We start from the raw sequence: 112,446 nt of genomic DNA on the forward strand, positions 1-112,446 counted from the left end.
AGCACTTGGCGGCGAATAAATCCGATCATCCGCTCTCCATCAAGGCCCAGTTCGAGCAGCGGCCCGGCCTCGATGGTTTCTCCGGCACCACCGAGGAAGCCTAGTTTCCGCAACTGGGATACGAGAGCTTTCACATGGGTCTTCGACCCGAGCACGTGCCCGAATTCACGAACCAGCGTGGTCAACCGCACCTGCGGCTGGTACTGCCGCGCCGCCACGGCCTGTACATCGGGCAGAAGGGACCCCTGTCCCGGCACTTCTCGGGTATCCGCGGCCGTGCGCTTTTGGAGAACGAGGCGCGCCCACAGGATCACGAGCAGGGCGCAACTGTCCGCATGCAGACCAAGGTTGGTGGCGGCATCGAATGCAGGATCCGATGCGACATCAGGCGAGAGACGAAGCCCGACGTGCTGGGAGTAGACGCTGGTCGACAGGACCAGCCCCACCGACTCGAAACGCTTCTCGATCTCATGGCGGACATCGAGATGATCCAGCTCATGCAGCTCATGCCGAGGCACCGTTCCCTCGCGGAGCAGGCGGGCGCAGATGCGGGCGACGTCATCCATCGTCTACCTCGTTCGCATTCGGCTCTCCAGATTGAGGACGGACCCAACCCGGGGTCAATGCCGAGAGCGGGACCTCCTCCAACGGCTCGGGCCAGCCGTCGCCTTCGGATTCCACCTCAACCGGCAGTGATCCCAACTGCCCCGCAATTCCCTCACCCGCTCGGTGATCCCCGACGAGTGGCAACAGGCTGGCCCGCAAGAACGATTCCTCGGCACTCCCGCGAGGAACGAGGAAGCTCAAAGGCAGCGCGCGCCCGGATTGCACAATACCTTCAAGGTCGTCCAGCAACGAAAGAACTTCCTGCGGAGTGAAGGCGGCGTCAGTCACACGCTCCGCTTCCGGGGGTTCTTCCCAGATTACCGGTTCAGGCACACGCCGTTCGCGCAGCACGTGTTGTTCCGCTGCAGCGGCCACGACATCCGTCGTGAGCAGGGGTCGTGGAACGAAGACCGCGAACAGGGCCTCCCGGCCGATTTCAGCCAAGTCCTCCTGGGTTTTCCCCATCAAAGCCTGGACGATCTGCTCGATCGTCAGCCCGGCGGTGAGGCGGAGGTACTGCCTGCCCACCTCGGTGATGGCGCCGTGCAGCTCAGCGCTGCCGCCGTGGAGCCGAGACAACAGATCATGAATCTCCCGAGCCACACGCCGAGCACGGTGATGAGACGGAGAGACGCGGTCGAGCACGCTTCGGATTTGCTGAGAGAGGCATAAGGTTTCGTCCAACTTGGCGGCGGCGCGCCTGAGAACCACTTCCGAGTACGAGGCTCGCGCCGACTCGATCTCCTCGCGCAAGGATTGCAATCGCAAGCGAAGCGACTCCAGATGCCAGATGGGGTCGATCCCGATGCGCAGAGCATAATCGACACCTTCGAGCGTGGGACGCAGCTCACTTTCTTCCAACTGCTTGCGCAGGAAGGCAATGATTTCGTAAGCCCATCGTCCGGCGTCCGTCAGCACCGTGCCGATTGCCGGGCTGAAATCGAGCCAACCGCTTGCGCGTAGGGCTCGGACGGTCGTGTTACGCGAAGACTCATCGAGCCAGTACAGCACGTCATCCAAATCACGTGAGGAGAGGGCGGCATGACCCGACGCGACAATGGCTTTCAATGCAGCCGCGCGGACGAAAAAGTCTCTGGGCGAACGACCGACCAGTGTATGCAACAGCGGATACACGGTTTGGAGGCCCTTGATCTCTCGCAGCGCGTCGATCGCATCCGGCGGGAGTCCTCCCGTCCATTCCGCAATGCTTTCCCACCCACTCGCTTCAGGCAGATCCAGCGCGGCTTCCGGCGGTTGGTATGGCTGCTCTTCCGACTGATCTCTTGTTTCGCTCATGTCGGGCTAAGCTTATGCCGTTCCCAGGGCGGTAGTAAATACTTCCTCGTTCAGGCCGAATCCCTGCGCTCCTCCTATTCATGGAGAGACTTGTCCGGCTACACGGTGCTCAGTACGATGGGCAGCGCGAGCAGGATGCCGCTCCGCTACGATACCGTGGCAGTCCCGGCTTCGAACCATGCCATACTCCCGGCACGGCCCGGTCACCGGAGGGACGCTGAACCAGGCGATGAAGGGAAAGGACGAAAACTGAGTGAGACAGAACGACACGAGGCGTCGAACCAAAAAAAGAGGGCCGGATCACCCGACCCTCTCCGCGGCTGCAGCGTCGATCAGGATTCGCCGCGGCTTCGCATCCTCTCGCTTGCTGACCTCGATCCGGAGCAGCCCGTCTTTGCACGAGGCGACGACCTTGCTCGGATCGACGAACTCCGGAAGGATGAAGGAGCGCTCGAAGCTCGCGAGCCCGTGCTCATGCACGAGATACGTACGGCCGGCATCCGAGCTGTCCGATGCCGTGCCCCGAATGGTCAGCATCCCGTTGGCGATGGTGGCGTCGAGCGCCTTGGGATCCCACCCGGGAACGGCGACCTCGATGACGAAACGCTCCTGATCCTCCCAGACGTTGCAGGCGATCGGCGTGGTCCCCGCGAGAGCCTCATGGATCAGCCGATCGACGTCGGTCATCACAGGAAGCATCGCCATGTCGCTCACCTCCTTTCCGGAAAATCTACCAAAGAGATAACGGGACCACGCCGACGGTCAAGAGGGGCGACAGCGTACGTGGAGCTCGACAGCGACACGCCGACGGCAGCGGGCTGCCGCCGTACGCGTATCGGATCGCCCTCTTCGAACGGGTGTTGACTGCACGGACCGGGCCGTTATCTGCACCGTGAGTGCTCCAAAGAGCAGGAAGAGCCAAAGCAAAGAGAGGGATGGAACCATGAAAGGCATCATCTGGCTCGTGACGTTCATGCTGATGTCGACGTTCGCAGCGTCGACCGGAGCGTTTATCGGGAACCAGTCGTATTCCGATGAAGAGCTCCAGGCGGCGCTCAAGCGCCGCTTGGCGATGGATGCGCACCTCGATCCGGCGTCGATTCACGTCAAGGTCAAAGACGGCCATGTGACCCTGGAAGGGACGGTGCCGACGTTGGCGGACAAGGCCATGGCCGACGGGTTCGTGGCCAGCACCGTGGGAGTCCGTGCCGTGACCAACGCCTTGGTGGTCCGGCCGCCCGTGAGCCGCGACGAGGCGATCCGCGAGCAGGTCCAGAAGACGCTGGAGACGGTCCTCGCCTTGCGCGGGACCGAGATCACCCCGAGCGTGGTGAACGGCGTGGTGACGCTCAAAGGCAGCGTCGAGCGGCCTCGCCAGAGCAAGCTCGCGGAGAAGGCGGTGGAGACGGTCGAAGGCGTGGTCCAAGTCGTCAACCTGCTCAAGGTGGTCGGCAAAGGACGGCCCGATCGCGAGATCGAACAAGACGTGCTCTTTTACCTGCAGTCGTCCTCCCTGGTGGACCTCGATGACGTCGAGTATCAGGTACAGAACGGAATGGTGAAGCTCAAGGGGACGATCGACGCGCTGAGTCACAAATACGCTCTGGCCAGTGACCTGGACAAGATCCACGGCGTGCGGGGCGTGGACGTGTCCGAGTTGAAGGTCCAGCCGAAAGGCGTGGCCTTGCGGAAATAGTGCCTGCGCCGTGGAAGGCCGTGAGTCCGGAGAGCATTGGCGATGCGTCCATCCTGCTCGGTTCGGCGATGTGCCGCCGTCTTGATCGTCGGCCTCACGTGTCTCGTGCCGCGGCCGGCCGCGGCGCTCGACGTACCGACGCCGTCTCCGCCCGACACACCGGGCTTGGCGGCGTCGGTCAACGAGGCGCTGGTCCAAGCGGCTGAGCGGGCCAAGGCCGCCGTGGTGAACATCTCCTCGACTCTCGGAGGACCTGCCGGCCTTGCGCCGGCCGAGGGCCTTCCGTTCGGTCCGGTGCCGCCGTATCCCGGAGCCCCTCTTCCGCCCGGATTCCCCATCCCGCCCGAGATGGGACTCGGGAGCGGCGTCTTGGTGACGCCGGACGGATACATCATCACGAACAATCACGTCGTCGAAGGGGCGCAGGCGCTGGACGTCCTGTTGCCCGACAAACGACGCTTCACGGCGACCGTCATCGGAACCGATCCGCCCAGCGACCTGGCGCTGATCAAGATCGACGGGACCGACCTTCCCTCTCTTCCCTGGGGCGACTCCTCGCGGCTGCGTGCGGGCGAGCTCGTGATGGCGGTCGGCAATCCGTTCGGCCTCAACCAAACGGTGACGGTAGGCGTCGTCAGCGCCGTCGGGCGGGCGAATATCGGTATCGTCGACTATGAGGATTTCATCCAAACGGACGCCGCCATCAATCCGGGCAATCCGGGCAACTCCGGCGGAGCCCTGGTGAACCTGAGGGGGGAGCTCGTCGGGATCAACACGGCGATCGTGTCTCCCACCGGCGGCTTCATGGGGATCGGGTTTGCCATCCCGAGCAAGATGGCGCGAACCGTCATGGCGAGCTCGATGAAGCAGGGCAAGGTGATCCGAGGCTGGCTCGGTCTCGGAGTGCAGGACCTGTCCATCGACCTGGCCAAAGACTTCGGGCTGCGTGAGGCGAAGGGCGCGCTGGTCTCGGATCTCCTGAGCAAAGGGCCGGCAATGATCAAGACGCCGCCGACGATCGGCTCGACATGGATCGGTTCGGCCAGGTTCGAGTCAAGGGCGGGGCGGCCGCCACCCGTTGACTTTGTCCGGGCAAGGATTACTCGTGAGGCAGAAACGGGTGCCGGACGCAGGCAGTGCCGGCCAGCGGAGCCGGCAAGGCGGCTCACGGATGATCCACGTAGCCGGCACTCAGCATCCAGCGCCGGAGGCCATCTCGATGGTCCAGATTCGGCACGAACCCTACGCCTCTCGCTATCAGGAGTGGCTCGAGCGCCGAGAAGCGGCGAAGGGTTATGACTTCGGTACACCGCCGGTCAAGGCCGCCCCGCCGGTGCTTCGGTTCGCACGACCGCTTCGGTGGTATTCGCTTGATCGGCCGGCACGGTTGGCGGCGGAGCGGCGGCTGCGCGATCGGCTGGTGGAGGACATTCTCTCGTTACGTGACGGTGCCCCTCAACGGGTGGACCCGTCCGTCTCGAAGATTGGTCGGACACGGAGGGCCGCATCCGACGAGATCCGTGTGGCGGCCTGAGGAGGTCGCGACGGAGGGAAGCATGGCGCGGACAGGAACAGGATTGATCTCGACACTGCTGGTGGGTGCTCTTCTGCTGGTGCCCGGGGCCGACGGCGTCGTTTGGTCGGCGCCCGCACCCGTACACGCCGTCGATCAGAACGAGTCGCAGGGCGACTCGGGTCAGGCTCTCCTGCCGCGGGCCTTTCAGCACGCCCGTCTGGGGATGAGCCTCGGTGAGCTGGCGCGGCTCGATCCCCAGGTGGTCAAACAGCAGGGCCGCGGGCCGAAGTCCGAATCCTTGACCCAACCGTCCAAAGATCCCTACATCGAGCGACTGGACTATCGATTCCATAACGGAGCGCTGTATGAGCTCCGCATCCACTATCGTGCGCATCGGATCGAAGAGAACCTCGATGTGCTGCTGAGCCATCTGAAGGACCTGTACGGTCGGCCGTCGGCGGATCGGAGCATGGAATTCGACCCTGCCACACTGCGGACCGAACATCGGACGGTCTGGAGCGACGGCCGAACCCGCATCGTGCTGCTCGAGCGCGAACGGGAGCCGGACAGCCTCGACCGGGGCAACGACATCGTCCTCACGATGACGGATCTTCGATTGGAGCGGATGAAGGAGGACGCGATCCGAGCGCATCAGCGGCAGAAGATCACTCGAATCCCCGTCCCGCTCCCCGACGCGACCCTGTCGAAGCAGACGGCGAGCGCGACGAGGGACGGCCCCGACCCTGAGAAGCGGGAGCGCGTGGAGGCCACGCCGCCCAGAGGCGGTACGGGACCGACGTCGGATCGGTCGGCATGACGCGAGATGGTGAGACTTGCAGCGTGAGCGACGCGACACGGATGGCCGCCCCGGTCATCGAATCGACCGCACCCCTTTCAGCGCGAGCGGCACCGCCAGCAGAATTCCCATCAGCGCTTCACCGGTGATCAGCCCGGCGGCGACCAACAGGCCTCCCCGACGCACGGTCTCCGTGCTGTACCGGCGGGCGACCGCGGCCGCGAGCACCCCTCCGACCATGATCGCGGCGGAGAGTTTCAACGGGAGATAGATCCCGAGCGCGACGGCGAGGACCGGGATCCGAAACGCGCGTCCACGCCGCTCTTGGCGCAGGTCCAGCGCGATCACCGCCGTCCCGATCAGCACGCCGAGCGCGACGAGGTGCCATGGCAGCGCGCCCCCGAACACGCTTCGGGTGAGGCTGGCCATCAAGGTGGCCTGCGGGGCGCTCAAGGGGTGGGGGTGCGCCGTGGTGACCTCGCCGATCCCGTATTGGGCCTCCAGGAGCGACAGGACGGGGACCAGGACGATGGCGCCGGTCGCCACGCCGATGATCTGAGCGATCTGCTGCTTCCAGGGGGTCGCGCCGACGAGATGGCCGGTCTTCAGGTCCTGCAGGTTGTCCCCGCCCATGGCCGCCGCACAACAGACCACGGCGCCGATCAGCAATGCTGCGGCCGGTCCGGCGGGATGTCCTTGGCCGAGCGGGATCACGAGGAGCAGGGCCGCCAGCATGATCGTCGCGATCGTCACGCCCGAGATCGGATTGCTCGAGCTGCCGACGAGGCCCGCCATGTACCCGGCGACCGACGAGAACAAGAAGGCGGCCACCACCATGATCAGCGTCATCCCGATGCCGATCGCCCACTCCCCGACGACGTGCGCGTAGATCCCTGCCGTCACCGAGACCGACAACACGAGCCCGACGAGGAGCCAAGGCAGCGGCGCATCGCGCTCGGTACGTGGGGCCGAGCGTGCGGCCGATCGAGCCAGCCGGTAGCTGTCCCGCAGCGCCTGAAGGCTCTCCCAGACCGGGACGCGCAAGCGGGTGAGCGTCCAGAGGCCGCCCGCCAGCATCGCCCCGATGCCCACATACCGGACCTGAGTGCTCCAGACCGCCTTGGCGGCCGCCGATTCGGAGAGACCCGGCGGCACACCGGCGAGCCATCCTGAGAGCGGGAGGAGGATCACCCACCCGATGAGGCCGCCGATGAAGACCACGAGCGCGGTGTGCAGCCCGATGATGAAGCCGACCGCCAAGAGGGCCGGGGACAGATTGATCCCGGCATAGACGACGGTGCGGCCGATCCAGGCCGCGCCTTCCACGGCTTCGGGCCAGAGGTGCAGGCCGCTCTCGGCGAATTTCGCCCCGGCTCCCACCGTGGCGGCGGACACGAGCAGCCGGACGTTCTTCACGCTGCCACCGGCGCTCGAACGAGGCGTGCCGAGCTCGGCCCCGACCTTCAAGACTTCGGCGGTGGCCACGCCTTCGGGAAAGCGCAGGCGGGCGGTGATGATCAGGGCCCGTCGAAGGGGAATGGTGAAGAGCACGCCGAGGAGCCCGCCGACGGCCGCGATCAGGGTCGTCTGCCAGTAGTCGAACGCCTCCCAGTAGCCGACCAGCAGCAAGGCCGGAATCGTGAAGATCACCCCGGCCGCCAATGCTTCGCCGGATGACGCCGCGGTCTGGACGATGTTGTTCTCGAGGATGGTCCCCCGACGCAGGAGTCGGAGCACGGCCATCGAAACAACCGCCGCGGGGATGGAGGCGGACACCGTGATGCCGGCGAAGAGCCCGAGATAGGCGTTGGCCCCGGCCAAAACGGCCGCGAGGATGACCGAGAGCAGGACGGCGCGGACGGTGAGCTCGCGCACCTCCGCGTCGGGAGGGATGATGGGCCGGTCCGCCTTCATCGGCGTGGGCGGTCGGTCTCGGCGGTATGCACGGGCCGCAGCCGGTCTGAAGGGATCGTCAGGCTCCAACCCGGCGGCATTCGGCCTGCGGTGGCACGCCCGGTCTCATCTAGACATTCGCCTGACCGCACGATACAGTCACGATCATGGACACGATCGGGTCCCTCTTGCTCGACCGTCTGTATGCGCTCGGCCTTCGTCATGTCTTCGGCGTCCCGGGCGACTACGTGCTCAGCCTGTACGAGCTGATCGAGCGCTCCTCGATCCAGCAGGTGGGAACCACCCGCGAGGACTCGGCGGGCTTTGCCGCGGATGCCTACGCCCGGTTGCGCGGGATCGGCGCCGCGTGCGTGACGTACTGCGTCGGCGGCTTGAACGTGGTCAATCCGATCGCCTGCGCCTATGCGGAGCGCTCGCCGGTCGTGCTGCTGTCGGGCTCTCCGGGGCTGTCCGAGCGCGTCCGCAATCCCCTGCTCCATCATATGGTGCGCGACTTCACCACGCAAAAAGAGGTGTTCGAAAAGGTGACGGTGGCGTCGGTCGTGCTGGACGATCCGCTGACCGCGGAACGCGAGATCGAGCGCGCGCTCGGGGCCTTGGTCCGCTACAAGCGCCCCGTCTATCTGGAGATCCCGCGCGATCTCGTCCACGCGCCGATCCACCGGCGCGGCGCGGGTGTGTCGCCGGCGTCCGAGCGCAGCGATCCCGCCGCCCTCGCCGAAGCGGTTGCCGAAGTCCGGGAGATGCTCGCGGCGGTGGAGCGCCCGGTGCTCCTGGTCGGCGCGGAAGTCCATCGCTTCCGTCTCCAACACGACGTGGCGCGCTTCATCGAGCGGATCAACGTTCCGGTCGCCTCGACCTTGCTGGGGAAGTCGGTCGTGCCGGAAGACCATCCGCTGTTCATCGGGGTCTACGGCGGCTTGATCGGGCGCGATGAAGTCCAGAAGTTCGTCAATGAGGCGGACTGCCTGCTGATGTTGGGCTCGATCCTCACGGACCTCGAGGACCTCGACCCGACGTCGCCCGTCATGCGCGCGGGGCGCACCGTGCACGCGACCGCCGACGCCATCACGATCAAGCATCACCGCTACGAGCGGGTGTTCTTCGAGGACTTCGTGCGGGCCTTGATCGCCGCGCCGATGCCGCATTTTCCTTCCCGCACGTTGCCGATCGCCGAGGCCCTGCTGCCGGAGGTGCCGGCGCCGGAGCATCCGGCCGCGCTCCGCGGTCTGTTCAGCGACCTCGAACGCCGTCTGGACGACAAGATGCTCGTGATCGCCGACATCGGGGAATCGCTGTTCGCCGGCGCCGACCTCCGGGTCCGCCGGCGGAGCGAGTTCATGTCGCCGGCCTACTACACCTCGATGGGGTTTGCGGTGCCGGCCGCCGTGGGCGTCGGGTTCGCCGACCCCTCGCTGCGGCCGATCGTCCTGGTCGGCGACGGCGCGTTTCAAATGACCGGCTCGGAAGTCAGCACCTGCGTGCGCTACGGCCACGCGCCGATCGTGATCATCCTCAATAACAGGGGCTACTCCACCGAGCGCGAAATCCTCGATGGTCCGTTCAACGATGTTCACGAGTGGGAGTACGAGAAGATCTGCGATCTGGTTCGGGGCGGGGTCGGGCACAAGGTTCGGACGCACGGCGATCTCGTCAAAGCGCTGGACATGGCCTTCGCCGATCGCTCACGGCTGCACGTCGTCAACGTCGTCCTGGATCCGTCCGACCGGTCGCCTGCGATGATGCGCCTCGCCCATCGGCTCGCCAAGCGCGTCTCGGCCCGCGGCGCGTGACGATCCGCGGGCGGCCGCGCCGTCAGCTTTTTCCCTTGGCCGCGAACACGCTCGCATCGCACGCGACGTACTTGATCTGCTTCATCGGGATGATGGTCACTTCCTTGGCGGTATCGACTTCGAGCACTTCCATGTCGTCGCTGATCGTATGGCGGATGGCGTCTTTGAAGATGAGCTCTTGGTTGTCGACGAACACGACCTTGACCCAATAGACCACGATCGCTCCTTGGTTAGGCTCCTTAGCTTGACCCCAGTTCCTTCGATCGACGGACCGCCGCCTCGACGGCGGAGATGAGGGTGCCCCGCACGCGCCCGTCCTCGAGCCGCGCGAGTCCGGCGATGGTCGTTCCGCCCGGCGACGCCACGCGGTCCTTCAAGCGGCCGGGCGGCTCGCCGCTCTCCAGCAACATCTTCGCGGCCCCGAGCACGGTTTGCGCCGCCAACAGCTCCGCCGTGGAGCGGGGCAACCCCATCCGGACCCCGCCGTCGGCCAGCGCTTCGATCATGAGATAGACGTAGGCCGGACCGCTCCCGCTCACCCCGGTCACCGCGTCCATCAAGGACTCCTCCACGAAGACGACCCGCCCGACGGCTTGGAAAACGGCGGTCGCGGACTCCTGGTCGGCTTCCGGAAGCTGAGGAGGGAACGCCAGCGCGGTGGCGCCTGCGAGCACGGTCGAGGGCGTGTTCGGCATGGCGCGGACGATCCGCTGCGCCGGACCGAGATGGGCCGCCAGCCGAGCGAGCGGATACCCGGCCGCCACGGAGATCACCAGGCAGTCGCCGGGCACGGAAGACCGGAGGTCATCGAGCACCTCGTCCAGGTCCTGGGGCTCGACGGCGACGACGAGGATCTGCGCCTGCCGGGCCGCCTCGCGGTTCTTCCCGGTCGCCTGGATCTGGTATCGCGTCTGGAAGTGCTCTCGTCGGGCTCGAAGGATATCGCTGACGATGAGATCGTCCCGGCGCGTGAGCCCGGCGTGGAGAAGGCCGCTCACGAGCGCCTCGGTCATGCTCCCCGCCCCGACGAAGGCGATCCGTTGTGCGAGCGGCATGGGCGCATTATAGCGGCGACCCCCTAAGGCTTCAACGCTCGGGAGGCGCTCGCTGAACCGCGTCCCGCTCTTGCGCATCGGCGCCCGGCTTGGGTACAGTCAGGAAGATTCTGCACGCCATCCATCCGATCATCCTCGGAGGTCTTCCATGGCCATTCGTATGACTCTCGTCGTGATGTTCGCTCTTTTCTTCGCGCCCCTGGACGGCGAGGCCCGCCGCGATCAGCTCTCCGCCGAACAAAAGGCCAAGCTCGAGAAAGTGGACCGGGTGCTCGTCGAGGTGCTGGCGCTCACGGAGCAAGGACCGTCCGACCCCGGTGCCCTGACCGAGACGGTGGTGAAGCGAATGGACGCGCTGGGGTACACGGTCGTCACGGACCCTGCCCAGCCCCATGACGCGGTGTTGCGCGTGAAGTGCGAGCAGAACAAGGTGTGGGAGGGGACCACACGATCCGGCGGCGATGCGGATCTCCCCGATTCACCCTCTCGAGTGTGGAAGGGCCCGGCCTGCCAGTTGGTCTATCTCCTCGACGGAAAAAAGATGGGCTGGCACAAAGAGGTCCGGACGGATTTTCAGGATACCCGCGAGGCCGCGGCCGCCGCGAATGCGCCCGATCCGGGAGCCTATGCCTTGAGCAAGCTCAAGGAGCGGTTGGAGGACTATCACTTCCCGACCTTGCTGGCCGCCGAGTGGGGGCAGGACGATCGCTTGCTGAAGCGACTCGACGACCCGGCGGTGCCGACGGGGCTCAAGGTCAAGATCATCGGGCAGTTGGGAGAGATGTTTGCCAGCCAAGCGGCGCCGCGCCTCATCGCCGCCTTGAAGGACTCCGACCTCGCCGTCGCCAAAGCGGCGGCGGTCGCGCTCGGGAACATCGGTCAGAAGGAGAGCATCGCGGCGTTGGTCGAGGTGCTGAAGAGCGGGCCGCCCGAGCTGCAAGCGGCCGCGGCCAAGGGGCTGGGGCAGGTGGGCGCCCTGCACGGGGATTTCACGATCATCCCGCCCCTCCTGGAAGCGTTGAAGTCGGACCATCCCGCCGTCAAAACCGAGGCGGCTTGGGCGCTCGGCAAGCTTCCCGATAAACGCTCGTACGAACCGATGTACGCCTTGTACCGAACGATCCAGACCTCGGGGCTGAACGGAGCCGACGCGGAACAGCTCAAGAAACTCAAGGAAGCCGTGAACTGGAGCCTCAAGCAGATCGATCTGTTCGATCAATTCAACTGAGGAAGTAATTGGTAATTCGTGAAGGAGTAAGTAGTAATTCAGTAAGTGAGTGATGTGTTCTTCCCAGTCAATTACCAATTACGAGTTTCTCATTTACTACTCTCCTTGGTAGGGCACGCCGCCGGGGGCAGGTCGGCGGGGAGCGGGGTCTCTCCGTAGAGAGAGCCGGCCAGCGCCTTGGCGGCGGTCGTCGAGAGCTCCTGTTGCATCACCCGAAAGGCCCGGGCCATCGCTTCCGGCGTCGTGATGTGGCCTTCTCGCCCGCCGAGCGAGACGGCTCCCACGACCCGTTCGGATTCCACGTCGGTCAGCACGAAATCGCCGCACCATCGCGCGTAGCGAAAGCGCGGGTCAGGGACGGAGACTTCCCAGAGCTGCGCCGTGCCCGTGAGCCGTAGGCCGGCCGATGCGGGTCGGACCCCGTCCGTGTGGCCATCCGAGCCAAGGCCGGCGACCGACAGTCCTTCACGGATCAAGCCTTCCGCCAGCGCCCGCTTCATCTGATCCGCTTCGTCCCCCGTGATCTCGATCGCGATGAGGGCCCGCTCCGCCAGCGTCCGCTCGAGCTCCAGCTTCAGGTCCGCCACACGGTGGACCGAGGGTAGGCCCTGCCCGCTTGGTCGAATGACCCGCAGGTCGGTATTGTAAACTTCGCGCAACAGGAGATCGTTGATCGCCCGTCGCAGGCTTCGGACCTTGCCCAACGTGTCCGCCGTTCGGGCCGCTTCCGCCAACTCCGTCTCGATGGTCCGGTCCAGGGCATCGATCCGCTCGGCCATCGCGGAACCGGCCTGCGCCCGGTCCATGCCGGCCAATGCATAGTGCTGTCCGGTTCGCGTGTCCATCCAGCGGTCGAGAACCTTGACGTTCTCGAGGGCCTTGTCGGTCGACACCGTGGTGAGCTGGTCCAGCGACACGCGATGTTCGACGCTCGACTGCCCGGCCCTGTCGGTGGAGACATAGGACTCCCAATCGCGCGACTGCGCCGTCACTTGCGCCCTGAAGATCTTCGCCACCGCGCCATAGGCGCGTTCGCTCGCCGCGGCCTGAGAATCGGCTTGGCCCACCCCGACCAGAAAGCGCTCGGAGGGAAAGTCCGGGCTCACGCCGTCCACCCATGCGGGCGGGGCGTGCCGACGGCCGCCGCAGCCGGCGACGAGGGCCAGACAGACAATGACGACCAGGCAGCGGTGCATCATGGCAACACCCGTTCGCAGATCAATGTGGTGTCGCCGCCCTGGAGCGACACGGTGTGAGCTGATTCCCGCCCCACGCTCCTGCCGGCCCGGTCCAGGAATCGCGTCCGCAGCTCGTAGCGCCCCGGCGGCAACCATGCCCGCGCGATCTGGATTTCGTCGGGCAACGTGCGCCAGCTACGCGTATCGGCTTGCTCCGAGGCGACCGCGAGCGATTTTGCCAGGGCGCCGACCAGCAGGCCGACCAAGGGGCCGGCGTCCTTTCCGGCCGCCGCGCGCGCCCCGTACCCCATACCTTCCGCCACACTGTATTTGACCACGGAACGAGCGACGGCTTTGACCGCAATCGCCGGGAGCCGGTCGGAGAGGCTGCGGTCGGCCAAGGCCGTCAGGTCCTGGACCAGTTGGGTTCGGGCGGCGACATGTCCATCGGGGCCGGTCGCGGTGAGCTCGGCGAACACGACCGTTGACTTCTCCGGGACGAGCGCGGGAATCGCCACACGGATGATCCGGCCGTTCAACCCGTACAAGACGCTTTCGGCGGCTCGGCGCTCGGGCGACTGGTGGTGGTTTCCGTAGGCCTTGGAGATCAGCACCAGATTCAAGGCGTCGAGGCTGATCGGGACGTCGATGTAGCGGTCTTCTTTGCGAGGGGATCGGCCGTTGAAGGTGATGAGCAGCACCTGCGCCAGATCCCGGGTCTCGCTATACGAGCGCCAGGGCACCTCTCCGAAGTCCCTCCGGTAGGCCTGATGTTCCTCGTCCAAGTGGAGCGCGTCGGTGATGCGAAGCAGGTCGGCCTTGAGCATGGGCGGCGCCGGCACGCGGGACCAGACCGCCGTCTGACCGTAGAGCTCGTAGGCCTTTCGGTAGGCGACGAACGCGTTGTTCAGATCCCCGGCCGTCTCGTAGAGCAGGCCGCTCAGGTAGCGGGCGAATGGATCATCGCGGTATCCGTCCTTGGGGCCCGTTCGATCGGTGAGCACGTTGAGCCGGTGATCGAGGCGCCGCGCCTCGACGAGCGCCTCGGTCCAGTTGCCCATCGCCGCATAGTTCAACGCTTTGACGACGTTGAGCATCGTCTGCTCGTAGGGCTCCCCTTCATAGGGAAGCTTGGAGTCGTTGGTGAGAAACGCTTTGGTTTCGGCGCCGATCCGGCGGGTGTACAGCCGGTCCACTTCGTCTTCGGCCTCGCTGAGCACCGCGTTGCTCGCCTCGTACTCCCCGGCCAGGTGGAGCATCAGGCCCCGATCCATTCCATAGAGCACGCGGCTCTCCGAGCCGTATTCCCGCTCGGCCTGCTCGATGACCTGAGCCGCCCGGCGCGCATCCCCGGTCCGGAGGCTGTCCTCGGCCAAGGCATATCGGGTGACGGAATGGGTGCAGGCGGAGCTGAAGACCGCGAGCAGCACGCTCAGCAGGCCGGTGCAGACGGGCGAGAGGCGAAAGCAGAAGCGCCCCACCGAAGTGGGGCGCCGAACGAGTGGAGCGGGAGGGTTCAAGGACGCGCGTCAGCAGGCGTGTCAACCACCCTGCTAGAAGAGAAAGCGTTTGCGTTCGACCACTTTTTTGATCTTCTTCTGTCCGTACCAGGCCTTCACGTTGCTTTCGAGGTCGATCAGCTCGAGATCCACCTGGTAGAACACGGCCTTGGTGCCGTCGCTCTCGTCCAGGATCGTCGAGATGTTTCCCTTCATCATATAATCGGCCCCGATCTCCTTACCGGCCGACTTCTGGGTGTCTTCCCGGGCATGGACGGCCTGCTCGCGGCGCTCATCGCGGATCTCTTCGCGCTCCCCCCGGCCGGCGACGAACGTGACTTTCTGCGAATTCGTCAGCTCGCGCTGGAGGTCGGTGATGAACGTCTGCGTGTTGATGTGCTCATGGCTGCGGTTGACGACCGTCCCGACGACGACGACGGGCTGCCGGCCCTTCGCCTTCACGTAGCTGTCCAGCCAGGGATAGCTCAACGCTTCCTTGACCATCGCTTCCGCAACCTGCTGCGAGTCGGTGTCGTTCCAACGCCCGCTCAAGTCGGTCACCACGCCGGGATCGATCCGGGTGACACGGGTCTCCTTGGCGCAGGCGCTCAGGCCGAGCGCGGCGAGCGCCAGGGCGCCGATCGCGAGCCGTCTCACCCCATGGGTCCGTCCAGTGCTCATCTGTCTCTCCCCTCGTCGGCCGGCCGCGAATTACTTGGCGGCCCGCTTGTCTTCTTCTTTCTCCAGGCGCTCGAACAGTCGGTCGGCATTGCGCCGGACGAAGTCCCGGACCTCGCTGCTCAGCTCCTTGGCTTGCGCGAGCTGCTCTTTGACGTCGGCCAGGTTCAGTTTCGCCAGCACGTAGTAGGTGCCGCTCTTCTCGTCCTTGTAGCGATCCTCCTGGCGCACGCCATTGAGCGTGACCGCGCTGAAGGTCTTGATGGCCCGTTCGATGTTCTGCTCTTCGGTACCGCGGGTGAAGTCGCCGGCGGTCGTCGAGGCGGCGTAGTCGCGCATCAGGTAGGCGGTATAGGTTTCGAAGTTGCGGGCGACCTCGGCGCGCGCCCGATTCTGCGCCGCCTCCCATGCCAGCGGTTCGTTCTTGACGCCGTTCACGGCGCCGACGCCGTAGAACGCTTTGTCGCTGAAGCTCGAGCCCTGCTTCACCCACTTGGGGGCGCCGCCGCAGGCGGTCAAGGCAAGACAGAGGCACGCGATGAGGCCGGCGCCGATCGATCGAATGACGCCACGTCCCGAACTCATAGGATCCTCCTTGTGCAGGCGAACAGACGGCCGGTCGGTTGCGAGATCATACACGCGGGGCTTACCGTCGAGACCTTAAAGGGAAGTGTGGTTTTATGCTAGCATCGCCCCCTATGAGTGTCAACGCAACGCTGGCGCTGCGTTGATGGCCCTTCACGAACGAGCGCGAGCGGAGGATCGTCGTGGCAGACGTCAGAATTCAGGACGGCATCATCAAGATCATGGAATTGGACATTCAGGACCCGAAGGCGGCGGCGGTCTTGGCCGAGTATCCCGAAGCGCGTTGGGCGGAGATCACGCGCCGGGCGGTCAAGATCGGCTTGGGCTACTTGAAGGGGGGCGGGAAGGAGTAAGAAAAAGGTTGAGGCTCAGGTTGAGGTTAAGGTCAAGCTTCTTTCTTCACCCTGAGCCGTAACCTCAACCTGAGCCTTCTCTTCACTGCTTCGTGGCCGGCGCAACCGCGCCGTTCTGCTCGAGATAGGCTCGGGCACGGCCCTCCGTCCCTCCTGTTTCCAGGTAGTGCCGGTAGGCTTCCACGGCTTTGGCTTTGTCCTTGAGATCTTCCGCGTAGAGGTCGCCCAGCGACAGATACACGTCCGCGTAGTTCGGATTGACGGCAAGCGCTTGGTGCAAGGCCTTTTCCGCATCCGCGAACTGGCCCTTTCGCTGCAGCACCAGTCCCAGCGTGTAGGCCGAATCGGGATTGCCGGGCGCATACTTCACGGCCGCGCGGGCCGCGGCGAGGGCTTCCTCGAGATTGGGGGCGTATTCGAGGTAGAGGTAGCTTTTCAGGACGTACGCATCCCCATAGGACGGGTTGTACTCGAGGGCTCGATTCAAGTGTTCGAGCGCCTCGCCCACCGGCCGCTGTTGTTGGAGGATCGTGAACGCCTCCTCGTACTCATCCCTCGCGGCCGCCGTCCGCTCGGCTTCCGTCTTCGGCAACCGGCCTGGTTTGAACGCGCTCTTCTTCCCCTCGATCAGGATCATGTCCCCTTCACCGTCGAGTCGGGCGAACTGGGGATGCTGGGCTCCGCCGGTGGCTTTCGGCACCTGCGCGCCGACGTACTCGGCCAGCTCCGTCGCCATCAGCCAACCGTTCCGGTCGGCGTCGGCCGCGCCGTCGAGGCCGCTGACGACCGCCTGCACGAAGGCGTCGGGTGACTCCTTGCGGCTCACCACTTCTCCCTTACCGGCCGCCGTCAAGACCTGGATCGCGCGCTTTTCCGTTTCCGCTTCCGGCGCGACACGACCCTCCAACGAGAGCTGCTGGGGAGGCGTCACGTCCCAGCCGGACACGGCCGTGTCCAGGAGGAAGAGGACGTGTTTCGACATCACCCGGCGGGAGAATTCCTTGAGCTGATCGAGTGTGATGGCCTTCGTCACGTTCTGGACCTGGGCGTCCCACGGGACGAGATAGCCCAAGTCTTTTCCGTTCATGTCCTGGGTCAGCCCGGCATGCCCGGCAAAGTAAATGACGACGCGGTCCTGCCGTCCGACCTTGCGGGGAAGGAAGTCGCTGAAGATCGCGTTGAGCCGCTTGAAGCTCGCGTCCTTGTCATAGAGCTCGATGATCTCCTCGAACCCTACCTTCCTCAGCGCCTCGGCGACCGCCTTGGCGTTGGCTTTGGCGTTGTCCAGTTTCGGTGCGACGAGATAGTCGTTGATGCCGATGACGACGGCCCACGATTTGTAGTAGAGCCCCTCGGGCTTGCCGATCTGGGCGTGAGCCGATGAGACGGCAAGGGACAGACACGCGGAGATGACCGTGAGCAGGGCGACCCGGCGCATGCAACGCTCCATCGAAGCCTCGCCGGCATGCTACGCCCCGCGTCCGCGGGCTGTCAAGGAACGGGAGACCGACGGCCGATCGAAGGCTTGAAGATGATCGGGGGCTCACTCATAATGACGCGCAGAGCGTCCTGTTCGGTGAGTCTTGGACTGAAACGGAGGAGCGCACGTCATGGCCGCTGACGAGAAATTGGATAGCCTCTTGAGGGTCGACCGGGTCGTCCTTCCCACCGCCGAGACCATCGCACACGCGTATATCAAGGACTATGAGACCGAATACCGTAAGTCCATCGCCGACCCGGAGACGTTTTGGGCCGGCGTGGCCAGAGAGCTGGAATGGTTCTCGCCGTGGAGCAAGGTCCTCGAGTGGGACTATCCCTGGGCCAAATGGTTCGTCGGCGCCACCTGCAACATCGCGTACAACTGCCTCGACCGCCACGTGAAGACGTGGCGCAAGAACAAGGTGGCGATCATCTGGGTCGGCGAGCAGGGAGAAGAGCGGATCTTCACCTATGGTGAGTTGGCCCGGCAGGTCAATCGGTGCGCCAACGCCCTCACCGCGCTGGGGCTTCGCCGCGGCGATCGGGTGACGATCTATCTGCCGAAGATCCCCGAGCAGGTCGTGGCCATGCTCGCGTGCGCCCGCCTGGGGGTCGTTCACAGCGTCGTCTATTCCGGCTTCAGTGCGCCCGCCCTCGCCAGCCGCATTCAGGATGCGGAGGCCCGGGTCGTCATCACCGCGGACGTGGGGTACGACCGGGGCAAGAGCGTCAACTTGAAGAGCGTGGTCGACCAGGCGGTCGCCAATTGCGCCACCGTCGAAACCGTCGTGGTGGTACGGCGGGAGAAGCCCGGCATCCCGCTGTCGGCGCCGAAGGAGATCGATTGGCACGATTGGATCGCGGGCGAAAAGGCCGTGTGCGAGGCCGAGCGGCTGGAGGCCGAAACCCCGCTGTACATCCTCTACACCTCCGGCACGACCGGCAAGCCGAAAGGCGTCGTGCACGTGCACGGCGGCTACATGGTCGGCACGTACATCACCACCAAGTACGTCTTCGATCTCAAGGAAGACGACGTGTATTTTTGCGTCGCGGATCCCGGATGGGTCACCGGCCACAGCTACATCGTCTACGGCCCGCTGCTCAACGGCGCGACCATCCTGATGGTCGAAGGGAAGCCGGACTATCCGAACCCGGGGCGCTGGTGGGAGCTGATCGAGCGGTACGGGGTGTCCATTTTCTACACGACCCCGACCGCGATCCGGCTGCTGATGAAGTACGGCGAAGAATGGCCGAAGAAGTACGATCTGTCGACGCTGCGCGTGCTCGGAAGCGTCGGCGAGCCGATCAATCCCGAAGCGTGGGAGTGGTATCACCGCGTGACGGGCGGGAACAAGCCGATCATGGACACGTGGTGGCAGACCGAGACCGGCATGATCCTGGTCACCCCCCTCCCCTCGGTTCCGTTGAAGCCCGGTTCGGCGACCCGACCGTTCCTCGGCGTCGAGGCCGACGTCGTCGACCGCGAGGGCAAGAGTCTCCCGCCCAACAGCGGCGGCTTTGCCGTGGTCAAGAAGCCCTGGCCCGCCATGATGCGGACCATCTATAAGGACCCGGATCGGTACCGGGTGTACTGGAACACGATCCCGAACTGCTACACGGCGGGGGACGTGTGCAGGAAGGACGAGGACGGTTATTTCTGGTTCATGGGCCGCGCCGACGACGTGATCAAGGTCGCCGGCAACCGCATCGGCACCGCCGAGGTGGAAAGTGCGCTCGTCAGCCATCCGGCCGTCGCCGAGGCGGCGGTCATCGGCAAGCCGCACAAGACCGCGGGGGAGTCGATCAAGGCGTTCGTGATCCTGAAGCAAGGCCAGCAGGACAGCCGGGAGCTGATCCAATCCATGAAGGACCACGTGCTGAAGGAGCTGGGAAAGATCGCCGTGCCGCAGGAAATCGAAATCGTCCCGTCGTTGCCGAAGACGCGGTCGGGCAAGATCATGCGCCGGGTGCTGAAAGCCAAGGAGCTCGGGCAGGACGTGGGCGACATCTCGACGCTGGAGGAGTAGCGGAGGCGGTCAGCCGTCAGCGCTCAGCAAGAAGAAAGGATTGCGGGCTGAGCTACATCAGCCCCTTTCTTTGTAGGTAGTCTTTATCGATCACCGGGGCGGGCCTGGGGGCCGCCTGGCCGCGTTCCTGTAACAGCCGCTCGACGTACTTCCCGATCAGGTCCGATTCGAGGTTGACCGGATCACCTACCTGCTTGAGGCCGAGGGTCGTGACCTTCGCGGTGTGGGGAATGATCGCGACGCTGAAGGCCCGGTCGGTGACGTCGTTGATCGTCAGGCTGATCCCGTCGACGGTGATCGACCCCTTCTGCACGCAGTAGCGCACGATCTCGCGGGGCGCCTCGATCGTCAGGAACAACGTGTTGCCCTCCTGACGTCTTGCCTGGAGCGTCCCGACACCGTCCACGTGTCCCGCCACCAGGTGCCCGCCGAGGCGCTGATTGACCTTCATCGCGCGCTCGAGGTTCACGGGCGCGCCCGGGGTCAACGTGCCCAGGGTGGTCACGTTGAGCGTTTCCTGGGACACGTCCACCGTGAAGTCCCGCTCTCCACGGGAGGTCACCGTCAAACACGTCCCGTTAACGCTCACGCTCGCCCCTACGATCAAGTCATCCATGATGGTCGACGCGAGCAGCGTCATCCGCGTGCCGGTCGGCGTCTTGGTGACCGCCGTGACGGCGCCCATCTCCTCTATGATCCCGGTGAACATGCTTACTCCCGCCGTCCGAGGACCTGCCGAAACACGACGACGAACACGACGATGAGCACGACGACGCCGAGCGCGGCCAGAATCCCGATGACGATATCGGCGGCCCCATCTCCGCGCTCATGGCAGTGCCCCGGAATGAGATATTATAGGGCAGCCGAGTCGGTCGTGGGAAGGTCGGCCGGCGGCCGAGCAACGGCGCCGCGGGTCACGACTTTCGGACCGACACCCAGAACAGGCCGGCGGCAACCACTTGAACGGCCGCGATGACGGTAAACGCGCCCTGAAAATTCAGATGCGCGATGAGCAGCCCCGCCAGCAGGGGCCCGCTCGCGTGACCGATGTCCGAGATCGTGCCCTGCATCCCCATGCCGGCACCGAGCGTCTTCAGCTCCGAGATGTCGGCCACGAAGGCGGACGTCGAGGAGGTCACGACGGCCTCGCCGAACCCAAAGCCGGCGGCGAGCACGAGCAGCAACGGTAAGGCCTCGACCCATGGGATCATCACGAACGTGCCGGCGCAGATCACCAGGCCGAGCATGATCAACGGGCGGCGGCCGATCCGGTCGGACACCCGCCCCATGATCGGCTTGGACAGAAACGAGGTCACCCCTTGCACCCCGAACAGGAGCCCGACCTCGCCGGCGTTCAAGCCGATCCCGACGCCGTAGATCGGGAGGAAGGCCATCAAGGCGCCGTTCGCGATCATCTTCGCACCGTCCACCGTGCTCGTGATTAGCACGCGCAGGTTGCGGGCGACGATGGCGAAGCCCTTCCACATTTCGGCCGTCACCGGGCGGATGCCCTTCTCGGGGACGCGTGGCGGCGGCTTGAGGTGCAGCAGGGCGAACAGGATCATGCCGAGGCACCCGAAGACGCCCGCGGTCACGAACGTGGTCGTAAAGCCGGACGCATAGACAAGCCAGCCGCCGAGCACCGGACCCAGCAGCGCGCCCGCCTGCGTCGAGGCCGTATACGCCCCCATCGCCGCCCCGCGCCGCTCTCGGTAGAGGTCGGCGACGGTGGCCAGGGCGCTGGGCGCAAAAATGGCCGTCGCCAGGCCGTGGACGAACCGAAGTCCGGTGAGTGTCTCGACGTCGGGGATGAAGGGATACACGAATGGCGGCAGCCCGAAGGCCACCACCCCGATCCGCATCAACAGCCGGCGCCCGTAGATGTCGGAGAGCGCACCCGACGGGAGCTTGAGCAGGACGCCGGTGAGCGTGGACACCGACACGACCACGCCGATGCTCTCGGGTCCGGCCCCGAGGGATTGCGCGAAGAGCGCCAGCACGGGCATGCGGACCAGGTTGTAACTGATGAAGCACAAGACGCCGATCGCGCAAAGGAGGATGAAGCTGTGCGTGCGGCTCATCGTGTCGGATGCGAGGGCGGCGGAGAGGGAACGCTCGGGATCAGCGAGAGCAACCGGCCGCGGGCGTCCGCGGACCCGAGGGGCATGGCTGCGACGGCGCGGCGGGCGCAACCGGGGTCGCCTGCGATTCGCACGCCGAGCTCGTGCGTCATCGCCAGCTCCTTCTCCAGCGCGTGCCTCACCACCCAGGCCGCCAAGGGCTTGAGGGAGGTCACGAGCGCGGAGACGAGGCCCTCATCGAACCGGGTATAGGCGACGATCGTCGTCTCCACGGCGTCGGGTCGGTCCGGGTTGGAGATGGACGCGGTTCGGACCCAGGCCGCCGTTTTGGCCGCAATGGTCGGGAGCAGGCGGCTCCGATGGCTCCCCTCGATGAGGTAGAGGCGCCGGTCCGGCTCCGCGAGGATCACCGTCACCGCGCCTTCCGCTCCGTCGCCGTCCTTGACCCGGTAGTGCCGGGGACCCATGACGACGACCTCCATGCGCCCCATCCCGAGCCGCTCCATGAGGCCGGCGGCCAGATCGGGATGGTCGAGCAAGTACGCGTTCAATTCGGGCGAGATCGGGGTGCGTCGAGGACCGATCGTCGACGAGACATGGGCGGCGTTGACCACGGTGGACAGCCGGCAGCGCACCTCCACCGACAGACCGGTCCACCCTTCCACCGGCGCCCCGTCGGCAAGCAGGACACACGGGTCGGCGGCACGTGCGCCCGGGCACACGGCTACGGCCGCGAGGATGAGCGCCGTCTGGAGGGTCGCCCGTCCGTGGTTCATGGCGAGCCGACGTCGATGGAGATCGCCGAGGGGAAGAGCGCCCGGGGATCGCGCCGTTGCCTGGCGTCACGCAAAAGCCGCTCGGCCGACGGTCGCACCAGAGCCTGATAGCTGACGCGGCCGTTCGTCACGACCGTGACGGGCTGCGACAGGTCGACCAGCGCGTCGTTGAGAAACAGCGTGAACCGGCGCACCCGGTCGGTTTGGACCTCGATCCGGTTCGGCGCCGCGACGGTCGCCTGGAGCCTGGCGTATCGGCGGGTGACGATGGCGTCGTCGTCCGAATCGATGAGCCGATCGGTGAAGGCCGCGATGCGGTCGGTGGCGTCGATCCGGACCCAACTGAACGGCAGTAAGTGCGACGCGTCGCGTACGAGGGTGAGCTGCTTGGGAAGCGGGTCGCGACGGCGGGCGGCAAACCAGGCGACCAGGTCCGGGAGCTCCTCTCGCGGAAAGTAATGGCCTCCGGCGATCGGATGGGTCCGGTCGTGCTCCCGATAGACGAAGGGATAGCCGAGCCGCGTCAATTCTTCCGCAATCCGGCGGCTCAGAGAGACCGGCATGACCTGGTCTTTCACCCCGTGGATCAGGTACACGGGCGTGTGACGCAGGTTTTCCAGAAACGGCATGAGCACTTCGTCGAGGCCGGCCGCCATGGGAGCAAGGCCGGCGAAGAGCGGTGCGTAGTGGGTGCCCACGAGGTACACGCCGATGCCGCCGTTCGACATGCCGGTGAGAAACACGCGATCGGGATCGACGTGGTAGCGGACGGCGACGTCTCGGAGGGTGGCCAGCACCAGGTCGGCGGCGTCTCGCGTCCACCAGTTTCCTTGCAGGAGCGTCGGGCACGCCAGCAGATATTGATCGGCCAATCGCGCCTGCCACCGCTCCAGATAGGCGTCGCCGGTAAAGCCGGCGCCATGGAGGCAGAGGACCAGGGGGTACGCCTTCGTGGAGTCGTACCCGGGCGGCACGTAGAGACCGTAGGAAAACGGGCGGCCGCGCACGGACACCGGACGGCCGGGCTGAAGCCCTATCGCCTGGCTGCGGTACTGCGGCCCTTCGCGCAGGATCGTCTCGAGCCCGGCGATGCTCGCGTCCGAGCGCGCGAGGATGTCGGTCAAGAGGCGGTCGGCTTCATCGCCGTCCGCGGCGACGAGATACTCGCGAACCAGCTCGGCCAGGGATGGGGAGCTGAACGATTGGCCGGCTGCCGGCTGCCACGCGAAGGGCGCCAGGAACACCGCGCCGGCGAGGACGGCGGCGATGACCGTGCGAAGGGCCATCGGCGGAGGGGCACAGGCTGCCGCGCTGTCATGACCCGGTCGTCTCCTGAACACCGTCGCACGCTACCACCTTTTCTGAAGGGCTGTCAAAGCGGTGCGGCGCCGCGGTCGTGAGTCTCGAGCCCGCAGCCTGAGGCCGGCCGACAGAGCTGGAACGGCGAGGCCGGGGATGATGCCATCGCCGATTCCGGCACCTCGCACGGCCGCTGATCAGGCAGCGGCGCGTTCGGCCATCGAAGCGCGTCCCAGTCCATTCGCCGAACGGCCGGCCGCCCCAAGGCGGCCGCGATTTGCCGCCACACGTCCGGGGAGAGCGCGGTACATGCCTCGACCACCAGTGGGTCGAACTGCCGGCCGCGCTCCGATCCGATGGAGGCCCAGGCCTCGGCCACGCTGAGCCGCGGGCCGTACGCTCGCTCCATGCCGGTCAAGACGTCGAAGCAGTCGACGATGGCGCAGATCCGGGCGCCGAGCGGAATCTCATCGCCCTCCAACCGGTGCGGATACCCGGTGCCATCGTACCGTTCGTGATGGGCGAGCACGATCGCCGCGACCCCCTCCAGATCCGGAATCGCACTGACCATGCCGTACCCGATCACGGTATGGCTCTGCATCGCACGGCGTTCCGCGTCGCAGAAGAGCCCCGGTTTCTTGATCACCCGGTCGGGCACGTGGATCTTCCCGACGTCGTGAAGGAAGACCCCTCGCTCGAGCGTCTGCAGGGCCTCGCCGGAGAGCCCGAGCAGGCGGCCGACGATCAGGGCGTAGCCGGCCGTCCGATGGGAGTGGCCGTAGGTCGCGGGATCCCGAAGATCGAGCGCGGCGTCGAACGACGTGAGGGTTGCAGTGGCAGATCGGGCGGATTGTAGGCCGGCATCCATGGCACGGCCAACCAGCAAAAGCGATGCCGATCATCAGGACTGCGAAGCATCGGATTTCTGAGCGATGCGGACGGCAGTGCGTCGCGGTTCCGAGGGGACATGAATCCAATCGTCTCGATCCGTATCCGAAGAGGTACGGAGCTAGATGAGAAAGGCGTCGATCCGCAGGTCGTCGCCGATGCGGGTGACCGTGAGGTGCTTCACGGCGACGGCCCGGGCGAGTTTCGAGGGGGACTCTCCGCCGAGAAGCCCTTTGGCATCCCTGCCGCCGAGGAGCTTTGGGGCGATGTACAGGCGGAGTCGGTTGACGTATCCGGCTCGAACCGCGGCGGCGTTCAGCTCGCTCCCCCCTTCGAGAAGGACCGAGGTAATCCCGCGACGGCCGAGCGCGGCCAGACAGGCGTTGAGCGACACGCGACCCTGTGCTGCGGGAAGCCGGAGGACCGTCGCTCCGAGCGCTTCGAGCGCCTTCACGCGCGCCAACGACGCGCGAGCCGTCGTGGCGACGATCGTCTCTCCGCCCTTCTCCGTGAGCATGCGCGCCGTCAATGGGAGCCGCAGGCGGCTGTCGAGCACGACCCGAGCCGGCTGCCGGCCGGGTGAGGAGCCGACGCGCGCCGTCAAGCGGGGGTCGTCCGCCAGAACGGTCCCGATCCCGACCATGATGGCATCGACTTCGCGGCGAAGGTGATGGACCTCCCGCCTGGCCGGCTCGCCGCTGATCCACTGCGACTCCCCGGTCGCCGAGGCGATCCGGCCGTCGAGCGTCATGGCGGCTTTCAAGATGACGAACGGGCGCCCCGTGGTCGCCCAGTGCACGTAGGCCTCGTTCAGTCGTGCCGCCTGGTCCTCGAGGACGCCGACGGTCACCCGGGCGCCGGCACGGCGCAGGGCGGCAATCCCGCGGCCGCGCACCCGAGGATTGGGGTCCCGCATCGCGACGACGATACGGCGGAACCCGGCCGCCAGCACGGCGGGCACGCATGGCGGGGTGCGCTTCGCGGTATGACAGCAGGGTTCCAGCGTGACGTAGAGGGTGGCCCCGCGGGCCAGTCGGCCCGCGGCCTCGAGGGCCAGGATTTCCGCGTGCGGGGTGCCGGGTCTCCGATGGAACCCCTGGCCGACGATGCGGCCGCCGCGGACGATGACGGCCCCCACCATCGGATTGGGGCTGGCGGTGCCCCGGCCGCGCGCGGCGAGCGTTAGCGCGCGGGCCATGTACCGACGATCCCGTTCGGGGTCGTTCACCGGGAGCGCGCGGCCGCCGGCTTCCGGCGCTTGGCCGGCCGGCGCGCCGTGGTCTTCGCCGGCGTGCCGGCTTTGCCGGCACGCGCCGTTTCGACACCCGCGATGCCGTAGCCTGCGCCGCCGTCGACTCGGCGGTGAGGGCGGCCTGTGCCGCCGCGAGCCGCGCGATGGCCACTCGGAAGGGCGAGCAGCTCACGTAATCGAGCCCCAGTTGATGGCAAAATTCCACCGAGCTCGGGTCTCCGCCGTGCTCGCCGCAGATGCCGAGCTTGATGTCCGGCCGCGTCGTCCGCCCGGCTTCGATCGCCATCCGCATCATCGCGCCCACGCCCTCGCGGTCCAGCACCGCGAACGGATCGGCGTCGAGGATGTTCTCCGCTTTCGCGTCGATATGGGCGCCGCAGCTCTGGCAGACCATCTCTTTCCAGTTCACCTGTGGGCTCAAACACTTGGGACAGGCGTCCTGCCGCTTCATGTAGAACGCCACGAACTTCGCCGCGTCGTCACGCGAGAAGCCGAAGGTCGTTTGCGTCAGGTCGTTGGTGCCGAACGAGAAGAACTCCGCCTGCTCGGCGATGCGCCCGGCCGTCACGGCGGCCCGCGGCAACTCGATCATCGTGCCGACCAAATAGGACAGCTTGATCCCGTTCTGCTTCAGGACCTCGTCGGCGACCTCGCGGATCAGGTCCTTCTGCGCCTTCATCTCCGACACCATCCCGACCAGCGGGATCATGATCTCGGGGACGATCTTCTTGCCTTCCCGCGTGATTTCGCAGGCCGCTTCCAGAATCGCCCGCGTCTGCATCCGGGTGATCTCGGGCATCGTGATCCCCAACCGGCAGCCCCGGAGCCCGAGCATCGGATTGAACTCGTGCAGCTCCTCGACCCGCTCCAACAGGCGCCGTTTCTCTTCGATGACCTCCGGCTGCCCGCCGGTCAGCTCCAGTTTGGCGATCTCCACCATCAGCTCCTCGCGGTGCGGAAGGAACTCGTGGAGCGGCGGATCGAGGAGGCGGATGGTGACGGGATAGCCTTCCATCTCCCGGTAGAGTCCGATGAAGTCTTGACGCTGAAGGGGCAGGAGTTGCTCGAGGTACCGTTCGCGCTCCTCCCGCGTCCGAGCGAGGATCATCTTCTGCATGATCGGGATCCGGTCCTCGGCGAAGAACATGTGCTCCGTCCGACAGAGACCGATGCCTTCGGCGCCGAACCCGCGTGCGATGCGCGCCTGATCCGGCACGTCGGCGTTCGCCCGCACCTTGAGCGTGCGCACCTCGTCGGCCCATTTGAGGAACGTCGCGAAGATCCGGTACTTCTCCGAGCGCTTGGCATCCAGCTTCCCCTGGATGACCTGGACGACCTCCGACTCGACGACCGGGATGTCGCCGTTGTAGACATTGCCCGTAAAGCCGTTGATCGAGAGATAGTCGCCTTCCTTGAGCGTCAACGAGCCGATGCGGACGGTGGCGCCGTCCTGCACGTCCACCGCTTCACAGCCGGCGACGCACACCTTTCCCATCTGCCTGGCCACGACCGCGGCGTGGGACGTCATCCCGCCCCGGGCCGTCAGGAAGCCCTGCGCCGCGTGCATGCCGTGAATGTCGTCGGGGCTGGTCTCCTGCCGCACCAGCAGGACGCGCTCGCCCCGCGCGTGCATCTCGACGGCCCGATCGGGGGTCAGGGCGATCTTGCCGGCCGCCGCCCCGGGTCCCGCCGGCAACCCCTTGCCGATCGGAGGGTGCTTGGCCTCCTCCGCCACGTCGAAGATGGGATAGAGGTATTGCGAGAGCTGATCCGGGCTGACTCGCAGGACGGCCTCCCGCTTCGTGATCAGCCCCTCGTTCACCATGTCGTACGCGATCCGGACGGCCGCGATGCCGGTCCGCTTTCCGACCCGCGTCTGCAGCATGTAGAGCTTGCCCTCCTGGATCGTGAACTCCAGGTCGAGCATGTCGCGGTAGTGCTTTTCGAGCTTCTTGTACGTGTCGACGAGGCCCTTGTACGCCTGCGGGAGGGACTTCGCCAACGCGGTCACCGGGAGCGGGGTCCGGATGCCCGCCACCACGTCCTCCCCTTGCGCGTTGAACAGGAACTCGCCGAAGAACGTCTTTTGCCCGGACGCGGGATCGCGCGTGAACGCCACCCCGGTTCCGCTCGTGTCCCCCATGTTCCCGAAGACCATCGCGACGACGCTCACCGCCGTGCCCCAGCTATCCGGGATGTTGTAGAGACGTCGATACGTGACCGCGCGGGCGCCATACCATGAAGAGAAGACCGCGTTGATGCCCATCCGCAACTGTTCGAGCGGGTCCTCGGGGAACTCGCGTCCCGTCTCTTTCGTCACGACCGCTTTCATCCGGATCACGAGGTCCTTGAGCGCCTTCGCATCGAGGTCGGTGTCGGCTTGGGCGTGGCATTCCTCCTTCTTGCGCTCGAACACCGTCTCGAAGCGGTCGCGACCGATCCCCATGACGATGTGTCCGAACATGGTGATGAACCGGCGATAGCTGTCCCACGCGAACCGCTCGTTGCGGGTCTTGGCGGACAGGCCTTCGACCGTCCGGTCGTTCAACCCGACGTTCAGCACCGTGTCCATCATCCCGGGCATCGAGGCACGGGCCCCCGACCGCACAGAGACGAGCAGCGGGCTGGCCGGATCGCCGAAGCGCGCCCCCATCGAGCGCTCGACCTTCTTCAGCGCGTGCAGCGCCTCTTCCCACATGCCGCTGGGGTACACCTTGCCGCGTTTGTAGTATTCGATGCACGCCTCGGTGGTGATGGTGAAGCCGGCCGGGACGGAGATCCCGAGATTCGTCATCTCGGCGAGGCCCGCGCCCTTCCCGCCGAGCAACTCCTTCATGTCCCCGGTCCCCTCGGCCTTGCCGTCGCCGAAGTAATAGACATATTTCTTCGTACCCACGTCTTCCCTCTCTTGTTCGATGAGGCCGATGAATTACGTTGGAAATGACGACTGCTGGTACCGCTCGAGCTGCAGGCGATACCGGCGGATCAGGACGCGTTTGAGCCACACGCCGAAGACGATGATCGACACGACGAAGGCGCCGAACACGAACAGTCGGTAGTCGACTTGCTCGCCGTCGTCGAAGTACAGCCGCCCGTCGCCGCCCTTGACCACCTCGGTCTCGCTTTGGATCTTGTGCGTCTCGCCGCTCGGGTCGGAGAGGTTGAGCCATTCGGAGCACAGCCGTATCGGCTGGGTGTCGCCTTCGACCTTCCGCCACGTGAACCGGAGACAGACGTCCTGCATGGGGTTGAAATGGTCCGGAATGCGGATGAGCTTGTCGAGGTTCAGGCCGCTGATCCACATGCCGCCGAGGAAGATCGCGTTACAGAGGATCATCATCGCAACCGTGACCAGCAGGCTGTACCGGCGGAGGCGGGCGGCGGCCTCTTCGGAGAGAGACGGCCGGGCGGTCGGCGGAGGCGGCTCCTCACGCAAGGCGGGCAGCGCTCCCATGCTTAGGCACCTTGAACGGCGATCTGCGAGAAATCGGCGACCGTCAAGAACACGCGATCGACGGACGCCAGCAGCGACAGCCGGTTCGCCCGCAGCCGTTCGTCGTCCGCATTGACGAGCACGCCGGTGAAGAACGCGTCGATCGCCGGTTTCATCGCGACGAGCGCGTGGAGGGCCGCCCCGTACTCGCGACGGGCGACGGCCTCGGGCACCGACCGGCCCGCGTCCTGCACCACCGTGAACAGCTCGGATTCGGCCGGATGTTGGAACAAGCCGGGGTCGATGTCCTCGCGCGCCCACTTCTCCTTCTCGACGATGCGATGCGCGCGCTTGAACCCGACCATCAACGGATCGAACTCGGGCCGGGCGGCGATCTCGTGAAGCGCGGTCATCCGAGCCAGCAAGTCCCCCAGGTCCAGCCGGCCGCCCTCCGCCTGGAGGGCCGGCTTCAGCACCGCGTCGATGACGTCCTCCCGGAGGCCGCGCGTGGTCCGTGCGTAGTACCGAAGGCGGTCGGCGATGAATTCGAGCGGACTGCTGGAGCCGGCTTTCTTGAAGCCCTGGCCCTGGACCAGGTCGGTCGCCAGGGCCAGCGCCTGAGCCAGATCGAGTGAAAGCCCCCCTTCGACGATGAGACGGACGATCGCCGAGGCGTGCCGGCGCAAGGCCAGCGGGTCCTCCGAGCCGGTCGGGACGATCCCGACGTGAAACATCGCCGCGATGGTGTCGAGGCGGTCGGCCAGCGAGAGGATCATGCCCGCCGCCGTCTCCGGCAACGGCCCTTCCATCGCCTTGGGCAGGTAGTGATCGCGAATGGCGCGGCTCACGACCTCCGATTCCCCGTCATGAGCCGCGTACTCGCCCCCCATCACGCCCTGCAGGGTGGGAAACTCCCCGACGAGCCCGGTGAGCAGGTCCGCTTTGCTCAGCTCGGCTGCCCGGCGGCAGGATCCGGCCAACTCGGCCTCACCCGCCATCTCCGCGATGGACCCGGCGAGATCCCGAACGCGTTCGGTCTTCTGGTAGACGCTCCCCAGTTTCTGATGGAACGTGACGCCCTTGAGCTTCTCCACGCGCTCGGCCAGCGGGACTTTCCGGTCCTCGTCGAAAAAGAATTTCGCATCGGCCAGCCGCGCCGCCAGCACGCGTTCATTGCCCTCCCGGATCAGCCGCATATCCGAGAGCTTCATGTTCGTGACCGACAGGAAGGCCGGCAGGAGGCCGCCGTCCTTGCGGACCAACGAGAAGAAGCCTTGATGCTCCTTCATCGCGGTCATGAGCACTTCTTTCGGGACCGTCAGATAGGTCGGGTTGAAGCTGCCCTGGATGGCGTGCGGGTATTCCACCGTGAAGACCGCCTGCTCCAGCAGGTCTTCGTCCCGATGCAAGACGCCCCTGGCTGATTTGGCCAGCCGGGTCAATTGGTCGACGATCATGGCCTGTCGTCTGTCTTGGTCGGGGATGACGCCTCGGCGCTCCAACGCCTTGATGTATTCCTTGAAGTTCTTGACCGCAAGGCCGCGTTTGTCCGATGGTCCCTTCGATCCGAGCACGCGGTGCCCCCAGGTGCGCGAGCCCGCCGTCAGCCCTCCGAAGCGGACGTCGACCACCCGTCCATTATAAAGGGCCAAGAGCCAGCGGATCGGGCGGGCGAAGCGCAGGCCGGACGCATTCCATCGCATCGACTTGGGGAAGCTCAGCGATGCCAAGAGCCCCGGCAAGAGGTCGGCGAGGACGGCGGCCGTGGGCCGACCAGGATCACGCTTCACGGCGCAGAGATACTCTCCCTTGGGAGTGTGGCGGGTTTCGAGCGCTTCGACGGCGACCTGCTGGGAGGCGGCAAACCCCAGGGCGGCTTTCGTCGGGGCACCGGCCGCATCGACGGCGACCGATTTCGGAGGGCCCAGGATTTCGGCGATGACCGGTTCCTGGTGGCCCGCGAGATCTTCGACGACCAGGACGAGGCGGCGGGGGGTTCCCAGCGTGTGCACCGCCCCGTGGCTCAACCGATGCTCTTTGAACAGCCGGACGGCCTGCTCTTCCAGAGCCGCCAGCGCGGGGCGGACGAATTGATACGGCAGCTCCTCCGTGCCGATCTCGAACAACAATTCCGCGGTCGGCCTGGAAACGGCGGTCGCCGCTCTCGCCTTCGGCTTGGGCGTCGGCATCAGCGTCACCGCCTGGCGCCCGCCGCCGTGGAGGCCGTCCTCGGCGTCAGCAGCGGGAACCCCAAGCGTTCACGGTCCTTGACGTACGCCTCGGCACAGGCCCGCGCCAAGGCCCGGACGCGCGCGATGTACCGGGTGCGCTCCGTGACGCTGATGGCGCCACGGGCGTCGAGCAGGTTGAAGAGGTGCGACGTCTTGATGCAGCAATCGTAGGCCGGCAGCACCAGTCCGCGCTCGATCAGTCGCATCGACTCCGCCTCATAGGCTTCGAACGTCCGTTGGAGGAGCCCGACATCCGCCTGCTCGAAGTTGTACGTGGAGAACTGCACCTCGGTTTCATGATGGATGTCGCCGTAGCGGATCCCCTTCGTCCACTCGATGTCGAACACATTGTCGATCTGCTGCAGGTACATCGCAAGCCGTTCCGTCCCATACGTGAGCTCGACCGTGATCGGCTCCAACTCGATCCCGCCGATTTCCTGAAAGTACGTGAACTGAGTGATCTCCATCCCGTCGAGGCGAACTTCCCAGCCGAGCCCCCACGCTCCGAGCGTCGGCGATTCCCAGTCGTCTTGAATGAACCGGATATCGTGCTTCCGGGGGTCGATCCCGAGCATGGCGAGGCTGTCCAAGTAGAGCGACTGAATCTCGTCGGGCGACGGCTTGAGGACGACCTGATACTGATAGTAGTGCTGGAGCCGGTTCGGATTCTCGCCGTACCGGCCGTCCGTCGGCCGCCGGCACGGCTGCGGATAGGCCGAGCGCCAGGGCTCGGGCCCTAACGCGCGCAGAAAGGTCGCCGGGTGAAAGGTTCCGGCCCCCATCTCGAGATCATAGGGTTGATGAAGCACACATCCCAGGTCAGCCCAATACCGATGAAGGGAGAGAATCAGTTCCTGAAAGGTCACTGGCAGGTCCTGGTCATCGGTCGCACGGTACCGGGCAAGAAGTGAAGATGCGATGCTAAACGTCGCCAAGCTAACAAGAAGTTCGAGAAGCTGTCAAGCCGACGCGCGCCTACAAATCCTGAGTTTCCGCCGATGTCTCAACCGTGGAACCACTTAGTCCTTTCCAAGGACGACATCGCCGGCCTCACGATCCGGATCACTGCGCACTTGACGGCGCCGAACGGGAACGCGTATTGTCACAAAAGTTGAGTGACTCACTCGATTATGAGGTTCTCCAAGAAAAGCGAGTACGGGCTGCGCGCGTTGATCGAGCTCACCGCGCACTACGGGCGTACGTTGCTGCAGCGGCAGGAGATCGCCGGCCGGCAACACATCCCCATCGAATTTCTCGAGCAGATCCTCCTGGCGTTGAAGAATGCGGGGTTGCTCGCGAGCCGGCGGGGCGTGAGCGGCGGCTACACGCTCATCAAGCCGCCGGATGAGATCACGCTCGGCCAAGTCATCCGGATCCTCGACGGCCCCTTGGCGCCGATCGCCTGCGTGAGCAAGACCGCCTATCAGAAGTGCAGCGACTGCCCCTATGCCGAAGACAAGACGCCCGGCGCCTGCCCGATTCAGGGCGTCATGCTGAACGTCCGCAACGCCATCGCCGACATCCTCGACAACTATACGTTGAGCGATTTTGCCAAGCAGAGTGGGGCACTCTCTCATGCGCCGCGCCGCCATTAGCCATCGCACCGGGCACCGCGCCCCCGCATGGGCGGCGGGGGCCCTCTTGACCGCCCTCGTCCTTGCGTACGTGGTCGGGAGCGCTTCGGCTGCCGAGACCCGCGACCTCACGATCGCGGTGTACAGCGTGCCCAAGGAGGCCTACGAGACGCGATTGATCCCGACGTTCAAGCAGCAGTGGAAACAGCGGACGGGCCAAGACCTCCGGGTGCGGTCTTCCTACGGCGCGTCGGGCGCCCAAGCGAGGGCGATCATCGGCGGCTTCGAAGCCGACGTCGCGGCGTTGTCGGTCGAAGGCGACCTCGATCAGATCGTCAAAGCCGGTCTCATCACCCATGATTGGCGCAAGGAGCCCGGCCGGGGATATGTCAGCGCCTCGGTCGTGGCGTTCGGCGTCCGCAAGGGCAATCCGAAAGGGATCAAGACGTGGGAAGACCTCACCAAGCCCGGGGTGCAGGTGCTCTACCCGAACCCCAAGACCTCGGGCGGCGCCATGTGGGACGTCATCGCCATGTACGGGGCCGGCTTGAAGCTCGCCCCGCCGTCGCAAGGACCGCCGGATCGCTACGCCGCGGATCTGCTCACACGCATCCAGCGGAACGTCAAAGTGATGGACAAGAGCGGGCGGGAATCCGTGACGACGTTCGAGCGCGGGGTCGGCGACGTGATCGTGACCTATGAGAATGAATTGTTGCCGCGGATCAAGGCGGGCCGCCCGCTGGAGCTGGTCCTGCCGCCTCAGACGATCCTGATTGAAAACCCGGCGACCGTCGTCGACCGGTATGCCGACAAGCACCGCGCAAGGGACGTCGCGGACGCGTTCGTCGCGTTCCTGCACGGCGAGGAAGCGCAGCGGATCTTCGCCGAGTTCGAATTCCGGCCCGTCGCCCCGGCCGGGCCGGCGGCCAGAGCATTCCCCCAGCCGGCCGAGCTGTTCACGATCGCCGATCTGGGCGGCTGGGAGAAGGTCGCCACGCATCTGTTCGGCCCGCAAGGACTCTGGGTCCGGGCCGTGGAAGAACTGGCTCGAGGAAAGTGATCGCCCGCATGGCGTCACCATCCCCACCCGGTTGCGTCGGTCGGTCGGCATGACGCGGCATGCGCTGACAGCGCTCGCGCTCCGGTCGGCGGCCGTCGGCTATGTCGTCGTGCTCGTGCTGTTGCCCCTGTTGGCGATCGGGCAGCAATCGATCGAGGACGGCCTCGGTCGGTTCCTCGAGGACGTGCAGCAGCCCCAGGCGGCCGCGGCGCTCCTCTTGACGCTGCAAGCCGCCGCGATCACCACCGTGGTGAACGGCGCGTTCGGGCTGCTCTCCGCCTGGGTGCTCGTCCGCTACGAGTTCCCCGGCCGCGGATTCCTCAATGCGCTGGTCGATCTGCCGTTCGCGATCCCGACGCTCGTCGCCGGATTGATGATCGCCGCCGTCTATGGCGCCACGAGTCCGCTTGGGGCCTGGCTGGCGCGCGGCGGTATCGAGGTCCTCTACAATGTACCGGGCATCATCCTCGCGATGGTGTTCGTGACGATGCCGTTCACGATCCGGGCCGTGCAGCCGGTGCTCATGGAGCTCGAGCGTGATCAGGAGGAAGCGGCCTATACGCTCGGCGCCGGACCTTGGCTGGCCTTCCGGCGGGTGACGGTGCCGGCGATCCTCCCCGGCCTCCTGACGGGCGTCTTCCTCACCTTCGTGCGCGCGCTGGGAGAATTCGGCTCGATCGTCATCGTCGCCGGGAACATCCCGTTGAAGACGCAGGTCGCGTCCGTTTATGTCTACGGGGAGATCGAGAGCTACAACCCCCAGGGAGCGACGTCGGTGTCCGTGGTCGTCCTCGTGGTCTCGTTCCTGGCCTTGACGCTCCTCGAACGATTGACCCGGGCCCCGGGCGAGCGAGTGCCGGCGTTCGTCAAGGCCGCCGGGCGCCTGTTCTCCCGTGCTGCGTCTCGGGAGCCGGGATTGAGCGTCCCGCACTGATATGCGTCGCCTCCTGATTGCGCTCGTCTGGCTCTATTTCGCCGTGCTGCTGATCGGGCCGATCGCCTACCTCGGCACGCAGGCGTTCGGCGAGGGGGTGACCGCGTTCTGGAACGAGATTATCCGCCCGGAGGCCCTCCACGGCTTTCGGCTGACCGCGGAGATCACCGTGATCGTCCTGGCCGTCAATCTCGTCTTCGGCACCCTCACCGCGCTCGTGCTGGTCCGGCAGCGCTTCTGGGGGCGCACGCTGCTCAGCGGCTTGATCGACCTCCCCTTCGCCGTCTCGCCGGTGATCACCGGATTCATGCTGATCCTGTTGCTCGGCCCCGGCACCGTGTTGGGCGCCTGGTTCGGCACGATGGACGTCAAGGTCCTCTACGCCCTGCCGGCGATGGTGCTCGTCACGCTCTTCGTCACCTTTCCGTTCGTCGTGCGCGAGGTGACGCCGATCCTCCAGACGATCGGGACGGACGGCGAGGAAGCGGCGCGGACGCTGGGCGCCAACGAGTGGCAGATCTTCCTGCGGGTCACGCTGCCGGCCATTCGGTGGGGCGTGCTCTACGGGGCCACGTTGACGACCGCGCGGGCCATCGGCGAGTTCGGCGCGGTGCTCGTCGTCTCGGGCAACGTGCTCCTCATGACCCAGACCGCCACGCTGCACATCTACCAAAGCTACGTGGACTTCAACTACGTCGGAGCCTATGCCGTCGCCGCCGTGCTGCTGGCCGTGTCCTTCGTCATCCTCGTCGTGCTGGAGCTGACGAGGAGCCGGGCGGCGGCCGTGACCCCCACCGAGCACCCGAGGGTCGCATGAAGATCGAGGTGCGGCACCTCATCAAGCGGTTCGGCGACGTCGAGGCCGTCTCGAACGTCACGTTCCAAGTGCATGAAGGTGAGCTGCTCGGTCTGCTGGGGCCCAGTGGCAGCGGCAAGACCACCGTGTTGCGCATCATCGCCGGGCTGGAGTCCCCCACGTCGGGCGACATCTTCATCGACGGCGTCCGCGTGAACGACCTCCCCGTGCAGCGACGGAACATCGGGTTCGTCTTCCAGCACTATGCCCTGTTCAAGCACATGACGGTCTTCGACAACATCGCCTTCGGGCTCACGATCAAAAAGTGGTCGAAGCCGGACATCGCCCGCCGCGTCGGCGACCTGTTGACCTTGATGGGGCTGACCGGGCTCGCCGACCGGTACCCGCATCAACTGTCGGGCGGGCAGCGGCAACGGGTCGCCATCGCCCGCTCGCTCGCACCGAAACCCAGCGTGCTGCTGCTGGACGAGCCGTTCGGGGCCGTCGACGCGCAGGTGCGGCAAGAGCTCCGCGAGTGGCTGATCCGCCTGCACGACGACCTCAACGTGACGAGCCTGTTCGTGACGCACGACCAGGAAGAAGCGATGGAGGTGTCCGACCGCTTGATCGTGTTTTCGAAGGGCAAGCTCGAGCAGGTCGGTTCCCCGGCCGAAGTGTATGAAGAGCCCGCCACCGAGTTCGTCGCCCGCTTCATCGGGTCGATGAACATCGTGGAGGCCGAGGTCAAAGGCGGGGTCGCCCACGTGGGAGACTTCGAGTTTCCGGCGCCCGGCGTTCGGGACGGACAGCGCATCCGCATCGGGTTCCGTCCGTATTACGTGAAGCTTTCCGAGGACCCGGGCCACTTTCGCCAACAGGCCCGCCTCCGCCACATCTACTTCCTGGGGGTCGCCTACCGATTGGAGATCGAAACGGAGGGCGGCCTCATCCTGCGGTCGCGCCTCAACAAGGAGGAGTTCCGCCAGCGCCGCTTCGAAGTCGGTCAGCGGCTGTCCTATGCGATCACGCAATTTCGGATCCTGCCCGAGGATCACGCCGGCGACTCACAACGCGTGAAGCCGATCGCCGACACCCCGTTGACGCCGTGAACCACGCGGCTCGCCGGCCCGTGCGCAGCGTCGACCGCGGGTCCTGCAATTGACGCCCCGTCGATGGGTTTGTTACAAGATACTCAACACCCCTTAGCGCGAAGGAGCATGCCTCATGGCTGTGAGAATGACAGAAGACACGTTGATCACGGCGCTGAGCAACAAGGCCACGAAGCTCAGAATCGAGAGCGTCCGTGCCACGAGTGAAGCCGGCAGCGGGCACCCCTCCAGTTGCGCCTCGGCGGCCGACATCGTCGCCACCTTGTTCTTTTCCGTCATGCGCTACGACCCCAAGAATCCGAAGCATCCCAACAATGACCGCTTCATTCTGTCCAAAGGCCACGCCGCTCCCCTGCTGTACGCCGCATGGGCGGAGGCCGGGCTGTTCGACCAGAAGGAGCTGCTCCGCCTCCGGACGCTGGACTCGGATCTCGAGGGGCACCCGACTCCGAGACTGCCGTTCGTCGACGTCGCCACCGGCTCGCTCGGTCAGGGCCTGTCGGCGGGGGTCGGGATGGCGCTCAACGCGGCCCGGCTCGACCGGTCCTCGGTCCGCGTCTACGTGCTGATGGGAGACGGCGAATCGGTCGAAGGCTCGGTGTGGGAGGCGGCGGAAGTGGCCCGGCACTACCGGCTCGACAACCTCTGCGCGATCGTCGACGTCAACCGCTTCGGCCAGAGCGATCCCACGATGCTCGAACACGACATGGAGGCGTACCGGGCTCGGTGGAGTGGATTCGGCTGGCACGCGATCGTCGTCGACGGTCATAACATCCAGAAGCTCCTCGCCGCGTTCGAAGAGGCGGCGTTTACCCGAGGGAAGCCGACCGTCCTGCTGGCCCGGACGCTGAAAGGCAAAGGGATCCCCCTGATCGAGGATCAGCCGGATTGGCACGGCAAGCCCTTGAAGAAGGGCGAGCAGACGCAGAAGGCGGTCGACGAGCTGACCCGCCAACTTCGGCAAACGGCGGCGCCGCTCGAGATCCGGCGTCCGGAGCATCGCGTCAACGGGGCGAAACCCGTCAAGCCCATGGCGGCGCCGGCCTACCAGCCGACCGACAGCGTCGCGACGCGGGAAGCGTTCGGGACGGCGTTGGCGGCCCTCGGCGCGGCCAACCCGCAGGTGGTGGCACTCGACGCCGATGTGAAGAACTCGACCTTTACCGACAAGTTTGCCAAGCAATTTCCCGATCGATTCTTCGAAAACTTCATCGCCGAGCAGAACATGGTCGGCGCGGCCGTGGGGCTCGCGGCGTCCGGGAAGATTCCCTTCGCGGCGACCTTCGCCTGCTTTTTGACCCGGGCGTACGACTTCATTCGGATGGCGGCGATCAGCCAGTCCAACGTCAAGTTGATGGGCTCCCACGCGGGCGTCAGCATCGGAGAAGACGGTCCTTCCCAAATGGGGCTGGAAGACCTCGCGATGATGGCCGCCCAGCCCGGCGTCGTGGTTCTCTACCCGACCGACGCGGTCTGCACGCATCGCCTGGTCGAGTTGGCCGCCGGCCACCGCGGGCTCGTCTATATTCGGACCGGACGGCCCAAGTCGCCGATTCTCTACGGCGCCGACGAGACGTTTCGGATCGGCGGGTCCAAGGTCGTGCGCCAAAGCGCCGACGACCGGCTGACCATCGTGGCCGCCGGCGTGACGCTGTTCGAAGCGTTGCGGGCGCACGAGCAATTGAAGGACGCCGGGATCGCCGTCCGGGTCATCGACCTCTACAGTATCGCGCCCATCGACCGGCAAACGCTGCTCGAGAGCGCGCGTGCGACCCAGGGGCGTCTGCTGACCGTCGAGGATCACTATGAGCACGGCGGACTCGGCGACGCCGTGCTCGGGGCGGTCGGGAGCGAAGGTTTCCGCGTGCACAAGATGGCGGTGCGCGAGATCCCGCACAGCGGCAAGCCGGAGGAGCTACTGGACCGATATGGCATCAGCGCCCGTGCGATCGTCGAGACGGTCAAGCGTCTCGTCTGATCGGTTCATCAAGATGGCCGACCCTCTCCGGGCGATCCCCCTCTTCGACTTCGTGAAGGGGGCGGATCGCCGCCGGCTGGCCGCCGACGTCATCGAGACGCGCTACCGCAAGGGCGAGTTCATCTTCCGCGAAGGCGACCCCACCGAGTATTTCCACGTCGTCAAAGAAGGCGCGGTCAAATGCGTGAAGACGTCGCCCGAAGGCAAGGAAGTGACCCTCAAGGTCTTGCTGCCGGGCGACTTGTTCTGCTGTGAGGCCGCGGTCTTCGACGGGACGCCCCACCCCGGTTGCGCGCAGCCGATGGGGGACGTCTCCGTGTTGCGCCTGAAGAAGACCGACTACTTCGACTTGCTGCGGCGGAATCCGGAAGCCGCGCTCGAAGTCATCAAGTACCTGGGGAACCGGCTGCATGAAGCCCAGGAGCAAGCAAAAGTCCTGGCCCTGGAGACGGCCGAGCAGCGGCTCGCCGGGCTGTTCGTCAACCTCGTCAAGCGGTCGGGCATCCGTGACGGAAACGGGTATCGCTTGAACGTGCGCCTCACCCGTCATGATCTCGCCAACATGGTGGGGATCACGACCGAAACGGCCATCCGGATCATGGGACGATTCAAGCGCGCGAGACTCGTCAGCGGCACCGCCAAGCAGCTCGTGGTCCTCGACCTTCCCCGATTGCAAGCCCTCGCCTCCGCATCGGGCCTCGTGCCCGTGCTCTGATCGACGTTCAAAATTCCCAAAGTATGACGTGGGTCATGTTTTTCGGCGGGCGTTCTGCCGTATGCTCGGACCGGTTTTCTGTCAGTTCTGTCAGCGTCAACGAGAAGGAGGACAGCATGCGGATGGAATGGCGAAGGATGGTTGCCGGTGTCACCGCGGGGCTCGCCCTGCTGGCCGCGGCGTGGCCGGCCTCGGCCAAGACCCACGAGGTCAACATGACGGCCGTCGAGACCGAGGTGACGATCGACGGCGGCGGGGAAATCTACAAGGCCTGGACCTTCAACGGGCAGTTCCCGGGGCCGGTCGTGCGGGTGACGGAAGGGGATACGATCAAGTTCACGCTGACCAATCCCACGGAAAATACGTACCCACACGCGATGGACTTCCACGCGGCCGAGATCGATTTCCTGAAGAACTATCGGGCCATCAACGCCGGCGAGACGATCAGCTACACCTTCACGGCGAAGAAGCCCGGGGTCTTTTTCTACCACTGCGGCGCGCCGCCGATGATCCAGCACGTCGCCCGGGGGATGTTCGGCGCGGTCATCGTCGATCCGAAAGACGCCAAGGCGTGGCCGAAGGCCGACCGCGAATACGTCCTCGTGCAGTCGGAATTGTACAAGAATCCTGACGACGTGCAGGCGATGTTCGATCGGAAGTTCGACCACATCATCTTCAACGGCGGCGTCTTCAAGTACCACCCCTTCGTGACGGGCGGGAAGGCGCTGGAGGCGAAGCCGGGGGAGCGGGTGAGGATCTACTTCGTCAATGCCGGTCCGAACGAATTCTCGGCGTTCCATCCCATCGGCGAGATCTGGGACCAGGTGTACGAGAGCGGCAATCCGCACAACAAGCTGACGGGGGTGCAGACCTACGTGGTGGGACCCGGCAGCGCGGCGACCTTCGACGTCGTGGTCGAGTCCGCGGGCGCCTACCCGCTCGTCACGCACTCGCTCACGGGCGCCCTCCGCGGAGCCATCGCCGTCCTCGTCGCGACGCCGGATGCCAAACCGGCGCCGTTGATGCCGCAGACTCCCTGGAAGCTCGAGGTGCCGCCCACCGGGATCACCGCCCCTGCCGTTCCCTAGCCGAGGACGTCTCGGTGTGGCGCAGACTTGGAGGCGACCCCCGCCTCCAAGTCGCCATATCGGGGACTCCCTAGACCTGAAGAAGGAGGGACGCAGCGTCGGCGGCCGTCAGGGGTTTGGTGCGACGAACACGAGGACCTTCAGGCGGGCGGCGGTGTGGTTGCGAACGCCGTGTTCTTCTCCGGCCGGCGCCATCGTGCCTTGCCCCGGGCCGAGGACCCGTTCTTCGGAGCCGACGCGAAACGTCCCCTGCCCTTCGAGGACGAGGTAGACCTTGTCCTGCTCGCCATGGACGTGCCCCTTCTGCTCCTGCCCCGGCTCGAAGCAGTAGACGTCGCAAAAGAGCCTCGGCGTCTGGAACAGGTTGTTCTTCGTCATCTTCTCACTGCTGAATCTCGCCGCGTCCGCCAGGCTGACGACCTTCATCCTCGTTCACTCCTTCGTGGCAGTCTTGTCCGTCGAGTGCGTCTCGTGGAGTCCGTTCGGTCCGTCGTCGTGAGGTCTGTGAACTCGGTCGGGTCTCTTTTCAACGGAGCCCACCGACACGACGGACTCAACGGACCTGACGCGAATCCGTAGACCGGCGTTCGATGCTCCGGATAATCGAATCCACGGGGACGAGGTGCCGGGACGTACCGAGGTCCTTGGCCGGCACTCCCATGGCGAGACCCAGCAACTGCGGGAGATGCAAGATCGGAAGATTGAGCGGGACACGGAGGCTCCGTTCGGCGCGCTCTTGATAGATGTCCAAGCTCATGTGGCACAAGGGGCACGGGGTCACCATGAAGTCGGCCCCTTCGTCCTTCGCCTCCTTCATGTTCTTGCCCGCCATCGCGACGGCGATCGCCTCCTTCTCGAGAATGACCGGGAACCCGCAGCACTTCGTCCGCCCCGCATACGAGACCGGCTCCCCGCCGACGGCGTCGATGACTTTTTCCAACGACCTCGGATTCTCCGGATCCTCGAAGCCCAAGTCCCAGGACGGCCGGAGAATGTAACAGCCGTAAAACGGCGCGATACGGAAGTCGGCCAACGGAACCTTGACCTCCGCACGCAACCGCTGGAGTCCGATTTCGCGGACGACCATCCACAATAAGTGCTTGACCTGCACCGTTCCGCGGTACTCGATCCCCTCGGGTCGTAGCAGCGCATTGATGCGCTCCCGGGTGGTCGAGTCCTTCAAGTGCTTGTTCGCGGCGCTCATGATGCCCTGGCAGGTTCCGCAGATCGTCATGATGTCGAGGCCGAGCTGCTCCGCCTGGGCGAACGAGCGGGCGTTCAAGGCCAGCGCGGTATCCGGATCCGCCTCGCTCACGACGCCCGCCCCGCAGCAGGACGCCGCGGTCAACTCCACCACCTCGATCCCTAGGCGATCGATGATCGCCATCGTCGACTGGTACAGCTCCGGCGTGGCGCCTTTCGCCGCGCAGCCCGGATAAAGTGCCACCTTCAACGACATGCCGCGTCCTCCGCGCACAGCCTAACATAGGAGCCGGGCGATTTGCAGGCGGGTCGCGGCCGGGCTCGTGAGAACCGCCTGCTATACTTCCTATGCCGTATGTACTGCCCCCTATGTCAACGTCGTTTGATCGAGGTGCCCACGCTCCAGACTCCGCAGGTGGACGTCTGTCCGAGCCGGCACGGGGTCTGGATCGACCGGAGCGAGCTCGCCCTGTTCCTCGACGGCCGCGTGGAAGGGACCGGCGCGGGGCACGGCGGGATCGCCGTGAAAACCGACAGCGTCGCGTGCCCGCGTTGCACCGTGCTGCTCGACGAGCGGGTCGTGGCCGGTGAAGGCGCTTTTTCCTGCACCTCCTGTCGCGGCTGGTGGTTTCCCGAGGGCGCGCTCACCCGCTTGCAGCCCAGGCTCCAGAGCCGCGCGTCCCTCATCCCGGTCAACGAAGCGCTTTGGTACCAGCGCGCGAGGGCCCGAGGCGAGGCGCTCGAATCACGGCAGACCGCCCGCCGCCGCGGTAGGCATCACGGCCGGGTCGAGGACCTCCTCTATTGGGCGATCGTCTTCGGGATCGGCGTGCTGGCCCTTTCTGTCGCGCTGTGGGAAAGCGTGCACCGGGCGATCGCGAAGGGGCAGTGGATCCGGCCGCCCGATCGGGAATTCGTCCTCTTGATGCTCGGGGTCCTCGGCGGGATCGGACTCTTCATCTACGGCTTCGCAGTCAAGCGGCGCAAGAACCTGATCGAGGCAACCCCGACCTCCGCGGTCCGCTCCTTGGCCGTCGGGTTCGTCGAGATCGCCGGCGCCGCGGAGCCCGCGGGGCCGCCTCTGAACGCGCCCTTCAGCGCCATGCCGTGCGTGCTCTATTCTTATAAGGTCGACGAGCGCCAAGGGACCGGGAAGCACGCCCGTTGGGTCACGGTCGCGCAGGGACAATCGCACCAGGCCTTCTTCGTGCGGGATGCGACCGGCGCCGTCATGGTCCTGCCCGTCGGGGCGGACCTCGCGCTGGAGACGCGTGTCACGTATCGATCGGGCGGCATCATGGGGCTGCCGCCCACCGCGGAGGCCGGTCTGGCTCAGTTGGGGATCTCCACCGGTGGATGGCTGGACCGTACCGTCCGCGTGAGCGAGGGGTTCATTCTGCCGGGTGAGGCCGTCTACGTGCTCGGGACGGCCCAGGAGAACCGGGCGGCGACCGCGGTGAGCGAGAACCAGTCGCGTCTCTTCATCGGCCGCGAGGGGGAGCACGACTTCGTGATTTCGGACCGCAGCGAGCGGGAGCTGCTGGCCCGGCTGCGCTGGCAGGTCATCGGATTTCTCTCCGGCGGCCCCGCCCTCGCCGCCGCCTGCGTGTGGTGGGCGTTGTCACGCTATGTGGGATAGGCGTCGGTTCATTCAACCCGGGAGCTGATCATGACTGGACTCGTCGTGGGCACGACCCTGCTGCTGTTCGCCGTCATCGGCTTGATCGCGTATGCGGTCAGCACCTACAACGCCTTCGTCCGACTGGCCAACAACGTCGACAAGGCATGGTCCAACATCGACGTGATCCTGAAGCAGCGCCATGACGAGCTGCCGAAATTGGTCGAGGTCTGCAACAGCTACATGACCCATGAACGGGAGACCCTCGAAGCGGTGACGCGGGCGCGGGCGGTGTTCGACCGAAGCGTCACCGTGGACGAGAAGGCACGGGCTGAAAACGTCTTGACGGGCGCATTGAAGACCCTGTTCGCAGTGGCCGAGCAATACCCGGAGCTCAAAGCGAACCAGGAATTCCGCCATGTGCAGGAGCGGATCTCGGCGCTCGAAAGCACGATCGCCGACCGGCGTGAGTTCTACAACGAGTCCGTCAACGTCTACAACATCCGCATTGCCGAGATCCCCGCCGTCTGGGTCGCGCAGCAGAGCGGGTACCGGCCGCGGCCCTTGCTCGACGTTCCGCAGGCGGACCGCCAGGATGTCCCGCTAACCTTCGCCAATCGGGTGAAGCGAGCCTGATCGACCCACCGCTCGAGCACGCCGTGGTGCTGCGGCTCTCATCTCCCTGCCGTTCGGCTGAAATGCACCAGCCGTCCCTGCTGCTTGGTGCTTTTCACCCGTTCCTCCGCGACCCGGTCTTGCCCGGCTTCAGGGTCGCCATGCTAACTCCTTGACTCATCGATGGAACGCAGACCGCCATGACGACCGGGACAGTGGCACCGCTGTTGCCTCTTTATAACCATGGTGAGTGATGGGTTTGCGGTCACACGCCCTCACCAAAATCAGGCGGGGAAAGGAGGGGTTGGATGGACAACACGACTCCACCGGGCCAGTATCCCCCGCTGAGAGAAGTCCTTCCGAGGCCGGTGTCGAGCGATCGGACGTCGGGACGCCCAGGCTGATCCGCGCCTTCGTCCGCTAGGACGTGTACACGACGGGCGCCTATCCCTTGCCACGGGCCGCCGGTCCGGGTCGTCGGATCGCTCACCGCCCTTCTCCTCTCTCGGCGGGTTTCACAGAGACTGCTAGCATCGGCGTCACAAGCGCCCGAGACGGGTGGACCGTCCGCCCGTCTCGCCCTTGCCCCCTTCCTCTACGGCTGCTGCTTCTCGACGATCTGTTCGTGAGCCCGACGCCACGCCTGTTCCGACTTCTCGGCGAGCCGTAGCCAATCGTTCGCGCGCATCTCTGCCTCCAGGGTCCGATTCATCTCATCGGCTGCGCGGAGCAGATCCAACACCTGCCTTCGCTCGTCATACGGGATCTGGCGCCGGCGGAGAGCCAGGACGTGTTCTTGATCGTACCGCCGGATCTTCTTGAGCAAGTCCCCGATAGCCTTGCGGAGGAACAAGACCTGATCGCGGTCGCTGATGTTGCCGTCCCTTCTCGCCTCCCGGACCGCCGTCAGCAAGGGTTCGGCCTGAGCGGCCAGGTCGTGGTATTCGGCTCGCAGCTCGTTCAGGACCGGCACGGCTGCGCCCGAGGGGGCAGCCACGAGACAGACGACCGACACGAAGGCCGGGGCAAGACGGAGCGCCAGGTTCATCGCGGGACAACGGCCATGATGGGGAGAGACGGAGCGGGATACATCGGGAGGGTCAGCGGATCTTGAGCAACTCCATGGCCTTGTCCAAATGTTTTTTTTCGAGCTCGGCACGCGCTTGCGGGTTCATCACCGCGTCCTTGTTCTTGAGCGCCTCGGCGATCGCCCGCAGTTGCCGCGCCTCCTCGTACCGTCCGCTGTTCGACTGGACCTGGGCCTCGTGCCGGAGTCGATCGGCCAAGTCGTGCTCCGCGGTCGCGATCGTGAGACCGAGCGGCGGCGAGACCACCGATGCGAGAGCCACAAACATCGTTGCCGGGAATACTGCAATCGTTCGCATGGCTTCCCCTAGTTAGCAGCCGCTATGCCAGCGGTACAACCCTTCGCCACGGCAAGGGGTTTTCACTCCCCTGCCGGCGGCTCGGGGCCGGTGTGTCAATTCTTCCGGCACCGTCCTTTTCTCTTTCAGGGTACGCGTCCGCTCGTCCCCGGCGCTCCGAGTCCTTGGAGAAGGCGGCCGGATCTCACTGTTCGGAACCACGCCTCGTTCATCCTTTGATATTGCCGATCGGCCGCAGCTCCGCCACCTTCCGGGTAATACCCGCCAGCTGGACGGTCTCGACCACATCGGAAATGTTCTTGTAGGCGACCCCGGCTTCTTCCGCCAACCCCGACATCGAGACCGCCTTCACGACGATCCCACGCTGCTCCATCTGACGCCGGAGTTGATCGCCGCGCACGGTCCGTTTCGCCTGCGCGCGGGACATCGTGCGCCCTGAGCCGTGCATCGTCGACCCGAATGTCTCATGCATGGCCCGTTCGGTCCCGACGAGCAGGTACGACCCCGTTTCCATCGACCCTCCGCAGATCACCGGCTGGCCGACGGCCCGGTACAGAGCCGGCACCTCCGGACGCCCGGGGCCGAACGCACGGGTGGAACCCTTGCGATGCACGAGCAGGTCTCCCTCCTCGAACCGTTCCACCTTGGCGATGTTGTGCGCGACGTCATACACCAGGTGCATGCCCAACTCCTCCGCCGATCGGCCGAACACCGACGCGAACGCCTCTCGGATCCGGTGGGTGATGACCTGCCGATTCGCGAACGCGCTGTTCGCGGCGCAGTTCATCGCGGCGAAGTAGTCGTGGCCTTCGGGCGAGCGGAACGGCGCGCAGGCGAGCTGTTGATCCTTCACCGTGATCCCGTAGCGCCGCATGGCTTGTTCGAAGACGCGGAGATAGTCGCTGGCGACCTGGTGCCCGAACCCCCGTGAGCCGCAGTGCACCATCACGACGATCTGATCATGGCCGGTGATGCCCAGCGCCGCCGCGGCGGCCGGATCGAAGATCCGATCGTTGGAGACGACCTGCACCTCGAGGTAATGGTTGCCGGCGCCGAGCGTCCCGAGTTGCGTGTGCCCGCGCTCGACGGCATGGTCGCTGACCTTGCCCGGATCGGCGCCGGCGAGGCAGCCCCCGTCTTCGATCCGTTCGAGGTCTTCGTGCCAGCCGTACCCGTGCTCGATGCACCACCGCGCGCCTCGCTTCATCACATCGTCGAATTCGGCTCGGTTGAGCCGGACGAATCCCTTGGCGCCGACCCCGGCCGGAACGCGCCGGAACAGCTCGGTCATGAGCAGATCCAGCCGCGGCTTGACGTCCTCGAGGGTGAGGTCGGTGCGAATGAGCCGCATGCCGCAATTGACGTCGTACCCGACGCCGCCCGGCGAGATCACCCCTTCATGGAGATCGAAGGCCGCGACCCCGCCGATTGGAAACCCATACCCCCAATGACCGTCCGGCATGCAGAGCGCATAGCGGCGGATGCCGGGCAGGCACGCCACGTTCGTGACCTGCTCGAAGACGCCGCTGTCCATCTCGGACAGGATCGTCTCGGTCGCATAGATCCGCGCCGGCACCAACATCCCCGGCTTCTCGGAGGCCGGGATCTCCCAGACCTGATCGGTCACGCGGGTCACGGCCATGCTCGTGTTCAGTTTCATGTCCATCCAGTTCGTGTCAAATGTCCCAGTTCGTGTCAAATGTCGACCACGACCCGGGCCGTCCACCGTGGACCGTCGCGGCGGAGCTCATAGAGATGCTTCGTGACGGCCTTGATGTCCGCCCGCAAGCTATGCTTGGTCGCGTCGATCGTCTCGCCTTCCAGGACGCCCTGGAGCCGCCAGGTGTCTCGTGCGTCGTCCCGGCTGACGGTTGCCTGCGCCGAACGCAGCACCATACCATCCACGTCCTTATAGAATACGATGTCCGACAGCCAGTCGAACAGTAGGGCGTCGAGGGCCGGGTCCTCGCGCTCGATCGTCCGCCGGCGGGCGGGGAGGACCGTCTGCGGGTCCACCATCGTGTCCACGACCGCTTGCGCCGCCGCCGTGAACAGCTCGGAGGGCGAATCGCCGGTGGCTTCAAAAGCCGCGTCGGCTACGGCCACGTCGTCGAGGAACCGAAATGAGGCGGCCATGAAGGCTACCGTGCGGCCTTCCGGGTGCGGCGGGCGGCGAAGATCGCGCGGACCTGGGCAATGCCCGGAATGGGCGGGTTGAAGGGATTCGGGACCTTGCCGCGGACCAGCATTTTCAACCCCAGGGGCAGGACGTGCAGGAGGCGCGCCGGGTGGAAGCCGACCACTTTGAGCGGCATCACCGCTTCGTTCAATCGGCCTTCGTGCTCGACCAGCTCCGCGAATCCGGTGATGTGGCGCGCGCCGCCGCTGGCCGTCACTCCCCGTTCGATCGCGGCCCGCCGCAAGCGGACGATCGCCTCCATCGGCTTGACGTCCTTGGGACACACCTGCACGCAGAAGTTGCACCGGACGCAGTCCCACATGCCGTCGGGGCCGTCGAACGCTCGCAGCCGCGCGGTCTTGGCGGCATCGGGCTCGCGCGGATCTTCGAGGAAACGGTCGGCCTTTGCGAGCGCGGCCGGGCCCAGGAAGCCCTTGGACACTTCATGGGACGTGCAGGCGGCCACGCACGCCCCGCACATGATGCAGGCATCGACGTTGTGAAAGTCGAAGGCGCCGGGCAGCAGGGTCAACTGGCCGTCGGCCGAACGCGGACCCTCCGGCGCGTCGGTCGTGAGCCACGGCGTGACCGCGCGGACCTTCGCCCAGAAGGGGGACATCTCGACCACGAGATCCTTGATGATCGGCAAGTTCTTCAGCGGGGCGACGTGCACGCCGCCGTGACGCTCCAGCTCCTTCCGTACCGACGTCCGGCAGGCCAGCTTCTCGTGCCCGTTGATCGTCATCGCGCAGGAGCCGCAGATCGCCGAGCGGCAGGAGTACCGGAAGGCCAAGGCGCCGTCCTGCTCGTTCTTGATCCGGATCAAGCCGTCGAGCACGGTCGTGCCCCGGCCCACCTCGAGCCGGTAGTCCTCGTCATGCGGGTGCGACTCGGTTTCCGGATTGTAGCGTTGGATCGTGAACGTCAGGCGCATGTGTGAAGATGGTTGAGTCCGTTTAGTCCGTTAGGTCCGTTAGATCAGTTACGGACAAGACGGACTCAACGGACAAAACAGACAAAACGCTTCTTCCGGCACCTAACGGACTCAACCGACCCAACGGACTCAACGCTCCCCTCATTCCAGCTCAAACGTCTTCGGGTAGTTCGTGAGGTTCCGGCAGCCGTCTTTGGTGACCAGCACCATGTCCTCGAGACGGACGGCGCCGAGGCCTGGATAGTAGAGGCCGGGCTCGACCGTCACCACTTCGCCTTCCTGCAGGATCGAACCGGTGCGGCTGATGCGCGGCGGCTCATGGATGTCCAAGCCGACGCCGTGTCCGGTGCCGTGGAAGTACCCTTGCATCCGGCCGTCGACGAGACCGGTCTTGTAGCCGGCCCGTTCGAACCGCTCGCAAATGCCCTGATGGATCTTGGCGCCGTCCGCCCCGTCCCGGATCTTGGTGATCGCGTCTTCTTGCGCGTCCTTCACGGTCTGGTACAGGCGGCGAAGCTCCGGCGACGGACGCCCCTTGATGACCGTGCGCGACATGTCGGCGAAGTACCGGGTCTGGGCGGACCGGGGGAAGACGTCGAAGATGATGCTGCGGTCCGCCGGCAAGGGGCCGCTGCCTTCGTGGTGCGGATCGCAGGCCTGATCTCCGCCCGCCACGATCGTGTGCTGGGCGACGCACTCGCGTTCCATCAACGTGACGTTGATCAGCCGCTTGATCCATTCGGAGGTGATCGGCTGGTCGTCGAGCCACAGCAGCCCGTCCCGCACGGCGGCCTGCCGCAACGCCGCGTGGGCCGCCGCCACCGCATCTTCGGTGGCGCGCTGGCTGGCCTCGATGTACCGGACTTCTTCCGCCGTCTTGATCGCACGCTGCTCGAAAAACGGCTCTTTCTTGGTCTCGAGCGTGTAGCCGAGCTGCTGCAGGCGGAGCGCATGGACATAGGGAAAATTGCCGGGGACGAGCAGGCGCGTGATGCCGGCCGGCTCGAGCACGGCGTGGACGACATCGGCCGTGGCCGGATCGGCGACCCCGCGTGCTTTCACGGCCCGTTCGAGCTCGCTGTACGACAACACGCGATCCGCGGTCGCCTGCTCGCGCGCCCGGTCCAGCTCCAAGTCGCTCATGACGAGGAGCCGTTCGCCCTTCACCTCGAGGAAGACGAACGGGTCCGGCGCGATGAAGCGCGTCGCATAATAGAGATTGGAATCCGTTTCGCTGGCTGCGATCATCAGGACGGCGCGGTCGGCGTTCATGAGCCTCTCCTCGTTCGCTGATCCCCCGGCGGGATGCGCTCCCGTTTCCTTCTGTCTTGCATCGTAGCATTCACCCTCGGCCCCATCAAGGTAACCGCGGCTCCGGCCGGTCGTCGTTCTTGCCGTGCCGTCCCGCGTCCGAGGGTTCGTCGCTCGGTGAGACGATCTCCTTCGGCAGCATCAGCGTGTTGCGGAGGACATCGAAGGCGAGCTGCGCGAGCCCCGTCATGCCCTTGGCGAAGGACCGGAGCGGCATGTACGTCACGTCCGGGTCCCTCAAGGACCCTTTGACCTCGAACAAGGCCGTCCCTTCCCGCTCGCCTTTGAAGAGCTTGCCGAAGAGGGGGATGCTCTTGAGGAGCTGTGAATACGATCCGAACGGACTGACCACGACGACCGCGTTGACGTGGTCGTCGGCGATGTCGTAGTTCCCGGCGGCGCTCATCTTCATCACCGGGCTGTCGATGACGAGGTTGTCTTCGGTCAGGATCCCGTTGGAGAGCGAGAAGGACCCGATGATCCTGTCGAAGGGGAACCCGTCCTTGTTGAGGTCCACCTTGCCTTGGAGGAGGGTCGGCAGGTTCAAGATCGTGATGATCTTGGGCACGATCGTCCCCTTTCGGATATGACCGTTCTCCAGCAAGAACTCCGATTTGCCGTCCAGGCTGTGCACGAACCCCAACGGATCGCCGTCGTTGCCGCGGAAGGTGCCGCTGGCCGACAGGCTGCCGACGATCATGCGCGACTCGGTGCCGGTGATCTCGATGAGCTTCTCGACCGGCAGTCCGGAGACCCGATAGCTCACGTCGACTTCCGCGGTCTTGTCCCTGGGCAGCGCGACGACCAGTCGTCCGGCCAAGTGGCCGTCTTCCGTGTCGGCGCTGATGCGATCGACGTCCAGCGCGCCGTTCTTGATGTTCAGCCGACAGGTGAGCCCGGTGAAGGTCAGCGTCTTGTAGACCCCGCGATCGATCGAGACCGCCGCCATGACTCGGCTCGACTCGGCCAGGAGCTCGAGGAAATCCCGGATCGGCGACCGCCTTCCTTTCGGAATCAAGAGGTCCAGATCCAACTGCGCGGACTCGATCTCCAGGTTGAACAGCGGACTGCGGGTCCAATTGCGGACGATGCCCGCCAGGCGGACGTCGCTCTCCTTGATCTTGAACGCCAGCCGTTTGATGTCGGCGACGCTCCGCATGATTTTCAGCCGGAGATAGAGGTCCGTCAGCGTATGCTCGACGCCTTTCGGCGCCACCAGGCCGTCGGTCAACGCCACCCATCCGTTCGTCTGCCAGGCGCGCCAGTCGGCGCCCTTCCCCTTGACGTCGAGCGAGACCTCGATGATGCCGTCCTTGAACGGCCCGACCGTCATGCCTTGCGGCAGTCCGGCGAGCGACACCGGCCCCGAGACGAGCGCGGCGTCGACGGCGAAGCCGTTCGCCCACCGCACCTTGCCCTTGGCTGCGAGACGGAACGGCGGGAGGACCAGCTCCAGGCGGTCGACGGCGGCGCCGGCGTCCGGCCCCAACGCGCCTTCGAATTCGATCGAGGCCGAGGTGCCGGCCGGCTTGTGGACCCAGTCCGGGACTGAAAAATCGGTCTCCCGCAAATCCACTACGCTCTTCAGGCGCGGTGAGTCCACGGGCCCCGTGAGGATGCCTGAGCCGCTGGCCATCCCTTGCCAAGCCAGTGCGGCCGGCAGCTCCAGTTCGAACATCTGGAGGATCTGAGCGATCTCACCGCGCGCCCGGACCGTGAAGTCCTGATACAGGCTCGGCTGGCCGAAGGAGATCCCGCCGCCGATCTCGAACATGGTGCGCCCCAGGCGTCCACCCAGCTTGTCGAACTCGACCCCGGTCTTGGAATAGAGAAAGCGGCCGTTCAGATCGACGATCCGTTCCTTGAGCCGCGGCGTCCGGAGCCAGACGTCCTGCGCAAGGACCTCCGCCCGGTTGATCCGGAGCTGGTCCGGGTCTTTCAAGGAGCCGCCGATCGAGAGCGCAATCTGCGACTGCCCCTTGACGTCGGACAGCTCCGCAAAGCCGCGGGCGATAGGCGGCACCTTGATGCCCTTGGCCAGGGTCGCGACGAGGTCGGCGGCGCCGAGCTCGCCGCGGACCTCCAATTCGAGCCAGGGATCGACTTCGAGCGGGCTCACCAGCGCCTTGCCGGCCGTGATCCGCATCGGCCCATAGCTGCCGCTGAGCTCGGCGACGCGGACCCGGTCGGGCTCCACGAAGACGGTCCCGGAGAGCTGCTGGATGAGCGTACGGTCCTGTCCCACGACCATCCGCCCGTCTCGAACCTGAAACTCCCCGGTGAGCGAGAAGCGGGGCTGCGGGGTCGTGGACCCCGTGACGGTCGCCGTGACGACCTCCACGCTGCCGGCCAGCTCACGCTCGATCAGCGCGGTCTGGATCGTCGCCGGGAGCCACTGGATCGGAAACCGCGTCAGGAGCTCGTCGAGGCTGATCTGCGAAGAGCTGAAGGTCAGTGAGAAGGTCGGCTGGGCGGCCATCAAACCCGACACACTCGCTTGGCCGGTGATGGAGAGGCGTTCGACTTCCGCTTTCATCTTCGACAGGACCATGTCGTAGCCGATGATGCCGGGGGCGATGCTGATTTGACCGTGAACGTTCAAGACCCCGTGCACCCGCGCGGGAACCGGCCGCGGGCCGAAGAAGTCGGCGAGTTGGCGGATGTCGAGCTGGTTCGCCTCCGCTGCGCCGTCGAACGTCAGGGCAGGGAGATGGCCGCCCTCTTCGGAGCTGATGCGCACGGTCGGAGCCCGTTCAGCGATCCGGCCGGCGAGCATGAAGGTGGATGGCTGCGCGCCCGTGGCGATCATCCCGCGGAGCTCGAGGTCCGCTTGAGTTCCCCGCGGGCCGACCTCGAGCTTGGCGTGGAGGCCGTCGATGTTCATGGAGCGGGGGCCGTCGGGACGGAATTCGTCGATGAGGACGACTTGCCCGTCGGTGATCGTGCTGTCTCGGATGCGGAGGAGCAGGCCGAGCGGGTCGCCGAGCGACTCGCCGGCCTGCTCCGGGCTTCCGCTGAAGTTCCACCGTCCCTCGGCATCGCGCCGGAGCTTGAGGCGGGGTCGTTCGAGGAGGAGCCGCTTGCCGACCACTTGCTGGCGCAACAGCGAATACGCGCGCAGGACGAGGTCCAGTCGATCCGCGGTAAAAAAGACTTGGGAAGGATCGAGGTCGCGGATGACGACGTCGGTGAGCTCGAGCCGGATGCGAGGGAACACTTCGAGGCGGGTCCGACCGACCTCGATCTTCCGGCCCAATTGCTGTTCGACCTGCCCGAGCAGGAACTGCTTGACCCCGGCGGGATCGTACAGGAGCGGAAACGCCAGAATGCCGAGTGTCAGGAGGAGGACAACGAGGACGACGACGATCAGTGTTCTGGGGCGAACGGTCACTCCTCCTCTCCGGAACGCACGTAAGAACGTGTAATCTTACCGAACAAGTCGTTGAAAAGGAAGGCTCGCGCTCAGGAGAAAGGTTCAGGTTGAGGGTTGAGGCTAAGGCTCGGGGTAAGGTTCATCGTCCCGGTTCTCGTTCTTCCCTCCTCCATTCATCACTCAGCACTCAGCGCTGATCACTCTCTTCACGGTGGTTCGATCAAATCGGTCGTGTAGAAGGTGATCAGGAACAAGATCGTGTATTGGTTGTAGTAGGCCGAGCCGATGTGCCAAGGGGTGGACCGTACGAAGCGTCCGGTGGCTTGCTCGTACAGGTCGATCCAAAACCGCATGTGCGAGTGCTGGATCTGTCGTTTATACAAGGTCAGCTCCGGGAGGGCGAACGGGATGAGGACGCTTTGGACCGCCGGCATCCCGAAGAAGGTTTCGCCTTGGACGGTGCCGAGCGCTTGGATCATGATCCGGCCGAGATAGGTCGCCTCGTCCGGGCGTGACCGGACGCGGAAGCCGAGCTCGCCCAGCCGGCCGGCGACGGCTTCCCGGACGAACGTCAGGTCGGCGGAGGCCACGGTGACCGGCGGGACGGCGAAGCCGGCGACCTCCAGGGCGACCGATGAGTCTTCGGGGAGCGGGAGCGTCAGATCGGTGAGGCTGCGTTCCACGGCAGAGCTGAGCAAGAGTTGCTCGGTGGCCGAGCGCACGGTCTGCGTGGGGGTCTGCGTAAAGGCGCAGCCGGAGACGAGGAGCATCAGGACGAGGATGACGAAGGTGACCTGAGGGATGACCCTGCTCATGACTTACGGCTATTCTAAAAGACCGTTGACCGCTGCAACGCCGGTGTAGTACTTACAGCTATCCCCTCAGTTGCATTCCTCGGAGAGGTCAGGCACCCTGGGCGGAATATCCAGCGCGGCGCCGCCGAGTACGCGCGCACGGCAGCGCTAACCTAGTCCTCGTCACGACCATGGCCGATTTTTACCAAACCGGATCGATCGCCACCCTGCACCGGCTGGGACAAGACAATCTCGAGCAACTGGAGCAGCAGTTGCTCGAATATGCGGACAACGTTCCCGTCGCGCTCGTCTTGCCGTGCCTGTATTCGGAGCTGCAAGGGCCGGCGCTCGGCGGCATCGTCGAGCACCTCAAGCAGGTCAAGTACGTCCGCGAGATCGTCATCGCGCTCGGCACCGCGTCGGCCTTGGAGTTTCGGCGGGCCAAAGAGTACTTCAAGGTGCTGCCGCAACAGGTCCGTCTCATCTGGATCGACAGCCCGCGCATCCAGGAGCTGCTCAAGCTCCTGGTCACGCACGAGATCGACATCGGCCTCCCGGGCAAGGGGCAGTCCTGCTGGATCGCCTTCGGGTACGTCCTGGCACGCCGGCAAAGCAAAGTCATCGCGCTCCATGACTGCGATATCCTGAGCTATGACCGGAGCTATGTGGCCCGGCTCTGCTACCCGGTCGTCCACCCCAATCTGGGGTACGAGTTCTGTAAAGGGTACTATGCGCGCGTCACCGACCACTTCGGCGGCCGCGTCACCCGCCTCTTCATCACGCCCCTGATCCGCAGCTTGGAGCGCCTGGTCGGTCACCACCCCATGCTGACCTTCTTCGACAGCTTCCGCTATCCGCTCGCGGGTGAGTTTGCGATGGTCAGCGACCTGGCCTGGACGAACCGGATTCCCGGCGATTGGGGGCTGGAGGTCGGCGTGCTCGCGGAGGTGTACCGGAATTGCGCGTTGCGCCGGGTCTGCCAGTCGGATTTGACGGACAGCTACGAGCACAAGCACCAAACGCTGTCGGCGGATGACCCCAACGGCGGTCTGCACAAGATGTGCGTGGACATCGCCAAATCCATGTTCAGGAACCTGGCGGGCGAAGGCGTCGTGCTGTCCGAGGGGCTGCTCAAGACGTTGCGGGCGACCTACCTCCAGATCGCCCAGGAGGCCATCAAGAAATACGAGGACGACGCGGCCATCAACAGCCTGCGCTTCGACCGGCATCAGGAGCGCATGGCGGTGGAAGTGTTCCTCAAGGGCATCGGGCTGGCGACCGAGGTCTTCCTCAAGGACCCGCTGGGGATCCCGATGATCTCGAACTGGAGCCGCGTCACGGCCGCGGTTCCCGACATCTTCGAGCGCCTCCTCACCGCAGTGGAAGCCGACCTCGAGTGGAACCCAAAGGCGGACTGAGCTCCGCCTCCCCACCCGCTCCGCGAACACTGCCATCCTCCGCCAGGTTGTGCCGGCATTAACAAGCAATTCAAGAGGCGAGCTCAGAAGGGGCGGCAGCCGGAGCCTCCGCTTGGCGGATCAACTTGCTGTGTCCTGCGCCGGCGCGACCCCAGCGTCAAACAGGATCAGCCAGCGATGCCGGCGCCCGCTCCGGGTAGCAACCATCTTATGCCGCCGAGGCTCTGATCACGCCCCAAGCCGACCCCACCCCACCCGCGCTGATTGATCGCTTTACCGCTCGTAGCCTTCCCAGTTCATCAACCATTAGCGAGCGCCGATCGCTCTCGCGGTTGGCTCGTCCTCTGCTGAAGTATTCAGCGTGCTGCATGACAACCTCTGCTCACTTCCCATAGCGCGTCTCTATGCACTCACTCGCGCGTAGAGTCCTTTGGTGGTGTTCAAGTAGAGCCAAACGGTCTGTGGGAAGGAGGCAAAATATTCTCATCAAATTCTTCCCGGAAGCAGTGGCACGGTTAGCGGCGCTTTGGCCTCATAGCTTCCTTGACATCTGCAGACCGACTGCTACCGTCTAATTAGACTTCCTACTTACTACCGACAGGATTTCAGTGAGCGCTGCTAGGGTTCGGATGGCGGTGCACCGCAACAAACAGGAAGAGGAGCGGCCAATGCGCCTATCCATATCGCATTTCTGCCTGCTGAGCAGTTTACTGCTCTGCTTGGCTATATCCGTTAATGTAAGCGCGAAGGAAATGGACGAGGACATGTCGCTGGTTCCGGTCGGGGGCGAAGCCATGGTGGATCCGTTCACCGGCTCGCTGAGCACGACGATTCCGATCGAAGTGCCGCCCGGGCGCCATGGGATGCAACCGAACCTGGCGCTCACCTATTGGAGCGGTGGTGGGAACAGCTGGGTTGGGATGGGTTGGAAACTGGAGGTCGGTGCCATCGAACGACAAACGCGCTTTGGCGTGAACTATAGCGGCGATGATTACACATTTCGGCTCTCGGGCAATACCGGGGACCTCGTCTCGATCGGCAGCGGCGAATATCGCGTCAAGATCGAAGACGGCTTCAGCCGCATTCGGAAGCTTACCGCCGCCGACGGTAAGCCCTATTGGGAGATCACCGAGAAGAATGGCACCCGCTTCTTGTTCGGCCAAAGCGCCGCCTCGCGCATGGCCGATCCAGCCGATGCGAATAAGATCTTCAAGTGGTGTCTCGACTGGGTCGTGGATACGCACGGCAACTACATGAAGGTGGTGTACTGGGGTGACCAAGGACAAGGGTACCTTGATCGGATCGAGTACACCGGCTATACGACCAACGGGCTGGAGAGCGGCTCTACGATCGCCCCGAGCAACGCGATCAGATTTTATCGCGAGACGCGTTCAGATGTCGCAGACATGTACACGACCAACTATCGAGTGCGAACAGCCTATAGACTGCGGACTATCGGATTATTTGCGGGTAGCAACCTCATGAAGGCCTATGGCCTCTCCTACAATACTGGCCAAAGCACTTTGCGGTCGAGACTGGCTAGTGTGACTCAATTTGGCAAGGACGCCTCGATTGATACGAATGGAACAATTACAGGTCCGACGGCGCTTCCACCAATCATATTAACCACCTCCTCCACATCGAACACGTTTGATTGGAGCAGCTGGTCGACGGACCATCCGATCGACACCAGTAGCCGGATGCGAGTCGGGGACTTCAGCGGGGACGGGAAGAGCGACGTGATGTTTCACTGGTCGGATGGGAACGCCTGGGTGGGGCTGTCCACGGGCAGTAGCTTCACCTGGAGCAGCTGGTCGACGGACCATCCGATCGACACCAGTAGCCGGATGCGAGTCGGGGACTTCAACGGGGACGGGAAGAGCGACGTGATGTTTCACTGGTCGGATGGGAATGCCTGGGTGGGGCTGTCCACGGGCAGTAGCTTCAGCTGGAGTAGTTGGTCGACCAACCACCAGGTCGATACGAGCGATTCGATGCGAGTGGGGGACTTCAACGGGGACGGCAAGAGCGATGTGATGTTTCACTGGTCGGATGGGAACGCCTGGGTGGGACTATCTACGGGCAATAGCTTCACCTGGAGCAGTTGGTCGACCAAACACCAGGTCGACACGAGCGGCCGGATACGAGTGGGGGACTTCAACGGGGACGGGAAGACCGATGCCATGTTTCACTGGTCGGATGGGAACAGTTGGGTTGCAGTGTCTGACCCAGCATCAATGATTCCGGACCTACTTGCGACTCTTGAAAATGGCCTGACCGGCTCGTCGGTTATCTCGTATGTGGCTACCACCAGCTTCACGAACACGCTCTTGCCATTTTCCGCACCAGCCGTGGGCTTGCTTAGCAAGACCGATGGAAACGGCAACACTACCACTATCGCGCACACCTATTCTGGGGGCTTCTATCATCTCGCCGAGCGGGATTTTCGAGGGTTCAACTATGCGAGGGTGACGGGACCAGCAGGGCCCAATGGTGAGCAAGCCATCACAGAGACATGGTTCCACCAGGGCAATGACACGGCGGTGGATGTTAATACGCCAAACGTGACGAATGGGTACATGAAGGGCAAGCCGTATCGTGTGAAGGTGACCAACGCGGCCGGGCAGGTCTTCACCGAGACTACGACGACCTATGCGGCCGATGCCGACGGCGCCGCGCCGTTCTTCACCCCTGTGTCCCAAGTCGACACCTCTGTGTGCGACGGCACGGCCTGTAGCAAGCAGACCCGCACCGCGTATAGCTATGACGCCTATGGGAACGTGACGCGCGAGGATCAGTACGGCGATCTCGCCGTGACGACGGATGACCGCACGGTCACACGCACCTTCGCTCCCAACACGACGGACTGGCTCGTGGGATTGCCCGCGACGGAAATCACCTACCAGGGAATCGGCACCACGACCAAGCGTGCCGAGACCGTCTTCTATTACGATGGCGTGACGGACTGCGCGACCCCGGCATCGAGCCAAACGCCCACCAAGGGGAATATTACGCGGATAGTCCGCTGGCTGGCCGGCGGCACAAACCCGGAAATCCGGATGGGCTATGACAGCTATGGCAATCAGCTCTGCCTGCGCGATGCGAACGGGAACGGCACGGGCATGGCATACGATCCCACGCACACCTTCCGGCTGGTCACCCAAAACGCGCTCGGGCAGCAGACCGTCACCCGGTATTACGGCGTCGATGGCGAGCCAACCGACAAGGGCCTCTATGGCCAGGTGAAACTCGTCCAGGACCCCAATGGGGCGATCGAGTACCTGGAATATGACGCGCTCGGCCGCAGGACCCTAGTGCAGCATTCAGTTGGGTTCTGGACCACCTTCACCTACAACAATCTGGGGACGGTGGGCGCGCAACACGTCCGCACCGACAACTCCGTCGGCCTCTCCACCTGGTCGTATTTTGATGGCTTTGGGCGGACGACGAAGATCAAGCGGACCGGGCCGGATGCCAAGGTGATTGTCACCGACACGCAGTATGACGTACGAGGCGAAGTGTGGAAAACTTCGCTCCCCTATTTTGAGGGCATCGGTTCCCCGCTCTGGCGTACCTTTGCCTATGATCCGCTCGGCCGCCTCACGAAGGTGACCCAGCCGGATAGCACCCGCGTGCTGAGCTGTACCGACGACTGGGTCACGACGACCGTGGACGCGAATAACCACATCAAGCGCAAGACGCACGATGCTGCCGGTCGTGTGGTGACGGTGAAGGAATTTACCGGCACTTCGACGGCGACGGCCTGCCCGGTTACCGAGGGGACTCTGTATGCCGCCACGACGTATGAATACGACGTACTCGGAAACCTGCGGTTTGTGATCGATACCAAGGGAAACCGGACCGAGATGCAGTACGATACGCTGAGCCGCAAGAAAGCCATGGAAGATCCTGATATGGGCACCTGGATGTATCAATACGATGCTGCGGGCAATCTGACTCGGCAGACCGACGCGAAAGGGCAGAACCTCTACTTCCAGTACGATGCACTGAATCGGAGACGGCAGAAGGACTATGGCACACAAAAAGCGCTGGGGAGCGGCGACGTCATCTATACCTATGACGGTAACGTCGCAAACCGCCAAGGGCGCCTCGCATCCGTGGCCGACAGCTCGGGCACTGCCACCTACTTCTATGATGCTGCCGGCCGGCTGACGCGCACGGATAAAACAATCGGTACTGCGACATTTATCACCCAGACCGCCTATGATGGGCTCGGCCGGGTAACCGCCGTGGCGTACCCCGACGGCACGGCCGTGCAATACGAGTACAACGGACCTATGCTGCAGCGTGTCTACGAGGGGTCCCTCGCATACGTACAATATGGTGCCTATGATGCACTCGGCCAACCGGGTACGGCGACCTTCGGCAATGGTGTAGAGACGGCTTATACCTACTCCCATGGTGGCAATCCGACTTGCTCCCAACCGACGTTCCGGCTCTGTACGCTGCTGACGACCAGGAACTCGGCGACGCTACAGAATACTCATTATGTGTATGACGGCGCGGGGAATGTCACGGCCGTCAATGACACGATAAATGGAAATCAAACATTCGCCTATGACGAGCTGAATCGGCAGATTGCGGCCACTGGACCTTACGGGACCTTGATGAGCAGCTACAACGAAATCGGGAATCTGATGTTCAACACCCAGATGGGTATGTATGCCTATCCGACCGCTAGCGGCGTTAGGCCTCATGCCGTCACGTCCGCGGGCAGCAACAGCTATGCCTATGACAATAACGGGAACCTGACCGCCGTGACACCGTACAATTCTCCCACCGTGATGACCTTTACCACTCCGGGCGTCGCGCAGTGGACTGTGCCAGGCACGGGGAACCTAGATCTGGAGATCACCGCGGTGGGCGCGGGTGCAGGGGGCGGAGGCTACTCGGCGGTCTCTGCACGCAACGGCGGGGCCGGCGGCAGTGGTGGTAAGGCGCTCTCACGTCGAACGGTCGCCGGGGGCTCCTTGCTCACGGTCACCGTCGCGGATGGTGGGGCAGGTGGTTCAGGACAGGATCCCGCAACAACAGTGACTTTTACGTCACCGGGAACGACACAATGGACCGTGCCCGGAACCGGGAATGTGGAGCTAGAGATGACCACAGACGGGGGCGGGGGTGGCGGGGGCGGGCAGATGCGAGTCCGCCTGAGCAGTTGTCAATTACAGACTCTAAGGAGTGGCGGCACCGGAGGAGCAGGCGGCCGAGCGATGACGCGGCGAGTGGTGCCGGCCGGGACCGTGTTGGACATCCAGGTAGCACAAGGAGGAGCGGCCGGGCTTGCAGGGGCTAATCAGTGTGAGGCTGCGCCGACGAACGGGCAAAGCGGAACGTCCTCCTGGGTGAAGCAGGGCGGCACCATACTTGCCCAGGGTGAGGGCGGTACTTTTGGAAGCGCCGGCACGGTGAGTAGTGACGGAGTCAACGGATCACCCGGTAGCGGGAACGGTGATACGGTGACGGCCGGCGGCGGGAGCGCCGGAGGAGACCAGAATACCGCGGGAAGTTCTGGTCGCGTGACGATTCGGTATAGCGTGTCGAATCCGGGTGCGGCCGGGGGAGTAACCAAGGTGGAGCAAGCTGGAGTGCTGTTGGCGCAAGGAAATGGTGGGCAGCCTGGACAGTCCGGCGCGGATGGCGGCGGAGCCGGGGCGGCAGGCGGCGGAAACGCCGACACGGTGTTCGTTGGCAGCGGTGCGCCTGGTGGCATGGGTGGAACGACCGATCCCAACCAGAACGGGAGCGGAGGAGGGACTGGGTGGGTCGAGATCCGCTACAGCCAGGCGGGTTCGAGCCCGAGCCAGATGATCTCGTATGATTATGAAAACCGGCCGGCGAGTATTACCAGCGGGAGCACGACGACGACGGTTGTCTACGATGGTGATGGTGGGCGGGTTAACAAGACCATCGGCACGACCACAACGATCTACATCGGCAAGCTGTTTGAGTGCGAAAACGGCCAGTGCATCAAATATGTCTTTGCCGGTGACCGTCGGATTGCCATGAAACAAGTCCCAAGCGAACAGGTAAGTTACTACCATTCCGATCACCTCGGCTCCACAAGTGTGGTCACGAACGCCAGCGGCACCGTGGAGCAGACTCTCGCCTATTATCCCTACGGCGGCACGCGGACGAGCTATAGTCGGAAGTTGTGGAACGGGGTGAGAGAGGTGGCGTACCTTTCCGGGTGAACACGAACCCACACACCGGCTGGCAGGCCGGGGAAAGGCACGCCGATGATGACGATAGTCCGAACGACCACGGGAGCACAAGAGCAGGAGCCGGAGGTGGCCACGGCGCTGGATGCCTTGGCCCGCGAGGGCGCCCGCCGCATGATCCTGGCGGCGTTGGAAGTCGAAGTGGAGGAATACCGGCGGCAGCACCACGAGGCGCGCGACAGCCGCGGCCATGCGTTGGTGGTCCGCAATGGGCAGGCCCAGCCTCGGCGCGTGACGGTGGGCGCGGGGACGGTCACGATTCGAGCGCCGCGGGTGAATGATCAACGCGTGCTGCATGGGACCCGACAAAAGTTCACCAGTGCGATTCTCCCGCCGTACCTGCGTCGCTCGCCGCAGGTCAGCGCGGTCCTGCCGCTGCTCTATCTCCATGGGCTCTCCACCGGGGATTTCCGGGAGGCGCTTCCGGTGCTGCTCGGCGCCGATGCGGCGGGGCTCTCGCCCAGCGCGATCACACGCCTGACGGCGACCTGGCGGACCGACTATGACCAGTGGCGTGAGCGCCCCCTGGCGGATCGCGACTTCATCTATATCTGGGTAGACGGGGTGCATTTCACCATTCGGCTGGAAGATGATCGCTTGGCGGCCTTAGTCGTGGTGGGCGTCCGCCCCGATGGGACGAAAGAGGTGATCGCGATCGAGGACGGCTATCGCGAGAGCACCGAGGTTGGCTCACCGTGCTGCGAGACCTCAAACGCCGGGGATGCGGGCCCCCGCGTTGGCCATCGGGGACGGGGCACTGGGGTTCTGGGCCGCCGTGCGCGAGGTCTGGCCCGAGACACGGGAGCAGCGGTGCTGGGTCCATCGCATCGCCAATGTGTTGGACAAGCTCCCCACCCGGCTGCAGCCCCAGGCCAAGCGCGCCTTGCACGACATGATGTATGCGGACACCCGGGCCGCCTGCGAGCAGGCGATCGACCGGTTCGCCCAGGATTATGCGGCGAAGTATCCGAAAGCCGTGAACTCCCTGACCACCGATGTCGCTCGGCTCCTGACCCATTTCGAGTTCCCGGCGGCCCACTGGAAACATATTCGGACGACCAACCCGATTGAATCGACGTTCGCTACGGTGAAGCTCCGGACGCGTGTCACCAAGGGGGCTGGCTCGCGGACCGCGGGCCTGACAATGGCGTTCAAGCTGCTGGAGGCGGCGCAGCAATCGTGGCGCCGGCTCGATGCCCATGAGCTGCTGCCGTTGGTCCGGGCGGGGCGTGTGTTCAAGGATGGGCAGCAAGTCGAGCGAGAGGAAGAACAGTCAGAGAAGAACACAGGAAAGGTCGCCGCCTAATCACCTCAATCCACAACATTTGACAATATCTCCACGCGGACCAATACGGGCACTAGCGACACTCCTTACAAATTCACCGGCAAGGCTCTCGATGAGAGCGGCCTCTACTTCTACGAGGCCCGCTACTATGATCCGGTCTTAGCTCGCTTCATCTCCGCGGACACGATCGTGCCTGATCCCATGAATCCTCAGGATCTAAACCGCTACAGCTATGTGCGCAATAGCCCGCTGAACTATACCGATCCAACGGGGCACTGCAGTTCCTTGAGCAACGTGATGAGCGATCCGGCGGCATGCAGTCACTTGTTGTGGATTCGCTTATTCGGTAGCCTCGATCCGTTTATGCGATCGTTTGATTCCTCGGGCTCCACCAATGAAGCTATTAACGCTCCTGTCGTACCAGTTACCGCCCCTCCGCTACCCGTTATCTCCCCTCCACTACCGCCGCCTTCGCCGCCTCTGGATTATGTCTTCGGGCCTGGCCTCTCCTTTGGAGTGGGCGGGCCTTCCCGATTTATCGGCACGGTCCAAACCGGACTCGATGTCGCAAGCTTCATCCCGGTACTCAACACGCCGGCAGGGCTCGCGAATGCCGGCATCAGTGCATTCCGGGGGCATTATGGAGAGGCCGGGCTTTATGCCTTGACGGCGCTGCCGGTGTTGGGGACGATTGGTAAGGCCAGCCACAGTGCAGAAGGAGCCCTGCAACACCTGACGAATATCCTAAAGCCTGGTGGGAAGCTGATTGGTGAGGCTGGCACAACGCCAGGCATCAGAGTACTCGCAGGAGGGAAGAAGGCGGCCGAAGACCTAATTCTGGACCTAGGACAAGCAGGACGACTCGGTCGTGACATCAAAGAGGGCTTCCTGATACGTATTGATGAGTTAGGTACGCTAACCTATCGATATACCTCAGAGTCTGGCGGTCCAGCAATCGATGTGAATATTAGAGGACTAAGTGAGGTTTGGCGACTTCATTTTAAGTAGGTCTAGCATGGAAGCGTTAACACCCCTGCAGAGGAGTTTTTTACTCCTCTGTACGGACGACTATACGGGCCTGGAGAATGCCTTGCGAGATGTTCAAGAAGCTTATCCCTCGGCAGATTCGACACAAGCTCGTGCCCTGACGCTCAAGCTAATTAAAGAGTTGCTCCAAGCCGGATATATTCAAGCAGGGGACCTGCCGGGAGTAGGAGAACAGTGGAAACCCTGGGCTCTAAATGTGGATGAGATCGTCGAGCGGATCGATCGGGAATGGGAGAAATTAGGGAAGGAACGTGAAGATCTTGTCGACATTGTGTGGTTTGTGAGTACAGTGGAAGGAGACCGCGCACTCGCTGAGGACAAGGACCGGAACGTGTTGAACGAATCCGAGAACAATGGCTTCGATAAAGTATGAGAGGGATGAGGTGGCCATAGGCTGAACGGGCTGCTATGGATTCGTGTGGATGGCAGCAAAGGGGGTCACCTATGAAAAAGTTTGTCAAGTGGCCGCACCTTGCTCGTCGCGATTACGGGTCCCCGTGCGAGTCTCACGACACTCCGTGGACTAAGGTGCAGTAGCTAGAACTTGTTCTGACAGTCAAGTAGAGTCCTCGAGTCAAGGAAAGGAGCGAGGACCATGACGATGGAACAGAAGGTCATCAAGACCAAAGTGGGATTGTTGGAACTGGCCAAGCAGCTCGGGAACGTGTCCAAGGCGTGCAAGGTCATGGGCTATAGCCGAGATAGCTTTTATCGCTTCAAGGAGCTCTACGACCGTGGGGGTGAGGCCGCGCTACAGGAGATCTCGCGGCAGAAGCCGGTGCTGAAAAATCGCGTGCCGGCCGAGGTGGAACAGGCGATTGTGCAAATGGCCTTGGACCAGCCGGCCTGGGGGCAGCTACGAGTGGCCAATGAACTGCGGAAGCGTGCCCTCACAATCTCCCCGGCCGGAGTGCGCTGCATTTGGCTACGGCATGACTTGGAGACCATGCGCAAACGGCTGAAGGCACTGGAGGCGAAGGTGGCGCAAGAAGGCCTGATCCTCACCGACGCGCAACTCGCGGCGCTGGAGCGAGCGAAAGCGGACAAGGAAGCGCACGGGGAGTTTGAGAGTGAGTGCCCCGGCTACTGTGGCGCCCAAGATACCTTCTATGTTGGAACGTTAAAGGGCGTGGGCCGCATTTACCAGCAGACATTTATCGATACCTACAGCAAGGTCGGCTTCGCCAAGCTCTACGATCAGAAAACCCCGGTGGCCGCCGCCGATCTCCTCAACGATCGGGTCCTCCCGTTCTTTGAAGAGCAGGAGATTCCCCTCAACCGCGTGCTCACCGATCGGGGCACCGAGTATTGCGGCGCCCCCGATCGCCATGAATATGAACTGTACTTGGCGATTGAAAATATCGACCACACACGGACGAAGGCCACGCATCCCCAAACCAATGGCATCTGCGAGCGATTTCACAAAACGCTGCTCCACGAGTTCTATCAGGTGGCGTTCCGGAAGAAGATCTATCGGTCCTTGGCGGAGCTGCAAACCGATCTTGATGGCTGGCTGCACGAGTACAACAAGCAGCGACCGCATCAAGGACGCTGGTGCTACGGCAAAACACCCATGCAGACATTCATCGACAGCGTGCCGTTGGCGAAGGAGAAAATACTGGCAGCCTAACGTCGTGAGGACTCATTGTCTGTCAGATCAAATAGTGACCTATACAACTAAGGAATCAGTCACCTATACGTGCTCACTGGCACAAGATGAAATGGGACACCGGTCGCGCAATCAAGTCTCCGGGCCTGACTCGCCTGAAGAGGCGAGCCGGCCATGACCCCGGGGCGCTGGCCGGTGCTCCCCTTCGCTCACTCGATCGGACGAAATCCTTCCTGCTTCGTGAACATCGCGTAGATCGTCTTCAACATCGCCCGCGCCACCGCGACCCGCCCCACATTCGCGCCATGCTTTCGTGCAATGCGATGATACAGAGATCGAAACTGGGGTGCCCCATTGATCGCGCAGCGGCAGCAAGGGGGTCAGCAACTGTCTTGAAAATCAAGCCGACTGACCGGCTGCCACCCGCCACGGTGTTCCGCTCTTCAGCATCGCGTTGAGAATCGTGAGCAGCTTGCGCATGCACGCCGTGAGTGCCAATTTTTTGGCCTTCCCCGCCTGACGGAGTCGTTGATAGAATGCCCGAATCACCGGATTCTTGCGCGTGGTCAGCAAGGCTGCCATGTAGAGTGCCGCCCGCACATGGGCGCCCACCCCAGATGGCTCGCCGCCCTTTGAGTATGCCGCTGTCACGTGGGAACGGCGCGACGCCCGCTAAGGCCGCGACCTCTTGACATCAAACGGGGTCAGGGTCTTGACTAGCCAACTGGATTGCCTGCTCTGTTGGCATTATGGCGCGGCCGTTACGACTGGCGTTTACGGTGGTCTCTACCATGTCACTGCCCGGGGGAATGAGCGCAAGGTCATCGTGCGGGACAACCTGGATCGGGCCCGCTTTGTGGACACCCTCGCGATGATGGTGGACCAGTATCGGGTGCGTTGCCATGCCTGGGTGTTGATGGACAATCACTATCACCTCCTGCTGGAACCCCCCGCCCGACACTGGCGCACGCGCCTCACAGATTTGGTAGAGGTCAAAGTCCTGACCCCCTTTATGTTCCGCGCTGCCACTGCTTTGAAAAGACTTGATCCATTGCACTTTACTGTTTCTTCTCCGCACCTCTTGTCCCTGAAAGCCTGAGCCCGGCGACTTCCATCTCTGCCGCGCAAACGAATAGCGCCGTTGTCGCTATTGGGCGGTATAGCCGCCATCGATCACCAGTTCGCTTCCAGTGACGAATTTGGATTCATCCGAAGCCAGATACAAGATGCCGTAGGCGACATCGTCAGGCTCACCGATATGGCCCAAGGGCTGGAGCTTAGCGATGGCGTGCCGTCCTGCTTCGAGATCGCCTTGCGCCCGCAGATAGTTCTCCACCATAGGGGTCCAGATGAATCCGGGATGGACGGAGTTGACGCGGATATGGTGCTTCGCGTAGAGCAGGGCGTCGGTTTTCGACATCAAACGGACGGCCCCCTTCGACGCGTGGTACGGCGGCACATCCGCCGCGCTGATCAAACCATAAATCGAAGAGAGGTTGATGATGCTGCCACCGCCCGTCTTCATCATGGTCGGCACCGCATGTTTGGTACAGAAGAACACCCCTTTCACGTTGACGGCCATGACGCGGTCCCACTCGGCCTCGGTCACCTCATGGGTGGGCCTGTTCACCCCTGAAATCCCGGCGTTGTTGACGAGGATATCGATTCGTCCAAATGTGGCGACAATCTCGCTAAAGACCGTCTTGACTTGGCCTTCGTTCGACACATCGAGGTGCCAATAGCGCGCCGCGGCGCCGCCATGTTCCTTCACCACCTCCTGGCCCTCTTGGTCTAAGACATCGGTGACCGCGACCCTCGCGCCTTCCTTCGCCAACAGCATCGCCGTCGCCCGACCGATCCCCAGCGCTCCTCCCGTCACGATCGCTACCTTTCCGTCCACTCGTCCCATCATCACCTCCCTGCTGCCTTCATCTTCCAGCCGCACCGGTATCATCTGCTATCGGAGGCTAGAAAGACTACTCTCCCTGATCGTCCGATGTCTCGAGCTTCTCGTGCTCAATGGCATGATTTCCACTGAGGGAGAAATGAGAAGCGAATAGAAAGAATATGTCCAAATTCTTGGACATGTAGTAAATATCCCCACCCGATCAGAGCCAGCTGGCGCAGTTTGCCCCGGCTCATCCTGCCCGTCCCTGTCTCTTTCTCTTCGGATCGGGATGATTTCCCTGATCGCCGTGCATCCCTTCCTCAATCGCCATCTGGCACTGATCTTGAGAAAGGCGGGGCCGAGGCCGGTTCAAGGAGCCGCAATGAGCCGTTGGTGTGCATGGTGCGACTGCTATTTGGGCGAAATCGGAGCGGACGCAGGGGTGACGCACGGGATCTGTGATCGCTGTGCCGAGCAGCAATTCACCGCGATGCAGCCCGGCGCATCGCCAAGCCAAGGAGAAGCCGAATGTCAGGTGAAAGGGGGCGAAGTGCGATCAGCCATGCACTGTTAGTGGTCATTCCGGCGATCGCACCGGATTCCGAGCCGGTACCATCCTCCGGTGAGGACGACGTGATCAATCTTGGTTATGAAGCCTTTATCGGGCAACTCAGCAGAGCTGAGGAGCGGTCTTGATTCGGTCTTGATTCGTCTACGCCCTGATCTCGACGGGTCCCACATACCAGAACCGACAATAGCTTCAAGGAGAAGCAAGAAAATGCATCACTTGGTTGCACTTGATCTGTTGCCCTCATCGCTGACGGCTCAAGAATTGACGCGTCTCCTGTCCATGTTTCCCGGTATCGTTCGTGTTCAACTCGTCACGGACCGTGACGGGCAATCTCTCGGCACCTCGGTTGTTGAAGCGGTGGATTCGGCCCACCGAGAAGTGCTCATTCAAGCCTTAGACGGCTTAGAGGTCTTCGGGCAGACCATTCGTGCGAGTCGGCTGGATACGTTACAAGAAGCGGCAGCGTAAAGATTGAGACGCGCTTGGCTGATCGCTTCGGTCGCCGAGCGCGGATCGGAATGGGGTGCGAGGCATAATCGCAAACGAACAAGGCCGACGGTCTTACCTGTTGGACCACACTGGCAAAGAACCCCTCTCAGGCATGGAGAGAATCATGGGAACCTATTCGCGACGTCTGATCCTAGCGGCCAAGCGCCATGTTGCACTTTCAGCGCATCTTCGGCGCTTTCATACCCTTGACCATCACTCGAAGCGGTCGTGTCCGGGGTGCCATCTGGAACGGGCGATTCAGCGGCAATGACGAGCCGCGTCCTGCTGGGACACCTGCCGCGCGTCTTGATATCCCAGGTATGGTAGCGGCGAGGCCGTTCGGTTCTTCTCGCCCGGCACGCGCCTACTTGTGCGCGCCGGTATACCGGGATGAAGGTAGGCTCCAACCCTGCACGGGCTTTCGGCTGTGCGCGCCGCGCTCCCTGTACCCTGGACGGTGGACGACGGGCTCGATCGCGGCGACCACGAGGTTGCGCAGCTCGGAGAATTCGATCGGTTTCGGGACGAAAGCGAAGAGGTCCAAGACGCGAACCGCCTGCGAAAAGTCTTGGTCGGCTCCACTCATCAGGATGATGGGCACGTTCGGCTGCGTGGCCCGCATCTGCTCGATGAACTTGAGTCCGGTCGTCCCCGGCATGATGGCGTCGACGATCATCAGGTCGTATTGACAGGTGCGGGCTTGAATGACGGCGCTCGACGCCGAGTCCGCGGTATCGACCTCCAGCCCGAATTCCCGCAGCGCGAAGCGCAACCGTTGCGCCAGTGCGGTGAGGCCGTCTCGATCATCATCGACGATCAGGACACGCGGCATCGTTCTTCTCCTGGTTGACTTCTCCTGGTTCACGAGATCCGCCGGGAGCGCCCCGCTTCCTCGACCGCCTGGCGCAGTCGCCCATCGACCTCGCTCAACCGCGCACGGATCTGCTCCATGGCATAGGACATCCACCGGCTGTCTTCCCGGAGGATGCGTTCAGGTTTCCGGCGCAACTGCGCACGGAGGGCGGCGCGCTTCACAACCGAGTAGAAGACGTCCGGGTCTATGGGCTTGTGCAGGAACGCATAGGCGCCGGCTGCGGCCGCCTCCCGCTCGAGCGCAAGGTCGCCATACCCGCTCACCACGATCACCGGCGTGTCCGGCTTCGTCGCGGCGCACGCCTCGACGAGATCCATGCCATCGAGCCCGTTGAGGCGTAAGTCGGTGACGATGACGTCATAGTCGTTCCCAAGCATGAGGCGGAGCGCACGAATCGGATCCGTTGTCGTCTCGACGCGCAAGGCGTGATCACGGTATGAGAGGTAGTATTGCGTCGCCGCCAAGAACCCCTCATTGTCATCGACAAGCAATACGTGCGCCGGGTCACTCATACGGTGTATTGTATGGTTCCGAACATTTCGCTGAAAGTCGGCGAAAAGGCGTGCAGTCTTGAGAATTCGAATCCTGGGCTGTAGGGGAACGCGCCCTCTTGGCTGCCTTGCGTCCTACACTGCTGTTCTGGATGCTGTCTCGGCCGGCCACGCCGGTATGCGCGGGAACCGCGGGTTGACATCGGGCGACGCCCAAGCTCCTCTTTCAACGGAATCTGCCTCGTGAGGTCGTGGCCGTCTTGTACCGACTCACCGGGTCGCGTTCAGCCCGACGCGCTGCTCTTCACGTTCATCGTTCAGCACTCATCGCTCTCCTTCGTAGGCCTTGAGGTTCGGCCTCCGCGCATGTTCTTACGCCTGTTCAGCTTGTCGGATCTCGTCCTACAGCGTTCACATGCGAGTTATGGTATAAGCGGCTATGGCGATTGTGAGTGCAAGCATCGGTATCTTGATCGTGATGGCATTGCCTGCCATTGTCGTGGCGGAGGAGCAGGAGTTCGACGTGAGCCCGCCGCCGGCTCTCTCGTCGTCGCAGCAAATCACCGATGGACGCGCGGCGCTCCCCTCGTTGACGTGGGAGTCTTCCAGAACACTCTTCAGCGATCCACCGACCTTGTTGACCGACAAAGAAGGCCATAGCGCCATTGTTCCGTACGTCGGTCTGGGACTGAGCGGTGGGATGACTACCGGCGATGTCAACCACCAATTGCTCCGGAACGATCTCACCGGTCGAGCTGCTCCCTCGTTGTCCTTCTCCGACTTGAGTAAGGGCCTCATGCCGAACGAAGTGCAGATCGGGATTCGACTTCCCTTCTAGGCTCCTCCAGGCTCCTGCTTGCATCTCCCCTCCCGCCCGCTCGTTCTGTTTCTTCATCGACTTCGTTTCTTCACGGAAGCGTAGAGGCGGACGCCGTCAGGACTTCTGAAGGCATACGACAGCTTGCACCCTGTAAAAGACTTGAGCGGTCTGGTGGGGTGAAAGCTGGCCGCATTCGGTGTGGCCAGCTTGCGCCATTGAGGAGACGGTTTGAGGGGGCCGGGAAGAATCAGGGCCACATGCCCGGGACCGTCCGGAGGTGAGAGGACGGCCAGGGCGGCGTGACCGGAGTCGGCGCGGCGCTGGGCTTCCTTCAGCGCCCGTTGATCGCGGGCCTCTCCGAGCAAGACCCAGCCGCGGGCCCCCTGTGCGATCGACGCGGCCAGTTCTGAGGTCGTGGGTGGGTCGTGGTCGGGGGCGGCGATTTCGATCCCATAGACGTCTCGGATCGCCTGCGCGGTGAACCTTCTGCAGTCATTGCCCGTCCGCGCCTGTTCCCCATGGCACGACAGGAATCGCACGAAGACCCGCTCGACTTCTTTCTCCTCCTCGGATCGGCTTTCCACCGTGCCCTGCTCCGCGGTCATGCAGGGATGAAGCATCCGCGACTGTGACTGCGCCGCTTCCGGGCTGAGCCATTGCGCCGCCGCCAGCACGGCGAACGTGACGATGGAGAGCATCATGATGGAGAGGGCATGTCGCTTCAGGACCGGCCGCCCTTTCCGGATGGCGTCCACACGCGGAGTCGTGGTCATAAGAGTGGATCACAGGTGGATCCATGATGGCCGGACCAAGCGTCGCCGGAGGCTGCTCAGCTCGGTGAGGCCGAGAACGGAAGGGCCGGGGTGCTCCGGGTCTCCCGCTCGAGATGGCCGGGAACGAGCCGCGGTGCCGAACCGATCAGCGGGCGCCCCCCAGAAACCATCGGCTGACTTCGTCTCGTAGGTTTTCAAAGGTAAAGGGTTTGATGAGGCACGCCTGGGCCCCCTCCTTGATCGCTTCAGAAGCCAACGTCTGCTCTCCGGTCATCACAATGATCGGGACCATGAGCCGCCGGGCTCGGATCGATCGAATCACGTCGAGACCCTCCACCTCGGGCAGCATCAAATCGAGCAGCATGCCGTCGAATGACCGTTGATCGAGGGCGGCGATCGCGTCACGCCCGCTACGGACTCCATCCACGTGAAAGCCCTCCGCTTCTAGGACGGTTTTGACCATGGTATGGGTCGCGGGTCCATCCTCGACGAGCAAAATCGTACCGGTCACGTCGTCCTCCCCTCCGTCTCGATGTCGCTGTAGACGGAATGGGAAACAAGCATAATGGGTCCGACGAACGCTGTCTGTCAGTAGTTCTCCTACGTCGACTCTTCTGGTACCGTCGAGACGGTTGTGCTAAGCTGAGCCGTTCACCATGGTCTGGAGGGCTCGATACCCCTGTCCTTCCACGGGCTTCCAGCCTATCGTCATCACGTTCATCTCCAACTGGAGGAGACGGTCTATGCGACGAAACCCGGTCGGTGCTGGGGTATGGCTTGCCTTTGCGCTGGGTGGTGTGCTCTCGCTCGGCTGTGCCTCGACCCAAGCCCAGAAAGGAGTTCCTCCTATGACAGTGACGCCAGGGAAAGTCGTGTCCGTCGAGTACACGTTGCGCTTGGATGACCGTGAGGTCTTCGAAAGTAATGTCGGCGGTGATCCGCTTACCTATACCCATGGTTCGCAAGAGATCATTCCCGGTCTCGAAAAGGCCTTGGAGGGAATGAAAGTCGGCGAGACGAAGCAAGTCACGGTCGCGCCGGAAGACGCCTACGGGGTGGTCCATCCGGAAGGGATTTTCGAGGTCGAGAAGAGCCGCATCCCAAGCGAAGGGCTGAAAGTCGGCGCCCAACTTCAGGGCAGCGGGCCGGACGGGCGGCCCGTGTACCCTCGGGTCTCTGAAATCAAAGGCGACACCGTCGTCCTCGATCTCAACCATCCGCTTGCGGGCAAGACCCTCCATTTCGACGTGAAGGTCCTCGACATCAAAACGGGCGAGACGGTGCCGCAGTAGCGCAGCCCGCACGACCCTGGGAAACCTCAGGGCCAAAGCGTCGCCTGAACGGGGTCGGAGACGGTCGGGTGCGGGGCGAGTGCGTCGAGCGGCTTGAGCAGGTGCTCCACTCGCACCCCGATCAGGCGGAGAGGTTTCCCCTGCGGGTTCTCCCTCCGGTCCAAGAACGGTAAGAGCAGCTTGATCGCTTCCGCCTGGAGCGTCCGGACGTCCCTCCCCGGGGTCGCCAAGGTCCGGCGTCGCGACTTCGTCTCGAAGTCGGCAAAGCGGACGATCAGCACCACGGTGCGAAACCCGCTGAATCCGTCGTCGGCCAATGCGGCCAGCACGCGGCGGCACATCGGCGCGAGGCGGTCGATCAGGAAGTCCACCGCACGCGTGTCGTGATCGAAGGTCTCCTGTTCGCCGATCGACTTGATCTCCGCATCCGGCGACACCGGGGACTCATCGTGCGCGCGCAGCTTCGCGTACAGCTCGCCGCCACGTTTTCCAAAACGAGCTTCGAGGTCCCCGCGCGGGAGGCGCTTCAGATCCTCCACGCGATGGAACCCCTGCCGGGCCAGCTCCAGCTCGGTTTTGGGACCGATCCCCGGGATCGCGCGGAGCGGAAGGCCGGCAAGAAATCGTTCCGCGTCGCGCTCGATGACCACTGTGAGCCCGTCCGGTTTGCGCACGCCCGACGCGATCTTTGCGATGAGCTTGTTCGGGCCGATTCCGACGGATGCGGTGAGCTGCTCCTGATTCAGGATCTTCTCCTTGATTCGCCGGCAGAGCTCGGTGGCCGCCTCATAGCTCCCGCAGCGGCTCAGCTCCAGGTAGGCCTCGTCGATGCTGGCCGGCTCGACCACGGGCACCTCGAGCTTCAAGAGATCGAAGATGCGATCCGACACGCGGCGATAGTTCGGCATGTCGACGGGAAGAAACGTCGCCGGCTCGTCACCGCGTTGAGCGGCGGCGACTGAGAGACGCCATGCCCGGGAGATCGGCATAGCCGAATGGATGCCATAGGCGCGTGCGTGATAGTTCGCCGTCGAGACGACCCCGCGCCCTTTCCCCTGCCTGGGATCGGCCCCGACGACGACCGGTCGCCCGCGCAGCCAAGGCGAATCGCGCTCTTCAATGGCGGCGAAAAAGGCGTCCATATCAAGATGCGCGACGATTCGCATACAGCAGAGAGGTTAAGGTTAAGGGTGAGGCTAAGGGTAAGAGATTAAGACCGACCCGACCATCACCTCGACCTCAACCTTGTATCTTTCACCTGATCTTTTACTATGACGCGAGCATGAACCCCGGACGTGATAGGCCGATGAACCTTCGGTCCCGTAGACCGTGGTTGAGCGTGGTCGTCACGTCCTTGCCTCCCCAAGCTCGTACAGTTGCCTGGGCCGTGAGCCCGCATCGTGGCAAGGCCGAGCGAGTCGGAGGCCTTCACGAGGAGGAGCACCCATGACTGACACGCCTCGCTTTGTTGGCATTGACGTCTCCAAGGAGCAGCTTGACTGCGCCGAGCGGCCGTCGGGGGCGCGGCAGGTGGTGCCGTACACCGAGGCCGGTCTCAAGGCGTTGGTGGAGCAGTTCCAAGCCGCGCGTCCGGTCGCCATCGTGGTCGAGGCGACGGGGCGCCTCGAACTGCCGCTGGTGAGCGCCCTGGCGGCTGCGGGGCTGCCGGTCTGCGTCGTCAATCCGCGGCAGGTGCGCGATTTTGCCAAAGCCACCGGGCGGTTGGCCAAGACCGATGCGCTGGACGCCGCCGTCCTGGCGCAGTTTGCCGAAGCGGTCCGGCCGGCGCCCCGGCCGATCGCCGATCAGGCCACCCAGGAGCTGCGGGCGCTGCTGACCCGCCGGCGGCAGCTCCTGGACATGCGGACCGCCGAGCAGAACCGCCTGGGGACGGCGCCCCGGCGTGTGCAGCGCCAACTCGAGGCCCATCTCGCCTGGCTGGACCGCCACCTTGCCCAGGTCGATGAGGAGCTCTCGCAGTTGATCCAGTCGCTGCCGCTGTGGCGCGCAAAGGAGGATCTGCTGCGCAGCGTGCCGGGCGTTGGCCCGGTGATGAGCCGCACGCTCCTGGCGGAACTCCCGGAACTCGGCACCCTGAGCCACAAACACCTGGCGGCCTTGGTCGGGGTGGCGCCGCTCAACCGCGACAGCGGCACGCTGCGCGGCCGGCGCACCTGCTGGGGCGGCCGTGCCCCCGTGCGGCAGGTCCTCTATATGGCGACGCTGGTCGCGGTGAAGTGGAATCCGGTGATCAAGGCGTTCTATGGCCGACTCCGGGCCGTCGGCAAGGCGCCCAAGGTCGCCCTGGTCGCCTGCATGCACAAGCTCCTGACCATTCTCAACGCGATGGTCAAACATCAATCACCGTGGCGAGTCAGCTCGCCCGCTTGACAATCAAGACAGTTGCTCAACCTTTCTTCATCGCGTTGAGCCGTGTCCGGATGACCTCGGGCTCCCTGATCCCCCGGAAGCGAAGCACTTCCTCTCCTGCCTGGTTCCGAATGACGAGGGTGCCGATCCCGGTCAGCGAGGCGATCGGGCCCTGTCTGAGATCGACCGTTCCGATCCGGTCCAGGGGCAGCGCCTGGATGTAACGGCCGGTGTAGCCGTTCTGGACGATCACCTGGGTGGGGGTAATGATATAGTGCGCCCAGCGCCGTAAGAGTGCGGCACACGCAAGGAGCGCGAGGGTTCCGGCCAGCCAGGCGTGCCAACCCGGGACGTCGAAACGATAGAAGAGGGCGGCGCGGAACGCCGTCATCAAGCTGAAGAAGTACAGCCAGACGAATTGATACCAGGATGGATAGGCGTCCCACACGATCCGTTCACCACGTCTCGGCGACGAGGTCATCACGACCCTCCGTGCTGAAGCTTACGGGGCGACCAGGGCTTCGATCCACTTCGACACGCCGAAGGCGGTTCTGTCAATCCCCGTAGGTCCGGGAGCACGCGGGCCATCGCCGGGACTCAGTAGAGATCGCTGAACGACTTGTGTTCGAGCAGGCGTTCGAGGGCGGCCGCGAGCACTGGAGCAATGGACACCACCTCCAGGTTCGGCCAGTCGGCCGGTGAAGGCGCTCGGACCGTATCGGTCACGATGATCGTGCTGACGTCGGGATGGGCGAGTCGTTGACGGGACCCGGGCAGCAGCAGCCCGTGTGTCGCGGCAATGATGACGGGGGGATGCATGCCGGCCTGGCGCAACGCCTCGAGGCCTCCGGCCACCGTCCCCCCCGTCGAGATCATGTCATCGACGATGATGCCCGGCTTGCCGGCCACATCCCCAACGACACGCGTGACCTTGGTTTCCGTGCTGGCCATGCGCTGCTTATGGAGCACGGCCACGGTGCCTCCCAGGCGGCCGGCGTACTCGGTCGCCAGTCGCAAGGCGCCGGCATCCGGGGCGACCACCACGGGACTCTCCCGCAGATCGCGCCGGAGCCGTTCCGCGATGGTCGGGACGGCGGTCAGGGTATCGACCGGGATTCGAAAGAAGCCCTCGATCTGCGGCGCGTGAAGATTCATCGTGATGACGTGATCGATGCCGACGGACTCGATGAGGTCCGCGACCATCCGGCCCGCGATGGGTTCGCGACGGCCGTGGCGCTTGTCGGACCGGGCGTAGCCGAAATAAGGGATGACGGCGGTGATGCGACCGGCCGCCGCGCGCCGGCAGGCATCCGCGAGGGCCAGCAACTCCATCAGGTGATCGTTGACCGGCGGGGACAGGGGCTGAAGGAGAAAGATGTCCCGTCGGCGGACGGGTTCGAGAAGTTGGACGGCGATTTCGCCGTCCGGAAAACGATCGATCGTGGAATCGCCGACGGGAATGCGCAGATGGGCGGAGACCTTTTCGGCCAGATCCCGATTGGCGGTTCCGGAGAAAATCGCACAGTCCCGCATGCGTCGCATCACCCGATCACGCTGCCATGAATCATCGGACTACGCCGTGACGACCGAAACCCGACCGGTGTCCGCGTCGACGAGAGCCGGCCGCACCTCCCCTCCCGGTGTTGTCACGAGCACTTCCCACGCCAGCTTGCCGCCATCCTCTCGGAGCTGTACCCGAACCGCGGCTCCGGGAAGGCGCGCGAGCGCCTTGTCCACGGCCTCGCGGAGCGACACCTTGGCCCGCCCGACCTTGACGACGAGAGCCGGCTGCACCCCTACCGAAGCCAACGGCCTGATAGTCAGCGTGCCTCCAATCACAGGCTCAGGGTTCGGTTTACGGCGACGTGCCATGGCGGTCCTTCTCCATTGGGAGCCCCGTGTCACGGGACCACCACCTCGCCCACGCCCTTCGTGAACTCCACCGCCGTCCCAAACGCCGCGCACTTGGCCCGCATGCTCCGCTCCAGAAACAAGCTGTCCGGGCCGCGCGCCAAGCGGACTCGGCAACGGTCGATCGCCACCGGGGCCAGCTCAATGCGTCGCAGGCCCGCCGGCTCGACGTCCAACAAAAACAAGAACGAGAGATCATTCCGCTCGTGGGGGTCGACCGCATAGTCGTCGATGAAGTCGCCGGTCGAATGCAAGACGGCTTTCCGACCGACGAGCTCGATGCCTTGCGGCGTATGGTTGGAGTGCCCCCAATAGACATCGACTCCAAGGGCGAGCAGATCGCGTGCCAATGCACGCATCGCCGGGGTCGGCGCACCCCAGTTCGGGCCGACGTGAGCGCTGCAGATGACGAGCTGCGCTCGGCGCCGGGCGTCGCGGAGCACGCGCTCGAGGCGCGACCGGTACGGCTCGATCAGACCCCGGTCGTCATAGGCGACGTACTGCACCCCCGGCTGCGTGGCGCTCGCTTCCCACTCGGGCTCGTTGTCGGTGACGGCGAGCACCGCCACCGCAAGCCCTCGGGATTCGAATACCACGGGGGCGGAGGCGGCGTCGAGGGTCGGGCCGGCACCCGTGTGCGCGATGGCGGCGCGATCGAGCAGCGCCAGACATTCGAGCAGGGCTTCGGGCCCGTAATCCAGGCTGTGGTTGTTCGCCAGGGTGACACAGTCGATCTGCGCCGCTTTGAGGACGTCGATGGCCCTGGGATGGGCTCGAAAGTGGAAGGCCTTGCTCTCCGGGCGCCACGCGTCCCCTCTGGTACTGATCACGCATTCCAAGTTGATCAGGCGGCGGTCCGCCTTGGCCATGGCGGGCAGGACATCGCCCCACACCCAGGCTGCCGGGCGCGCGCGATTCCGGATGACGGCGTCGTCGACCAAGCGGCCCAGCATGACATCGCCGGTCAACGCGAGCTTCATCGTTCACCTGGAATTCGTGTCCGGTGCACGGTCATGACCGTTGCACCTTTGAGTCCGCCGTAGGCTGGCGGACCAGACCGATGCCGGTGATGCAGAGCTCACGCGCTTCCCGCTGCACGTGCGCGCCGAGCAACGTCTCGGCCAGCCAGAGGTTCGTCTCCACGTGATCGGTCACGGCGGGGATTCGAACCCGCGTCTCCCCGGAGGCCAGCGCGGCGAACGGGATGATCTGATCCGCGGCGAAGCGATCCACCGTCGCCTGACTGTCCATGTCCGCCAAGAGCTGCGTCGCCACGTGCATCCCGATCGTCTCCGCCGGCCGGCCCAAGGCGCCCGCCTGATCGGCGCCGAGCCTCGTCTCCGCGAAATCGGCGAACAGGGCCAGCGCGGCCCCCGCCTGGCGAGCATGCCGATCGTGGCGGAGCTCGATGTCCGCGTGGATTCCACGCGCGCCGAGTACCACGCCGGCGGCCTCAGCCATCCGTGCGCTCACGCGGCGTGCCTCGAGATGCGAAGACAGCGCGATCCCCCACACCCGCTTCACCGGGCCGGGCGCATCGAGCAGGAGCCCCGAGAGCGGGGCCCCCACGGGCTGTACGACCAGGCGAAGGACTCCCTCTCCCCTGGGGACGTAGCCCGGCCGCACGACTTCCGCCGTCGCATGGAGGCCCATTCGCTCGAGGAGCGGCAGCATGACGTACTCGAGATGAAAGACCGATGGAGCGAAATCCTGGAAGAGCCCTCCCGTCAACACCGCGGTCACGGTCTTCCGAGCGAACGCCAAGAGAGGCAACACGGCCAACGCGAGCATCGTCGTCGAGCCTGCCGTGCCGATATCCCATTCGTACTCCTGCTGAACATCGAGGCGACGAGGCGCAAAGACGACGTCCTGGGAGCCGGGGACCAATCCCTCGGTCTCCGCCCCGGTCAGGGCCGCGATGGCGGTGATGACCTGAATGTGCTGCGGCCGGAGGCCGGGGTTCGGACGCCGGAGCCGGGCGTTGGTGATTCGGAGCGCTTGCCCGGTCAGTGCGGCGAACAGCACGGACTGCCGCACGATCGTCCCGCTGCCCGAGTACCGCGAACCGTCGATGTGGATCAAGCTCATCGCGCACGACCCGGCGAGACGGGCGGGAGGAGGCGGTTATCGCGTCGCCGATCCCAGATGCCGAAGGTACGACAGGACCTCTCTGATCTCTTCGTCGGTGAGCCGATCACGCCATGCGTGCATCGGAGAGTCCACTTCCCCGAACTCGATGCTTCTGAGCACCTGATCGTCGGACTTGGTTTGAAAGGCGGGGGACTGAAAATTGGTCGGCCGGACTTTCAGGTCCTTGGCCTGCGGGCCGTCGCCCAGGCCGGTCGCGCCGTGACACCGCGCGCAATGCAACCTGTACACGAGGTGCCCCGGACGGACCTCCTCATCGCCGCCTCTCTGCGAGGCCCAACCGATCGCCGCCACGCTCAGACATACCGCTGCGACGACGAGGGCGCCGACGGATGAAACAGCCGAGATCATGGACCGATCCTCCTCGTCCTCACGGTCATCGCACGATCAGGACCGGCACCTGCGCGCGGTGCAGGACGCCGTGGCTTACGCTTCCCATCATGACGCGGCTGAGGCCGTGATGCCGGGACCCCATGATGATCAGATCGTTCCGGGCGCTCGCCGCGCTCTTGAGGATCTCGGGCGCCGGTGCGCCCATCACGGCCATCCCATCCGCCTGGTATCCGGCGGCTGAGAGCTTCGCCGCCACGCCGTCCGCGAAACGTTTGGCCTGGACCAGCATGTCCTTGTGCAGCGCCTCCGGGATGACGGCTCCCACCGGCCATGCCGGGTGCGCATAGGGAAGGACGGTCAAGGCCGTGACGGCCGGCCGCTCCTTGAACGGTCGCATCGAGAGGAAACGAACGGCCGCCTCCGCTTCAGCCTCCCCTTCCACGGCGAGCAGCGCCGTCTGCAGGGCGCGCAGCCGAGCTCCGACGACGAGGACCGAGCACGGCGCATGGCTCACGACCCGGTGGGACACGCTTCCCAGCATCAACTCTCGGACGGCTCCAACGCCTCTGGCCCCGAGGACGATCAGATCGACGCGTTCCCGTGCCGCGAGGTCGAGAATCACGTCGCTCGGCTTGCCGACTTCGATGAACTTGGTGACCGGACCGGCGTGAAGAGGCACCAGCGCGCTCGCCGTCTTGAGGACCTGTTCGGCTTCCGCACGCATCGCCCGCTCCTGGGTCTCATGAAGGTCACGCGCGACTTCCGGGACCATCATCGGGTAGGCCGGGGCCGGTACGTCGATGGCATACACCATCGCCAGCGACTCGGCCCGCTCGAGAACGTCCAGGGCTCGGACTGCGTCATAGGCGTGCTCAGAGCCATCGACCGCGATCAGCGTTCGCATCGCTCTCTCCTTTCTTCGTGTGCGTGCGCGGCCTACCCTTTGACCACGAGGACCGGACACGGGGCCGTCTGCGCCACCGCCAGCGACACGCTTCCCATCGTGCGCGCCGTGAGGCCCGTCAGCCCTCGGGAGCCCAGGACGAGTAGCTCGCACTGCTCGTCCTGGGCGAGACGCGGGATCACGTCCGCCGCATGGCCCATCACGATGCGCGTGCGGACCTCCACGCCCGCGGGTTTGAGGACCTCGAGGGTCCTCGCGACAGCCTTCGAGGCGGCCTCCCGGCGCCCGCGGAGCAGAAGTGTGCGCAGCGAGGCGCCCTGGCGCCGGCCTGTCGTGTCCACCGCGACGTCGCGTTTCTCAATGGGGCGAACGGCGGAGACGAGGACGATCTCTTTGAGACCCGGCATGATCGTGAGCAACCGCGCGGCGTTCTTGGCTCCTCTCGATCCGTCGGTCGCCAGCATGACGCGCATGCGGCGCATGGGTGTGGCGGTGCCGGGAACCAGAAGCACCGAACACGTCGCATAGGTCAGCAGCCGTTGGGACAGGCTTCCCAGCGCCAGCCCTTTGGTCTGGCGCAGGCCTCGGGTCCCGCACACGACGACGTCCGTCGGCTTCTCATGAGACAGCTTCAACATTTCGTAGATCGGGAAGCCCTCGCGCAACACGGTCCTGACGACGCCGTACTCCCTTTTCAAGGCCCGCCCCGCCTGCATGAGACGCTCCTGAGCTTCCGCTTGCCGGCTCGCCATGATCAGCTCACGTTGCTCGGCACTGAATGCCGCGGGCAGATCCGGCGGCTCGAGAATGTGCGCGAGTGTGACGCGCGTTCCGATGGGATGTGGAAACGAGCCGATCCACGCCACGATCGTCTCGGCGTAGCGGGACTCATCGAGCGCCAGCAAGACGTGCATGTATTCCTCTGTGCTCATGATGAGGGCCCCGAGCCGCCTGGGTGCCCTCGTGACGACCGCTACCACTCACACTCGGATCCCGCCCTGGCCCCGGTGCGCCGGCAGGCTTCCAGACAACGTACCACTTCCTGGTCGCTGACTTGCTCAAAATGCTCGTAGAACTGTCCGATGCCAAAAAACAGTGCAGGGGTCTGGAGGATCACCGCTTCATCGACCTTGGACTGCAAGTCATGCGGGATGTGGGGAGGCGCGACGGGCGCCGCCACGATCAAGCGGCCGGGGTGCAAGGCCCGCAGCGCCGCCAGCGAGGCATAGAGGGTCGCGCCGGTCGCGATCCCGTCGTCGACGAGCATGACCGTCCGACCAGTCACGCGGACCAACGGTCCGCCGTGGCGGTAGCAGCGGATGCGCCGCTCGATTTCGTCTTGTTGACGCCGCACCTCTGCCTCGAGTTGCTCATCGGAGACCTCGAATTCGGCCATGACGTCCTCGTTCAGGTGACGATAGCCCGTCTCGGCCAAGGCTCCCATCGCCAACTCAGGATTGCCCGGTGTGCCGAGTTTTCTGGTGACGAACACGTCGAGGGGCAACTCCAGAGCCCGGCTGATCTCGTAGCCGATGACGACCCCGCCTCTGGGCAGGGCAAGGACGACGGCGTCCGGGGCGTGCCGGTACCGATGGAGCGCTCGGGCCAACTGCTGCCCGGCGTCGTGACGGTCATGAAAGACATATTCGTCGCGGGACATGTTCTACCCCTCGGTCAGGGCTGGTGTTCAACAGTACTGCCGACAAGGATAAGCAGGCATTATGCCACGCGATTGGACATGAGAGAGCGGGACGAGAAAGGATCAGTGGCGCATTTGGGGCCACCCCAGCCGCGATCGTATGGGGCAAATGTCGGCATTCCTGCTTCAGACGCTTGAGACAAAGTGAACACAGAGGATGGTGAAAAAGTCCGCCCAGCAAGGCCGCAGCGACGTGAAAAGGCGAGGAGGTACATACCGCACTTCGTGTGGCCCGGTGGCCCTCCCTAGCGCTCTTGGCCAACGGAGAAACACCTCCAGTGATTCCAAGGCGCATTGTTTTCACCCGCCCGCCCCGAGCTGCCAGAGCAGCTCTTTCCCAGGCGGTACGTTGAGCCTTTGAACGAGCGAGAACGCCGCTGGCGGGCTTTTGCAGCATCCTCGTCCTACATGGTCGCCGCCAAGAGAGGGCGAAGCTCACGGAGTGGTCGTGAATTGACGACGTCCTGCGCCTCCAACCATCCCCGGCGTGCCTGTCCGACCCCGAACCGGAGATTGTCGAGATCGACCGTACTATGCGCATCCGAATTGATGCTGAGCAACACCCCCTCGTCTTTGGCCATCTGACTATGGACATCGATCAGGTCCAGACGCTCTGGATGTGCATTGACCTCGAGAAAACATCGACGTTGGCGAGCATGTCGGATGATGCGGGTCATGTCCACCTCGTAGGGCGCGCGCTCTTGAATCAGCCGGCCGCTCGGATGGGCCAGGATCGTGAAATGGGCGTGATCCATCGCGCGCAGGATCCGCTCCGTCTGGCGATCGCGCGGCAATTCGAAGTGCGTGTGGACGGCGCCGATGACCAGGTCCAGCCGGCCCAGCACCTCATCGGGCAGATCGAGCGACCCGTCCTCGAGGATGTCGACCTCAATGCCCTTCAACAGCCTGATCCCCGCCAAGGAGGCATTGAGCCGGTCGATCTCGTCGACCTGCGCGAGCAAGCGATCGACGTCGAGTCCTTGGGCCATGGCCAGTCGCTTGGAATGATCGGTCACGGCGAGGTAGTCGTAGCCGCGCGCGCCGGCCGCCAGCGCCATGTCCTTCAGCGTGTTGCGGCCGTCGCTGGCTCTTGTATGCGAATGGAGATCGCCTCGGAGATCATCGGCCTCGATCAGCACCGGCAAACGGCCGTGCCGGGCGGCCTCGATCTCGCCCCGGTTCTCACGCAACTCGGCAGGGATCACGGGGAGCCCGACGGCCGCGTACACTGATTCTTCCGTGTCTCCGGCAATCCGGTCGTCATCGCGAAACACGCCGTATTCGTTGAGCTTCAGCCCACGCTGCTGCGCGAGATGGCGCAGCGCGATGTTATGCGCCTTCCCGCCGGTGAAGTATTGCAGTGCCGCGCCGTAACTTTCGGACGGCACGACGCGCAGGTCCACTTGGAGCCCGCAGGTCAGGCGAACCGTTCCGCGAGTCCCTCCCTTGGCGAGCACCTCCGCGACCTCCTCGTACGCCACGAACCGCTCCATGATGGGACTCTCGGCCGTCGCAGTCACCAGGATATCCAAGTGCCCGATCGTCTCCATCGCGCGGCGATAACTCCCCGCTACGGTGATCCGGGTCACTCCGGGGGCTTGTTGCAGGTAGGTCACCAGGGCGTCGGCGTACTGCTTCGCGGTCGCCAGCTTGAAGCGTCGCGAGACGCCCGCCCGGGCCTCGAGAGCCTCCAGGATGTGCCGCTCGGTCGTCGCCCCGAAACCGGGGATGAGGCGGATGCGCTGCTCGCGTGCCGCGCGGCAGAGTTCCTCCAGCGTGTGGACACCGAGCGCCTGATGGAGCGCCCGGACTCGTTTGGGGCCGAGACCGGGGATCGTCAGGAGGGCCGTGAGCGAAGCCGGAAGACGTCGGCGGTATGCTTCGAGCACGGCGGTCGTGCCCGTCGTGGCGAGGTCTTCGATCTTCGCGGCGAGGTCCTTCCCCACGCCGGGCAAGTCCTCCAGCGGTTCTCCCGCCCGGATCATGGCGGTGATCTCTCGGCTCGAGTCCCGCACCGTGCGCGCGGCGTTCCGGTACGCACGAACACGAAACACGTTCTCGCCCTCGATCTCCAGCAGATCCGCGAGCTCGTCGAGCCGTGCGGCAATATCGGCATTATGGAGCGGCATGAATCAGCAGCTCGACGGCCCGAATGGCGGTCTGGATCGCACGGGCTTCGCCAAGACGGAGACGCTCGGCCGTGATCGCCTCACCGGTCGCTCGGTTGTTCACCACCCCGGTGATGCAGCCGCCGCGAAGGCCGAACGCGGTACACATGGTCAAAAGTGTGGCGGATTCCATCTCGTAGTTCAACACGCGCAGCTTCCGCCATTCCTCGGTCATGCCGGCATAGCGCCGAGGGACGTAGCTCGAAAAGGAGGCGTGTCGCTCCTGGCCCTGGTAAAAGGTGTCCGTCGAGGTCGTGATGCCGACGTGGTACGCCATGTTCAGAGCCGGCGCCAGCGACGCGGCGGCCCGGATCAACGCCGCTACGACGTCATGATGCGCAACGGCGGGATACTCGATGGGGGCGTACTGCAGAGAAGCGCCGTCGAGACGAACCGAACCCGCGGTGATCACGACGTCTCCGATCGCAATGTGATCCTGGATCGCGCCCGTGGTTCCGACCCGAATGAAGGTCTCCACCCCGAGTTGGGCCAACTCGTCGACCGCGATGGAAGTCGATGGCCCGCCGATCCCGGTGGAGGTCACGAGGACCGGTGCGCCCCGGATGGTGCACAGGTAGGTGCAGAATTCACGGTGATGGGCGAGCGGACGAGGGGACAAGGGAGAGCCATAGGTTGCGGCAATCTCTGCGGCGATCTTGGGTGAACGACATGGATCTCCCGGGAGCAGCGCCACGCGAGCGCCCTGGAGCATCTCCTTGTCGAGGGCCAAGTGATAGACGGTCATGGTGAGTGGGGATATGGGGTATGGGATCGTGTGATAGGGGGTATGGGATTAGGGGGTATGGGATATGGGGTATCGGGAGCCACTGCGGATTACCGCTTGATCCCAGTCCCCCCTTTCACCATGGCACTGCCACACGCTCCCACTGCTCGGTGGGCGAGGATGACCGCGTCCACCCGTTCTCCGCACATCACACAGCGCCATTCCAGGCTGTTGGTGTCGCGGACGAAATCCTGGACCATCAAGCCGCCGCAGCGCTGGCACCGATCTCGGCGACTCATTCGGCTCTTCCCACGTCTGGGCATCATAGTGGATCCCCTCACAAGGGTGCGGTCCATATCCTTGTGGTCTTCGAGGCGGCCGGGACGGCCGACCGCCTCTGCCGCCTCTTCAGGCGGCTTTCTTGGTCGTGAATGGAGTATCTGTATGCACGTACCGAGCCTGCATGATCGGCTCCGCGCCCTTCACGGCCGATACGAACGCGATCAGGCCGGCAATGAGCCCTGTGATAGCCAACATGCCGTCGATCATCGAGCTTTCCAGGTTCATGATTCACCTCTCCTTTCGCCGGGATGCGCCCGGCCTCGACCCTGACAACAGGTCCTGACCCTATAGAGAGGTTCTCTAGGAAAAGGATTCATGGACAGCGCGTTCGCTGGTCTGAGAAAGGCCCTGCTTCGTCCGTTCAGTGAGCGGCCGCAAGACTTCTCTCAAGCGGCCCTGTTGCTCTTCGAAGTCATAGCGGACTCGCGCCACCGGTTGGCGGATCCGAATGATGAACAGCGGAGTTGAAGCCGAAGAGGCCCGTGTCTGGCGCGAAACTCCCCGAGCCACGCGCGCGAGTGCCGAATTTTGCCACAGCCGGCTTTCACGCGGCTCATGTTTGCCGGAACTCTGTTGGTGTGAATCAGAGGGGCGATGGCCTGCCCCTTGCACAGTCTCGGGGTGACATGACATGGGAGCCGATCAAGAAAACCGGGCGTTCGGCCGTCGCCCCCAACCTTGACGACTATGAGCGTGTTCGGCAGGGGTTTTCATGGGAAGCGGCCCAGCGGGACCTCGATGGCCTGCCGGATCGCCGAGGGCTGAACATCGCGCACGAGGCCGTCGATCGCCATGTGCCGGACCGAGGGGATCGGGTGGCGATTCGGTGGCTCGCAAAAACCGGCGAGAGGCGTGACTTCACCTATCGGGATCTCCGCGGACTCTCCAATCGATGCGCCAATGCCCTCCAAGGGCTTGGCGTCAAGGCCGGCGATCGCGTCTATGTGCTCACCGGCCGGGTTCCGGCGCTCTACGTCGCCGCCCTCGGGGCGCTGAAGAATCGAAACGTCTTGTGCCCCCTGTTTTCGGCCTTCGGCCCGGAACCCATACGCGCTCGCCTGGCGATCGGGCAGGCCAAGGTGCTGGTCACAACCGAGGCGCTGTATCGGCGGAAGGTCGAAGGCCTGCGCAATGCACTCCCCTGTCTCGAGCAGGTGCTCCTCGCCGGCGCAGATGGGGAGGCGACGAACGTCCCGGGGACCGAGGACTTCTGGCGAATCATCGCGGCCGCGAGCGAGGACTTTACGATCCCGGCCACCGACCCGGAAGACGCGGCGCTCCTCCACTTCACGAGCGGAACGACGGGCGCCCCGAAAGGGGCGTTGCACGTTCACCAGGCCGTGGTCGCGCACCATGCGACCGGGAAGCTCGCGCTGGACCTTCATCCCGACGACGTGTTCTGGTGCACCGCCGATCCCGGCTGGGTCACGGGAACTTCCTATGGGATCATTGCCCCGCTGACCAACGGCGTCACGAGTATCGTGGACGAGGCGGAGTTCGACGCCGCGCGCTGGTATCGGATCCTTCAGGATCACGAAGTGACGGTGTGGTACACGGCGCCCACCGCCATCCGCATGCTCATGAAGACGGGACTGGACCTTCCGAAGACGTTCGATCTGCGGCGTCTTCGCTTTCTGGCGAGCGTCGGCGAACCCTTGAACCCTGAAGCGGTCGTGTGGGGGCAGCGGGCCTTCGGGCTGCCCTTCCATGACAACTGGTGGCAGACCGAAACCGGCGGGATCATGATCGCGAACTTCGCCTCGATGGAGATCCGCCCGGGGTCCATGGGCCGCCCGCTCCCCGGCATCGAGGCCGGCATCGTCAGGCGCACGGAAGAAGGACGCGTGGAGTTGGTGACGCGGCCGGGCGAGCAAGGGGAGCTGGCGCTACGGCCCGGCTGGCCGTCCATGTTCCGCGGTTACTGGAACGAGCCCGAACGCTATCGCACGTGCTTCATCGGCGGATGGTACCTGACCGGCGACCTGGCCAGGCAGGACAAGGACGGATACTTCTGGTTCGTCGGTCGGGCCGATGACGTGATCAAGACGTCCGGACACCTGATCGGGCCGTTCGAAGTCGAAAGCGTCTTGATCGAGCACCCGGCGATCGCGGAAGCGGGCGTGATCGGGAAGCCCGACCCGGTCGCGATGGAAGTCGTCAAGGCCTACGTGTCGTTGAAGGACGGCTATCAGGCCTCCTCCATGCTCCTGCGCGAGCTCGCGGCCTTTGCCCGCGCCCGCCTCGGTGCGGTGGTCGCGCCCAAAGAGATCGAGGTGCTGCCGTCGCTGCCCAAGACCAGGAGCGGGAAGATCATGCGCCGCTTGCTGAAGGCGCGGGAGCTGGGATTGCCGGAAGGCGACACGTCGACGCTGGAGGACTAAAAGATCGTTGGGTCCGTTTAGTCCGTTCGGTCGGTTCAGTCCGTGCAGCTCGTGCAATGATGAGCTCATGTGACGGACCCAACGGATTAAACGGACCAAACGGACATAACGGACGGAACGCAATCAAACACACAACCAAGCCGTCATGGACATCATGGATCATGATCATGCGCTGATGCTCTTCCGCCAGATGCTGCGGATCCGCCGCTTCGAGGAGAAGGCGGCGGAACTGTACAGCCTCGGCAAGATCCGGGGATTCCTGCATCTGTACATCGGTGAAGAGGCCGTCGCGGTCGGCGCCCTGCAGGCGTTGGAGGCGGACGATGCGATCGTCGCGACGTACCGCGAGCACGGCCACGCGCTGGTCCGCGGCACCCCGATGGGATCGCTCATGGCGGAATTGTACGGGAAGGCCAACGGCTGTGCGCGCGGGCGAGGTGGATCGATGCACTTCTTCGACGCCTCGCGGCGCTTCTATGGAGGTTTGGCGATCGTGGCCGGCGGGCTGCCGATCGCCGTCGGCCTCGCCCTCGCCGACAGCCTGCGCGGGCGTCCTCGCGTGACCGCCTGCTTTTTTGGAGACGGGGCCGTGGCGGAAGGGGAGTTTCACGAATCGCTCAACCTCGCCGCCCTCTGGCGGCTCCCCGTGCTGTTCCTCTGTGAAAACAACCTGTATGCGATGGGCACCGCGTTGTCGCGACACCAGTCACAGACCGATATCGCGGGCAAGGCGGAGGCGTATGGGATTCCCTCGGAGGCCGTGGACGGCATGGACGTGCTCGCCGTCGAGGCGGCCGCTCGCCGAGCGGTCGAAGCGGTCCGGCGGGGGACCGGTCCCTCCTTCCTGGAATGCCGAACCTACCGTTTCCGTGCGCACTCGATGTACGACGCGGAGCTCTATCGAACGAAGGCGGAAGTCGAGCAGTGGAAAGCGCGGGATCCGATCGCGGTGCTTCACGCAGCGCTTCGACGCCATGGAGCCCTGACCGACGCCGATCTCGAAAAGACGGAAACGGCGATCGCGAACGAAATCGAGGAGGCGGTGGCGGTTGCCGAAGCCGGACCATGGGAGCCCATCGAGGATCTGACCAAAGACGTCCTGACGCCGATTCCACCCTTGCCGAATCAGGCGGACGCGAAGATGAATCGACCATAATCGGATGCACGCAGGGGACCGCTCTGAAGCCGGGCGAGACGAGGGAAATGAGCAGATGACGAAGATGACCTACCGGGAAGCGGTCCGTGCCGGGTTGCGGGAGGCCTTATCCGACCCCCGGGTGTTTCTGATGGGTGAAGACGTCGGCCGGTACGGCGGGGCCTATGCCTGCAGCCGCGGGCTGCTCGAGGAGTTCGGCCCGGATCGCATCCGGGATACCCCGCTGTCCGAATCGACCTTCGTGGGCGCCGGCATCGGCGCGGCGCTCGGCGGGATGCGCCCGATCGTGGAGGTCATGACCGTGAACTTCAGCCTGTTGGCCCTCGATCAGATCGTCAACAACGCCGCCACCATTCGGCACATGTCGGGCGGCCAGTTCAGCGTCCCGCTCATCGTTCGGATGGCGACCGGCGGGGGGCGCCAAGTGGCGGCCCAACATTCGCACAGCTTCGAAGGGTGGTACGCGCACATCCCGGGCATCAAGGTCGCGACTCCGGCGACCGTCGCCGATGCCAAGGGCATGGTCGTGGCCGCCTTACGAGAGCCCGATCCGGTCTTCCTCTTCGAGCACGCCTATCTCTACCCGATGGAAGGCGAGCTCCAAGAGGACGCCGCTCCGGTCGATCTTTCGCGGGCAGCGGTCCGTCGCGCCGGGGGAGACGTCAGCCTCATCACGTTCGGCGGGTGTCTCTGGAAAACGCTCGAGGCCGCCGATGAGCTGGCCGTGGGCGGCATCGGCGCGGAGGTCATCGATCTCCGAGTCCTGCGGCCGCTCGACATCGCGACCGTGCTCGCGTCCGTGAGAAAGACCCATCGCGCCGTGATCATCGATGAAGCCTGGCGGACCGGGAGCTTTGCCGCGGAAGTGAGCGCGCAAATCATGGAAGCGGCGTTTTACGACCTGGACGCGCCGGTCGCGCGGGTCTGCAGCCTCGAGGTGCCGCTTCCCTATCCCAAACACCTGGAGGATGCCGCCCTGCCCCAGCCGGCGAGGATCGCCGCCACCGTTCGGAGCCTCTTCCATGGCTGAGTTCGTCATGCCGACCTTGGGGGCGGATATGGACGCCGGCACGCTCGTGGCGTGGCGGAAGAAGCCCGGCGACCGCGTGACCCGAGGGGACATCATTGCGGAGGTCGAGACGGAGAAGGCCGCCATCGACGTCGAGGTGTTCACCAGCGGCGTGGTCGAGACGCTGCTGGTCCAGCCCGGAGAAAAAGTCCCGGTGGGGACCGTCATGGCCGTCATTAGGGAGGATCGTCCGGCCGCCGCCATACCCTCCCCGCCTGGAGCCGTACGCGTTCCCGCGACCCCCGCCCCTTCTACCATCACCCCTGTACCCCAGGCCCCATGTCCTGCTCCGTCTCCGGCGGCGGAAGCGCCGCGGATTCGCATCTCGCCTGCCGCCCGACAGCGTGCGGTGGAGTTGGGCGTCGACCCGGCGTCCGTTCGAGGGACCGGTCCCGACGGAGCGATTACGCGTGACGATGTCGAGCGCCATGCCCGAGGGCCGCGGCCCGACGACGAGGTGAAACGAGCGGCGGCGCTGTCCGAACGGCTGGACCGGCAGGCGCGCATGCGCCAAACGATTGCCGCGGCGATGGCGCGATCGAAGCGTGAGATCCCGCATTACTACTTGAGCACGACGATCGATCTGGGTCCGAGCATGGCGTGGTTGGCCGAAGAGAATCGGAAGCGCTCCATCGACGATCGATTGCTCTACAACGTGTTGCTGATCAAGGCCGTGGCCCTGGCCTTGCGCGACGTCCCTGAGCTGAACGGCGTCTGGCAAGCAGGCCGATTCGTTCCGAGTGAAGCGATCCATTGCGGCGTCGCCGTGTCACTCCGCCAAGGGGGCCTCGTGGCGCCCGCGGTCCACGAGACCGACAAGAAGCCGCTGACGGAATTGATGCGGGAGGTCGTCGACCTCGTGCGGCGGGCGCGCGCCGGCTCACTGCGAAGCTCGGAGCTCTCGGACCCGACCGTGACGATCACCAATCTCGGCGAACAAGGGGTGGAGTCGGTCTTCGGGGTGATCTATCCTCCACAGGTCGCGCTGGTGGGGTTCGGCAAGGTGCTCGAGCGCCCGTGGGTGGTCGGGGGCGCGGTCGTTCCGCGGCCGGTCGTCACCGCGACGCTGTCCGCGGATCACCGGGTCAGCGACGGACACCGGGGCGGGCTCTTCCTCGCGGCGGTGGAACGCCTCCTCCAAAGCCCCGAGCGCTTATGACCGCCTTGACGCCGGATGCCATCAAGGCTACGGTGCTGCGGATTCTGGGCGACATCGCCCCGGAAGCCGATCTGTCGAGGCTGAACCCGGACGTGAGCTTCCGCGAGCAACTGGACATCGATTCCATGGATTTTCTGAACTTCGCCATCGCCCTCCACCACGCGCTCGCCATCGACATTCCCGAGGCCGACTATCCGAAGTTGACGACGATCAATGCGTGCATCGACTACGTGACCGGGCAGCCGCACCGGTAGACGGCCTTCGAAGGAGCGGACGTTCACGATGGCGAGCACCGGATCCTCCGAGCACACGATCCTGAAGGTGCTGGTCGGGTCGCAAGCGCATGGCCTCGCGCGGCCCGACAGCGACGCCGATTACCGCCGCGTCTTCGTCGTGCCGACGAGCGATCTGTTTCGCGTGGGGTACAAACCGCCGACGGCGCGCTGGAGCAAGGAAGGGGGCGATGAGGCGGCATGGGAGGTGGGCGGCTTTCTCGCCTTGGCCATGCAAGGCCATCCGCTGGTCTTGGAGACGTTCCTGGCGCCTCCGGTGGCGATGGAGACGTGGGGGACGGAGCTGCGGGCGCTGTTCCCCGCCGTGTGGGAACCGACCCGCGCCTTCGACGCGTTTACCGGCTACGCGCTCAACCAGCGCACCAAGTTTCTGGAGAAGAAAGACGCACGGCCGGCGAAATATGCCGCCGCCTACATCCGCGTCTTGTACAACCTCTGCGAGCTGCTCGAGAAGGGTACCTTTACCATTCGGATCGTCGACACGCCGATCGGCAAGACCATCGCCGACCTCAAGGAGGGCCGTTACCGCACCGGCGAGGTGATCGACCTGGGCGAGGAGTTGGCGGCGGAGGCGGCGCGCCGCCTCACGGCCTGCCGGCACCGATCGGATCCGGCTGCGGTGGACGACTTCCTGATCCGACTTCGGACGGCCTTTCTGCAACGGCCCTAGCCATCGCGCGTGCGAGGTCGAGCGCCATTCGATGGATCTGGGTGCCACCTCAATGATTCCTGGTTTCGTAGCGGGTGCAGTAGAAGCGTTCATGACTGATGCGGGCCTAGACACAGGATCCTACGAGACCCGGCGAACGGCGGCCGATCTGATGATCTCGGCGATTCCCTGCATGTCCCCCGATGCCACCGTCGCGCAGGCGCTCGCCGTGATCGGGCGTGACCATCCGGACGAAGCCGGTCACGTGTATCTGGTGGACGAAGGCAGGGAGCTGCTCGGCCAGGTGCCGATCGAGCGCATCCTGACGGCGCCGTCCGAGGCGATCCTCGCGGGACTGCGCGGTCCGCACCCTCTGCGGGTGTCCCCGGGGGTGAGCGCGGAGACGGCGGCGCTCCTTGCGGTGGAACGGCATGAATCGGACGTCACGGTCGTTGACGCGAGAGGCCGCCTGCTGGGGGCGATCCCGATCGGGCGCTTGTTGGCGGTGCTCCACGAAGAACACGTGGACGATCTGCTTCGAAAGGGCGGCGTCGGGCCGCTTCACCCGACTCCGACGGAGCCCCACAGCGCCTTCGATGCCTATCGAGCGCGGCTTCCCTGGCTCGTGATCGGGCTGTTCGGCGGCTGGATTGCGGCGGCAATCGCCGGCCGCTTCGCGGTGGCATTCGAGCGAGAGATTGCACTGGCGTTCTTCCTCCCGCTCGTCGTGTACATGGCCGATGCGGTGGGGACGCAGACAGAAACGGTCTTGGTGCGGGCGCTGGCGTACGGCCCGGTCCCGCCGGCCACCCAGTTGGTGCGGGAGTCCCTCCTCGGGCTGCTGATCGGAGTCACGTTGGGGGCGGTCGCGGCCGGTGGTCTGCTCGTGTGGGATGGGCGAGCGAGGTTGGCCGCAATCGTCGGCTTGACGCTCATCAGCACCGCCGTGGCCGCGACCTGTATCGCAAGCCTCCTTCCCTTGGCCCTGTCTCGGATCGGCGCGGATCCGGCCTTGGCCAGCGGGCCGGTCGCCACCGTGATTCAGGATGTGCTGAGTGTGACCATCTATCTGGTGATCGCGACGGCACTGATGTGAGGTGATGACGTCGTCGTCAACCTCCAGGCGCTGCTGCGGCGTTCGTCCTCGGAGTGTGCTCTGGAGAAACCATCCAAGGAGCCCATGCAATCCGATCATTCGTTCCCGCCTCTGCCACTGAAGCAGTCTTCCAGTGCCCCTCTGCGGCAGCAATAGATACCAAACACTGCTTCAAGTCGCGCAACCGTGCGCCATACAGTCCCAAAGACCGGAGGATTCGAAAGCAGAGGCGAGGGTCGGTAATGGCCGTCGGGCGCCATTCGGCGTTGGCGATGATTTCCTGTAACGCGTTCAGACGAGCCGCCCGACGGTTGCGCCGGAACCGAGAGGCGATTTCTGCACGGCGGCCTCGGTTGATCTCCAAGGCCAACCGTATGGCCGCAGCGAGCTTATGGCGATCGAGCGGTTCCCTGAGGACGAGTATCGGATGAGCTGCCTGAGCACGTTGGACCAGTCCATCGTCCATTGGCCCGGCAACGAGAATGGTCGACACAGGGAATCGGCATGCAGCAAGGCGTTGAATCAATGTGGGAGTATCCAAGCCCCGTACCGACGATGTCGTGAGGAGGACGTTGAAGAGCCCGCTGTTGACGTCCTGCAACGCCTGGCTTGCCGAGCGGCAGCCTTTAACCTGAACCTCAGGACAGCGAACGGCCAGCGCCCCGGACAATGCGTCACGCTGAACAGGATCGTCACTCAGGATGAGCACTCGTGACCGCCGTTGAGGACGACCGCATGTTGCCTCACGCATATGCCTACCTCCCCTCGACAAAGATACGAGGCAAGATCTGCAAAGTGTACGCCGGGCGAGGTGCCTGGAGATGGTCCGCAGCGCGGACACGGAAGTGGGCCGAACTAAGGGTGCGATCAGCGTTTCCAGATACTGGAACTGGGACATGAATAGACGGGCCTGGTGTCCAAATTTTTAGACAGAGGATAGATAGGATGAGGCATATTCGGACCGAATACTGAAAGAAGTGAGCAGGCTCCTGAGCGATAAGATCAACATTAGACGAGACTACAGTGTGCGCGATGAGCTGATGAGTTGAAGACCGAGGGCCGAAACTTTTGGCATACCCAAAAACAACCCGCTCTCATGGAGGGCATCGGGCCTGCCGACGGGCCAAGATCATATCCGGTAGCCCAGCAAGTCCCTACCTGGCCGGCTACCCCGCGCTCCGGTCATCGGGCTCGGATCTACGGCCGTGCCTACTGGCACCGAGGTTCGGAAGCGCGTGCTGCGGACGCTGATCCCGCAACGGGCACAGAAGCGATGTCCTCACTCTCTGCATGAGAGCGGGCGACATCTCGATTCAGGCTGCCGACCTTCTCGATTGGCTTCTCCTCACCTCCTAGAGATTTGATAGCCACGGCGGAGTGAGAATCAAGCGAGCCCTCGTCGCGACCGTGTCGCTTGCGGCGACCTCCTTCGGACAGCCAAGCCAGGCGACATAAGGCACAAGGTCAGCCAGATCCAGCATGGCGGTGGGGAATTCCGGGACCGCAGGGGGTTGGCATTGATGCGAAATACCCCACGGCAGGACCACTGCGACAAGGGTCACGTTGGACGTAAGGCACTGAGCACCTGGGATTCCGTTTGAACGGCGTTGGATGAACGCTGGCATTGGACGTGCACACGTGTTCTTTCCATGAAGAACCAACGCCATCCGACTCTCGCCGACCACCTCGCGAAGGTCCTTGCCGCCGGGCCGCTGCCCCTTGAAGCGGTCGTCGCCGGATGCGGGGACGCGACCTGGAATCAGGTCTTCATGGAAGTCGATCGCCTGACCCGGTCCAACCGAGTGCGGTTGACGCGATCCGGCATCTCGTATCTGGTGGCCCTCAACGAGTCGTGCCATCGGAGAGCGGAGAGCTGCGATGGCATGAACGCGGCTGAGATGGCCCCGGCGTGCGAGATCGCAACGCGCACTGAATCAGGCTGCTGATTCAGCGGAAAGAAAAGGAGGATCACGATGAGCATGTTGACACGATGGGAACCGTTCAAGACGCGGTGGGATCCGTTCAGGGAATTGGAGGAGATGGAAAAGCGGCTCTCGACCTTGTTCGGGCGCATGCCGATGCGGACCGACGGGGAAAAGGAGTCGATGACCGTGGCGGAATGGGTGCCGCTCGTGGATATCAGCGAGGACGGCAAGGAGTATACGATCAAAGCCGAGCTGCCCGAGGTCAAGAAAGAGGACGTCAAGTTGACGATCCAGGACGACGTGCTGACGATTTCAGGGGAGCGCAAGTCCGAAAAGGAAGAGAAAGGAAAGAAGTACCATCGGGTGGAGCGGGCGTACGGGAGCTTTGTTCGCAGCTTCACGCTTCCCGAGGATGCCGATGGGAGCAAGGTCTCGGCCGAGTACAAGGACGGCGTGCTTCTCGTGCATCTGCCGAAGGCGGAAAAAGCGAAACCGAAGGCTGTCGAGGTCAAGGTGGCCTGAGACGCGAGGCCGACGGACACCGCCAAGGAGGACACCATGAAAGCACCCTCATCCGTCTGGCAGAGCTCTTTCGGGCACGGCTGGCACGTCGGCGACCACGCCGCCGTGCTGCGCCGGCACTGGTGGCTGATCCTGGCCGTCGCACTGTCCGCCGTCTTCTTGATCGGCGTCAGGCTGACGGGCGGGATCGGATGACCGCGACCCGGAAGTGAGGGCCGCGCACGCGGCCCTCACCGTACGGGTGGGTTCGATACACGAAGAGAAGAGAAAGGGAAGAGACGCTATGAGCGTGCAAGCAGACGATCCGGTCGGTGTCTCAGGCCGACGCGATCGAACGATCCAAGAGCATGAGCACGACAGCTACAAGCTTCGTGGCAAGTTAGAGGAACCCTCGGTCTGCTCGCAGTGCGGCGCGGTCTTCCATCGAGGCCGCTGGACCTGGGGCCCGGCGCCGGCCGAGGCGCATCAGGTCGTCTGTCCCGCCTGCCATCGCATCCGGGATCACTATCCGCAAGGCGTCCTGACCCTGTCGGGGCCGTTCCTGGCCGAGCACAAAGAGGAAGTCGTGGGCCTCGCGAGAAACGAAGAGGCCCGGGAGAAGGCCGAACACCCGCTCGCGCGCATCATGTCGATCAGAGAAGAGCGGGAGACGCTGATCCTGGAAACGACCGACGTCCACCTTCCCCGGCGTATCGGGGAGGCTTTACACCATGCGTATCGCGGCGACTTCTCGTTCCACTACGATGAAGGCGAGCGCTTTGTCCGTGCACGCTGGCAGCGCTGACGGCAACCGCCCAACCGACCACCTGTGAGGCCTGAGATGTCATTGCGCCGAATCGTGTCGTTTCTCCCGATGCTGTGTGGGTTCGCGCTCTTGGTCCCGTTCGGGATGGCGGACAGCCCTCCGGGCACCGAGACGGTTCAGGAGCAGCGTATCGAGCTGGTGATCCGCAACTACGAGTTCGTCTTGACTCAGCCGTCGCCGATTCGGCTCAATACGCCCACGGTCATCATCCTGCGAAATCAGGACATCGTCCGTCACGGGTTTACTTCCCCGATGCTCAGCCAACTCTCCGTGCATGGCGAAGGAGAAGGCATCGCGGCATACGGGCGAGGGATCGAAGGGTTCTATGTCGATCCGGGGAAGACCGTGGTGATCCGGTTCAGCAACGACCGTCCGGGGAACCATACCTTCCGTTGCGACCTGCATCCTCAGATGAAGGGCGAGTTGTTCAGCCTGGAGGTTCCCGCGGCGTGAGGAAGGAGGCGATCAGCCGTCAGCTTTCAGCCTTCAGCAATCAGCTCAGAGCTGAGCGCTGACGGCGACCCGCTGATGGCTGGGTTACTGGCATGCGTATCCTGATTGCGGTCGATTGGTCCGATGAAGCGTTTGCCGCCGTCCGGACGGCGTTGATGCTCTATCGACCTGAGGAAGTGGCCCTCCTCCATGCCGTGGACCTCCGACCGTTCGATCAGCCCTTGCTCGCGCCGGCCGTGGCCAAGAAGGCCTTCGAGGAGTTTCGGGAGGCGATGGAACGGGCGGGGCAAGACCTGCTCGATCGATCCGCGCAGCTCCTGCCGGAGGGGATCACAGTGAGCCGGCGGCGGGAGACGGGCAATCCGGCGGCGGTGATCCTGGACGCCGTCGAGAAAACCCGCCCCGACCTCGCCGTTCTGGGCACGCGGCGCCGAGGACGTCTCACCGAATTGGCGTTGGGCAGCGTCTCACACCGGGTGCTGCTCCACGGGGCGTGCTCGACGCTGCTCGTCAAGCGGCCGCTGACCGCGCTGCGCCGGGTGCTCGTCGCCGTCGAGGGGTACGAGGATGCGGAACGGATTCAGCGGTGGCTGCGCCGGTATCCTTTTCAAGACCGAACGGAGCTGCGGGTTCTCTCGACCGTGCCGGAGCTCCAGCTCATGGACCCGACTCCGATTCCCGCGCTCGAGCCGTGGGACGCGGTGGCGCTCCGCGGCGCCCAAGACTTGGTGCACGATGTGGCCACGATGCTGACCGGGGAGCGGTTTCAGGCGACCGGAACGGTGTCCCGCGGGGAAGCGGTCGACGCCATCGTCCGGGAATCGGCTGAGGCCGATCTCGTCGTGATCGGCTCGCACGGGCGGAAAGGTCTCACGCGGTTTCTGATGGGCAGCGTCTCTCATGCCGTCAGCCACCGGGTCGCATGCCCGGTGCTCGTCGTCCGCGAGGGGGCGTCGTCATGACGAAGAGAGGCGCACGGACGGCTGTCGTGGCCGTGGTGGTGACCGTCAGCGTCGCGGCGGCGTGGGTGTCCTCCTCTGCGGAGGGTGGTCGCGTCCGGCCGGGCGCCCTCATTTACGAGGAGCACTGTGCACGCTGCCACGGACTGTCCGGGCGTGGCGACGGGCCGGACGCCGCCACCCTCATCGTTCCCCCCGCCAATCTCCAGTCTCTGCGATCACGGTCGAAGTCCGACTTCGAGCTGCTCACGACGATTGCGTACGGCGTCGCGTACAGCCCGATGCACGGATGGCGGGGCCGATTGACGGACGATGAGATGCTGGAAGTCATCGCGTATATTCGGACGATGGCGCCGTTCTATCCCGCCCTGTGACGCGGTCTCGTTCTTCGGGTTCCGGTAGCCGACCTCCCTCGTCGCCTCTCCCGCGTTCCCTCCTCCCTCTCTGGTGCATCCTAAGTTTCTGCCTCCTGCTGCCGCCCGTCTTTGCCCAGGCGCCTCCCCAGCCGGCGTCACCCGACCTGGAAGTGTTCATAAAGGCGGGGTGCCCGCATTGTGAAGCGGCGACGCTGTTTCTCGCCGATCTCGCGCGGGAGCGACCGGATGTCCGCATTGTCGTTCGAGACATCGGAGCGGACCGGGCCGCACGCGCTCGCCTCGACGCACTGGCCGAGCGCGCCGGGGTCGTCCGCCTCGGCGTCCCGACCTTTTGGGTCAACGGGGAATTGATCATCGGGTTCAGCGGTCCCGACACGACGGGGGCGCGGGTCAGGGCCCGCCTCAAGACGAGCACGGCGGGTGCCGAGCCGTCGGACGAGGGCGTGTGCAGGGCGGCTCCCGACGTGTCGTGCGACGAGGCAGCCCCTGATCCGGACGCCATCGACACCGCTTTGTTCGGCCGGCTCAGCGTGAAGAACCTGGGCCTTCCCGCGTTCACCGTGGCCATCGGGTTGCTGGACGGCTTCAACCCGTGCGCCATGTGGGTGTTGCTCTTCCTGCTGTCCTTGTTGGTCAACCTGCACGATCGGCGCACGATGTTGATCATCGCCGGCACCTTCGTCATCGTCAGCGGCCTCGTCTACTTCGTCTTCATGGCCGCCTGGCTGAACGTATTCTTGGTCCTCGGGTTGTCGCGTTCGATCCAGATTGCGCTCGGGCTGGTCGCCGTGCTGATCGGCTCCGTGCACGTGAAGGACTTTTTCGCCTTCCACCGCGGCCTCTCGTTCAGCATCCCGGATTCCGCCAAGCCGCGACTCTATGCCCGCATGCGGGCGATCCTGGAAGCCAAGCATCTGGGGGCCGCGATCGTCGCCGTGGTGGTGCTCGCCGGGCTGGTGAATCTCGTCGAGTTGCTGTGTACGGCCGGATTCCCCGCGATCTATACGCACATTCTCACGCTTCAGGATCTCCCGTCGTGGCAGTACTACGCCTACCTGGCCCTCTACAACCTCGCCTACGTCCTGGACGACGGGATCATGGCGGGCATTGCGATCGCCACCTTGGGCCGGCACAAACTGAAGGAGCGGGAAGGACGATGGCTGAAGTTGATCAGCGGATCGGTCATGCTGGCCTTGGGGCTGCTGTTGATTCTGAAACCTGAATGGCTGCAATGAGCCGGCGAGTCGCGCCCTTCTCATGGAAAATATCAGGAGCCGTCGGACATAGCGTGGTGACGAGCGGGCACGATCCTGTTAGAGTGGCCGCGCCGTCCGGTTGAGGCTCGGCTCGTTCTCGGGTCCTTGAGAGGGACGACAAGGCATGATCACCCTTCAGTTTTTCGGAGCCACGCGTTCGGTGACCGGCTCGTGTTTCTTGGTCCAGCACGGGGCCACGCGTCTTCTGGTGGATTGCGGGCTCATCCAAGGGCCGGCGGAGCACACGGCTCGGAATCGAGCCCCCTTCGCCTTCGATCCCGCCTCGTTGGACGCCGTGATCCTCACCCATGCGCATCTCGACCATACGGGCCTGGTCCCTCGTCTGATGCGCTTCGGGTTTCGAGGGCGCATCGTCACGACCACCATCACCAAGGAGTTCCTCCCGATCCTCTGGGCCGATTTCCTTCGGGTGCAGGAAGGCGGCCGTCCCGGTGAACCGGATGAGGCGGTCCCGCTCTATGAAGAGGCGGATGTGCAAGCCGCTCTGCTGCGATGTGACGGATACCCCTATGGGCGTGAGATCAGCCTGACCCCCGGAGCGCGGCTGCGATTCGCCGATGCGGGCCACATCCTTGGCTCCGCGATCGTTGAGCTGTGGCTGAACGACGGGGGGCTCTCGCGAAAGCTTGTCTTCTCGGGCGATCTCGGCCATACCGGTAAACCGATCGTCCGCGATCCTCAGATCATCGATCGGGCCGACGCGCTCGTGCTGGAATCGACGTATGGCGATCGTAATCACCGGAGCATGCCGGACACCGTGCGCGAGCTGGGCCAAGCGCTGGCCGAGACCCTGGACGCCGGCGGGGTCGCGTTGATGCCGGTCTATGCGATCGGGCGGAGCCAGGACGTCCTCTACGTCATCAATCAATTGACACTTGACGGGGTCCTCGACCGTCCCCGCGTGTTCCTCGACAGCCCGATGGCGATTCGTGCCGCGGAAGTGTACGCTCGCCATGTCGAGGCCTTCGACGAAGAAGCCCAGGGGTTGATCCGGCATCCGCCGAAGAACCGCCGCGCGCCGCACGTCCAGTTCACCGAAACCATCGCCGCGTCGCGTGTACTTGCTCGGATGACGCGGGCGATCATTCTTGCGGGCAGCGGCATGTGTGAAGGCGGACGGATTCAGGAGCACTTGGCGCGGCACCTCGGCAACCCGGCGGCGGCGGTCATCTTCACGGGCTTCCAGGTCGATGGGACGCTGGGGCGCCGCCTGGTGGACGGGGCGCCTCAGGTGAGAGTATTGGGGACGATCGTGCCCGTCCGGGCCAAGATTCACACGATCAACGGCTTGTCGGCTCATGCCGACCGCGACGGTCTCTTGGGGTGGCTTGCCGGGTTTCGTGATCCCAAGCCCGCCACGTTTCTCGTCCACGGGGAGCCCAAGAAAATGGAGGTCCTCGCCTCCGCAATCGAGCAACGATTTGGTCTCAAGGTCACGATGCCGGCGTGGGGAGACAGGGTCACGGTGTAGAAGAAGGTTGAGGTTGAGGTTAAGGTTGAGGGGGAACCCTTAGCCTCAACCTTAACCTGAACCTTTCTTCCAATGTCCCATCTTCGCCCGCTCTATACACCGGCGTTCGGACAGGGAGCCGATTCCGGTTACTTGATTCTGCGCGATGGCACGACCGCCGGCATTCGGCCCTGTGTGCCGGCGGACCTTCCCGTGCTTCAGCGGTTCGTCGAGCGCCTGTCCCCCCAATCGAGACGGCACCGCTTTTTTTCGGAAGGTGCCCCGTCCGCGCCCACGCTCGCGCGCCTCTGCGACTCATCCAACCCGCGGACGGCGCTCACCCTGCTGGTCTTTCGCACGCGGCATGACTCGCCTGAGGTCATCGCCGCCGGTTCGTACACGGCGAAAGACGAGGAGACGGCCGAGGTGGCGCTCGCCGTCGACGACCGGTTTCATGGAAAGGGGCTGGGCACGCTGCTCCTCGAGCGGCTCGCGCTGACGGCGGTTCGCCACGGCTTCACCCGACTGTGGGCGGTCACGCACGCCGAGAATGCCGCGATGCGGGAAGTGTTTCGTGAATCGGGCTTTGCGATGCACGAAGCCGTGGCCGGCGGAGACATGGAGGTGGAGCTCTCGCTCCATGCCACTGAAGACACGGTCGCGCGCTCCGAGGTTCGGGAACGGGTCGCCACGACCGCCTCGCTCCGCCCGTTTTTTCGGCCCCGGTCGGTTGCCGTGATCGGGGCCTCGCGGGAGCCGTCGAGCATCGGGTATCGTCTGCTGCAGGCGATCCGCGAGAACGGGTTCACCGGCCCCGTCTACGCGGTCAACCCGCGCGCGACGGTCGTCCAGGGACTTCCGGCCTACCGGTCGGTCGCCGACATCGAAGGGGGCGTCGATCTTGCCGTGATCGCCGTCCCGCGGGATGCCGTGATGGAGGTGGTCGATGCCTGTGCGAACACAGGCGTGCGGGCGCTCGTCGTCATCACCGCGGGGTTCGCCGAGGTGGATGAGGAGGGCCGCCGCTTGCAAGCGCGGCTCGTTCAGAAGGTGCGGCAAGCGGGGATGCGCATGATCGGCCCGAACTGCTTCGGGCTGCTCAACACGGACCCCGCGGTGCGCTTGAACGCCACCTTCTCCCTCCTGTGTCCTCCGCCCGGGCGCGTCGCCATGTCCAGCCAGAGCGGCGCGCTCGGCATTGCGATCCTGTCCGCGGCCCGCCGGCTGAACCTCGGCATCTCGACGTTCGTGAGCGTCGGCAACAAGGCCGACGTGTCCGGCAACGACCTGTTGCAATATTGGGAGGAGGACCCCTCGACGGAGGTCATCCTGCTCTACCTGGAATCGTTCGGAAATCCGCGCCGCTTCGCGCGCATCGCGCGGCGCGTCGCCTACCGCAAGCCGATCGTCGCCGTGAAGGCGGGGCGGACGCCCGCCGGGCGTCGCGCCGCCGGATCGCACACCGCCGCGCTCGCCGCGAGCGACGTCGCCGTGGACGCGCTCTTCCACCAGTGCGGGGTGCTGCGCGCCGAGACGCTCGACGACATGTTTGCGCTGGCGGCGCTCCTGTCCCATCAGCCGCTGCCCCGGGGGCGCCGCGTCGGGATCCTCACGAACGCCGGAGGTCCCGGCATCCTCTGTGCCGACGCATGCGAGGCGTCGGGGCTCAGCGTTCCCGAGCTGTCCGACGCAACCCGCGCGCGGTTGGCCGGGTTCCTCCCCCGCGCGGCCGCGCTCAAGAATCCGGTGGACCTCATCGCCTCCGCGACGGCCGATCACTATCGGCAGGCCATTGACACCGTCTTGTCCGCGGACGAGATCGACGCGCTCATCGTGCTGTACATCTCGGTCAACGTGACCGACACCTCCTCGATCGCCGGCGGGATCGCCGAAGGGCTCCGCGCCGCACGCGGGCGGAGCAAGGACAAACCGGTGCTGCTCTGCTGGATGGCCGAGGGCGACTACGACCGGCGGATCGTGGTGGACGGCGAGACCATCCCCACCTCCGGCCTGCCGGAGACTCCGGCCCGGGCGCTCGGGAAGGCCGCCGCCTATGCGGTGTGGCGGACGCGACCGCCGGGTGTCGTCATGGATTTCGACGACCTCGATGTCGCCGCCGCCCGCGCCGTCTGTCGCGCGGCGCGGGCGCGGGGCGCCGGTTGGTTGACGGTCGAGGAGACGCGGCGCGTCCTCGCAGCCTTCCGGCTTCCCATCGGGCCCGGCGGGGTCGCTCACAGCCCGGACGAGGCGGTCGCGTTGGCGCGAGGCATGGGCTTTCCCGTCGCCGTGAAGCTCGCCTCGCAGCGGATCGTCCACAAGACCGAGGTGGGCGGCGTGCGTCTCGGCCTGCAGGATGAACCGGCCGTGCGGCGGGCGTTCGAGTCCATCCGCGACGGTCTCTCGTCCCGCGGTGAGCTCGACGCGATGGAAGGCGTGCTCGTCCAGCCGATGGTGCCCGGCGGGGTGGAAGTGATGATCGGGATGACCCATGACCCGTCGTTCGGTCCGCTCGTCGCCTTCGGCCTCGGCGGCATCCACGTGGAGATCCTCGGCGACGTACGTTTCCGCATCACCCCGCTCACGGACCGGGACGCCGCCGACATGGTCCGCGAGATCCGCGGTTACCGGCTGCTGGAAGGGTACCGCGGGCATCCCCCGGCCGATGTGCCCGCGTTGGAGGAGACCCTGCTGCGCGTCTCGCGTCTCGTGGAAGAGATCCACGAGATCGCCGAGCTCGACCTCAACCCGATCTTTGCGCTTCCGCCGGGCCAAGGGTGCCGCATCGTCGACGCCCGGATTCGTCTCGACCGAGGCGGTTGACGCTCGTTCGCGATCGTCTATACTTTTCTCCGGCTAGCCGCGCGCCCGTCGTTATTTCTCATGGCCAAACGCACGATCGACCTCGCCGCCTTCGAGCCGCTCGTCGCCGCCCATCGACTCGACCAGGAGGACCTGCACGCCGCGGTCGAGCTCGCCGGCCGCACCGGGTCCGACCTCCAGGCGATTCTCCTCGAAAAATACAATGTGTCCAAAGCGGAGCTGGGTGAGGCGCTGAGCCGCTACTATCGATGCCCCTACATTGCGTTCAGCGAGCGGACGTTCATCGACTTGGAGCTGCTCAAGACGCTCAGCTTCGATTACCTCAAGAAGAACGGCTGGGTCCCGTTGAAGCGCGAGCAGAAGACCGTCGACATCCTCATCGATGACCCGCACGACATCGACAAAGGGTCCGATATCCGCCGGGCCTTTCCGGGCATGACGATCCGGTTCGCGGTCGGGCTCCGCTGCGACATCCTGCGGTTCCTCGCCGCCGCCACCGAGCCGGGAGACGGCGCGATCAACGAAATCCTGGGTGAATTGGTCCACGAAGCGCAACTGGAGCAGCAGGAGGATGCGTCTTCGGCGCCGATCGACGAGAACGACAGCGCCATCGTGCGTCTCGCCAACCAGATCATCGCCGATGCCTATCGGCTGGGCGCCTCGGACATTCACATCGAGCCGTACTCCGACAAGAAGGAGACCGTGGTGCGGCTCCGGGTGGACGGCACGTGCTTTCGCTACATGACGGTGCCTCCGAGCTATCGGCGGGCCGTCGTGTCGCGGTTCAAGATCATGGCCAGCCTCGACATCGCCGAGCGGCGGCGACCGCAGGACGGCAAGATCAAGTTCAAGCTGGGCTCCGACCAGGAGATCGAGCTGCGCGTCGCGACGATCCCGACGGCGGGCTACAACGAGGACGTGTCGATGCGCGTGCTCACGGCGAAAGAGCCGATGCCGCTCGAGACGCTCGATTTCGCGCCCCAGGTCCTCGCGTCCGTGAAGCAGATCGCCGAGCGGCCGCATGGGATCATCCTCTGCGTGGGGCCGACGGGGTCCGGAAAGACCACGACCCTCCATGCGATCCTCGGCTCGATCAATACCGACGAGCGCAAGATCTGGACGGCCGAGGACCCGATCGAGATCACGCAGGACGGGCTCCGTCAGGTCCAGGTCAACCCGAAGATCGGGTTTACCTTTGCGGCCGCCATGCGGGCCTTCCTCCGAGCCGACCCGGACGTCATCATGATCGGGGAGATGCGGGACAAGGAAACCGCCGACATCGCCATCGAAGCCTCCTTGACCGGCCATCTCGTGCTGAGCACCCTGCATACGAACAGCGCGGTGGAAACGGTGACGCGCCTGCTCGACCTCGGCTGCGACTCCTTTCACTTCGCGGACGCGATGCTGGGCATCATCGCCAAGCGGCTCTGCAAGCGCGTCTGCCGGCAGTGCCGGGAGCCGTATCATCCGACGGCCGCCGAGTACGACGAGCTTGTCCATGCGTACGGCGAACGGCACTGGGCGCGATTGGGAATCGAGTACGGCCCGGCCTTCATGCTCTATCGAGGCAGGGGGTGCGAGGAGTGCAATCAGACCGGGTTCAAGGGACGTATCGCGGTTCATGAGCTCTTGCTGGGGACCGAGGACATCAAGGCGCTCATCCAATCGAGCGCCAGGGCCAAGGCGCTCCTCCAGCAGGCGCAGGAGGACGGGATGACGACGTTGGCCCAGGACGGCATCGACAAGGTGCTGCGCGGCCAGACGACGTACAAACAGGTCAAAGCCGTCGCGCTCGTGTGAGGGTATGGAGCTTCCCGAGGAATCGAGAAAATTCCGCCGCTTCGCCGTCCAGTACCCGGTGACCTTCGTGGGCGATCAAGCGGCGGGGGACGGCGTCGTCTTCAATCTCAGCGCCCAAGGGTGCGCGGTGGGAAGCGCCACCCCGCCGGCGAAGGGCACCTATGTCTCGCTGGCGATCGTGCTGGACGAGGCGGACCGGATTCACATCGATCTTGCGGCGGTTCGCTGGGCCACCGACTCGACGTTCGGCCTGGAATTCATCAAGCTCGATTTCCCCGACCAAACCAGACTGCGGGAGCTGGCCAAAGCCCTCGAAGCATGATCCCGCGCCGGACCCCTGGGCCCCGGCGCGAGTGGTCACACTTGACCGTCCTCACTGCTCTGCTAGGCTTAGATCAGAAGAAGGAGCCCGGTGATGAGCCAAGTCCTGGAGTTGCGGAGCACCCCCCGGATCGCCGTGGAATGCCCGACGGTGTTCGCGGGTGATCAGATCGTGGGCGAAGGCACAGTCGTCAATCTCAGCGAACCCGGCTGCGCGATCAAAACGGGCAAGCCCCTCAAGAAGGGAGACTATCTCGAGTTGCGTGTGCTGATGCCCGAGCTGGGCCCGCCGCTGGCGATCGACCTCGCCAAGGTTCGCTGGGCGGCCGGCGGCCATATCGGACTCCAGTTCATCAGCGTGCGCGCTGAAGAGCAGCGCCGTCTGGCCCGCCTGTTCGGCAAACCTTTATAATCCGGTCCCCCATCCTCGTCTAGAGCCTCTTGGCTCGAATCCCAGCGACTCCTCAATATCGCTCCACGCCCTTGCGCCCCCCGGCATGGCATCGAAAGCAGTCGGCGAAGCGGCCGGGTCCGTGCGCCCCCCTGCCCTTCGCGATCAGATCGCGGACCGGCGGGCTGTCGAGCACGGTCAGCCGGGCCCCCGCTCCCCTGGTATGGCAGGCGGAACAGGTTTTCACGCCGGTCGCACGAAAGACGAGATCTCCGTGCGGGCTCAAGAGACCCTCCCCTATCTCGTCTTCGGCGGGGCCCGACTCATCGCCAGGCCCGTCCCTCGCGGCGCCGGCCTGCACGATTGGAAGGCACGCAAGGGCCGCGATCCATGCGCCGGCCAGCAACCATCTCAAGGCAAGGCGCGGGCTCATGGAAGCGGCGTCAGGCGACTTCCTTCTTATAGGCTTCCTTCCCCGCCTCGATCGCGGCCGAGACGGCGGCCTTGGTTTCGGCGAAGTACTGCTTGCCCTGTTCGAGCCGCGTGTCCACCGCCTCCTTGAGGGATTCGACCGTCTCGGTCAGGCGCCCTTCCGCCTCCTTGGCATAGTCCGCCAGCATGCGGCGGGTGTCCCGACCCGAACGCGGCGCCAGCAGCAGCGTTCCCGCGACCCCCAATGCCAAGCCGCTGATGAATGCGATCCCGGCCCACTTGAATGCCTGCCCCTTCTCATCGGTGAACATCGCACACCTCCTCATCGTGGTGAGAGCTAACTCACGTTAAGCTTCTGAGCATAGGTTGTGCCAGCGAGCAGCCGCCTTCGCTGGCACCGGGGTTCTTTCAGAGGCGGGACGTTGCGGCACCGAGGCGCAGCACTCGACCCGAAGGCGCACGCCGGCTGAGGCATTTCAGGGCGCGACCGATGGGGCACTGGTGCAAAAAGCCTCAGTGGTGCATGGTCCGGACGGGAGGTCACGGCGACGAGTCAGGAGGACCGCAGCACCCGGAGCCGCCCATGCCGCGTCGACGACCCATACCGCCCATGTGGTCTCCGGAAAAGCTCTTCTCATACTCGATGATGGCCCAGATCTCTTCATCACTCAGCACCTGGCTGAATCCGACCATCGAGGTGCCCGCGGAGCCGTGCTTGATGACCCAAAAGATTTCGCCGTCGGTGCGGTGACGCCAGAATCCGTGGTGGTGAAAGTTCCGGGGGACGGGATCCAGAGAGGACGCAAGTGGACCGTCCCCGCGGCCCTCTCGGCCATGACAATTCACGCAGGTGCCTTTGCCTTCGTACAGGGCCTTGCCTTGGGCCAAGATGTCAGGGGAGGCCGCAAGCGGGTTGGTCAAGGCCCGTGCGGCCTCGAGCTGATCGGCCGGCACACGCGGGGCCATCATGTGCCGTTCCGCTGCCTGGACTGTGGACATGGGCAGCAGCGTCACGGCCGTCGCGACGACATATGCGAAGAAGGCGATCATGGGGGGCCTTTCCAGTGCGCTCAAAACGCGATGCTGCGATCGCGTTCGACGACCGCCGTGATGTAATCGGGCATGCCCTTGACCGACGCTCCGGAAACGAGCTCGCTCTGTGCGATCTGGCGGGCGACCGCGCATGCCCCGCAGACCCAGATCGGGACGCCGGCCGACTGGACCGCGGCGAGCAGGTCCTTGAGCGGCGTGAGATTCACGCCCGTCACGTGGTCGGCCGTGCCTTTCCTCGCCAAGGTGACGGCCTCGTTCCACAACCAGAGCACCACGTCATGCCCCTGCTCCTTCGCCGTCTTGGCGGCCATGAACGGCAACGTCGCCATGGTCGGGTCATCGGTGCCGCGGCTTCCTGAGACGATCAGACGCGCCATAGTTCCTCCGCTCAAGCCAAAGATAGGATGACAGACTAGGTCCCTTCACTGCCGAGGGTGGTCAGGAATTCGTCGCCGCTGCGATCGTGATGTCGACCTTCGGAGGTACCATAAGCGATTGATGGACCGTGCACCCATGAGCCACCTTCAGCAACCGCTCACGATGACCGTCGGTGATCTCCACGGGCACGTGGAGGCGCAACGAAATCGTCCCCACGCGATGGGGCTGCTCCGCCATGCCCCAGTCGACGTCGATCCGGAACCCTTCCGTCGGCAGACCGTGTCGCGTGCAATAGCGCGTGACGAAGTAGGCCACGCAGGCGGCCAATGAGCCGACGAACAAGGTCACCGGGCTCATGCCCGTGTCGTCCCCGCCATCCTCACGCGGCTGGTCGGCAATGATCGTATGGCCGACCTCGGACAGCTCGAAGCGGGTCTTGCCTCGGTAGTGAACCGTCAGCGGCATGTTCGGCTCCACGACCATTCGGGATATGCGAGAGGCATGCCAAAACCCGGGGTCCCAGAGGAGCAAAAGATCACTCGCCGTCCAGCTCGCGGATCCGTTCCCGCATCGTCATGAAACGGACCAGGCCGACGATGAGCGTGACGCCGCCGAAGCCCGCCAACCCGATCCCCAAGCCCTGAAACACTCCCGGATCGGACATGATCACCAGCGGCGTGCCGATAACCCCGAACGCCATCGCCGTTCGGAGGTACGCCAGGAAGGTCCGTTCGTTCGCCAACTTCGTGCGCTCGCACGCGAGCGCATCGCGCAAGTCGGCCGCCTCGCCGGCTGCGTGTCTCGGCATCTTCATGCCGTCCCCGCCGTGGTTCGGAGTCATGCCCCTCCGCTGCAGGAGCGCCTGCCCGGTGTTCGACACTCCCGACTCCAGCGCGCGTCCGCGCTGATAGGGCCAGCCTACCCAAGCCGGCACACGAGCCGCAAGACGGCGGCAAGGAAAGAGGACTGATCACGCGGGTTCCGCGCCCGGCGGGCGTTTGAGACTCAACATGTAGCTGGTCAAGTCCTGCCGTTGCTCGTCGGTGAGCGGAAATTTGGGCATGAATGAGCCGGGCACGACGGACTGGGGATCGCGAAAATGCTTCAGGTGCCATTCGCGATCCGGCCGCGTGTCGCCGACATAGGAGAGATCGGGCGCGACCGACGCCCCCTCCCCATGGATCCGGTGGCAACCGGAGCAACCGAACTGGGCATAGAGCGCCTTGCCGCGCGCCACCGACGGATCGACCCGCGGGACGGCATAGAGATCGCGCAAGGAGACGCCCAGGAGGGCGAACACGACGCCGAGGAACAGGGCACCCGACGCAAGCGCGGCGGGCCGTTTGGCCGGATGGCGCTCCGGATTCCGATCGATGAACGGCCAGAAGACCAGCAGGAGGAAAAACAGGGCCGGCAACACCCACGTGGCCAGCGGCTCGAGCGGACCGTGCACGTATTTCAGCAATTGGTAGTAGAAGAGGAAATACCATTCCGGCACCGGCACGAACGAGGTATCCGAGGGGTCCGCCTTGTCGGCGAGCGGGAACCGCACGGTCAGGGCCAGGATCGCGATGACGAGGAAGACGATCCCGATGACGACGGCGTCCATGTAGACCTGGCGGGGGTAAAACGTTTCGCTGCCGGCTCGGGCACGCTCCTCGCTCCACGGTCCGGCGGGGCCTACCCGCCGCAGGATGAACAGGTGCAGCAAGACGAGGGTGAGCAAGGCGGCCGGCAGGAACAGGATGTGGACGGCGAAGAACCGCGACAAGGTCAAGGCGCCGAGGCTCTCGCCGCCGCGGAGCACCCGGACGAGGAGGTCGCCGACGACCGGGACGGTGCCGACCATGTTGATGCCGATCTGGGTCGCCCAGTAGGCGTTCTGATCCCAGGGCAGGAGGTAGCCGGTGAACGCGAACGCCAGCGTGAGGAGAAACAGGAGAACGCCGACCATCCACATGACCTCGCGAGGCGGCTTGTAGGCCCCATAGAGGAAGGTTTGCAACATGTGGAGGCCGATCGCCACGACCATGCCCGACGCGCCCCAGTGGTGGAGACCGCGGACGAACGCGCCGAACAGGACCTCGGTTTCCACGAACCGGAGGCTGTCGTAGGCATGGTCCGGCGTGGGCGCGTAGTAGACGACCAGGAACATGCCCGTCACGGCTTGGAGCACGAACAAGAACAGGGTTGCGGAGCCGAAGACGTAGATCCAGCTCGCGCCGCCGGGGATCGGCTCGTCCAGCAAGGTCCGCTCGATCGGTCGGAGCCGCAGGCGGCTGTCCAGCCAGGCATAGAGGCGGGACCCCATCAGTCCTCCTCCCCGCACTTTTGCGCGAGGCCCACGGCCTCGTGGGCACGCCCGATGCAGAGACGCGATTCGGCGTAGCCCACGCGATCCGCCCCGCGGCCCAGCGACAGGAGGTACCGGCGTTGGCTGCTTTTCAACCGGGCCAGTGATTCGGCGTCGCCCAGAAACGGACGCAGCTCGTCGAAGCGGGCGAGGTGACGATACAATTCCTCGATGAGGTTGTCGAGATTGTCCTCGATCACCGCGTGGATCGCGGCGAGATGGACCTCGTCGTCGGGCCCGAGGTTCAGGAAGGTCCGGCGCCTGGCGATTTCGGTGGAGCTGATCTCCTGCTCCTCGTGAAGCGCCCGAGCGGACATGTGCGCGTCTCTGCCCCTGGGGGTTCGTTGCCGTCCGAATCGCCGGCTTATAACTCGACAGGCACCGGCAATCCGGCCTTGAATTCCTTGTACACGACGTAGAGTCGCCCCTGCTCGACCTTGCTGGGGAGCACATCGAGCGGGCGCGGGGCCGGGCCGGCCAAGACCTGCCCGTCGATGTTGAAGACGCTCGCGTGGCAGGGGCACTTGAACCGATGGGCCCCCGGATCCCATCGATACCCGCAGCCAAGATGCGTGCACATGGGAGCGAAGACGGTGATGGAGCCGTCCGCCTTCTTGACCGCCCACACCGCTTTCCGGGCCTTGGTCTCCAGCCATCCGTCCCGGAACGTGGTGACGTACTCGAGCTGGGTCGGCTGCTCGGCCGGAAGCTCGTCGATCGCGCCCACTTCGATCCACGGCTGCTCCCGCCGCTTGAGCGCGGGAGACACCACGTACCCGACGAGCGGGACGGCGAGCCCGATTCCAATGAGGCCCGCGACCGCGCGGGTCACCCAGCGAAACAGCGACCGCCGGCTTCCGACGGGCGTGGAGAGCCCGATCGTCTCGTCGTGCTCCATGTCGATCGTTCGGCTTACGGTGTGGGGGCGAGGCGGCGCGCTGCGAACCCGCGCCGCCCGCGGTGCTGATTCCCCGTGATCACGTACCCGAGCTCACGCCGCCGTTACGTTTTCGATGTCGAGCCCCAGTCCGATCCACGCCCGCAGCAGGTCGTGTCGGGTGACAGAATACGCGACCTTCCCGTTTCGCTGCACCGGAAGATTGAGCAAGCGCTTGTCCTCCATGAGGCGGACAGCCTCCTCGATCGTCGTGTCTTCATTGACGGCGATGCGGTCCTTCGCCATGATCTCTTCAGCCGTGATCTTGCTCAAGTCCTTTCCGGCTTCCAATGCCCGCAGCACATCGAACTCGCTGATGAAGCCGATGAACGCGCCCTTCTCGTCCACTACCGGGCCGCCGGGGGTATGCGTCGAGAGCAGCTCCACGGCCACCGCCAAGCCGTTCTGCCCCGCCCGGAACATCAGCTCATTGGTTCCCACGATCTGTCCCACCGTCTTCAATCCGCCGACCGGAACTCCTGGAATCGTCTTCATGTCGCTCCCTCCTTGGTTAGGTTTGGTGACCGTACCTCTCAGCTCTCAGCTTTCAGCACAAAGTCAGCCAGGTCACCTCCTGCTGAGTGCTGACAGTTGACTGCTCACAGCTTCTTCTCACCCGCGGCCCGTTTTCTCCAGCTTCGTGATCCCCATGACGTTCAGGATCGCG

Annotated in this window: 107 protein-coding genes and 3 pseudogenes (2 of these 110 only partly in view); 48 read left to right on the forward strand and 62 right to left on the reverse strand. The window is 64.6% G+C overall.

Annotation, left to right across the window (positions count from 1 at the left end; genetic code table 11):
• From ACWHYV_RS12485 to ACWHYV_RS12495, 3 genes are all read right to left on the reverse strand, one after another.
• Window positions 1-566 carry the 5' portion of a hypothetical protein gene (locus ACWHYV_RS12485; protein WP_447976821.1) on the reverse strand. The gene continues 247 nt to the left of window position 1, outside the view, so the window shows 566 of its 813 coding nt (coding positions 1-566); it begins with the start codon at window positions 564-566; its stop codon lies beyond the left edge, outside the window.
• Window positions 559-1,902 carry a hypothetical protein gene (locus tag ACWHYV_RS12490; protein ID WP_447976822.1) on the reverse strand — a complete coding sequence of 448 codons (1,344 nt, stop codon included), beginning with the start codon at window positions 1,900-1,902 and terminating at the stop codon, window positions 559-561. Before ACWHYV_RS12490 ends, ACWHYV_RS12485 begins: the two co-directional genes overlap by 8 nt.
• Window positions 1,903-2,202: 300 nt before the next feature.
• Window positions 2,203-2,607, reverse strand: a complete 405-nt coding sequence (locus ACWHYV_RS12495; RefSeq protein WP_447976823.1) for an Hsp20/alpha crystallin family protein — start codon at window positions 2,605-2,607, stop codon at window positions 2,203-2,205.
• Window positions 2,608-2,845: 238 nt separating this feature from the next.
• On the opposite strand from ACWHYV_RS12495, the gene ACWHYV_RS12500 reads away from it, so the two are divergent.
• The 3 genes from ACWHYV_RS12500 (at window position 2,846) to ACWHYV_RS12510 (ending at window position 5,931) form a co-directional block, all read left to right on the forward strand.
• Window positions 2,846-3,598, forward strand: coding sequence for a BON domain-containing protein (locus tag ACWHYV_RS12500; RefSeq protein ID WP_447976824.1), 753 nt, complete (start codon window positions 2,846-2,848; stop codon window positions 3,596-3,598).
• A gap of 42 nt (window positions 3,599-3,640) precedes the next feature.
• On the forward strand, window positions 3,641-4,897 hold the full coding sequence (locus tag ACWHYV_RS12505) for a trypsin-like peptidase domain-containing protein (RefSeq protein WP_447976825.1): 1,257 nt from the start codon (window positions 3,641-3,643) through the stop codon (window positions 4,895-4,897).
• A gap of 257 nt (window positions 4,898-5,154) precedes the next feature.
• Window positions 5,155-5,931: a hypothetical protein gene (locus tag ACWHYV_RS12510; protein ID WP_447976826.1), complete on the forward strand. Its 777-nt coding sequence runs from the start codon at window positions 5,155-5,157 to the stop codon at window positions 5,929-5,931.
• Window positions 5,932-5,985: 54 nt separating this feature from the next.
• On the opposite strand, the gene ACWHYV_RS12515 is transcribed toward ACWHYV_RS12510, so the two are convergent.
• A complete protein-coding gene (locus ACWHYV_RS12515) occupies window positions 5,986-7,824 on the reverse strand; it encodes an OPT family oligopeptide transporter (protein ID WP_447976827.1) in 1,839 nt (612 codons plus the stop codon).
• Window positions 7,825-7,970: 146 nt separating this feature from the next.
• On the opposite strand from ACWHYV_RS12515, the gene ACWHYV_RS12520 reads away from it, so the two are divergent.
• Window positions 7,971-9,617, forward strand: coding sequence for an alpha-keto acid decarboxylase family protein (locus ACWHYV_RS12520; RefSeq protein ID WP_447976828.1), 1,647 nt, complete (start codon window positions 7,971-7,973; stop codon window positions 9,615-9,617).
• Window positions 9,618-9,639: 22 nt separating this feature from the next.
• On the opposite strand, the gene ACWHYV_RS12525 is transcribed toward ACWHYV_RS12520, so the two are convergent.
• Together ACWHYV_RS12525 and proC are read right to left on the reverse strand one after the other, a co-directional pair.
• Window positions 9,640-9,834 (reverse strand): hypothetical protein, encoded by a 195-nt coding sequence (locus tag ACWHYV_RS12525; protein WP_447976829.1) that lies wholly within the window; start codon window positions 9,832-9,834, stop codon window positions 9,640-9,642.
• A gap of 22 nt (window positions 9,835-9,856) precedes the next feature.
• Window positions 9,857-10,672 (reverse strand): pyrroline-5-carboxylate reductase, encoded by an 816-nt coding sequence (proC, locus tag ACWHYV_RS12530; protein WP_447976830.1) that lies wholly within the window; start codon window positions 10,670-10,672, stop codon window positions 9,857-9,859.
• A gap of 148 nt (window positions 10,673-10,820) precedes the next feature.
• Here proC and ACWHYV_RS12535 point away from each other — a divergent pair, with 148 nt between their 5' ends.
• Complete coding sequence (locus ACWHYV_RS12535) at window positions 10,821-11,900, forward strand: HEAT repeat domain-containing protein (protein WP_447976831.1); 1,080 nt, start codon at window positions 10,821-10,823, stop codon at window positions 11,898-11,900.
• 89 nt (window positions 11,901-11,989) lie between these two features.
• On the opposite strand, the gene ACWHYV_RS12540 is transcribed toward ACWHYV_RS12535, so the two are convergent.
• The 4 genes from ACWHYV_RS12540 to ACWHYV_RS12555 form a co-directional block, all read right to left on the reverse strand.
• On the reverse strand, window positions 11,990-13,099 hold the full coding sequence (locus ACWHYV_RS12540) for an LPP20 family lipoprotein (protein ID WP_447976832.1): 1,110 nt from the start codon (window positions 13,097-13,099) through the stop codon (window positions 11,990-11,992).
• On the reverse strand, window positions 13,096-14,559 hold the full coding sequence (locus ACWHYV_RS12545) for a COG3014 family protein (RefSeq protein WP_447976833.1): 1,464 nt from the start codon (window positions 14,557-14,559) through the stop codon (window positions 13,096-13,098). The genes ACWHYV_RS12540 and ACWHYV_RS12545 overlap by 4 nt, the downstream gene beginning before the upstream one ends.
• A 72-nt stretch (window positions 14,560-14,631) precedes the next feature.
• Window positions 14,632-15,258 (reverse strand): penicillin-binding protein activator LpoB, encoded by a 627-nt coding sequence (locus ACWHYV_RS12550; RefSeq protein ID WP_447976834.1) that lies wholly within the window; start codon window positions 15,256-15,258, stop codon window positions 14,632-14,634.
• A gap of 30 nt (window positions 15,259-15,288) precedes the next feature.
• A complete protein-coding gene (locus tag ACWHYV_RS12555) occupies window positions 15,289-15,840 on the reverse strand; it encodes an LPP20 family lipoprotein (RefSeq protein WP_447976835.1) in 552 nt (183 codons plus the stop codon).
• 182 nt (window positions 15,841-16,022) lie between these two features.
• Between ACWHYV_RS12555 and ACWHYV_RS12560 the strand changes: the two genes are divergently transcribed.
• Entirely contained in the window at window positions 16,023-16,193 is a 171-nt protein-coding gene (locus ACWHYV_RS12560; protein WP_447976836.1) for a hypothetical protein, read from the forward strand.
• Window positions 16,194-16,275: 82 nt separating this feature from the next.
• Here ACWHYV_RS12560 and ACWHYV_RS12565 read toward each other — a convergent pair whose 3' ends face one another.
• Window positions 16,276-17,631 carry a caspase family protein gene (locus ACWHYV_RS12565; RefSeq protein ID WP_447976837.1) on the reverse strand — a complete coding sequence of 452 codons (1,356 nt, stop codon included), beginning with the start codon at window positions 17,629-17,631 and terminating at the stop codon, window positions 16,276-16,278.
• Between the two features lie 172 nt (window positions 17,632-17,803).
• Here ACWHYV_RS12565 and acs point away from each other — a divergent pair, with 172 nt between their 5' ends.
• Window positions 17,804-19,699: an acetate--CoA ligase gene (gene acs, locus ACWHYV_RS12570; RefSeq protein ID WP_447976838.1), complete on the forward strand. Its 1,896-nt coding sequence runs from the start codon at window positions 17,804-17,806 to the stop codon at window positions 19,697-19,699.
• 52 nt (window positions 19,700-19,751) lie between these two features.
• Here acs and ACWHYV_RS12575 read toward each other — a convergent pair whose 3' ends face one another.
• The 10 genes and pseudogenes from ACWHYV_RS12575 to ACWHYV_RS12620 form a co-directional block, all read right to left on the reverse strand.
• Window positions 19,752-20,408: a riboflavin synthase gene (locus tag ACWHYV_RS12575; RefSeq protein WP_447976839.1), complete on the reverse strand. Its 657-nt coding sequence runs from the start codon at window positions 20,406-20,408 to the stop codon at window positions 19,752-19,754.
• A 205-nt stretch (window positions 20,409-20,613) separates the two neighbouring features.
• Window positions 20,614-21,780 carry an MFS transporter gene (locus ACWHYV_RS12580; RefSeq protein ID WP_447976840.1) on the reverse strand — a complete coding sequence of 389 codons (1,167 nt, stop codon included), beginning with the start codon at window positions 21,778-21,780 and terminating at the stop codon, window positions 20,614-20,616.
• Window positions 21,777-22,556, reverse strand: a complete 780-nt coding sequence (locus ACWHYV_RS12585) for a hypothetical protein (RefSeq protein WP_447976841.1) — start codon at window positions 22,554-22,556, stop codon at window positions 21,777-21,779. The genes ACWHYV_RS12580 and ACWHYV_RS12585 overlap by 4 nt, the downstream gene beginning before the upstream one ends.
• Window positions 22,553-23,842, reverse strand: a complete 1,290-nt coding sequence (locus tag ACWHYV_RS12590; protein WP_447976842.1) for a carboxylesterase family protein — start codon at window positions 23,840-23,842, stop codon at window positions 22,553-22,555. Before ACWHYV_RS12590 ends, ACWHYV_RS12585 begins: the two co-directional genes overlap by 4 nt.
• A gap of 86 nt (window positions 23,843-23,928) precedes the next feature.
• Window positions 23,929-24,723 (reverse strand): HD-GYP domain-containing protein, encoded by a 795-nt coding sequence (locus ACWHYV_RS12595; RefSeq protein ID WP_447976843.1) that lies wholly within the window; start codon window positions 24,721-24,723, stop codon window positions 23,929-23,931.
• A gap of 141 nt (window positions 24,724-24,864) precedes the next feature.
• A complete protein-coding gene (gene ribD, locus ACWHYV_RS12600; RefSeq protein WP_447976844.1) occupies window positions 24,865-25,941 on the reverse strand; it encodes a bifunctional diaminohydroxyphosphoribosylaminopyrimidine deaminase/5-amino-6-(5-phosphoribosylamino)uracil reductase RibD in 1,077 nt (358 codons plus the stop codon).
• A 34-nt stretch (window positions 25,942-25,975) separates the two neighbouring features.
• Window positions 25,976-28,831: pseudogene (gene ppdK / locus ACWHYV_RS12605) on the reverse strand (pyruvate, phosphate dikinase); the annotation flags it as partial.
• 93 nt (window positions 28,832-28,924) lie between these two features.
• A complete protein-coding gene (locus ACWHYV_RS12610) occupies window positions 28,925-29,449 on the reverse strand; it encodes a hypothetical protein (RefSeq protein WP_447976845.1) in 525 nt (174 codons plus the stop codon).
• Between the two features lie 2 nt (window positions 29,450-29,451).
• On the reverse strand, window positions 29,452-31,617 hold the full coding sequence (glyS, locus tag ACWHYV_RS12615) for a glycine--tRNA ligase subunit beta (RefSeq protein WP_447976846.1): 2,166 nt from the start codon (window positions 31,615-31,617) through the stop codon (window positions 29,452-29,454).
• 5 nt (window positions 31,618-31,622) lie between these two features.
• Window positions 31,623-32,525, reverse strand: coding sequence for a glycine--tRNA ligase subunit alpha (locus tag ACWHYV_RS12620; protein WP_447976847.1), 903 nt, complete (start codon window positions 32,523-32,525; stop codon window positions 31,623-31,625).
• Window positions 32,526-32,789: 264 nt separating this feature from the next.
• Between ACWHYV_RS12620 and ACWHYV_RS12625 the strand changes: the two genes are divergently transcribed.
• From ACWHYV_RS12625 to ACWHYV_RS12660, 8 genes are all read left to right on the forward strand, one after another.
• Window positions 32,790-33,254: an RrF2 family transcriptional regulator gene (locus ACWHYV_RS12625; RefSeq protein WP_447976848.1), complete on the forward strand. Its 465-nt coding sequence runs from the start codon at window positions 32,790-32,792 to the stop codon at window positions 33,252-33,254.
• A 46-nt stretch (window positions 33,255-33,300) separates the two neighbouring features.
• Window positions 33,301-34,293 carry a sulfate ABC transporter substrate-binding protein gene (locus tag ACWHYV_RS12630; RefSeq protein WP_447976849.1) on the forward strand — a complete coding sequence of 331 codons (993 nt, stop codon included), beginning with the start codon at window positions 33,301-33,303 and terminating at the stop codon, window positions 34,291-34,293.
• Between the two features lie 49 nt (window positions 34,294-34,342).
• Window positions 34,343-35,227 (forward strand): sulfate ABC transporter permease subunit CysT, encoded by an 885-nt coding sequence (cysT, locus tag ACWHYV_RS12635; protein ID WP_447976850.1) that lies wholly within the window; start codon window positions 34,343-34,345, stop codon window positions 35,225-35,227.
• A gap of 1 nt (window position 35,228) precedes the next feature.
• On the forward strand, window positions 35,229-36,044 hold the full coding sequence (locus tag ACWHYV_RS12640; protein ID WP_447976851.1) for a sulfate ABC transporter permease: 816 nt from the start codon (window positions 35,229-35,231) through the stop codon (window positions 36,042-36,044).
• The gene (locus ACWHYV_RS12645) at window positions 36,041-37,132 is read left to right on the forward strand and encodes a sulfate/molybdate ABC transporter ATP-binding protein (protein ID WP_447976852.1); all 1,092 of its coding nucleotides are present in this window, start codon (window positions 36,041-36,043) and stop codon (window positions 37,130-37,132) included. The genes ACWHYV_RS12640 and ACWHYV_RS12645 overlap by 4 nt, the downstream gene beginning before the upstream one ends.
• A gap of 115 nt (window positions 37,133-37,247) precedes the next feature.
• The gene (locus tag ACWHYV_RS12650) at window positions 37,248-39,110 is read left to right on the forward strand and encodes a transketolase (protein WP_447976853.1); all 1,863 of its coding nucleotides are present in this window, start codon (window positions 37,248-37,250) and stop codon (window positions 39,108-39,110) included.
• Between the two features lie 13 nt (window positions 39,111-39,123).
• Entirely contained in the window at window positions 39,124-39,825 is a 702-nt protein-coding gene (locus ACWHYV_RS12655) for a Crp/Fnr family transcriptional regulator (protein ID WP_447976854.1), read from the forward strand.
• Between the two features lie 122 nt (window positions 39,826-39,947).
• A complete protein-coding gene (locus ACWHYV_RS12660) occupies window positions 39,948-40,913 on the forward strand; it encodes a multicopper oxidase domain-containing protein (RefSeq protein WP_447980721.1) in 966 nt (321 codons plus the stop codon).
• Window positions 40,914-41,021: 108 nt separating this feature from the next.
• On the opposite strand, the gene ACWHYV_RS12665 is transcribed toward ACWHYV_RS12660, so the two are convergent.
• Together ACWHYV_RS12665 and ACWHYV_RS12670 are read right to left on the reverse strand one after the other, a co-directional pair.
• The gene (locus tag ACWHYV_RS12665) at window positions 41,022-41,339 is read right to left on the reverse strand and encodes a cupin domain-containing protein (RefSeq protein WP_447976855.1); all 318 of its coding nucleotides are present in this window, start codon (window positions 41,337-41,339) and stop codon (window positions 41,022-41,024) included.
• Window positions 41,340-41,466: 127 nt separating this feature from the next.
• Window positions 41,467-42,372, reverse strand: coding sequence for a CoB--CoM heterodisulfide reductase iron-sulfur subunit B family protein (locus ACWHYV_RS12670; RefSeq protein ID WP_447976856.1), 906 nt, complete (start codon window positions 42,370-42,372; stop codon window positions 41,467-41,469).
• Between the two features lie 135 nt (window positions 42,373-42,507).
• Here ACWHYV_RS12670 and ACWHYV_RS12675 point away from each other — a divergent pair, with 135 nt between their 5' ends.
• Both ACWHYV_RS12675 and ACWHYV_RS12680 read left to right on the forward strand, forming a co-directional pair.
• On the forward strand, window positions 42,508-43,755 hold the full coding sequence (locus ACWHYV_RS12675) for a GIDE domain-containing protein (RefSeq protein ID WP_447976857.1): 1,248 nt from the start codon (window positions 42,508-42,510) through the stop codon (window positions 43,753-43,755).
• A gap of 30 nt (window positions 43,756-43,785) precedes the next feature.
• Window positions 43,786-44,370 (forward strand): LemA family protein, encoded by a 585-nt coding sequence (locus ACWHYV_RS12680; protein ID WP_447976858.1) that lies wholly within the window; start codon window positions 43,786-43,788, stop codon window positions 44,368-44,370.
• Between the two features lie 574 nt (window positions 44,371-44,944).
• Here the strand turns inward: ACWHYV_RS12680 and ACWHYV_RS12685 are convergent.
• The 8 genes from ACWHYV_RS12685 to ACWHYV_RS12720 form a co-directional block, all read right to left on the reverse strand.
• Window positions 44,945-45,397, reverse strand: a complete 453-nt coding sequence (locus ACWHYV_RS12685; protein ID WP_447976859.1) for a hypothetical protein — start codon at window positions 45,395-45,397, stop codon at window positions 44,945-44,947.
• Window positions 45,398-45,449: 52 nt separating this feature from the next.
• Complete coding sequence (locus tag ACWHYV_RS12690) at window positions 45,450-45,698, reverse strand: hypothetical protein (protein WP_447976860.1); 249 nt, start codon at window positions 45,696-45,698, stop codon at window positions 45,450-45,452.
• Between the two features lie 244 nt (window positions 45,699-45,942).
• Window positions 45,943-47,394 (reverse strand): RtcB family protein, encoded by a 1,452-nt coding sequence (locus ACWHYV_RS12695; RefSeq protein ID WP_447976861.1) that lies wholly within the window; start codon window positions 47,392-47,394, stop codon window positions 45,943-45,945.
• A gap of 35 nt (window positions 47,395-47,429) precedes the next feature.
• A complete protein-coding gene (locus ACWHYV_RS12700; RefSeq protein WP_447976862.1) occupies window positions 47,430-47,870 on the reverse strand; it encodes an archease in 441 nt (146 codons plus the stop codon).
• A gap of 5 nt (window positions 47,871-47,875) precedes the next feature.
• On the reverse strand, window positions 47,876-48,847 hold the full coding sequence (locus ACWHYV_RS12705) for a succinate dehydrogenase/fumarate reductase iron-sulfur subunit (protein ID WP_447976863.1): 972 nt from the start codon (window positions 48,845-48,847) through the stop codon (window positions 47,876-47,878).
• A 141-nt stretch (window positions 48,848-48,988) separates the two neighbouring features.
• Window positions 48,989-50,119, reverse strand: a complete 1,131-nt coding sequence (locus ACWHYV_RS12710) for a M24 family metallopeptidase (RefSeq protein ID WP_447976864.1) — start codon at window positions 50,117-50,119, stop codon at window positions 48,989-48,991.
• A gap of 85 nt (window positions 50,120-50,204) precedes the next feature.
• Window positions 50,205-53,549 (reverse strand): YhdP family protein, encoded by a 3,345-nt coding sequence (locus ACWHYV_RS12715; protein WP_447976865.1) that lies wholly within the window; start codon window positions 53,547-53,549, stop codon window positions 50,205-50,207.
• A gap of 188 nt (window positions 53,550-53,737) precedes the next feature.
• The gene (locus ACWHYV_RS12720; protein ID WP_447976866.1) at window positions 53,738-54,346 is read right to left on the reverse strand and encodes a hypothetical protein; all 609 of its coding nucleotides are present in this window, start codon (window positions 54,344-54,346) and stop codon (window positions 53,738-53,740) included.
• Between the two features lie 170 nt (window positions 54,347-54,516).
• Between ACWHYV_RS12720 and ACWHYV_RS12725 the strand changes: the two genes are divergently transcribed.
• The 6 genes and pseudogenes from ACWHYV_RS12725 to ACWHYV_RS12750 all read left to right on the forward strand — a co-directional run bounded on the left by ACWHYV_RS12725 (window position 54,517) and on the right by ACWHYV_RS12750 (window position 65,947).
• A complete protein-coding gene (locus tag ACWHYV_RS12725) occupies window positions 54,517-55,743 on the forward strand; it encodes a glycosyl transferase (RefSeq protein ID WP_447976867.1) in 1,227 nt (408 codons plus the stop codon).
• Window positions 55,744-56,372: 629 nt separating this feature from the next.
• A complete protein-coding gene (locus ACWHYV_RS12730) occupies window positions 56,373-61,958 on the forward strand; it encodes a SpvB/TcaC N-terminal domain-containing protein (RefSeq protein WP_447976868.1) in 5,586 nt (1,861 codons plus the stop codon).
• Between the two features lie 45 nt (window positions 61,959-62,003).
• Window positions 62,004-63,291, forward strand: a pseudogene (locus tag ACWHYV_RS12735) (IS256 family transposase).
• Window positions 63,292-63,318: 27 nt separating this feature from the next.
• On the forward strand, window positions 63,319-64,278 hold the full coding sequence (locus ACWHYV_RS12740; RefSeq protein WP_447980722.1) for an RHS repeat-associated core domain-containing protein: 960 nt from the start codon (window positions 63,319-63,321) through the stop codon (window positions 64,276-64,278).
• 7 nt (window positions 64,279-64,285) lie between these two features.
• Entirely contained in the window at window positions 64,286-64,690 is a 405-nt protein-coding gene (locus tag ACWHYV_RS12745; RefSeq protein WP_447976869.1) for a hypothetical protein, read from the forward strand.
• Window positions 64,691-64,912: 222 nt separating this feature from the next.
• Window positions 64,913-65,947: an IS481 family transposase gene (locus tag ACWHYV_RS12750; protein WP_447976870.1), complete on the forward strand. Its 1,035-nt coding sequence runs from the start codon at window positions 64,913-64,915 to the stop codon at window positions 65,945-65,947.
• Between the two features lie 378 nt (window positions 65,948-66,325).
• Here ACWHYV_RS12750 and ACWHYV_RS12755 read toward each other — a convergent pair.
• Window positions 66,326-66,617, reverse strand: a pseudogene (locus ACWHYV_RS12755) (transposase); the annotation flags it as partial.
• Between the two features lie 21 nt (window positions 66,618-66,638).
• Here ACWHYV_RS12755 and ACWHYV_RS12760 point away from each other — a divergent pair.
• Window positions 66,639-67,025: a transposase gene (locus ACWHYV_RS12760; RefSeq protein ID WP_447976871.1), complete on the forward strand. Its 387-nt coding sequence runs from the start codon at window positions 66,639-66,641 to the stop codon at window positions 67,023-67,025.
• A 48-nt stretch (window positions 67,026-67,073) separates the two neighbouring features.
• Here the strand turns inward: ACWHYV_RS12760 and ACWHYV_RS12765 are convergent, their stop codons facing one another.
• Window positions 67,074-67,835 carry an SDR family NAD(P)-dependent oxidoreductase gene (locus ACWHYV_RS12765; RefSeq protein ID WP_447980723.1) on the reverse strand — a complete coding sequence of 254 codons (762 nt, stop codon included), beginning with the start codon at window positions 67,833-67,835 and terminating at the stop codon, window positions 67,074-67,076.
• A gap of 757 nt (window positions 67,836-68,592) precedes the next feature.
• Here ACWHYV_RS12765 and ACWHYV_RS12770 point away from each other — a divergent pair.
• Window positions 68,593-68,853 (forward strand): RNA-binding protein, encoded by a 261-nt coding sequence (locus tag ACWHYV_RS12770; protein ID WP_447976872.1) that lies wholly within the window; start codon window positions 68,593-68,595, stop codon window positions 68,851-68,853.
• 385 nt (window positions 68,854-69,238) lie between these two features.
• Here the strand turns inward: ACWHYV_RS12770 and ACWHYV_RS12775 are convergent, their stop codons facing one another.
• Together ACWHYV_RS12775 and ACWHYV_RS12780 are read right to left on the reverse strand one after the other, a co-directional pair.
• A complete protein-coding gene (locus ACWHYV_RS12775) occupies window positions 69,239-69,706 on the reverse strand; it encodes a response regulator (RefSeq protein ID WP_447976873.1) in 468 nt (155 codons plus the stop codon).
• Window positions 69,707-69,735: 29 nt separating this feature from the next.
• On the reverse strand, window positions 69,736-70,212 hold the full coding sequence (locus ACWHYV_RS12780) for a response regulator (protein WP_447976874.1): 477 nt from the start codon (window positions 70,210-70,212) through the stop codon (window positions 69,736-69,738).
• 466 nt (window positions 70,213-70,678) lie between these two features.
• Between ACWHYV_RS12780 and ACWHYV_RS12785 the strand changes: the two genes are divergently transcribed.
• Complete coding sequence (locus ACWHYV_RS12785) at window positions 70,679-71,077, forward strand: hypothetical protein (RefSeq protein WP_447976875.1); 399 nt, start codon at window positions 70,679-70,681, stop codon at window positions 71,075-71,077.
• Between the two features lie 53 nt (window positions 71,078-71,130).
• Here the strand turns inward: ACWHYV_RS12785 and ACWHYV_RS12790 are convergent, their stop codons facing one another.
• Complete coding sequence (locus ACWHYV_RS12790; RefSeq protein WP_447976876.1) at window positions 71,131-71,832, reverse strand: hypothetical protein; 702 nt, start codon at window positions 71,830-71,832, stop codon at window positions 71,131-71,133.
• Window positions 71,833-71,977: 145 nt separating this feature from the next.
• On the reverse strand, window positions 71,978-72,343 hold the full coding sequence (locus tag ACWHYV_RS12795; RefSeq protein WP_447976877.1) for a response regulator: 366 nt from the start codon (window positions 72,341-72,343) through the stop codon (window positions 71,978-71,980).
• A 337-nt stretch (window positions 72,344-72,680) separates the two neighbouring features.
• On the opposite strand from ACWHYV_RS12795, the gene ACWHYV_RS12800 reads away from it, so the two are divergent.
• Complete coding sequence (locus ACWHYV_RS12800; RefSeq protein WP_447976878.1) at window positions 72,681-73,124, forward strand: FKBP-type peptidyl-prolyl cis-trans isomerase; 444 nt, start codon at window positions 72,681-72,683, stop codon at window positions 73,122-73,124.
• Window positions 73,125-73,150: 26 nt separating this feature from the next.
• On the opposite strand, the gene dinB is transcribed toward ACWHYV_RS12800, so the two are convergent.
• Window positions 73,151-74,266 (reverse strand): DNA polymerase IV, encoded by a 1,116-nt coding sequence (gene dinB / locus ACWHYV_RS12805; RefSeq protein WP_447976879.1) that lies wholly within the window; start codon window positions 74,264-74,266, stop codon window positions 73,151-73,153.
• A gap of 304 nt (window positions 74,267-74,570) precedes the next feature.
• Here dinB and ACWHYV_RS12810 point away from each other — a divergent pair, with 304 nt between their 5' ends.
• Window positions 74,571-75,515, forward strand: coding sequence for an IS110 family transposase (locus ACWHYV_RS12810; RefSeq protein WP_447976880.1), 945 nt, complete (start codon window positions 74,571-74,573; stop codon window positions 75,513-75,515).
• A 16-nt stretch (window positions 75,516-75,531) separates the two neighbouring features.
• Here the strand turns inward: ACWHYV_RS12810 and ACWHYV_RS12815 are convergent, their stop codons facing one another.
• The 13 genes from ACWHYV_RS12815 to ACWHYV_RS12875 all read right to left on the reverse strand — a co-directional run bounded on the left by ACWHYV_RS12815 (window position 75,532) and on the right by ACWHYV_RS12875 (window position 85,948).
• Window positions 75,532-75,975, reverse strand: coding sequence for a PH domain-containing protein (locus ACWHYV_RS12815; RefSeq protein ID WP_447976881.1), 444 nt, complete (start codon window positions 75,973-75,975; stop codon window positions 75,532-75,534).
• Window positions 75,976-76,091: 116 nt separating this feature from the next.
• Window positions 76,092-77,027 carry a ribose-phosphate diphosphokinase gene (locus ACWHYV_RS12820; RefSeq protein ID WP_447980724.1) on the reverse strand — a complete coding sequence of 312 codons (936 nt, stop codon included), beginning with the start codon at window positions 77,025-77,027 and terminating at the stop codon, window positions 76,092-76,094.
• 39 nt (window positions 77,028-77,066) lie between these two features.
• A complete protein-coding gene (locus tag ACWHYV_RS12825; RefSeq protein WP_447976882.1) occupies window positions 77,067-77,366 on the reverse strand; it encodes a PepSY domain-containing protein in 300 nt (99 codons plus the stop codon).
• Window positions 77,367-77,395: 29 nt separating this feature from the next.
• Complete coding sequence (locus ACWHYV_RS12830; protein WP_447976883.1) at window positions 77,396-78,385, reverse strand: CapA family protein; 990 nt, start codon at window positions 78,383-78,385, stop codon at window positions 77,396-77,398.
• A gap of 31 nt (window positions 78,386-78,416) precedes the next feature.
• Window positions 78,417-79,493, reverse strand: coding sequence for an RNA 3'-terminal phosphate cyclase (rtcA, locus tag ACWHYV_RS12835; protein WP_447976884.1), 1,077 nt, complete (start codon window positions 79,491-79,493; stop codon window positions 78,417-78,419).
• A 36-nt stretch (window positions 79,494-79,529) separates the two neighbouring features.
• Window positions 79,530-79,904, reverse strand: a complete 375-nt coding sequence (locus tag ACWHYV_RS12840) for a c-type cytochrome (RefSeq protein WP_447976885.1) — start codon at window positions 79,902-79,904, stop codon at window positions 79,530-79,532.
• 25 nt (window positions 79,905-79,929) lie between these two features.
• Window positions 79,930-80,790, reverse strand: coding sequence for a universal stress protein (locus tag ACWHYV_RS12845; protein ID WP_447976886.1), 861 nt, complete (start codon window positions 80,788-80,790; stop codon window positions 79,930-79,932).
• Window positions 80,791-80,822: 32 nt separating this feature from the next.
• Window positions 80,823-81,722 carry a universal stress protein gene (locus ACWHYV_RS12850; RefSeq protein WP_447976887.1) on the reverse strand — a complete coding sequence of 300 codons (900 nt, stop codon included), beginning with the start codon at window positions 81,720-81,722 and terminating at the stop codon, window positions 80,823-80,825.
• 41 nt (window positions 81,723-81,763) lie between these two features.
• On the reverse strand, window positions 81,764-82,450 hold the full coding sequence (locus tag ACWHYV_RS12855; protein ID WP_447976888.1) for a phosphoribosyltransferase: 687 nt from the start codon (window positions 82,448-82,450) through the stop codon (window positions 81,764-81,766).
• A 443-nt stretch (window positions 82,451-82,893) separates the two neighbouring features.
• Window positions 82,894-84,618 carry a DNA polymerase/3'-5' exonuclease PolX gene (polX, locus tag ACWHYV_RS12860; protein ID WP_447976889.1) on the reverse strand — a complete coding sequence of 575 codons (1,725 nt, stop codon included), beginning with the start codon at window positions 84,616-84,618 and terminating at the stop codon, window positions 82,894-82,896.
• Entirely contained in the window at window positions 84,605-85,402 is a 798-nt protein-coding gene (gene udp / locus ACWHYV_RS12865; RefSeq protein WP_447976890.1) for a uridine phosphorylase, read from the reverse strand. Before udp ends, polX begins: the two co-directional genes overlap by 14 nt.
• Before the next feature lie 89 nt (window positions 85,403-85,491).
• Window positions 85,492-85,680 (reverse strand): hypothetical protein, encoded by a 189-nt coding sequence (locus ACWHYV_RS12870; protein ID WP_447976891.1) that lies wholly within the window; start codon window positions 85,678-85,680, stop codon window positions 85,492-85,494.
• 109 nt (window positions 85,681-85,789) lie between these two features.
• Window positions 85,790-85,948, reverse strand: a complete 159-nt coding sequence (locus ACWHYV_RS12875) for a hypothetical protein (RefSeq protein WP_447976892.1) — start codon at window positions 85,946-85,948, stop codon at window positions 85,790-85,792.
• Between the two features lie 401 nt (window positions 85,949-86,349).
• Here ACWHYV_RS12875 and acsA point away from each other — a divergent pair, with 401 nt between their 5' ends.
• The 20 genes from acsA to ACWHYV_RS12975 all read left to right on the forward strand — a co-directional run bounded on the left by acsA (window position 86,350) and on the right by ACWHYV_RS12975 (window position 106,647).
• Window positions 86,350-88,104 (forward strand): acetate--CoA ligase, encoded by a 1,755-nt coding sequence (acsA, locus tag ACWHYV_RS12880; protein ID WP_447976893.1) that lies wholly within the window; start codon window positions 86,350-86,352, stop codon window positions 88,102-88,104.
• A 145-nt stretch (window positions 88,105-88,249) separates the two neighbouring features.
• Window positions 88,250-89,260, forward strand: coding sequence for a pyruvate dehydrogenase (acetyl-transferring) E1 component subunit alpha (gene pdhA / locus ACWHYV_RS12885; RefSeq protein WP_447976894.1), 1,011 nt, complete (start codon window positions 88,250-88,252; stop codon window positions 89,258-89,260).
• A gap of 55 nt (window positions 89,261-89,315) precedes the next feature.
• Window positions 89,316-90,290, forward strand: coding sequence for an alpha-ketoacid dehydrogenase subunit beta (locus ACWHYV_RS12890; RefSeq protein ID WP_447976895.1), 975 nt, complete (start codon window positions 89,316-89,318; stop codon window positions 90,288-90,290).
• Window positions 90,283-91,488: a dihydrolipoamide acetyltransferase family protein gene (locus ACWHYV_RS12895; protein ID WP_447976896.1), complete on the forward strand. Its 1,206-nt coding sequence runs from the start codon at window positions 90,283-90,285 to the stop codon at window positions 91,486-91,488. Before ACWHYV_RS12890 ends, ACWHYV_RS12895 begins: the two co-directional genes overlap by 8 nt.
• On the forward strand, window positions 91,485-91,742 hold the full coding sequence (locus tag ACWHYV_RS12900) for an acyl carrier protein (protein WP_447976897.1): 258 nt from the start codon (window positions 91,485-91,487) through the stop codon (window positions 91,740-91,742). The genes ACWHYV_RS12895 and ACWHYV_RS12900 overlap by 4 nt, the downstream gene beginning before the upstream one ends.
• Window positions 91,743-91,770: 28 nt before the next feature.
• The gene (locus ACWHYV_RS12905; RefSeq protein ID WP_447976898.1) at window positions 91,771-92,451 is read left to right on the forward strand and encodes a nucleotidyltransferase domain-containing protein; all 681 of its coding nucleotides are present in this window, start codon (window positions 91,771-91,773) and stop codon (window positions 92,449-92,451) included.
• A 91-nt stretch (window positions 92,452-92,542) separates the two neighbouring features.
• The gene (locus ACWHYV_RS12910; protein ID WP_447976899.1) at window positions 92,543-93,526 is read left to right on the forward strand and encodes a magnesium transporter; all 984 of its coding nucleotides are present in this window, start codon (window positions 92,543-92,545) and stop codon (window positions 93,524-93,526) included.
• Between the two features lie 1,649 nt (window positions 93,527-95,175).
• Window positions 95,176-95,472, forward strand: a complete 297-nt coding sequence (locus ACWHYV_RS12915; RefSeq protein ID WP_447976900.1) for a hypothetical protein — start codon at window positions 95,176-95,178, stop codon at window positions 95,470-95,472.
• Between the two features lie 27 nt (window positions 95,473-95,499).
• A complete protein-coding gene (locus ACWHYV_RS12920; protein WP_447976901.1) occupies window positions 95,500-95,973 on the forward strand; it encodes an Hsp20/alpha crystallin family protein in 474 nt (157 codons plus the stop codon).
• 36 nt (window positions 95,974-96,009) lie between these two features.
• Window positions 96,010-96,168 carry a hypothetical protein gene (locus ACWHYV_RS12925; RefSeq protein WP_447976902.1) on the forward strand — a complete coding sequence of 53 codons (159 nt, stop codon included), beginning with the start codon at window positions 96,010-96,012 and terminating at the stop codon, window positions 96,166-96,168.
• A gap of 88 nt (window positions 96,169-96,256) precedes the next feature.
• Window positions 96,257-96,757: a BCAM0308 family protein gene (locus ACWHYV_RS12930; protein WP_447976903.1), complete on the forward strand. Its 501-nt coding sequence runs from the start codon at window positions 96,257-96,259 to the stop codon at window positions 96,755-96,757.
• Window positions 96,758-96,793: 36 nt separating this feature from the next.
• Complete coding sequence (locus ACWHYV_RS12935) at window positions 96,794-97,231, forward strand: cupredoxin domain-containing protein (protein ID WP_447976904.1); 438 nt, start codon at window positions 96,794-96,796, stop codon at window positions 97,229-97,231.
• 92 nt (window positions 97,232-97,323) lie between these two features.
• Window positions 97,324-98,193 (forward strand): universal stress protein, encoded by an 870-nt coding sequence (locus ACWHYV_RS12940; RefSeq protein ID WP_447976905.1) that lies wholly within the window; start codon window positions 97,324-97,326, stop codon window positions 98,191-98,193.
• Complete coding sequence (locus ACWHYV_RS12945) at window positions 98,190-98,564, forward strand: c-type cytochrome (protein WP_447976906.1); 375 nt, start codon at window positions 98,190-98,192, stop codon at window positions 98,562-98,564. The genes ACWHYV_RS12940 and ACWHYV_RS12945 overlap by 4 nt, the downstream gene beginning before the upstream one ends.
• 152 nt (window positions 98,565-98,716) lie before the next feature.
• Window positions 98,717-99,802, forward strand: coding sequence for a glutaredoxin family protein (locus ACWHYV_RS12950; protein ID WP_447976907.1), 1,086 nt, complete (start codon window positions 98,717-98,719; stop codon window positions 99,800-99,802).
• Window positions 99,803-99,947: 145 nt separating this feature from the next.
• On the forward strand, window positions 99,948-101,315 hold the full coding sequence (locus ACWHYV_RS12955; RefSeq protein ID WP_447976908.1) for an MBL fold metallo-hydrolase RNA specificity domain-containing protein: 1,368 nt from the start codon (window positions 99,948-99,950) through the stop codon (window positions 101,313-101,315).
• A 72-nt stretch (window positions 101,316-101,387) separates the two neighbouring features.
• On the forward strand, window positions 101,388-104,114 hold the full coding sequence (locus tag ACWHYV_RS12960; protein WP_447976909.1) for a bifunctional acetate--CoA ligase family protein/GNAT family N-acetyltransferase: 2,727 nt from the start codon (window positions 101,388-101,390) through the stop codon (window positions 104,112-104,114).
• A 60-nt stretch (window positions 104,115-104,174) separates the two neighbouring features.
• Window positions 104,175-105,914: a GspE/PulE family protein gene (locus ACWHYV_RS12965; RefSeq protein ID WP_447976910.1), complete on the forward strand. Its 1,740-nt coding sequence runs from the start codon at window positions 104,175-104,177 to the stop codon at window positions 105,912-105,914.
• A gap of 4 nt (window positions 105,915-105,918) precedes the next feature.
• Window positions 105,919-106,236: a PilZ domain-containing protein gene (locus tag ACWHYV_RS12970; RefSeq protein WP_447976911.1), complete on the forward strand. Its 318-nt coding sequence runs from the start codon at window positions 105,919-105,921 to the stop codon at window positions 106,234-106,236.
• A 93-nt stretch (window positions 106,237-106,329) separates the two neighbouring features.
• Window positions 106,330-106,647 (forward strand): PilZ domain-containing protein, encoded by a 318-nt coding sequence (locus tag ACWHYV_RS12975; RefSeq protein ID WP_447976912.1) that lies wholly within the window; start codon window positions 106,330-106,332, stop codon window positions 106,645-106,647.
• A 52-nt stretch (window positions 106,648-106,699) separates the two neighbouring features.
• On the opposite strand, the gene ACWHYV_RS12980 is transcribed toward ACWHYV_RS12975, so the two are convergent.
• The 11 genes from ACWHYV_RS12980 to ACWHYV_RS13030 form a co-directional block, all read right to left on the reverse strand.
• On the reverse strand, window positions 106,700-107,059 hold the full coding sequence (locus ACWHYV_RS12980; RefSeq protein WP_447976913.1) for a hypothetical protein: 360 nt from the start codon (window positions 107,057-107,059) through the stop codon (window positions 106,700-106,702).
• Between the two features lie 10 nt (window positions 107,060-107,069).
• Window positions 107,070-107,369 (reverse strand): YtxH domain-containing protein, encoded by a 300-nt coding sequence (locus ACWHYV_RS12985; protein ID WP_447976914.1) that lies wholly within the window; start codon window positions 107,367-107,369, stop codon window positions 107,070-107,072.
• A gap of 229 nt (window positions 107,370-107,598) precedes the next feature.
• Window positions 107,599-108,108 carry a c-type cytochrome gene (locus ACWHYV_RS12990; protein ID WP_447976915.1) on the reverse strand — a complete coding sequence of 170 codons (510 nt, stop codon included), beginning with the start codon at window positions 108,106-108,108 and terminating at the stop codon, window positions 107,599-107,601.
• Between the two features lie 20 nt (window positions 108,109-108,128).
• Window positions 108,129-108,488: a DsrE family protein gene (locus tag ACWHYV_RS12995; protein ID WP_447976916.1), complete on the reverse strand. Its 360-nt coding sequence runs from the start codon at window positions 108,486-108,488 to the stop codon at window positions 108,129-108,131.
• Between the two features lie 61 nt (window positions 108,489-108,549).
• Complete coding sequence (locus ACWHYV_RS13000) at window positions 108,550-108,954, reverse strand: OsmC family protein (RefSeq protein ID WP_447976917.1); 405 nt, start codon at window positions 108,952-108,954, stop codon at window positions 108,550-108,552.
• Between the two features lie 70 nt (window positions 108,955-109,024).
• Entirely contained in the window at window positions 109,025-109,423 is a 399-nt protein-coding gene (locus ACWHYV_RS13005) for a YidH family protein (RefSeq protein WP_447976918.1), read from the reverse strand.
• Window positions 109,424-109,459: 36 nt separating this feature from the next.
• Window positions 109,460-110,800 (reverse strand): cytochrome b N-terminal domain-containing protein, encoded by a 1,341-nt coding sequence (locus tag ACWHYV_RS13010; RefSeq protein ID WP_447976919.1) that lies wholly within the window; start codon window positions 110,798-110,800, stop codon window positions 109,460-109,462.
• A complete protein-coding gene (locus ACWHYV_RS13015; RefSeq protein ID WP_447976920.1) occupies window positions 110,800-111,159 on the reverse strand; it encodes a protoglobin domain-containing protein in 360 nt (119 codons plus the stop codon). Before ACWHYV_RS13015 ends, ACWHYV_RS13010 begins: the two co-directional genes overlap by 1 nt.
• A 47-nt stretch (window positions 111,160-111,206) precedes the next feature.
• Window positions 111,207-111,740, reverse strand: a complete 534-nt coding sequence (locus tag ACWHYV_RS13020; protein WP_447976921.1) for a QcrA and Rieske domain-containing protein — start codon at window positions 111,738-111,740, stop codon at window positions 111,207-111,209.
• Window positions 111,741-111,833: 93 nt separating this feature from the next.
• Entirely contained in the window at window positions 111,834-112,274 is a 441-nt protein-coding gene (locus ACWHYV_RS13025; protein ID WP_447976922.1) for a CBS domain-containing protein, read from the reverse strand.
• Between the two features lie 117 nt (window positions 112,275-112,391).
• On the reverse strand, window positions 112,392-112,446 hold the end of the coding sequence (locus ACWHYV_RS13030) for an NAD(P)/FAD-dependent oxidoreductase (RefSeq protein ID WP_447976923.1). The gene runs 1,199 nt beyond the window's last position; 55 of the gene's 1,254 nt are visible here — the last part of the coding sequence; its start codon lies beyond the right edge, outside the window — the gene reads right to left on this strand; its stop codon occupies window positions 112,392-112,394.

This window comes from Candidatus Nitrospira bockiana (genome assembly GCF_965152565.1).

What these genes read in the sequence shown, in the direction of transcription:
- ACWHYV_RS12645 (WP_447976852.1), top strand. Translation starts at nt 36,041, where the DNA reads ATGAAGATCGAGGTGCGGCACCTCATCAAGCGGTTCGGCGACGTCGAG.
- ACWHYV_RS12505 (WP_447976825.1), top strand. Translation starts at nt 3,641, where the DNA reads ATGCGTCCATCCTGCTCGGTTCGGCGATGTGCCGCCGTCTTGATCGTC.
- ACWHYV_RS13025 (WP_447976922.1), bottom strand. Translation starts at nt 112,274, where the DNA reads ATGAAGACGATTCCAGGAGTTCCGGTCGGCGGATTGAAGACGGTGGGA.
- ACWHYV_RS12500 (WP_447976824.1), top strand. Translation starts at nt 2,846, where the DNA reads ATGAAAGGCATCATCTGGCTCGTGACGTTCATGCTGATGTCGACGTTC.
- ACWHYV_RS12640 (WP_447976851.1), top strand. Translation starts at nt 35,229, where the DNA reads ATGCGTCGCCTCCTGATTGCGCTCGTCTGGCTCTATTTCGCCGTGCTG.
- ACWHYV_RS12985 (WP_447976914.1), bottom strand. Translation starts at nt 107,369, where the DNA reads ATGTTCACCGATGAGAAGGGGCAGGCATTCAAGTGGGCCGGGATCGCA.
- ACWHYV_RS12920 (WP_447976901.1), top strand. Translation starts at nt 95,500, where the DNA reads ATGAGCATGTTGACACGATGGGAACCGTTCAAGACGCGGTGGGATCCG.
- ACWHYV_RS12550 (WP_447976834.1), bottom strand. Translation starts at nt 15,258, where the DNA reads ATGAGCACTGGACGGACCCATGGGGTGAGACGGCTCGCGATCGGCGCC.
- ACWHYV_RS12850 (WP_447976887.1), bottom strand. Translation starts at nt 81,722, where the DNA reads ATGAGCACAGAGGAATACATGCACGTCTTGCTGGCGCTCGATGAGTCC.
- dinB (WP_447976879.1), bottom strand. Translation starts at nt 74,266, where the DNA reads ATGGACGCCTTTTTCGCCGCCATTGAAGAGCGCGATTCGCCTTGGCTG.
- ACWHYV_RS12810 (WP_447976880.1), top strand. Translation starts at nt 74,571, where the DNA reads ATGACTGACACGCCTCGCTTTGTTGGCATTGACGTCTCCAAGGAGCAG.
- ACWHYV_RS12970 (WP_447976911.1), top strand. Translation starts at nt 105,919, where the DNA reads ATGGAGCTTCCCGAGGAATCGAGAAAATTCCGCCGCTTCGCCGTCCAG.
- rtcA (WP_447976884.1), bottom strand. Translation starts at nt 79,493, where the DNA reads ATGAGCTTGATCCACATCGACGGTTCGCGGTACTCGGGCAGCGGGACG.
- pdhA (WP_447976894.1), top strand. Translation starts at nt 88,250, where the DNA reads ATGGACATCATGGATCATGATCATGCGCTGATGCTCTTCCGCCAGATG.
- proC (WP_447976830.1), bottom strand. Translation starts at nt 10,672, where the DNA reads ATGCCGCTCGCACAACGGATCGCCTTCGTCGGGGCGGGGAGCATGACC.
- ACWHYV_RS12895 (WP_447976896.1), top strand. Translation starts at nt 90,283, where the DNA reads ATGGCTGAGTTCGTCATGCCGACCTTGGGGGCGGATATGGACGCCGGC.
- ACWHYV_RS12935 (WP_447976904.1), top strand. Translation starts at nt 96,794, where the DNA reads ATGTCATTGCGCCGAATCGTGTCGTTTCTCCCGATGCTGTGTGGGTTC.
- ACWHYV_RS12855 (WP_447976888.1), bottom strand. Translation starts at nt 82,450, where the DNA reads ATGTCCCGCGACGAATATGTCTTTCATGACCGTCACGACGCCGGGCAG.
- ACWHYV_RS12990 (WP_447976915.1), bottom strand. Translation starts at nt 108,108, where the DNA reads ATGATCGCCTTCTTCGCATATGTCGTCGCGACGGCCGTGACGCTGCTG.
- ACWHYV_RS12750 (WP_447976870.1), top strand. Translation starts at nt 64,913, where the DNA reads ATGACGATGGAACAGAAGGTCATCAAGACCAAAGTGGGATTGTTGGAA.
- polX (WP_447976889.1), bottom strand. Translation starts at nt 84,618, where the DNA reads ATGCCGCTCCATAATGCCGATATTGCCGCACGGCTCGACGAGCTCGCG.
- ACWHYV_RS12590 (WP_447976842.1), bottom strand. Translation starts at nt 23,842, where the DNA reads ATGGCCCTTCGCACGGTCATCGCCGCCGTCCTCGCCGGCGCGGTGTTC.
- ACWHYV_RS12800 (WP_447976878.1), top strand. Translation starts at nt 72,681, where the DNA reads ATGACAGTGACGCCAGGGAAAGTCGTGTCCGTCGAGTACACGTTGCGC.
- ACWHYV_RS12900 (WP_447976897.1), top strand. Translation starts at nt 91,485, where the DNA reads ATGACCGCCTTGACGCCGGATGCCATCAAGGCTACGGTGCTGCGGATT.
- ACWHYV_RS12840 (WP_447976885.1), bottom strand. Translation starts at nt 79,904, where the DNA reads ATGATCTCGGCTGTTTCATCCGTCGGCGCCCTCGTCGTCGCAGCGGTA.
- ACWHYV_RS12585 (WP_447976841.1), bottom strand. Translation starts at nt 22,556, where the DNA reads ATGAACCACGGACGGGCGACCCTCCAGACGGCGCTCATCCTCGCGGCC.
- ACWHYV_RS12930 (WP_447976903.1), top strand. Translation starts at nt 96,257, where the DNA reads ATGAGCGTGCAAGCAGACGATCCGGTCGGTGTCTCAGGCCGACGCGAT.
- ACWHYV_RS12665 (WP_447976855.1), bottom strand. Translation starts at nt 41,339, where the DNA reads ATGAAGGTCGTCAGCCTGGCGGACGCGGCGAGATTCAGCAGTGAGAAG.
- ACWHYV_RS12490 (WP_447976822.1), bottom strand. Translation starts at nt 1,902, where the DNA reads ATGAGCGAAACAAGAGATCAGTCGGAAGAGCAGCCATACCAACCGCCG.
- ACWHYV_RS12540 (WP_447976832.1), bottom strand. Translation starts at nt 13,099, where the DNA reads ATGATGCACCGCTGCCTGGTCGTCATTGTCTGTCTGGCCCTCGTCGCC.
- ACWHYV_RS12555 (WP_447976835.1), bottom strand. Translation starts at nt 15,840, where the DNA reads ATGAGTTCGGGACGTGGCGTCATTCGATCGATCGGCGCCGGCCTCATC.
- ACWHYV_RS12685 (WP_447976859.1), bottom strand. Translation starts at nt 45,397, where the DNA reads ATGAACCTGGCGCTCCGTCTTGCCCCGGCCTTCGTGTCGGTCGTCTGT.
- ACWHYV_RS12655 (WP_447976854.1), top strand. Translation starts at nt 39,124, where the DNA reads ATGGCCGACCCTCTCCGGGCGATCCCCCTCTTCGACTTCGTGAAGGGG.
- ACWHYV_RS13010 (WP_447976919.1), bottom strand. Translation starts at nt 110,800, where the DNA reads ATGGGGTCCCGCCTCTATGCCTGGCTGGACAGCCGCCTGCGGCTCCGA.
- ACWHYV_RS12725 (WP_447976867.1), top strand. Translation starts at nt 54,517, where the DNA reads ATGGCCGATTTTTACCAAACCGGATCGATCGCCACCCTGCACCGGCTG.
- ACWHYV_RS12595 (WP_447976843.1), bottom strand. Translation starts at nt 24,723, where the DNA reads ATGGATGCCGGCCTACAATCCGCCCGATCTGCCACTGCAACCCTCACG.
- ACWHYV_RS12680 (WP_447976858.1), top strand. Translation starts at nt 43,786, where the DNA reads ATGACTGGACTCGTCGTGGGCACGACCCTGCTGCTGTTCGCCGTCATC.
- ACWHYV_RS12745 (WP_447976869.1), top strand. Translation starts at nt 64,286, where the DNA reads ATGGAAGCGTTAACACCCCTGCAGAGGAGTTTTTTACTCCTCTGTACG.
- ACWHYV_RS12890 (WP_447976895.1), top strand. Translation starts at nt 89,316, where the DNA reads ATGACGAAGATGACCTACCGGGAAGCGGTCCGTGCCGGGTTGCGGGAG.
- ACWHYV_RS12995 (WP_447976916.1), bottom strand. Translation starts at nt 108,488, where the DNA reads ATGGCGCGTCTGATCGTCTCAGGAAGCCGCGGCACCGATGACCCGACC.
- ACWHYV_RS13000 (WP_447976917.1), bottom strand. Translation starts at nt 108,954, where the DNA reads ATGCCGCTGACGGTTCACTACCGAGGCAAGACCCGCTTCGAGCTGTCC.
- ACWHYV_RS12955 (WP_447976908.1), top strand. Translation starts at nt 99,948, where the DNA reads ATGATCACCCTTCAGTTTTTCGGAGCCACGCGTTCGGTGACCGGCTCG.
- ACWHYV_RS13020 (WP_447976921.1), bottom strand. Translation starts at nt 111,740, where the DNA reads ATGGAGCACGACGAGACGATCGGGCTCTCCACGCCCGTCGGAAGCCGG.
- ACWHYV_RS12925 (WP_447976902.1), top strand. Translation starts at nt 96,010, where the DNA reads ATGAAAGCACCCTCATCCGTCTGGCAGAGCTCTTTCGGGCACGGCTGG.
- ACWHYV_RS12520 (WP_447976828.1), top strand. Translation starts at nt 7,971, where the DNA reads ATGGACACGATCGGGTCCCTCTTGCTCGACCGTCTGTATGCGCTCGGC.
- ACWHYV_RS12815 (WP_447976881.1), bottom strand. Translation starts at nt 75,975, where the DNA reads ATGACCTCGTCGCCGAGACGTGGTGAACGGATCGTGTGGGACGCCTAT.
- ACWHYV_RS12565 (WP_447976837.1), bottom strand. Translation starts at nt 17,631, where the DNA reads ATGCGCCGGGTCGCCCTGCTCACGGTCATCTCCGCGTGTCTGTCCCTT.
- ACWHYV_RS12625 (WP_447976848.1), top strand. Translation starts at nt 32,790, where the DNA reads ATGAGGTTCTCCAAGAAAAGCGAGTACGGGCTGCGCGCGTTGATCGAG.
- ACWHYV_RS12515 (WP_447976827.1), bottom strand. Translation starts at nt 7,824, where the DNA reads ATGAAGGCGGACCGGCCCATCATCCCTCCCGACGCGGAGGTGCGCGAG.
- ACWHYV_RS12495 (WP_447976823.1), bottom strand. Translation starts at nt 2,607, where the DNA reads ATGGCGATGCTTCCTGTGATGACCGACGTCGATCGGCTGATCCATGAG.
- ACWHYV_RS12720 (WP_447976866.1), bottom strand. Translation starts at nt 54,346, where the DNA reads ATGAGCAGGGTCATCCCTCAGGTCACCTTCGTCATCCTCGTCCTGATG.
- ACWHYV_RS12710 (WP_447976864.1), bottom strand. Translation starts at nt 50,119, where the DNA reads ATGAACGCCGACCGCGCCGTCCTGATGATCGCAGCCAGCGAAACGGAT.
- ACWHYV_RS12910 (WP_447976899.1), top strand. Translation starts at nt 92,543, where the DNA reads ATGACTGATGCGGGCCTAGACACAGGATCCTACGAGACCCGGCGAACG.
- ACWHYV_RS12945 (WP_447976906.1), top strand. Translation starts at nt 98,190, where the DNA reads ATGACGAAGAGAGGCGCACGGACGGCTGTCGTGGCCGTGGTGGTGACC.
- ribD (WP_447976844.1), bottom strand. Translation starts at nt 25,941, where the DNA reads ATGGCCCGCGCGCTAACGCTCGCCGCGCGCGGCCGGGGCACCGCCAGC.
- ACWHYV_RS12650 (WP_447976853.1), top strand. Translation starts at nt 37,248, where the DNA reads ATGGCTGTGAGAATGACAGAAGACACGTTGATCACGGCGCTGAGCAAC.
- ACWHYV_RS13015 (WP_447976920.1), bottom strand. Translation starts at nt 111,159, where the DNA reads ATGTCCGCTCGGGCGCTTCACGAGGAGCAGGAGATCAGCTCCACCGAA.
- ACWHYV_RS12965 (WP_447976910.1), top strand. Translation starts at nt 104,175, where the DNA reads ATGGCCAAACGCACGATCGACCTCGCCGCCTTCGAGCCGCTCGTCGCC.
- ACWHYV_RS12700 (WP_447976862.1), bottom strand. Translation starts at nt 47,870, where the DNA reads ATGGCCGCCTCATTTCGGTTCCTCGACGACGTGGCCGTAGCCGACGCG.
- ACWHYV_RS12915 (WP_447976900.1), top strand. Translation starts at nt 95,176, where the DNA reads ATGAAGAACCAACGCCATCCGACTCTCGCCGACCACCTCGCGAAGGTC.
- ACWHYV_RS12770 (WP_447976872.1), top strand. Translation starts at nt 68,593, where the DNA reads ATGCATCACTTGGTTGCACTTGATCTGTTGCCCTCATCGCTGACGGCT.
- ACWHYV_RS12730 (WP_447976868.1), top strand. Translation starts at nt 56,373, where the DNA reads ATGGCGGTGCACCGCAACAAACAGGAAGAGGAGCGGCCAATGCGCCTA.
- ACWHYV_RS12825 (WP_447976882.1), bottom strand. Translation starts at nt 77,366, where the DNA reads ATGGCACGTCGCCGTAAACCGAACCCTGAGCCTGTGATTGGAGGCACG.
- cysT (WP_447976850.1), top strand. Translation starts at nt 34,343, where the DNA reads ATGACGCGGCATGCGCTGACAGCGCTCGCGCTCCGGTCGGCGGCCGTC.
- ACWHYV_RS12510 (WP_447976826.1), top strand. Translation starts at nt 5,155, where the DNA reads ATGGCGCGGACAGGAACAGGATTGATCTCGACACTGCTGGTGGGTGCT.
- acs (WP_447976838.1), top strand. Translation starts at nt 17,804, where the DNA reads ATGGCCGCTGACGAGAAATTGGATAGCCTCTTGAGGGTCGACCGGGTC.
- ACWHYV_RS12610 (WP_447976845.1), bottom strand. Translation starts at nt 29,449, where the DNA reads ATGGGAGCGCTGCCCGCCTTGCGTGAGGAGCCGCCTCCGCCGACCGCC.
- glyS (WP_447976846.1), bottom strand. Translation starts at nt 31,617, where the DNA reads ATGCCGACGCCCAAGCCGAAGGCGAGAGCGGCGACCGCCGTTTCCAGG.
- ACWHYV_RS12940 (WP_447976905.1), top strand. Translation starts at nt 97,324, where the DNA reads ATGCGTATCCTGATTGCGGTCGATTGGTCCGATGAAGCGTTTGCCGCC.
- ACWHYV_RS12765 (WP_447980723.1), bottom strand. Translation starts at nt 67,835, where the DNA reads ATGGGACGAGTGGACGGAAAGGTAGCGATCGTGACGGGAGGAGCGCTG.
- ACWHYV_RS12980 (WP_447976913.1), bottom strand. Translation starts at nt 107,059, where the DNA reads ATGAGCCCGCGCCTTGCCTTGAGATGGTTGCTGGCCGGCGCATGGATC.
- ACWHYV_RS12575 (WP_447976839.1), bottom strand. Translation starts at nt 20,408, where the DNA reads ATGTTCACCGGGATCATAGAGGAGATGGGCGCCGTCACGGCGGTCACC.
- ACWHYV_RS12790 (WP_447976876.1), bottom strand. Translation starts at nt 71,832, where the DNA reads ATGACCACGACTCCGCGTGTGGACGCCATCCGGAAAGGGCGGCCGGTC.
- ACWHYV_RS12670 (WP_447976856.1), bottom strand. Translation starts at nt 42,372, where the DNA reads ATGTCGTTGAAGGTGGCACTTTATCCGGGCTGCGCGGCGAAAGGCGCC.
- ACWHYV_RS12960 (WP_447976909.1), top strand. Translation starts at nt 101,388, where the DNA reads ATGTCCCATCTTCGCCCGCTCTATACACCGGCGTTCGGACAGGGAGCC.
- ACWHYV_RS12535 (WP_447976831.1), top strand. Translation starts at nt 10,821, where the DNA reads ATGGCCATTCGTATGACTCTCGTCGTGATGTTCGCTCTTTTCTTCGCG.
- ACWHYV_RS12580 (WP_447976840.1), bottom strand. Translation starts at nt 21,780, where the DNA reads ATGAGCCGCACGCACAGCTTCATCCTCCTTTGCGCGATCGGCGTCTTG.
- ACWHYV_RS12695 (WP_447976861.1), bottom strand. Translation starts at nt 47,394, where the DNA reads ATGAAACTGAACACGAGCATGGCCGTGACCCGCGTGACCGATCAGGTC.
- ACWHYV_RS12705 (WP_447976863.1), bottom strand. Translation starts at nt 48,847, where the DNA reads ATGCGCCTGACGTTCACGATCCAACGCTACAATCCGGAAACCGAGTCG.
- acsA (WP_447976893.1), top strand. Translation starts at nt 86,350, where the DNA reads ATGACATGGGAGCCGATCAAGAAAACCGGGCGTTCGGCCGTCGCCCCC.
- ACWHYV_RS12830 (WP_447976883.1), bottom strand. Translation starts at nt 78,385, where the DNA reads ATGAAGCTCGCGTTGACCGGCGATGTCATGCTGGGCCGCTTGGTCGAC.
- ACWHYV_RS12870 (WP_447976891.1), bottom strand. Translation starts at nt 85,680, where the DNA reads ATGAGTCGCCGAGATCGGTGCCAGCGCTGCGGCGGCTTGATGGTCCAG.
- ACWHYV_RS12875 (WP_447976892.1), bottom strand. Translation starts at nt 85,948, where the DNA reads ATGAACCTGGAAAGCTCGATGATCGACGGCATGTTGGCTATCACAGGG.
- ACWHYV_RS12845 (WP_447976886.1), bottom strand. Translation starts at nt 80,790, where the DNA reads ATGCGAACGCTGATCGCGGTCGATGGCTCTGAGCACGCCTATGACGCA.
- ACWHYV_RS12905 (WP_447976898.1), top strand. Translation starts at nt 91,771, where the DNA reads ATGGCGAGCACCGGATCCTCCGAGCACACGATCCTGAAGGTGCTGGTC.
- ACWHYV_RS12785 (WP_447976875.1), top strand. Translation starts at nt 70,679, where the DNA reads ATGGCGATTGTGAGTGCAAGCATCGGTATCTTGATCGTGATGGCATTG.
- ACWHYV_RS12975 (WP_447976912.1), top strand. Translation starts at nt 106,330, where the DNA reads ATGAGCCAAGTCCTGGAGTTGCGGAGCACCCCCCGGATCGCCGTGGAA.
- ACWHYV_RS12820 (WP_447980724.1), bottom strand. Translation starts at nt 77,027, where the DNA reads ATGCGGGACTGTGCGATTTTCTCCGGAACCGCCAATCGGGATCTGGCC.
- ACWHYV_RS12775 (WP_447976873.1), bottom strand. Translation starts at nt 69,706, where the DNA reads ATGCCGCGTGTCCTGATCGTCGATGATGATCGAGACGGCCTCACCGCA.
- ACWHYV_RS12660 (WP_447980721.1), top strand. Translation starts at nt 39,948, where the DNA reads ATGGAATGGCGAAGGATGGTTGCCGGTGTCACCGCGGGGCTCGCCCTG.
- udp (WP_447976890.1), bottom strand. Translation starts at nt 85,402, where the DNA reads ATGACCGTCTATCACTTGGCCCTCGACAAGGAGATGCTCCAGGGCGCT.